Origin of the sequence: Actinoplanes sp. NPDC048796 (assembly GCF_040650035.1) — a bacterium.
Classification (GTDB): domain Bacteria; phylum Actinomycetota; class Actinomycetes; order Mycobacteriales; family Micromonosporaceae; genus Actinoplanes.
Window position 1 is genome coordinate 334,312 of sequence record NZ_JBEZGO010000006.1, and the last position, 82,443, is coordinate 416,754.

79 protein-coding genes, 1 pseudogene and 1 riboswitch (1 of these 81 only partly in view) are annotated in these 82,443 nt (G+C 70.9%); of the genes and pseudogenes, 43 read left to right on the forward strand and 37 right to left on the reverse strand.

Going from position 1 to position 82,443, the window contains the following annotated elements; genetic code table 11:
- Both AB0C26_RS26070 and AB0C26_RS26075 read left to right on the forward strand, forming a co-directional pair.
- Positions 1 to 810, forward strand: the 3' end of a protein-coding gene (locus AB0C26_RS26070) for an AAA family ATPase (RefSeq protein WP_360252576.1). The gene continues 2,637 nt to the left of window position 1, outside the view; only the last 810 of its 3,447 coding nucleotides appear in the window; the start codon falls outside the window, past its left edge; it ends in the stop codon at positions 808 to 810.
- 83 nt (positions 811 to 893) lie between these two features.
- Positions 894 to 1,100 (forward strand): hypothetical protein, encoded by a 207-nt coding sequence (locus AB0C26_RS26075; protein WP_360252579.1) that lies wholly within the window; start codon positions 894 to 896, stop codon positions 1,098 to 1,100.
- Between the two features lie 119 nt (positions 1,101 to 1,219).
- On the opposite strand, the gene AB0C26_RS26080 is transcribed toward AB0C26_RS26075, so the two are convergent.
- The 3 genes from AB0C26_RS26080 to lipA all read right to left on the reverse strand — a co-directional run bounded on the left by AB0C26_RS26080 (position 1,220) and on the right by lipA (position 3,690).
- Complete coding sequence (locus AB0C26_RS26080; protein WP_360252582.1) at positions 1,220 to 1,534, reverse strand: SMR family transporter; 315 nt, start codon at positions 1,532 to 1,534, stop codon at positions 1,220 to 1,222.
- A gap of 17 nt (positions 1,535 to 1,551) precedes the next feature.
- Positions 1,552 to 1,618, reverse strand: a riboswitch (guanidine-III (ykkC-III) riboswitch).
- Positions 1,619 to 1,675: 57 nt separating this feature from the next.
- Positions 1,676 to 2,653 (reverse strand): hypothetical protein, encoded by a 978-nt coding sequence (locus tag AB0C26_RS26085; protein WP_360252585.1) that lies wholly within the window; start codon positions 2,651 to 2,653, stop codon positions 1,676 to 1,678.
- Positions 2,654 to 2,793: 140 nt separating this feature from the next.
- Positions 2,794 to 3,690 carry a lipoyl synthase gene (gene lipA / locus AB0C26_RS26090; protein WP_360253150.1) on the reverse strand — a complete coding sequence of 299 codons (897 nt, stop codon included), beginning with the start codon at positions 3,688 to 3,690 and terminating at the stop codon, positions 2,794 to 2,796.
- Between the two features lie 385 nt (positions 3,691 to 4,075).
- On the opposite strand from lipA, the gene aspS reads away from it, so the two are divergent.
- Positions 4,076 to 5,320 carry an aspartate--tRNA(Asn) ligase gene (aspS, locus tag AB0C26_RS26095; protein ID WP_360252588.1) on the forward strand — a complete coding sequence of 415 codons (1,245 nt, stop codon included), beginning with the start codon at positions 4,076 to 4,078 and terminating at the stop codon, positions 5,318 to 5,320.
- A gap of 7 nt (positions 5,321 to 5,327) precedes the next feature.
- Here the strand turns inward: aspS and AB0C26_RS26100 are convergent, their stop codons facing one another.
- From AB0C26_RS26100 to lpdA, 6 genes are all read right to left on the reverse strand, one after another.
- On the reverse strand, positions 5,328 to 5,492 hold the full coding sequence (locus AB0C26_RS26100) for a peptide ABC transporter substrate-binding protein (protein WP_360252591.1): 165 nt from the start codon (positions 5,490 to 5,492) through the stop codon (positions 5,328 to 5,330).
- Positions 5,492 to 6,127: a lipoyl(octanoyl) transferase LipB gene (gene lipB, locus AB0C26_RS26105; RefSeq protein ID WP_360252594.1), complete on the reverse strand. Its 636-nt coding sequence runs from the start codon at positions 6,125 to 6,127 to the stop codon at positions 5,492 to 5,494. The genes AB0C26_RS26100 and lipB overlap by 1 nt, the downstream gene beginning before the upstream one ends.
- A 21-nt stretch (positions 6,128 to 6,148) precedes the next feature.
- A complete protein-coding gene (locus AB0C26_RS26110; RefSeq protein WP_360252597.1) occupies positions 6,149 to 7,999 on the reverse strand; it encodes a DUF2079 domain-containing protein in 1,851 nt (616 codons plus the stop codon).
- A 31-nt stretch (positions 8,000 to 8,030) separates the two neighbouring features.
- Complete coding sequence (locus AB0C26_RS26115) at positions 8,031 to 8,948, reverse strand: TIGR01777 family oxidoreductase (protein ID WP_360252600.1); 918 nt, start codon at positions 8,946 to 8,948, stop codon at positions 8,031 to 8,033.
- Between the two features lie 85 nt (positions 8,949 to 9,033).
- Positions 9,034 to 10,854, reverse strand: a complete 1,821-nt coding sequence (gene sucB / locus AB0C26_RS26120) for a 2-oxoglutarate dehydrogenase, E2 component, dihydrolipoamide succinyltransferase (RefSeq protein WP_360252603.1) — start codon at positions 10,852 to 10,854, stop codon at positions 9,034 to 9,036.
- A 35-nt stretch (positions 10,855 to 10,889) separates the two neighbouring features.
- Positions 10,890 to 12,278: a dihydrolipoyl dehydrogenase gene (lpdA, locus tag AB0C26_RS26125; RefSeq protein WP_360252606.1), complete on the reverse strand. Its 1,389-nt coding sequence runs from the start codon at positions 12,276 to 12,278 to the stop codon at positions 10,890 to 10,892.
- A gap of 166 nt (positions 12,279 to 12,444) precedes the next feature.
- On the opposite strand from lpdA, the gene AB0C26_RS26130 reads away from it, so the two are divergent.
- Positions 12,445 to 12,807 carry a hypothetical protein gene (locus AB0C26_RS26130; RefSeq protein WP_360252609.1) on the forward strand — a complete coding sequence of 121 codons (363 nt, stop codon included), beginning with the start codon at positions 12,445 to 12,447 and terminating at the stop codon, positions 12,805 to 12,807.
- Positions 12,808 to 12,810: 3 nt separating this feature from the next.
- Here AB0C26_RS26130 and AB0C26_RS26135 read toward each other — a convergent pair whose 3' ends face one another.
- Positions 12,811 to 14,346: a leucyl aminopeptidase gene (locus AB0C26_RS26135; RefSeq protein ID WP_360252612.1), complete on the reverse strand. Its 1,536-nt coding sequence runs from the start codon at positions 14,344 to 14,346 to the stop codon at positions 12,811 to 12,813.
- 116 nt (positions 14,347 to 14,462) lie between these two features.
- Between AB0C26_RS26135 and gcvT the strand changes: the two genes are divergently transcribed.
- Positions 14,463 to 15,566, forward strand: coding sequence for a glycine cleavage system aminomethyltransferase GcvT (gcvT, locus tag AB0C26_RS26140; protein ID WP_360252615.1), 1,104 nt, complete (start codon positions 14,463 to 14,465; stop codon positions 15,564 to 15,566).
- A gap of 393 nt (positions 15,567 to 15,959) precedes the next feature.
- Here the strand turns inward: gcvT and cobS are convergent, their stop codons facing one another.
- Complete coding sequence (cobS, locus tag AB0C26_RS26145) at positions 15,960 to 16,694, reverse strand: adenosylcobinamide-GDP ribazoletransferase (protein WP_360252618.1); 735 nt, start codon at positions 16,692 to 16,694, stop codon at positions 15,960 to 15,962.
- Positions 16,691 to 18,601, reverse strand: a complete 1,911-nt coding sequence (gene cobU / locus AB0C26_RS26150; RefSeq protein ID WP_360252621.1) for a bifunctional adenosylcobinamide kinase/adenosylcobinamide-phosphate guanylyltransferase — start codon at positions 18,599 to 18,601, stop codon at positions 16,691 to 16,693. The genes cobS and cobU overlap by 4 nt, the downstream gene beginning before the upstream one ends.
- Before the next feature lie 81 nt (positions 18,602 to 18,682).
- Between cobU and AB0C26_RS26155 the strand changes: the two genes are divergently transcribed.
- Both AB0C26_RS26155 and AB0C26_RS26160 read left to right on the forward strand, forming a co-directional pair.
- A complete protein-coding gene (locus tag AB0C26_RS26155; RefSeq protein WP_097320010.1) occupies positions 18,683 to 18,880 on the forward strand; it encodes a hypothetical protein in 198 nt (65 codons plus the stop codon).
- Position 18,881: 1 nt separating this feature from the next.
- Positions 18,882 to 19,709 (forward strand): site-2 protease family protein, encoded by an 828-nt coding sequence (locus AB0C26_RS26160; RefSeq protein WP_360252626.1) that lies wholly within the window; start codon positions 18,882 to 18,884, stop codon positions 19,707 to 19,709.
- A gap of 3 nt (positions 19,710 to 19,712) precedes the next feature.
- Here the strand turns inward: AB0C26_RS26160 and AB0C26_RS26165 are convergent, their stop codons facing one another.
- Positions 19,713 to 20,711, reverse strand: coding sequence for an aldo/keto reductase family protein (locus AB0C26_RS26165; RefSeq protein ID WP_360252629.1), 999 nt, complete (start codon positions 20,709 to 20,711; stop codon positions 19,713 to 19,715).
- A 20-nt stretch (positions 20,712 to 20,731) separates the two neighbouring features.
- A complete protein-coding gene (locus AB0C26_RS26170; RefSeq protein WP_360252632.1) occupies positions 20,732 to 23,311 on the reverse strand; it encodes a hypothetical protein in 2,580 nt (859 codons plus the stop codon).
- 2,301 nt (positions 23,312 to 25,612) lie between these two features.
- Here AB0C26_RS26170 and AB0C26_RS26175 point away from each other — a divergent pair.
- The 8 genes from AB0C26_RS26175 to AB0C26_RS26210 all read left to right on the forward strand — a co-directional run bounded on the left by AB0C26_RS26175 (position 25,613) and on the right by AB0C26_RS26210 (position 32,467).
- Entirely contained in the window at positions 25,613 to 26,104 is a 492-nt protein-coding gene (locus AB0C26_RS26175) for a hypothetical protein (protein WP_360252635.1), read from the forward strand.
- A 1,231-nt stretch (positions 26,105 to 27,335) separates the two neighbouring features.
- Complete coding sequence (locus AB0C26_RS26180) at positions 27,336 to 28,166, forward strand: ABC-2 family transporter protein (RefSeq protein WP_360252638.1); 831 nt, start codon at positions 27,336 to 27,338, stop codon at positions 28,164 to 28,166.
- Positions 28,159 to 28,953, forward strand: a complete 795-nt coding sequence (locus AB0C26_RS26185; protein WP_360252641.1) for an ABC-2 family transporter protein — start codon at positions 28,159 to 28,161, stop codon at positions 28,951 to 28,953. Before AB0C26_RS26180 ends, AB0C26_RS26185 begins: the two co-directional genes overlap by 8 nt.
- Entirely contained in the window at positions 28,950 to 29,903 is a 954-nt protein-coding gene (locus tag AB0C26_RS26190) for an ATP-binding cassette domain-containing protein (protein WP_360252644.1), read from the forward strand. The genes AB0C26_RS26185 and AB0C26_RS26190 overlap by 4 nt, the downstream gene beginning before the upstream one ends.
- Positions 29,904 to 29,936: 33 nt before the next feature.
- Positions 29,937 to 31,220: a glycoside hydrolase family 16 protein gene (locus AB0C26_RS26195; protein ID WP_360252647.1), complete on the forward strand. Its 1,284-nt coding sequence runs from the start codon at positions 29,937 to 29,939 to the stop codon at positions 31,218 to 31,220.
- A gap of 36 nt (positions 31,221 to 31,256) precedes the next feature.
- Entirely contained in the window at positions 31,257 to 31,589 is a 333-nt protein-coding gene (locus AB0C26_RS26200; protein WP_360252650.1) for a metalloregulator ArsR/SmtB family transcription factor, read from the forward strand.
- Positions 31,586 to 32,047 carry an SRPBCC domain-containing protein gene (locus AB0C26_RS26205; RefSeq protein WP_360252653.1) on the forward strand — a complete coding sequence of 154 codons (462 nt, stop codon included), beginning with the start codon at positions 31,586 to 31,588 and terminating at the stop codon, positions 32,045 to 32,047. The genes AB0C26_RS26200 and AB0C26_RS26205 overlap by 4 nt, the downstream gene beginning before the upstream one ends.
- A 12-nt stretch (positions 32,048 to 32,059) precedes the next feature.
- A complete protein-coding gene (locus tag AB0C26_RS26210) occupies positions 32,060 to 32,467 on the forward strand; it encodes a VOC family protein (protein WP_360252656.1) in 408 nt (135 codons plus the stop codon).
- Here AB0C26_RS26210 and AB0C26_RS26215 read toward each other — a convergent pair.
- A complete protein-coding gene (locus AB0C26_RS26215) occupies positions 32,464 to 33,018 on the reverse strand; it encodes an XRE family transcriptional regulator (protein ID WP_360252659.1) in 555 nt (184 codons plus the stop codon). The genes AB0C26_RS26210 and AB0C26_RS26215 overlap by 4 nt on opposite strands.
- A gap of 66 nt (positions 33,019 to 33,084) precedes the next feature.
- On the opposite strand from AB0C26_RS26215, the gene AB0C26_RS26220 reads away from it, so the two are divergent.
- Together AB0C26_RS26220 and AB0C26_RS26225 are read left to right on the forward strand one after the other, a co-directional pair.
- A complete protein-coding gene (locus AB0C26_RS26220; protein WP_360252662.1) occupies positions 33,085 to 34,308 on the forward strand; it encodes an AzlC family ABC transporter permease in 1,224 nt (407 codons plus the stop codon).
- Positions 34,302 to 34,610, forward strand: coding sequence for an AzlD domain-containing protein (locus AB0C26_RS26225; protein WP_360252665.1), 309 nt, complete (start codon positions 34,302 to 34,304; stop codon positions 34,608 to 34,610). The genes AB0C26_RS26220 and AB0C26_RS26225 overlap by 7 nt, the downstream gene beginning before the upstream one ends.
- Here AB0C26_RS26225 and AB0C26_RS26230 read toward each other — a convergent pair.
- From AB0C26_RS26230 to nadA, 4 genes are all read right to left on the reverse strand, one after another.
- Positions 34,587 to 35,549, reverse strand: a complete 963-nt coding sequence (locus tag AB0C26_RS26230; RefSeq protein ID WP_360252668.1) for a MerR family transcriptional regulator — start codon at positions 35,547 to 35,549, stop codon at positions 34,587 to 34,589. The two genes, AB0C26_RS26225 and AB0C26_RS26230, sit on opposite strands and share 24 nt — an antisense overlap.
- Before the next feature lie 819 nt (positions 35,550 to 36,368).
- Positions 36,369 to 36,986: a DUF3043 domain-containing protein gene (locus AB0C26_RS26235; RefSeq protein WP_360252671.1), complete on the reverse strand. Its 618-nt coding sequence runs from the start codon at positions 36,984 to 36,986 to the stop codon at positions 36,369 to 36,371.
- A gap of 70 nt (positions 36,987 to 37,056) precedes the next feature.
- Positions 37,057 to 38,412, reverse strand: a complete 1,356-nt coding sequence (murA, locus tag AB0C26_RS26240; protein ID WP_360252674.1) for a UDP-N-acetylglucosamine 1-carboxyvinyltransferase — start codon at positions 38,410 to 38,412, stop codon at positions 37,057 to 37,059.
- A 201-nt stretch (positions 38,413 to 38,613) separates the two neighbouring features.
- A complete protein-coding gene (gene nadA / locus AB0C26_RS26245) occupies positions 38,614 to 39,792 on the reverse strand; it encodes a quinolinate synthase NadA (RefSeq protein ID WP_360253152.1) in 1,179 nt (392 codons plus the stop codon).
- 82 nt (positions 39,793 to 39,874) lie between these two features.
- Here nadA and AB0C26_RS26250 point away from each other — a divergent pair, with 82 nt between their 5' ends.
- The 4 genes from AB0C26_RS26250 (at position 39,875) to AB0C26_RS26265 (ending at position 43,098) form a co-directional block, all read left to right on the forward strand.
- Positions 39,875 to 40,996: a glycerate kinase gene (locus tag AB0C26_RS26250; RefSeq protein WP_360252677.1), complete on the forward strand. Its 1,122-nt coding sequence runs from the start codon at positions 39,875 to 39,877 to the stop codon at positions 40,994 to 40,996.
- A 127-nt stretch (positions 40,997 to 41,123) separates the two neighbouring features.
- Positions 41,124 to 41,495, forward strand: a complete 372-nt coding sequence (gene erpA, locus AB0C26_RS26255) for an iron-sulfur cluster insertion protein ErpA (protein WP_360252680.1) — start codon at positions 41,124 to 41,126, stop codon at positions 41,493 to 41,495.
- A 111-nt stretch (positions 41,496 to 41,606) separates the two neighbouring features.
- Complete coding sequence (locus tag AB0C26_RS26260; protein ID WP_360252683.1) at positions 41,607 to 42,587, forward strand: carbohydrate kinase family protein; 981 nt, start codon at positions 41,607 to 41,609, stop codon at positions 42,585 to 42,587.
- 10 nt (positions 42,588 to 42,597) lie between these two features.
- Complete coding sequence (locus tag AB0C26_RS26265) at positions 42,598 to 43,098, forward strand: ATP-binding protein (RefSeq protein WP_360252686.1); 501 nt, start codon at positions 42,598 to 42,600, stop codon at positions 43,096 to 43,098.
- Here the strand turns inward: AB0C26_RS26265 and AB0C26_RS26270 are convergent.
- Complete coding sequence (locus AB0C26_RS26270; protein ID WP_360252689.1) at positions 43,091 to 43,303, reverse strand: sulfurtransferase TusA family protein; 213 nt, start codon at positions 43,301 to 43,303, stop codon at positions 43,091 to 43,093. The two genes, AB0C26_RS26265 and AB0C26_RS26270, sit on opposite strands and share 8 nt — an antisense overlap.
- Positions 43,300 to 44,436: an aminotransferase class V-fold PLP-dependent enzyme gene (locus AB0C26_RS26275; protein WP_360253154.1), complete on the reverse strand. Its 1,137-nt coding sequence runs from the start codon at positions 44,434 to 44,436 to the stop codon at positions 43,300 to 43,302. The genes AB0C26_RS26270 and AB0C26_RS26275 overlap by 4 nt, the downstream gene beginning before the upstream one ends.
- A gap of 178 nt (positions 44,437 to 44,614) precedes the next feature.
- Here AB0C26_RS26275 and coxB point away from each other — a divergent pair, with 178 nt between their 5' ends.
- Complete coding sequence (gene coxB, locus AB0C26_RS26280) at positions 44,615 to 45,571, forward strand: cytochrome c oxidase subunit II (protein ID WP_360252692.1); 957 nt, start codon at positions 44,615 to 44,617, stop codon at positions 45,569 to 45,571.
- A gap of 7 nt (positions 45,572 to 45,578) precedes the next feature.
- Entirely contained in the window at positions 45,579 to 46,004 is a 426-nt protein-coding gene (locus AB0C26_RS26285; RefSeq protein WP_360252695.1) for a cytochrome c oxidase subunit 4, read from the forward strand.
- A 173-nt stretch (positions 46,005 to 46,177) separates the two neighbouring features.
- Here AB0C26_RS26285 and AB0C26_RS26290 read toward each other — a convergent pair whose 3' ends face one another.
- The 4 genes from AB0C26_RS26290 to AB0C26_RS26305 all read right to left on the reverse strand — a co-directional run bounded on the left by AB0C26_RS26290 (position 46,178) and on the right by AB0C26_RS26305 (position 49,062).
- Positions 46,178 to 46,381: a hypothetical protein gene (locus AB0C26_RS26290; protein ID WP_360252698.1), complete on the reverse strand. Its 204-nt coding sequence runs from the start codon at positions 46,379 to 46,381 to the stop codon at positions 46,178 to 46,180.
- 124 nt (positions 46,382 to 46,505) lie between these two features.
- Positions 46,506 to 47,564, reverse strand: a complete 1,059-nt coding sequence (gene trpD, locus AB0C26_RS26295; protein ID WP_360252701.1) for an anthranilate phosphoribosyltransferase — start codon at positions 47,562 to 47,564, stop codon at positions 46,506 to 46,508.
- A 3-nt stretch (positions 47,565 to 47,567) separates the two neighbouring features.
- Complete coding sequence (locus tag AB0C26_RS26300) at positions 47,568 to 47,993, reverse strand: hypothetical protein (protein WP_097319984.1); 426 nt, start codon at positions 47,991 to 47,993, stop codon at positions 47,568 to 47,570.
- A gap of 94 nt (positions 47,994 to 48,087) precedes the next feature.
- A complete protein-coding gene (locus AB0C26_RS26305; RefSeq protein ID WP_360252703.1) occupies positions 48,088 to 49,062 on the reverse strand; it encodes a cytochrome c oxidase assembly protein in 975 nt (324 codons plus the stop codon).
- 108 nt (positions 49,063 to 49,170) lie between these two features.
- Between AB0C26_RS26305 and AB0C26_RS26310 the strand changes: the two genes are divergently transcribed.
- The 5 genes from AB0C26_RS26310 (at position 49,171) to AB0C26_RS26330 (ending at position 53,764) form a co-directional block, all read left to right on the forward strand.
- Complete coding sequence (locus AB0C26_RS26310; RefSeq protein ID WP_360252705.1) at positions 49,171 to 49,770, forward strand: heme-copper oxidase subunit III; 600 nt, start codon at positions 49,171 to 49,173, stop codon at positions 49,768 to 49,770.
- A gap of 49 nt (positions 49,771 to 49,819) precedes the next feature.
- Positions 49,820 to 50,668: a cytochrome c gene (locus tag AB0C26_RS26315; protein WP_360252707.1), complete on the forward strand. Its 849-nt coding sequence runs from the start codon at positions 49,820 to 49,822 to the stop codon at positions 50,666 to 50,668.
- Positions 50,665 to 51,768, forward strand: a complete 1,104-nt coding sequence (locus tag AB0C26_RS26320) for a Rieske 2Fe-2S domain-containing protein (RefSeq protein ID WP_360252709.1) — start codon at positions 50,665 to 50,667, stop codon at positions 51,766 to 51,768. Before AB0C26_RS26315 ends, AB0C26_RS26320 begins: the two co-directional genes overlap by 4 nt.
- A complete protein-coding gene (locus AB0C26_RS26325) occupies positions 51,765 to 53,372 on the forward strand; it encodes a ubiquinol-cytochrome c reductase cytochrome b subunit (protein ID WP_360252712.1) in 1,608 nt (535 codons plus the stop codon). Before AB0C26_RS26320 ends, AB0C26_RS26325 begins: the two co-directional genes overlap by 4 nt.
- 104 nt (positions 53,373 to 53,476) lie before the next feature.
- Positions 53,477 to 53,764, forward strand: a complete 288-nt coding sequence (locus AB0C26_RS26330) for an Lrp/AsnC ligand binding domain-containing protein (RefSeq protein WP_360252714.1) — start codon at positions 53,477 to 53,479, stop codon at positions 53,762 to 53,764.
- 29 nt (positions 53,765 to 53,793) lie between these two features.
- Here AB0C26_RS26330 and AB0C26_RS26335 read toward each other — a convergent pair whose 3' ends face one another.
- From AB0C26_RS26335 to AB0C26_RS26350, 4 genes are all read right to left on the reverse strand, one after another.
- Positions 53,794 to 54,636, reverse strand: coding sequence for a sugar phosphate nucleotidyltransferase (locus AB0C26_RS26335; RefSeq protein ID WP_360252716.1), 843 nt, complete (start codon positions 54,634 to 54,636; stop codon positions 53,794 to 53,796).
- Positions 54,633 to 55,238 (reverse strand): NUDIX hydrolase, encoded by a 606-nt coding sequence (locus AB0C26_RS26340; RefSeq protein WP_360252718.1) that lies wholly within the window; start codon positions 55,236 to 55,238, stop codon positions 54,633 to 54,635. Before AB0C26_RS26340 ends, AB0C26_RS26335 begins: the two co-directional genes overlap by 4 nt.
- A 21-nt stretch (positions 55,239 to 55,259) precedes the next feature.
- Entirely contained in the window at positions 55,260 to 57,050 is a 1,791-nt protein-coding gene (locus AB0C26_RS26345; protein WP_360252721.1) for an HD domain-containing protein, read from the reverse strand.
- Between the two features lie 97 nt (positions 57,051 to 57,147).
- Complete coding sequence (locus AB0C26_RS26350; protein ID WP_360252724.1) at positions 57,148 to 58,947, reverse strand: DEDD exonuclease domain-containing protein; 1,800 nt, start codon at positions 58,945 to 58,947, stop codon at positions 57,148 to 57,150.
- Positions 58,948 to 59,160: 213 nt separating this feature from the next.
- Between AB0C26_RS26350 and AB0C26_RS26355 the strand changes: the two genes are divergently transcribed.
- The 7 genes from AB0C26_RS26355 (at position 59,161) to AB0C26_RS26385 (ending at position 67,073) form a co-directional block, all read left to right on the forward strand.
- Positions 59,161 to 60,423 carry an NYN domain-containing protein gene (locus tag AB0C26_RS26355; protein WP_360253156.1) on the forward strand — a complete coding sequence of 421 codons (1,263 nt, stop codon included), beginning with the start codon at positions 59,161 to 59,163 and terminating at the stop codon, positions 60,421 to 60,423.
- 95 nt (positions 60,424 to 60,518) lie between these two features.
- Positions 60,519 to 60,740: a hypothetical protein gene (locus tag AB0C26_RS26360; protein ID WP_360252727.1), complete on the forward strand. Its 222-nt coding sequence runs from the start codon at positions 60,519 to 60,521 to the stop codon at positions 60,738 to 60,740.
- A gap of 49 nt (positions 60,741 to 60,789) precedes the next feature.
- A complete protein-coding gene (locus AB0C26_RS26365) occupies positions 60,790 to 62,040 on the forward strand; it encodes a M48 family metallopeptidase (RefSeq protein ID WP_360252730.1) in 1,251 nt (416 codons plus the stop codon).
- On the forward strand, positions 62,040 to 63,170 hold the full coding sequence (locus AB0C26_RS26370; RefSeq protein ID WP_360252733.1) for a glycosyltransferase family 4 protein: 1,131 nt from the start codon (positions 62,040 to 62,042) through the stop codon (positions 63,168 to 63,170). The genes AB0C26_RS26365 and AB0C26_RS26370 overlap by 1 nt, the downstream gene beginning before the upstream one ends.
- An 87-nt stretch (positions 63,171 to 63,257) precedes the next feature.
- The gene (locus AB0C26_RS26375; RefSeq protein WP_360252736.1) at positions 63,258 to 65,174 is read left to right on the forward strand and encodes an ATP-binding cassette domain-containing protein; all 1,917 of its coding nucleotides are present in this window, start codon (positions 63,258 to 63,260) and stop codon (positions 65,172 to 65,174) included.
- Positions 65,175 to 65,242: 68 nt separating this feature from the next.
- On the forward strand, positions 65,243 to 66,247 hold the full coding sequence (locus AB0C26_RS26380; protein ID WP_360252739.1) for a thioredoxin family protein: 1,005 nt from the start codon (positions 65,243 to 65,245) through the stop codon (positions 66,245 to 66,247).
- Positions 66,248 to 66,254: 7 nt separating this feature from the next.
- A complete protein-coding gene (locus AB0C26_RS26385; protein WP_360252742.1) occupies positions 66,255 to 67,073 on the forward strand; it encodes a sugar nucleotide-binding protein in 819 nt (272 codons plus the stop codon).
- Here the strand turns inward: AB0C26_RS26385 and AB0C26_RS26390 are convergent.
- On the reverse strand, positions 67,070 to 68,308 hold the full coding sequence (locus AB0C26_RS26390) for an MFS transporter (protein ID WP_360252745.1): 1,239 nt from the start codon (positions 68,306 to 68,308) through the stop codon (positions 67,070 to 67,072). The two genes, AB0C26_RS26385 and AB0C26_RS26390, sit on opposite strands and share 4 nt — an antisense overlap.
- Positions 68,309 to 68,421: 113 nt before the next feature.
- On the opposite strand from AB0C26_RS26390, the gene AB0C26_RS26395 reads away from it, so the two are divergent.
- Together AB0C26_RS26395 and AB0C26_RS26400 are read left to right on the forward strand one after the other, a co-directional pair.
- Positions 68,422 to 68,931, forward strand: coding sequence for a MarR family transcriptional regulator (locus AB0C26_RS26395; RefSeq protein ID WP_360252748.1), 510 nt, complete (start codon positions 68,422 to 68,424; stop codon positions 68,929 to 68,931).
- 64 nt (positions 68,932 to 68,995) lie between these two features.
- Positions 68,996 to 69,409, forward strand: coding sequence for a DUF4395 domain-containing protein (locus AB0C26_RS26400; RefSeq protein WP_360252751.1), 414 nt, complete (start codon positions 68,996 to 68,998; stop codon positions 69,407 to 69,409).
- 182 nt (positions 69,410 to 69,591) lie between these two features.
- Here AB0C26_RS26400 and AB0C26_RS26405 read toward each other — a convergent pair whose 3' ends face one another.
- Both AB0C26_RS26405 and AB0C26_RS26410 read right to left on the reverse strand, forming a co-directional pair.
- On the reverse strand, positions 69,592 to 70,260 hold the full coding sequence (locus tag AB0C26_RS26405) for a response regulator (protein WP_020512124.1): 669 nt from the start codon (positions 70,258 to 70,260) through the stop codon (positions 69,592 to 69,594).
- Between the two features lie 7 nt (positions 70,261 to 70,267).
- Complete coding sequence (locus tag AB0C26_RS26410; protein WP_360253158.1) at positions 70,268 to 71,893, reverse strand: GAF domain-containing sensor histidine kinase; 1,626 nt, start codon at positions 71,891 to 71,893, stop codon at positions 70,268 to 70,270.
- 187 nt (positions 71,894 to 72,080) lie between these two features.
- On the opposite strand from AB0C26_RS26410, the gene AB0C26_RS26415 reads away from it, so the two are divergent.
- Complete coding sequence (locus tag AB0C26_RS26415) at positions 72,081 to 72,533, forward strand: SRPBCC family protein (protein WP_360252755.1); 453 nt, start codon at positions 72,081 to 72,083, stop codon at positions 72,531 to 72,533.
- Positions 72,534 to 73,268: 735 nt separating this feature from the next.
- On the opposite strand, the gene AB0C26_RS26420 is transcribed toward AB0C26_RS26415, so the two are convergent.
- Complete coding sequence (locus tag AB0C26_RS26420; RefSeq protein WP_360252758.1) at positions 73,269 to 73,664, reverse strand: hypothetical protein; 396 nt, start codon at positions 73,662 to 73,664, stop codon at positions 73,269 to 73,271.
- A gap of 728 nt (positions 73,665 to 74,392) precedes the next feature.
- Between AB0C26_RS26420 and AB0C26_RS26425 the strand changes: the two genes are divergently transcribed.
- The 3 genes from AB0C26_RS26425 to AB0C26_RS26435 are packed head-to-tail and all read left to right on the forward strand — an operon-like array spanning position 74,393 to position 77,396.
- Positions 74,393 to 75,343 carry an ROK family glucokinase gene (locus AB0C26_RS26425; protein ID WP_360252761.1) on the forward strand — a complete coding sequence of 317 codons (951 nt, stop codon included), beginning with the start codon at positions 74,393 to 74,395 and terminating at the stop codon, positions 75,341 to 75,343.
- Between the two features lie 4 nt (positions 75,344 to 75,347).
- A complete protein-coding gene (locus AB0C26_RS26430) occupies positions 75,348 to 76,025 on the forward strand; it encodes an endonuclease/exonuclease/phosphatase family protein (RefSeq protein WP_360252764.1) in 678 nt (225 codons plus the stop codon).
- Positions 76,026 to 76,052: 27 nt separating this feature from the next.
- Positions 76,053 to 77,396 carry an NAD(P)-binding domain-containing protein gene (locus AB0C26_RS26435; protein WP_360252767.1) on the forward strand — a complete coding sequence of 448 codons (1,344 nt, stop codon included), beginning with the start codon at positions 76,053 to 76,055 and terminating at the stop codon, positions 77,394 to 77,396.
- Between the two features lie 401 nt (positions 77,397 to 77,797).
- On the opposite strand, the gene AB0C26_RS26440 is transcribed toward AB0C26_RS26435, so the two are convergent.
- Complete coding sequence (locus tag AB0C26_RS26440) at positions 77,798 to 78,478, reverse strand: hypothetical protein (RefSeq protein ID WP_360253190.1); 681 nt, start codon at positions 78,476 to 78,478, stop codon at positions 77,798 to 77,800.
- On the opposite strand from AB0C26_RS26440, the pseudogene AB0C26_RS26445 reads away from it, so the two are divergent.
- Positions 78,359 to 78,817 (forward strand): annotated as a pseudogene (locus tag AB0C26_RS26445) (alpha/beta hydrolase); the annotation flags it as partial. The gene AB0C26_RS26440 and the pseudogene AB0C26_RS26445 overlap by 120 nt on opposite strands.
- Here the strand turns inward: AB0C26_RS26445 and AB0C26_RS26450 are convergent.
- Together AB0C26_RS26450 and AB0C26_RS26455 are read right to left on the reverse strand one after the other, a co-directional pair.
- The gene (locus AB0C26_RS26450) at positions 78,706 to 80,175 is read right to left on the reverse strand and encodes a trehalose-6-phosphate synthase (RefSeq protein ID WP_360252770.1); all 1,470 of its coding nucleotides are present in this window, start codon (positions 80,173 to 80,175) and stop codon (positions 78,706 to 78,708) included. The pseudogene AB0C26_RS26445 and the gene AB0C26_RS26450 sit on opposite strands and share 112 nt — an antisense overlap.
- Before the next feature lie 47 nt (positions 80,176 to 80,222).
- Complete coding sequence (locus tag AB0C26_RS26455; protein WP_360252773.1) at positions 80,223 to 81,023, reverse strand: DUF308 domain-containing protein; 801 nt, start codon at positions 81,021 to 81,023, stop codon at positions 80,223 to 80,225.
- Between the two features lie 139 nt (positions 81,024 to 81,162).
- Here AB0C26_RS26455 and AB0C26_RS26460 point away from each other — a divergent pair, with 139 nt between their 5' ends.
- Positions 81,163 to 81,888, forward strand: a complete 726-nt coding sequence (locus tag AB0C26_RS26460; RefSeq protein WP_360252776.1) for a lysophospholipid acyltransferase family protein — start codon at positions 81,163 to 81,165, stop codon at positions 81,886 to 81,888.
- Here AB0C26_RS26460 and AB0C26_RS26465 read toward each other — a convergent pair.
- The coding region (locus AB0C26_RS26465) for a Crp/Fnr family transcriptional regulator (RefSeq protein ID WP_360252779.1) at positions 81,842 to 82,443 on the reverse strand (602 nt) is incomplete at its 5' end. The two genes, AB0C26_RS26460 and AB0C26_RS26465, sit on opposite strands and share 47 nt — an antisense overlap.

Genomic DNA, 82,443 nt, shown 5'->3' on the forward strand with positions numbered 1-82,443 from the left:
CCTTCCGTGGCGCCGCCTTCCGCGGCGCCGCCTTCCGCATCGCCTCCTTCTGCGGTGCCGCCTTCCGCATCGCCTCCTTCCGCGGTGCCCCCTTCCGCATCGCCGCCTTCCGCATCGCCGCCTTCCGCATCGCCCCCCTCCGCAGCACCCCCTTCCGCTGCGCCCGCTTTTGCGGTGCCCGGCGCCCCGGCGGTTTCTTCGGCGACGTCGCTCGATCCGGTGCCCTCTCCGGCGCCGACCCTCGACTCGGGGGGTTCTTCGGCCGCGCCTCTTGATGCGCTGAGTTCTTCGGCGGCGCCCTTCGGCGGCTTGGCTCCTTCGGCGGCGCCCGTTGATGTGGTGGGTTCTTCGGGGACGGGTGTGGTGAGTTCTTCGGGGATGTCTCTCGGCGCGAGGGCGTCGTCTGCGGTGCCGCTTGGCTCGGGGGCTTCGTCCGTTGTTGCTCCCCGGCGGGTAACCTCTCGGATTGACCTTCCCGGGCCGGCGGAAGTGATCGCTGAGGCTGCTGCGATTGCCGGCGCGCTGGGGGCCGTCCCGTTGGTCGAGGCGGCCGAGACGTTGGCCCGCCGCCTGGGGATTCGCGCCGGCACCGCGCCGGCGACCGCCGGGACCGAAATTCTGACGGCCCGGGAGCGGGAGGTTCTGCGTCTGGTGGCCGAGGGTCACAGCAACAGCCGGATCGCCGCCGACCTCTACATCTCGCCCAAGACGGCGAGCGTCCACGTCTCCCGCATCATCGCCAAGCTCGAGGTGGCCAACCGCGTCGAGGCCGCCGCCGTCGCCCACCGCCTGGGCCTGCTGGCCGATTGACCATCCGCCCAACCCGACGCCGCCGCCGCTTGAGCCGCCGACGCTGACGCCTGAGCCGCCGACACCGACCGATGCCGATGCCGATGCTGACGCCCGAGCCGCCGACGCCGACGCCGACGCCGCCGACGCCGATGCCGCCGCCGACGCCGATGCCGCCGCCGACGCCGATGCCGCCGCCGACGCCGATGCCGCCGCCGACGCCGATGCCGCCGCTGACGCCTGAGCCGCCGCCGACACCGACACCGACCGATGCCGATGCCGATGGCGCCGACACCGATGCCGACGCCTGAGCCGCCGACGCCGAGACCGATGCGGACGCCGACCCTGGAACCGAGACGCCGGAGCCGGGACCGGCGCCGGCTTTGAGGGCTGCGCCAGCTGGCCTTGAGTGGGCTCTTTGCCGTGGGGGTTAGCGGAAGACCTTCAGGCCGATGATGCCGGCGATCACCAGCAACAGGGAGAGCACGCGGGGGAGGCTGGCGCTCTCGCCCAGGGCGACAATTCCGACCACGGCCGTGAGGACGGCGCCGATGCCTACCCAGACGGCGTAACCGGTGCCGACCGGGATGGTGCGCAGGGCGTAGCCGAGGCCGGCCATGCTCAGGAGCAGGCCTGCGCCGAAGACGATGCTGGGGATGGGGCGGGTGAAGCCGGCGCTGCGGTCCAGGGCGATCGCCCAGACGGATTCGAGCATGCCGGAGACGACGAGAACGAGCCAGGCCATGGCTGACACACCTTCTTCGGTGGTCGTCTTGTCAGGCCGGGTACGACACACACTCGTCCGGGATGTCCGCTAATGCGGCATCACCTCCAGCATGCCAACAGCGCGTCCTCATGGCAACTGTCGGTAGTCCACGTCACCACGTCAGGGTTCCTCGCGCAGCGTTCGCAGGACGCGGACCAGGAGGAAGCCGCCGCCGGTGATGAGCAGCAGGCCGAAGGCGATGGCCAGCACGCTGCCGGTGCTCATGGTGGAGTCGGATTTGGGGGCCGCCGCGGCGGCGGGGGTGGTCGGCGTGGCCGGATACCAGGCGCCGGAGTCCGTCAGGTCCTCGGTGGTCGCCGTGGCCGCCGGGAGTGAAGACGTGGGGCTGGAGACCGGGGCGCCGGCGCCCTCCCCGCCGGTGGTCGGCGTGGGGGTTGCGGATGGTGTGGTCGGGGTGGCTGTGGGGGTTTCGGCGGTGGCGCAGTCGGTGGGCTGGCGCCACGTACCGGCGTACGTCACGAAGGTGTTTGTGCGAATGGTGAGGCTGCGGGCGGTCAGCTTCCGGGACTCGCCGGGACCTAGGCGGAGCAGACGGTCGCCCGTCAGGAAGACGGCGTCGGTGGTGGCCCGGTCGCTGTTGGCCAGGGTGCCGGTGAGCGTGCCGTCGCAGTCGTTGTCGAAGGTGACCGTGGGGGCGGGAGCGCATTCCTTCGTGCCGCCGCGGTAGGAGGCGTCCGGCAGCAGCGCGGCGGGGGCGTTCGTACCCTCGTACGTCAAGCCTGTGCCTTTGATCGCCTCGACCTGGGTGTAGCAGCGGGGCACGGTGACCTTGAGGGACAGGCTGCGCTTCGACGCGGTGATCGAGCCGCGGTCGGTGGAGTACACGAAGGGGCGGGCGTTCGACGTGGCCGAACCGGTCGTGTAGGAGGCCAGGGCGAAGGTCTGGCTTTGGCCCGAGCAGAGCGGCTTCGCGGCCGTGACCGTCACCGAGCCGGACGGGCCGTCGAAGGTGTGACGGTACGTGGCGACGGCCGTCGATACGCACGCCTGGTCGGCCATCGGTGAGGCGGCGAGCGCGGCACCGGGCGTCACCGCGACGGTTGACGCGGCCAGCAAGAAGATGAAGCGACGCAGCACGGCCGAGCCCCCCAGTCGGTCATGGCGAAATCCCCGAAAAATGAGATTAGGGGGATTTGCCCGGACGAGCCAGGGCTGGGGGCGGCGGGAAACAACACACGGGGCTTCCCTAAGAAAGGGGAAGCCCCGGCCGACGCTTCTTACTTCCGGGCGTCGAGGGCCTGCTGGTAGAGCCGGCCCGCGCGGTACGACGAGCGGACCAGCGGGCCGCTCATCACGCCCGAGAAGCCGATCTGCTCGGCTTCCTCGCGGAGCTCGACGAACTCCTCGGGCTTGACCCAGCGCTCCACGGGGTGGTGGCGCGGGGTGGGGCGCAGGTACTGCGTGATGGTGATCAGCTCACAGCCGGCCGCGTGCAGGTCGCGCAGGGCCTGGGAGATCTCCGAGCGGTCCTCGCCCATGCCGAGGATCAGGTTGCTCTTGGTCACCAGGCCGGCCGCGCGGGCCTGGGTGATGACGTCGAGCGAGCGCTCGTACCGGAAACCGGGGCGGATCCGCTTGAAGATGCGCGGGACCGTCTCGACGTTGTGCGCGAGCACCTCGGGGGTGGCGCCGAAGACCTCGGCCAGCTGGGCCGGGTCGGCGTTGAAGTCGGGGATGAGCAGCTCGACGCCGCAGCCGGGCTGAAGTTTGTGGATCTGGCGGACGGTCTCGGCGTAGAGCCAGGCGCCGCCGTCGGGCAGGTCGTCGCGGGCGACGCCGGTGACGGTGGCGTAGCGCAGGCCCATGGTGGCGACCGACTCGCCGACGCGACGGGGCTCGTCGGCGTCGAACTCGGCCGGCTTACCCGTGTCGATCTGGCAGAAGTCGCACCGGCGGGTGCACTGGTCGCCGCCGATCAGGAAGGTCGCCTCGCGATCCTCCCAGCACTCGTAGATGTTCGGGCAGCCCGCCTCCTGGCAGACCGTGTGCAGGCCTTCTTTCTGCACCAGGCCGCGCATCTGCGTGTACTCCGGGCCCATCTTGGCCTTGACCTTGATCCACGGCGGCTTCCGCTCGATGGGAGTTTCGGCGTTGCGCGCTTCGATGCGAAGCATGCGGCGGCCCTCGGGAGCAATAGTCACAGCCCCGAGATTACGCCTGTTGAGACGGCTGCCTAGACAGGGGCGACGAGGCTCACTGGACGGCCCGTGTGACGGCGGTCACGTAACACGTGTAAATGCGGTTTCGTGTGCTGGTCGCCTGCTGTTAACGTCCGGCCGACGGCGAAGACGGAACCGAGTACCGCCCCGATCCGACGGCCGAGAGAGCCACCGGCAGCTGTGAAGGTGGCCCGTTCGCCGGGGCGCGAAGACACTCCCGAGCCTTTGCATGACCAAGAGGCGCTTGTCCGCAAGCGCGAAGGTGTGGTGGCACCGCGAGGATCCCGCTCGCCCACACCTGTCTGGGGCCGCGTTGCAGTCACCAGAGGAGGTCCCCGCCATGCAACGCATCCTCTCCACCCAGTTGGCGTCCCACGTGCACGAGACCGTGACGATCGCCGGCTGGGTCCACCGCCGCCGCCTGCTCAAGTCGGTGGCGTTCCTGATCGTCCGTGACGCCGAAGGCCTCAGCCAGGTCGTCGTCACCGACCAGAAGATCCTCGAGGGGCTGACCGAGGAGAGCGTCGTCCAGGTGACCGCCACGGTCACCCCCAACGACCAGGCGCCGGGCAAAGTGGAGCTCACCGGGCCGGCGATCCGGGTCCTCAGTGCCGTGAGCGCGCCCCTGCCGTTCGAACTGCACCGGCCCGAGCTGACCGCGAGCCTGCCCACCCAGCTCGACCACGCGGCGCTGGCGCTGCGGCATCCGGCCCGCCGGGCCGCGCTGCGGGTCGCGGCCGCGGCCACCGAGGGTTTCCGGGCCGCGCTGAGCGAGCAGCGGTTCGTCGAGATCCAGACGCCGAAGATCGTGGGGTCGGCCACCGAGTCCGGCGCCAACGTGTTCGCCATCGACTACTTCGGACGGCCGGGCTACCTGGCCCAGTCGCCGCAGTTCTACAAGCAGCTGATGGTCGGCGTCTTCGAGCGGGTCTTCGAGGTCGGGCCGGTGTTCCGGGCCGAGCCGAGCGACACCGCGCGGCACCTGTCGCAGTACACGTCGCTCGACGCCGAGATGGGTTTCATCGAGGACCACCGGGACGTGATGGCGGCCCTGACGCGAACACTGACGGTGATGGCAGAGGCCGTCACGACGCGTGCGGGCCTCGCCGTAGAGGTGCCTGCCGAGATCCCGGCTGTGCACTTTCGCGAGGCGCTGAAGATTGCCGGAGCGCCGGAGGACGAACCCGACCTGGCGCCGGCGCACGAACGGGCGCTGGGGGAGTGGGCGCGGCGGGAGCACGGTTCGGAATTCGTGTACGTGACGGGTTATCCGATGCGCAAGCGGCCGTTCTACACACACCCGGACCCGGCCGACCCGGCGTACTCGAACGGCTTCGACCTGCTCTTCAAGGGCTTGGAGATCGTCACCGGGGGCCAGCGGCTGCATCGGTACGAGGACTATGTGCGGGCGCTCGAGGGCAACACCGGGCCGTACGAGGGCTACCTGGACGGTTTCCGGTACGGGATGCCGCCGCACGGTGGCTGGGCGATCGGCCTGGAACGGTTCGTGGCCCGGCTCATGAGCATCAAGAACGTCCGGGAGGTCGCCGCGTTCCCGCGGGACCTGCACCGGATCACGCCCTGACCCGGGCTCAGACGAAGTACGCGATCGTCACCGCGACGACGATCACGAGGGGGACGATCGTCATGCAGACGAGGATCGTCCAGGCGATGGGGTGGCCGAAGTTCAGGACCACCCCGCCGCCCTTCTTGGGTACGAAGACCCGTTTGTCCTGCGGATTGCGGTAGAGCGGCATCAGAGCAGGGTACGCAAGTGCTTCTCCACCACGGGCAGCACCTCGGCCACCGGCACGTCGCGGCCGAGTTCGGCGCTGAGCGAGGTGACGCCCGCGTCGCGGATGCCGCACGGGGTGAAGCGGTCGAAGTTGGTCAGGTCGCAGTCGCAGTTGATGGCGAAGCCGTGCTGCGTCACGCCCCGGGCGACCCGGATGCCGATGGCGGCGATCTTACGGTCGGGCCCGCGCTCGTCGGCCAGGACCCAGGCGCCGCTGCGGCCGGGGATCTCGGAGCGGGCGGCGACGACGCCGAACTCGGCGCACACGTCGATCAACAACTGTTCGGTACGGCGTACGTACGCCACCACGTCGATCGGGTCGGCCAGCTTGAGGATCGGGTAACCGACGAGCTGGCCGGGGCCGTGCCAGGTGATCTTGCCGCCGCGGTCGACCTCGACCACCGGCGTGCCGTCGATCGGAAGGTCGGCGGGCTCGGTGCGCTTGCCGGCCGTGAGGACGCTGGGGTGCTCCAGCAGCAGGACGGTGTCGGGCTGGCTGCCCTCCACCACGGCGTCGTGCAGGCGGCGCTGCTCGTCCCAGGCCTCGCGGTAGTCGACGAGCCCCCGGCGCAGCACGGTGAGCGTAGGTGTTGTCACGACTCCACCGTACTGCCGTCCTTACCTATCAATGGGATCCACTCCTGGGCGGATGCGCCACACCAGGGCGTCGTCGACCCGCTCGGGCTCGCCCAGCAGGTCGGTTGCCGTCACCTCCACCGCCTGGCGGAACAGCGGCCCCTCGGAGCCGGTGATCTCACCGTCGGGCAGGAAGACCGCGGTGACGCCCCAGCGCTGGAAGTCGGCGCGGGCCGAGGCGCGGTCCCAGTTGTCCAGGTCGGCGATGTAGCCGTACAGCGCGGCCCGCAGGAACAGCCAGTCCGTCGCGCGCGGCAGCGCCCCGATCCGGCCCTTGCCCTCGGCGCCCAGCTCGTCCGGCCCCAGGAAGTAGCCGTCGGGAATCCGGAACTCCTCGCCGCCGCGGGCCATCGTGTACGCCTGCCAGCGCTGTCCGTCGGCGGCCACGTTGACCCCGAACGGCAAGGCGCTGATCACGCCGCCGTCGGTCGTGTAGTCCTTCCAGGCCCCGCTGCTGATGAACTTCGGCTCCGCCGCCCGCTCCCGGTACAGCAGCGGCAGCGGGAAGATCGGCACCAGCGCCAGGGCGAGGGCCGCGATCAAGGCTTTCCGGTACGACGAGTCGAGCAGGCGCTCGGTGATCAGCGCCAGCACCACGGCGAACACCCCGGCCAGAACCAGCGAGAACCGCAGCGGCAGCGCCGAGTCGAACAGCGGCAGTCTCTGCAGCAGCGCGTACGGCAGCGGGATCGACGTCTCCATGTCGAGCACCCGCAGCCGCGGCCCGAGCGCCATCACGAAGAACACCACAGCGACCACGATCAGGGCTCGCAGCGTCGCGCGCCGGGCCTCATCGGCCCGTCGCCACAGCACGATCAAGGACCCGATGATCAGGACCACGAGGGGTACGCCGAAGAACGACGTCTCCTCGGTCGGATTGGGCGCCAGATCGCTGCGCAGGCCCAGCCCGGCCGCCACGCTGCGGTCGGCGAACGCGAAGAACGCGAACAGGTCCTCGGCGAAGTGGCGCTGGTTGAACCCGGTGCCCTTGAACGTCTGCGGACCGGCGAAATGCATGTAGAGGGGGTACGCGAGCAGCGCCCCGGCCACCACGGCGGTGAGCCCGAGCGCGCCGAGGAACCGCGGCAGCAGCCGGCGCGCCTCGGCCCGGTTCGGTCCGGCCAGCGCCCACGCGATGACGAAGACGCCGCCGGCCAGCGCGGTGAAGAACAGCCCCTCGGCGGCGATCGAGAAGCTGACCCCGAGCAGCACGCCCAGGATCAGCCCGCCGCGCACCCAGTGGCGCTGATCGCGCATGCGCAGCAGCTGCCAGAGCACCAGCGGCGCGATCCAGCCCGAGGTCCAGTTGAGGTGGCCGTTGGCGTGCGAGATGAAACCCGGCGCGAACCCTGCGAACAGCCCGCCGACGGCGGCCGCGACCCGGTTGCGGGTGACCCAGCGGAGCAGGAACAGGTACCAGACGAAGCCGGAGGCGGCCAGGTTGAGCGTGAGGATCGTGACGAAGGTGACCTGCGGCCCGGCCAGCATGGTCAGCGGCGCGAACAGGATCGCGTACACCGTGATGGACGTGTTGGCGGCCAGGTTGACGCCGTCCGGAGCGTTCAGCAGGTCGGTGAAGAACGGATCACCGCCGTGGTGGAGCAGGTGGACGCCGTACGCCAGAACCCACTCGAAGAAGGCCTGATCGCCGGGGTTGGCGGCGACGGCGTGCCGGTACGGATTGCTCCAGAGGCCGGAGGTGACGTAGAGCGCCAGGGCGAGGGCGGCCAGGGCGACCGGCAGATGGGCGCGGAGGCGCTTGGTCGCCGCTCGGGCGCCGGGCGCGGCCGGCCGATCTGCTGCGGCTGGGGTGGTGGGGGCGGCGACGGACATCAGCCGCAGGTTAGCAAGGGCTCCTGGTAGTTCAGTGTGATGCCGCTGCTTCCTTACCCAGGGCCGCCTGCAGGGCCGACGCCACTGTCGGATATGTCCATTGGAATCCGGCTCTTTCCAGCACCGCGGGAACGACCCGCTGGTTGCGGCGGGCCTCGCCGCCCAGCTCGCCGACCGCGAGGTCCATCGCCGGCCCGGGCACGAAGAACAGCGCCGGCCGGTGCAGGATGCCGGCCAGGATGCGGGTGAACTCGCCGTTGGTGACCAGCTCGGGGCCGACCAGGTTGACCGGGCCGGCGATGTCGTCGCGCTCCATCAGGAACTCGACCGCGCCGAACCAGTCGGCCAGCCCGATCCACGGCATCCACTGCTTGCCGCTGCCGAGCTTCGCGCCGGCGCCCAGCTTGAACAGCGGCAGCAGCGGCTTGAGGATGCTGCCCTCCTTGTCGAGGGCGGGCGCGGTGCGCAGCAGCACGACGCGGGTGCCGGCGTCCTCGGCCGGGCGGGCGGCGGCCTCCCAGACCCGGCACAGGTCGGCCAGGAAGGTGGTGCCGGCGGGCGCCTCCTCGGTGACCGGGGTGTCGCCGGTGTCGCCGTACCAGCCGGCGCCGGAGGCCTGAAGCAGCGTGCGGGGCCGATCGGCCTCGGGGAGCAGGCGGATCACCCGGGCGATGGTGCCGGTGGTGTCGACCCGGCTCGAGCGCAGCACGCTCTTGTAGCGGGCGGTCCAGCGCTTGTCGCCGATGTTCGCGCCGGCCAGGTTGATCACCACGTCGTGGCCGGCCACCACCGAGGGGTCGAGCTGACCCTGCGATGGCTGCCAGGTCGCCTCGTCGGGCTTCTCGGCGGGCCGGCGGACCAGCCGGGTGACGTCGTGCCCGGCGTCGCGCAGGCGCTGCGCGAGCGGCGTGCCGAGGTAACCGGACGCACCGGCCATGAGGATCCGCATGGGTTCAATCATGCCCCGTCTCGAACCCGTTCAAAACGCTGACGGCCCGCTCGGTGAACCGAGCGGGCCGTCAGCGTTTCAAAAATCAGGCGAGGCCGAGGTCACCCTCGAAGTGGCCGCCTTCCAAGCGCTCCTTCAGCGTGACCAGGAAGCGGGCGGCGTCGGCGCCGTCCACGATCCGGTGGTCGTAGCTCAGGGCCAGGTAGACCATCGAGCGCGGGACGATGATCTCGCCGAGCTCGGGGTCGCTGACGACCACGGCCCGCTTGACCACCGAACCGGTGCCCAGGATGCCCACCTGCGGCTGGTTGATGATCGGGGTGTCGAAGAGCGCGCCCCGGCTGCCCGTGTTGGTCAGCGTGAACGTGCCACCCGAGATCTCGTCCGGGCCGATCTTGTTGTTCCGGGTGCGGTCGGCGACGTCGGCGATCCGCTTGGCCAGGCCGGCCAGGTTCAGGTCGCCGGCGTCCTTGATCACCGGAACGATCAGGCCCTTGGGGGTGTCGACCGCGATGCCGAGGTGCTCGGTGTCGTGGTACGTGACCGTGCCCGCCTCGAGGTCGATCGAGGAGTTGACCACCGGGTGCTGGCGCAGCGCCTCGACCGCGGCCAGGGCGAAGAACGGCAGGAAGCTGAGCTTGACGCCGTTCTTGGCCAGGAAGTCGGCCTTGGCCTTGTTCCGCAGCTGGGCGATCTTGGTGACGTCGACCTCGACGACGGTGGTGAGCTGCGCCGAGATCTGCAGCGACTCGACCATGCGACGGGCGATCGTCGCGCGGGTGCGGGTCAGCTTCTCGGTGCGGCCACGCAGCGGGCTCGGCGCGGGCTTCGCCGGCGCGGCCTTCTGCGGCGCGGCGGCCTGGGCGGGAGCCGGAGCCGGGGCCGCCTTCGCGGCGGCCGCCTTCTCGGCGGCGTCGATGACGTCCTGCTTGCGGATGCGGCCGCCGACGCCGGTGCCGGACAGGGTCGACAGGTCGACGCCCTTCTCGGCGGCCAGCTTGCGCACCAGCGGGGTCACGTAACCGGCGTCGCCGGCGCCGTTCGCCTGGACCGTCTCGCGGGACGGCGACGAGGACGGCGCGGGCGGCTCGGCGTTACGCTCGGCCGCGACCGGGTCCTTGGCCACCTCGGCCTCGGGGGCCGGGTCGGCGTACGACTCGCCACCGGAACCGAAGTCCGGAGCCGGCTTCGACTCGATCTTGGGCGCGGCCGGCTGCTGCGGAGCCGGGGCCTGCTCCTGCTTCGGCGCCTCGGGCGCCGGGGCGGGAGCGGAGGGCTTCGCGTCAGCCGAGCCGATGATCGCGAGGTCGGCGCCGACGTCGGCGGTCTCGTCCTCCTGGACCTTGATCTCGAGGACCGTGCCGGCGACCGGCGACGGGATCTCGGTGTCCACCTTGTCGGTGGAGACCTCGAGCAGCGGCTCGTCGACCTCGATCGTGTCGCCCACCTGCTTGAGCCAGCGCGTGACGGTGCCCTCGGTGACGCTCTCGCCCAGCGCGGGCATCTTGACCGCCGTGCCGCCGGACGACGACGAGGCCGTCTGCGGCGCGGGCTGCTCCTGCTCGACCGGCTTCTCGGTCGACGGGGTGGTCGGCGCGGCGGGCTCGGGCTCGGGGGCCTGCTCCTGCTGCTTCTGCTCCGGGGCGGGGGCCGAGCCGGCGTCCTCGCCGTCACCGGCGATGACCGCGAGCTCGCTGCCGACGTCGGCCGTCTCGTCCTCGCCCACGACGATCCGGGTGAGCACCCCGGCCGCCGGCGAGGGGATCTCGGTGTCGACCTTGTCGGTCGAGACCTCGAGGAGCGGCTCGTCCGCCTCGACGCGCTCGCCCTCCTGCTTGAGCCAGCGCGTGACGGTGCCCTCGGTGACGCTCTCACCCAGCCGCGGCATGGTGACCGATACCGGCATGTCTCAGTACTCCTTAACCACGTCTTTGACGACGATCAGCTGTGTGCGTGCAGGGGCTTGCCGGCGAGCGCGAGGAACGCCTCACCCAGCGCCTCGTTCTGCGTGGGGTGGGCGTGGACCAGCTGCGCGACCTCCTCGGGGAAGGCCTCCCAGTTGTAGATCAGCTGGGCCTCGCCGACCAGCTCGCCCATGCGGGCGCCGACCATGTGCACGCCGAGGACCGGGCCGTCGTTGAGACGGACCAGCTTGACGAAGCCCGCGGTCTTGAGGATCTGGCTCTTGCCGTTGCCGCCGAGGTTGTAGTTGTACGACGTGACCTTGTCAGCGCCGTACTTCTCCTTGGCCTTGGCCTCGGTGAGGCCCATCGAGGCGACCTCGGGGTCGCAGTAGGTCACCCGCGGGATGCCGGCCTCGTCGATCGCGGCCGGGTTGCGCCCGGCGATCTCCTCGGCGACGAAGATGCCCTGCTGGAAGCCGCGGTGCGCGAGCTGGAGGCCGGGGACGATGTCGCCGACGGCGTAGATGTTGCCGACGCCGGTGTGCAGGCGGTCGTTCGTGATCACGAAGCCCCGGTCGATCGTGATGCCCTGCTGCTCGTAGCCGAGGTTGGCGGTCGTCGGGCCGCGCCCGACCGCGACCAGCAGCACCTCGGCCTCGACGGTCTCGCCGCCGGCGATGGTCGCGCGCACGCCGTTCTCGGTGTGCTCGACCTTCTCGAACGGCTTGCCGACCTTGAAGTTGATCTTGCGCTTGCGGAACGCGCGCTCGACGGCCTTCGAGATTTCCTCGTCCTCGGCCGCGACCAGGCGGGGCAGCGCCTCGATGATGGTGACGTCGGCGCCGAACGACTTCCAGACGCTGGCGAACTCGACGCCGATGACGCCGCCGCCCAGCACGATCGCGGAGGAGGGCACGCGGTCGAGCTTCAGCGCGTGCTCGCTGGCGATGACCCGCTTGCCGTCGATCTCGAGACCCGGGATCGAGCGCGAGTAGGAGCCGGTGGCCAGGATGACGTTGCGGCCGGTGTAGCGCTGGCCGTTGACCTCGACGGTGTCCTTGCCCACGAGCTTGCCCGCACCGGACACGATCGTGATCTTGTCCTGCTTGAGCAGACCGGTCAGGCCCTTGTACAGGCGGGAGACGACACCGTCCTTGTACGCGTTCACCCCGGCCATGTCGATGCCGACCAGATCGGCCTTGACGCCGAACTGCTCGCTCTCGCGGGTCTGGTCGGCGATCTCGGCGGCGTGCAGCAGCGCCTTGGTCGGGATGCAGCCGCGGTGCAGGCACGTGCCGCCCAGCTCGGCCTTGTCGATCAGCGCGACGGAAAGGTTGAGCTCGGCCGCGCGCAGGGCGGCAGCATACCCGCCGCTACCGGCGCCGAGAATGACGATGTCGAAGTTTCCGCCGTTCGGCTGGCTCACGTTGACTCCAGTGTTCGCGTCGTTGCCATGCGGGTCACACAATGGAAACGGTCACAGTATGTCCAGGCCATCTTGTCACTTGTGGAACCGGTCGATGCAGCCAGGTTCCCCACAGTCGTGCCCACTCGACGTACTCTTGCGGCACCGATGAGCGGGAGGAGCGGGTGTGGCCTGGTTTCGGCGGAGCCGGGAGCCGCGTCGGGCGGCCGGCCGGCCGGTTGACCGTGCCGATCTTGAGTATCTCGCGGAGTTCGTCCGCAGTCGCCGTGGAGTCGAGGCCTTCATCGAGCCGCGCACCACGGTGACCGAGACCACCGTATTGCTTGTGGCACACGACGGCGAGTGGACCCGCCGACGGATCGAATCGCCCGAGATCGCCCGGCGCTGGGCACACCAGCTGAGCCTACCGATCTACGACATCCGGCTGCTCGGTTATCCGCAGCGCATGCGCGATTACATCTCCCGGCAGAAGAAACTGGGCCGCGACCCCGGGGGCTCCGGAGCGTACCGCCCCGAAAGCCCCCGTTAGGCCCTAGGCCAGGCTGTCGATCGCGGCCAGGAAGGTACGGACCGGCACGCCCGTGCCGCCCTTCGCCCAGTACCCGGTGGGCTCACCGGTGTGGTAGCTCGGGCCGGCGATGTCGATGTGCGCCCACTCGACGCCGTCGGCGACGAACTCGCGCAGGAAGACGCCACCCTGCAGCATGTGCCCGGCCCGGTCCAGGTTCGCGTTCGTCTGGCAGATGTCGGCGATGTCCGACTCCATGCCCTTGCGGACCTCCTCCGGCAGCGGCATCGGCCACACCGGCTCGCCGACCGCGTCGCCGGCCGCCTTCACCAGGTCGATGGCGCCCTCCGAACCCATCAGGCCGGAGATCCGCTTACCCAGCGAGATCACCTGACCGCCGGTGAGCGTCGACGCCTCGAGCACGTAGTCCGTACCGTCCGCGCAGGCCCGCGCGATCGCGTCGGCCAGCACCAGACGGCCCTCGGCGTCGGTGTTGAAGATCTCGACCCGCTTGCCGTTGAACATGGTGAGCACGTCGCCCGGCCGGTAGGCCGAACCCGACGGCATGTTCTCGGCGATCGCCAGGTAGCCGCTGACCGCGACCTGAGGCTTGAGCGCGGCGATCGCCAGCATGGTGGCGCCGACCGCGGCCGCGCCGGCCATGTCCGACTTCATCTCCCACATGCCGGCGGCCGGCTTGATGCTGATGCCGCCGGTGTCGAACGTGATGCCCTTGCCGACCAGCGCCACCCGCGTCGGGTTCTCGACGCCCTCGGGCACGTAGGTCAGCTTGACCAGGCGCGGCTTGGCCTCCGAACCCTGGCCCACGGCCACGATGCCGCCGTACCCGCCGGCCTTGAGCTCGTCGAAGCCGAGCACCTCGACCTGCAGGCCGGTGCCCTCGGCGGCGGCCACCACGGCGTCCGCGAACTCCGGCGGGCGCAGCGAGTTCGGCGGGGTGTTCACCCAGTCCCGGGTCAGGCGCACGGCCCGGGCCACGGTCTCGGCCCGCGCCACCTCGGCCGCGGCGGCGGCGTCGGCCGCGTCCGGCACGTGCACCTGGACAGCGGTGACCGGCTCGCGGCGGTTCGGCTGCGGCTTGGTCTTGTAGCCGGCGAACCGGTACGAGCCGATCAGCGCACCCTCGAGGATCGCGCGCAGCACACCGGGCGCGTCCGCGTCGTCGGGCAGCGGCAGGGCCAGCGCGACAGTGCCGCTGCCGGCCAGCGCGCGCACGGCGGCGCCGGTGCCCCGGCGCAGCGTCTCCAGGTTCGGCGCCGAGCCGGACGGCTCGTCACCGAGACCCACCGCGACGACCAGCGGCGCGCTGATTGTGCCGAGGGTGGCGAGCTTGGTCACCTCGCCGGGGGCGCCGCTCGCGCCCAGCAGGGCCAGCGTCGAGGTCAGCTTGCCGTCGAAGGCGGCGGCGATGCTCTCGGCGCCGGCGGCCGGCAGCAGGGCACCGCCCTCGTCGGGTTGGCTGTGCAGGCCGATGACGATGGCGTCGACGGCCAATTCGGCCGGGTCGGTGTCGACCAGGCTGAGGCTGGGCTGGCTCACTCGGGCTCTCCGCGGACGTTCGGGGCCGGGCTCCTCATGGGCGCACCGGCTGGTTCGGGTGGTGGGGTGTCCCCGCGACTCTAACCACATGCAAGGTCACGGGTAAGTTGAGTCTCATGTCTGCCGAGGTCACCGATGCCCTTTTCCGCTCCCCGCTGCACGAGCGCCACGTCGCGCTGGGCGCCAAGTTCGCCGCCTTCGGCGGATGGGAGATGCCCTTGGAGTACGCGGGTGGCGGCGTCCTGAAGGAGCACGCGGCGGTCCGCGAGGGAGTCGGCGTGTTCGACGTCTCCCACCTGGGCAAGGCCCGGGTGCGGGGCGAGGGGGCGGCGGCCTTCGTCAACTCCTGCCTCACCAACGACCTCGGGCGCATCGAGCCGGGCAAGGCGCAGTACACGCTCTGCTGCGACGACGGCGGCGGCGTGGTGGACGACCTCATCGCGTACCTGATCTCCGACGACGAGGTCTTCCTGATCCCGAACGCGGCGAACACGGCCGAGGTGGTCCGGCGGCTCGCGGCGGCGGCGCCGGCCGGCATCGAGGTCGTGGACGAGCACCAGGCGTACGCGGTCCTGGCCGTTCAAGGCCCGCAGTCGGCGTCGGTCCTGCAGAAGCTGGGCCTGCCGACGGACCACGGGTACATGTCGTTCGCCACGGCGACGCTGGGCGGGGTCTCCCTGATCGACTGCCGGACGGGTTACACGGGCGAGCACGGCTACGAGCTGGTGGTGCCCTGGGACGACGCGGCGGCGGTGTGGGACGCGCTGATCGCGGCGGGGGTACGGCCGTGCGGGCTGGGAGCGCGGGACACGCTGCGCACGGAGATGGGCTACCCGCTGCACGGGCAGGAGCTGTCGCTGGACATCTCGCCGGTGCAGGCCCGCTCGGGGTGGGCGGTCGGCTGGAACAAGCCGGCGTTCTGGGGGCGTGCGGCGCTGACGGCGGAGAAAGCCGAGGGGGCGCGGCGGACGCTGCGCGGGCTCGAGCTGACGGGGCGTGGCATTCCGCGGGGGCACATGGAGGTGTACGCGGGGGAGCAGCGCATCGGTGAGACGACCAGCGGGACGTTCTCGCCCACCAAGAAGGTGGGGATCGCTCTGGCCCTGATCGACACGGCGGCGGGGGTGGCCGACGGGGATCTGGTTCAGATCGACATCCGGGGGAAGCGGATCGAGGCCCGGGTGGTCAAGCCGCCGTTCGTGCAGCCGTCTGTGCGGTGAAGTGGTTGCGCTGGGACGGTTGAGGGCCGGGTGTGGCCGACCCTGACTGGCTGAGGAGCGCTTTACGTCTGGGTCGGCCACACCCGGCCCTCAACCTCGGGTGGGGGCTCGGCGCCGGCCAGGCGTGGGTCACTCGCTGCTTGCGGGTACGAGGGCTGAGCGGTCACCTCGCGGCGGTGCGGGTCGAGGTTCGCTGCCGCGCTGGGGTTTGGCTGGGCGGGTCTGTCGGGCAGGCCCGGCTGGGTGGGGGCTGGGCGGCAATTTCCAGGCCGGTTGCGCGGGATTGTGGGATGGGGCCAGGCCGGTTGAAGCCAGTCCTTGATGCCCGGTGCAGTGCTGACACGTTGTTTTCCGCCTCGGCCTGGGCTTGACCAGGACGAAGGTGCGAGTGGGTTAGCCGAGTGACAGCGCCACCAAAGCTACGGTTGTTGCCACTTCGGTTGCGGCTCCTAAGACGTCGCCTGTGATGCCGCCGAAGCGACGTACGGAATGGCGCAGCAGGAAGAGCGCTGCGGCTACGGCCAGGGCTACGGCTAGTGGGCCCTGCCATGGGGGACTGTGGAGGGTCGCTGACGCGGCGACCAGGATGGCGGCGGTGGCGGCGATGGCGGGTGGGACCGTCTCGGCTACCAGGGCGCCCAAGCCCTCGGGGCGGGCGGCGGGGATGCCGCGGCGGCAGGCGAGGGGGATGGCCAGGCGGCCTGCGGTCCAGGCGATGATCAGTGCTGGTGGGGAGACGGTGCTGGCGGCGGCTGTCTGGATCAGCATCGTGGCCGTGATGGCGGCTACGCCGAAGGGGCCGATGTCTGACTTTTTCATGATTTCTAGGGCTGCCTCGCCTCGGCGGTAGGAGCCCAGGGCGTCGATGGTGTCGGCCAGGCCGTCCAGGTGCATGCCGCGGGTGAGCAGGGCCGCGGCGGTGACCGTTACGGCGGCGGCGACCAGGGCGGGAGCCTGTGCCTCGCGGAGCAGCCACAGCAAGGTGGCCAGGATCAGGCCCAGCAGGGCGCCCACCAAGGGGGCCGCGGCCATGGCCACGGCGGCGGTCGCGCGGTCCACGCGGCCGCCGCGGACGGGCAGGACGGTCAGGGTGGTGATGCTCAGCCGGAGGCCGTCGAGCAGTGTCACTCGGTGGTCGAGGCGGGGCCGGGGCCGTCGGGCTCCGGCTCGGCGAAGTCCACGTCGTCGTCGTTGGGGACGATCAGGTCGGTGGCGCCGCCGTCGCCCAGCTCCGACAACATCGCCGGGTGCACGGCGACGGTCTGGGCCAATCCGATTGCCGTACGCAGCAAGGGCAGCGTCGCCAGCGCGTTGGCGCCCTCGCCGAGGCCGAGGCCCAGGTCGAGCACCGGGGTCAGGCCCAGGAAGTCGCCGCCCTCCTTGACCAGCTGGAGGCCACCCGAGTCGGCCAGCAGGCACCAGTGTTTGGCCTGGCTGCCCAGGTCGCGGGCGATCAGGCTGGCGGCGACGCCGAGCGGGCCGTCGATGAGCACCGGCAGTTTGCGGGCGGTGGCGCCGAGCAGGGCGCCCACCGCGATGGCCATGTCGGCGCCGCCCAGCTCGCGGAGCAGGTCCTTGGCGCCGCGAGGCTCGCGGCGGATGCGGTGCAGGGCGTCGCGGACGGCGGAGGCGCGGCGCATCCACGACTCGTCGTCGTACGTGCCGCCGGGCAGCAGCACCCGGGGCAGGATGGCCACGGCCTCGGCGCCGGTGGTGGCGGCGGTGACCGCGGCCGCCACGGCGTCGGTGCCGACACCGATCGAGGCGAGCACGAGCAGGTCCTTGCCGGCGTCGGCGGCCGCCTCGGCCAGCTGCCAGCCGGTCTGCAGGTGGTGCTCGACCTCGTCGGCGGTCAGGACCGGGCCGTCCGCCATGGCCGTCGACTCGCCGGTGCGCAGGACGGCGATGTCCGCGCCGGCGGCGCCGGCCAGGCGGCTCAGGACGCCCTCGCCGTTCTCGACCTGGGCCACGCGGCGCTCGACGTCGACGAGGTCGTCGCCGGCGCCGGCCCCGCCCGCGTGCCGGGCCGAGAGCAGCAGGACGCGCGGGGACGACCACGGCCGCGGGGTGACGGTGCCCTGGGTGGCGGCGGCGAACTCGACCGCGCCGGCGAGGGCGCCCAGGCCGGAGCCGGGGAAGTCGACGGTGGCGAGGCGGTCGCGGGCCTCGGGGCCGGCCTCGGTGTCGGGCAGGGGCAGGTCCATGCCGGGCTCGAAGACGGGGCGGGCGCCGACGGCCGGCAGGCTCATCGTGGGCTCGTCCAGGACCCGGGCCAGCGGGGTCGTGTCGGTGGCGGCCACGACGGGGGCGGGCTGGATCGTGGGCGGCTCGACGACCGGCGGGGTGACCGGTGACGTAGCCGGCGGCGAGCCGGCCGGCGTCGCCGCGACCGGCGACGCGGAAGGGGCCGGCGTGGCCGGCGGCGCGGACACCGGCCCGTGGACCGTCGGCTCCGCCGGCTGCGGCCGGGTGGCCGTGTAATTCCGTACCTCTTCCGTCTTCAGCCAGACGGCCTGGCCCGCGACGACCAGCGCAACCCGGTCGCAAGCTTGCGCCAGGGCCTGATTCGTCGTGCCGAGAGCGTCGGCGAAAGCCCGGCCCACCGGCGTCGTCGGCACGAGGGCCAGGCCCACCTCGGGACTGACCAGCACGACACGCGCCTCACAGTCGCGGACCGCGGCGGCCAGAGCGGCCACATCGGCCTGGTCGTCGTTGGGCTGGCGGGCCGGGTCGAGCAGCGCGGCCACCCAGCCGCCCAGATCGTCGACCAGCAGCGTGTCGTCCGGCTTGGCCTCGGTCAGCAGCTCGGTCAGCCGGGCCGGGTCGGCGCCGGTCTCCTCGGTCGACCACGCCTGCGGGCGGCGCCGCTGATGCGTCTCGATCCGCTCCAGCCACTCCGGGTCGTCCTCGCCGCCCACGGCGGTGGCGACATATCGGACTGCGGGGGCGTCGGCCACGAGCGATTCCGCGAACTCGGATTTCCCGGAGCGGATCCCGCCGAGTACCAGGACGGTGTGCCACCGATCATCGGACATGCCCCGTACCTTAAGGCCGGGGCGCACAGCGTGACGCCGTAGGGTGGAGACGCACCGACCGAGGACGTGAGGGGGCGGCGAATGCCGTGGAGTTGGCGGTACGAGAACGTCGACGGGCAACCGGTTGCCGGTCCGCCGGAGACGTTCAGCAGCCAGTCCGACGCCGAGTCGTGGATCGGCCAGGAGTGGCGGCAGCTGGCCGAGTCCGGCGTGGCGGGTGTCGTGCTGGTCGAGGACGACCGGGTGGACTACCGGATGAGCCTGTTGCCGGCGGAGTGACGTGACATACGAACCGGTCTACACGCGGACGCCGCGCAACGCCTTCATCCCGAGCCCGGTCTTCGTCGGCATCGTCGCGATCTTCGCGGTGAGCGGCTGGATGACCTGGACGGGTTTCGGCAACGTACGGGTCGACGTCTTCCTGTTCATCGTCTCGGGCTGGCTGGTCTCGCTCTGCCTGCACGAGTACGCGCACGCGCTGATCGGATACTTCTCCGGTGACCACACCGTGGCCGAACGCGGCTACCTGCGGCTCAACCCGCTGAAATACACGAGCCCGCTGCTGTCCATCGTGCTGCCGGTCGTCGTGGTGATCCTCGGCGGCATCGGCCTGCCCGGTGGCGCCGTGTGGGTCGACCACCGGTACATCCGCAGCAAGGTCAAGGACTCGCTGATCAGCTTCGCGGGCCCGTTCACCAACGTGATCCTGGCGCTGGTGGTGTCGATCCCGTTCCTGATCGGCGTGGGGCCCGAGCTGGTGCCGTCGCTGGGCGGGTACGCCCTGACCGGCTCGGCCGACCACCTGGAGTTCTGGGCGGCGCTGGCCGCGCTCGCATTCCTGCAGATCACGGCCAGCGTGCTCAACTTTCTGCCCATCCCCGGGCTCGACGGTGGCGGGATCATCGCGCCCTGGATGAGCCCGGCCTACCAGCGGGCGTGGAACCTCTTCGCCCCGTACGGCTTCATCCTCCTCTTCCTGCTGCTCTGGCAGACGAAGGTGGGGCAGTGGTTCTACGACGTGGTGTTCTGGCTGGCCGAGCGGATCGGGCTGTCGGAAGCCCTGATCCGCGTCGGCCTCGAGCTCATGCGTTTCTGGTCGGGGTCCTGACCGCTACGGACGGCGGGCGGGGCTCTGCGTCTTCGCCGGGTCCCGCTCGACCACCTCGTCCAGAGCGGCGTCGATCGCCTTCATCAGGTCGGCGTCGAGTTTGACGCCCGCCGCGGCCGCGTTGTCACGCACCTGCTCCGGGCGGGACGCGCCGATGATGGCGGCCGAGACGTTCGCGTTCTGCAGCACCCACGCCACGGCCAGCTGGGCCAGCGACAGGCCGGCCTGCTCGGCCAGCGGCTGCAACTTGGCGACCGCGCCCAGCACCTCGTCATTCAGGTAGCGCTGGATGAAGCCGGCGCCGCCCTGCTGGTCGGTGGCCCGGGAACCCTCCGGCGGCTGCTGGCCGACCTTGTACTTGCCGGTCAGCACGCCCTGCGCGATGGGCGAGAACACGACCTGGCCGATGCCCAGCTCGATCGAGGTGGGCACCACCTCGGCCTCGATGACCCGCCACAACGCCGAGTACTGCGGCTGGTTCGACACCAGCGGGATCTTCAGGTCCTGCGCGAGTTCCCAGCCGGCCCGGATCTCCGACGCGGTCCACTCGGACACGCCGATGTAGAGGGCCTTACCGGACCGTACGACGTCGGCGAACGCCTGCATGGTCTCCTCGAGCGGCGTCGAGTAGTCGTAGCGGTGCGCCTGGTAGAGGTCGACGTAGTCGGTCTGGAGCCGGCCCAGCGACGCGTCGATCGACTCCATGATGTGCTTGCGGGACAGGCTGCGGTCGTTCGGTCCCGGCCCGGTCGGCCAGAACACCTTGGTGAAAATCTCCAGCCCGGCGCGGCGCTCACCCTTCAGCGCGCGGCCGAGAACCTCCTCGGCGCGCCCACCCGCGTACGCGTCGGCGGTGTCGAACGTGGTGATGCCGACGTCGAGGGCGGCCCGTACGCACTCGCGCGCGGCGTCCTCCTCGACCTGCGAACCGTGGGTGATCCAGTTGCCGTAGGCGATCTCACTGATGAGCAGGCCGGAACGGCCCAGATGACGAAACTCCATGCCCCGACACTATTGCCTTCTCACAGAACTGGCCGGGTGGCGGGCAGACGCCGCTCGATCTCCTCGATCACATCGGCCCGATCGGCGTGCGTCAGCTCGACCATCGGCGCGCCGTCCCGCCCGAGCGCACCCCACAGCCCGAACTTGTCGGCGACGAGGAAAGCGGCCGGGTGAATGCGAACCTCGGCATGCTCGAGAGGAAGCACAACCTGGCCCGTACGGTCGATGACGCCCTGCCTGCCGTCGCTCTCCACGACGGCCAGCCCGTCGACCGTGAACCCGTCGATCACGCCGCCGGTGGCGAGCGCGGTGGCGAACCGGTCGTACTTCGGCTCGACCACGACCAGCCCGTCCGCGTCGACAGCACCCCAGCCGTTCTCGTCCTCGAAGAGGACCGGCCCCGGACGCTCGCCCGGTTCACCCCCCAAGATCTCGGCTTCGGTACGGGGATAGGGCCCCCATCCCTCAGTCGTCAACCCGGTGATCGTGTCGAGGGCGAGCTCGATCCGCTCGACCAGATCCGGGTCGGTGCCCTTACGCAGGTCGAGAGCGGTCTCGAAGTGGTTGACGGCCTCCAGGTAGCGCCCCTGCTCGAACGCCGACCGCCCGGCGAGCTCATGCAGCTCGGCCTGAAGCCGCGTCGGAAGCTCAGGCGACGAGGCCTCGGCGTAGAGCCGGTCCGCCTCGGCGTACTCACCCCGCCAGTGCCGAACGTGAGCAAGCCGCCCCAGCACGGTGGCCAGCAGCACCGGATCATCGGCCCGCCGGGCATGCTCAAGCCCCGCCTGGGCGTCCTCCAGGGCCGGCTCAAGCTCGTCGAGCAGCCGCTCGGCGACGGCCCGCAGGCTCAGCAGCCGGGCCCGGACGGTGTCACGCTCGGCATACTCCAGCTTGTCGGTGAGCCGGTCGATGACCACCCCCATGGGGTCGGCCTCCTCGATCCGCTCCCGAAGCGTCGCCGGATCGAAGACCCACGGGTACGCCGAAAGAACCTGCTCCGGATCGGCCCGCCGATCCAGCGCCCCCACGGTGTCCCCACGCTGCCGAATGGGCACCGCCGGCACCCGAGGCACCGCCACCACACTGGGCGCGGCCGCCACCGCGCTCTCCGTCGCGGCCGGCTCAGCGGCGGTTTCTTCCACCTCAGCGGGCTCGGCTGCGGTTTCTTCGACCTCAGTGGGCTCGACGGCGGTTTCTGCCGGCTCAGGCTCGGCCGCTGTCTCCGGCGCGGGCTCCTCCGTCTGTTCCGTGGGTTCCGCGGCTACCAGCTCCGGCATCGAGTCGTCGACCAGCTCAGCGTCAACGATCTCGTCAGCGGGCTCTTCGACCGCATCCTCGGCCACCGGTTCCAGCAGCTCGACATCGACCGCGTCCCCGTCCTCTTCGGGTTCCGCCACACCGAACTCGGCCGAAGGCGCCTCAGCCACCTCCAGCAGCTCCTCGACCGCCTGCTCCACCTCAGCGTCATCGGCAGGAGCCCATTCCGGTCCCAGCTCGATCTCAAGAGATTCGGCTGAGTCCTCGCCACGGGCGGCGGACTCGTCAGCGTCACCCGGCTCAGCAGCCACAGCCTCGTCGACGCGGTCAGGCACGCCCGGCGAAACCTCGTCGATTTCAGGCTCGCCTTCGCCGCTCTCCGCTACGTCCGCAGACTCGTCGGCCTCCTGCTCCACCGACGCAGCGAAGGCCGCATCGACGTCCTCGACTCGCTCGGGCTCGGTCACGGAAGGCCGGAAGTCCTCCGGTTCAGGCTTTGCGGCTCCATAGCCCTCAGCATCGGTGACCGCCTCAGCGGCCGAGGCGGTGTCTACCTCTACGGCTTCACCGTCGATGGCGGACGGCTCGTCCGTCCACGCAGGTGTGGTCTCGCTGTCGGTCGTAGGCGGTGCTGCCTGCGGTTCCTCGACGGCAAGCTCATCTGCGGGTTGATCCCCCTGCGCTTCAACGACCTCACTGTCGGCACTATCGGCGCTGAGCAATTCGGCTTTTGATTCTGCCGCGGGGAGGTCGGTGGTGAGCTGCGGGTCCTCCAGCTCTGTGGCGAGAACGTCGGTCTCGAGCTGGGGGTTCTCCGGGTCTGTGGCGGCTACGTCCGGTGCGAGCTGGGGAGTCTCGGCGTCTACGGTGCGGTGGTCGACGGTCGGCTGGTCTGCCGGCGGCATCTCGGCCGGGTGATCGACAGGCTGGTCGGCCTCGGGCTCCGCGGCCGGGGCGAGATCCTCCGCTGTGTGCTCGGGCGCTTGCGGGTAGGCCTCGGGTTCGGTGGCCGGGTGGGTGCCGAGATTCCCCGCCGCGGGCTCGGGTGCGTGCGAATAGGCCTCGGGCTCGGCCAGCAGCTCGGTGGTGGGCGGGAGCGCCTCCGGATCCGGGACCAGGTCAGCGGGGACGGACTCGTCCGCTGGGAAGTCTGCTGTGGTGGGAGGCGCGACGGCGTACTGGTCGGCCTCGGGCTCCTCGGGGTCAGCCTCGTGGGCGTCCTCGTCCGCGGCGAGCTCGTCGTCGGCGGGTGGGACGAACCAGTTCTGCTTCTCGGGGATGGCGCTGACCGGGCGGATCTCTTCGGGCTCGGGCTCCGCTACGACCGGCTGCTGCTCGAGCATTGCCAGCAGCGGCTCCGGCGGAGGGAGAGGGGTCACCGCGCCGAGACCGCTCTGGGACAGGAGCCAGCCGAGGCCGCGAGGTTCCTCGGCTGCGGGCGTGGCGATGGTGGGCGTCGCGGAGCTGGACGTCTCGCCGGCGGGACGTTCGATCGGCGTCTCGGTGATCGGTGCCTCGGCGGCGGGCGTCGCTGTGGCGGATGCGTCGACGGTGAGAGGACCGGCGACCGGGCCGGTCGGCAGGGGGCGGTCGGTGGGCAGTGACGAGACCGGGCTGACCGACGGGTCGTAGTGGTCGGCGGGTGCGCTGTCGGCGTCGGCGACCAGGTACGGCGGCGCGGTGACGGGCTCCGGACGGTCGAACTCGGCGGCGTCCCGGCCGGGCGCGATCGTCAGGTCCGCGTGCGGTTGGTAGGCGGGCTCCGGCTCGTAGTACTCGTCCTGCCGGAACTCGGCGGGCACCGTCCCGTGCCGCGAGGCGTTCGCGTCGAAGTCGCCCGGGGCGGACACCGGCTGCACCGGGGAACCATGCGCTCCCAGGATCGGCTGACCGGGAACCGCCGCCCCGGAGACCGGATGCGCCGGGTCTTGAGGCCGTACGGGAGAAGCGGGAACCTGCGACTGCCCAGCGTGCGGGTGGTCGCCCCAGGCCGAACCGGCCTGCACGCCGCCCGAAGCCGGCCACACCGGTTCCCCGGGCTGCGCAATCCCGGAGTAGGGCCGGACAGCGCCGGAGGTCGGATGCGTAGGTCCGGATATGGGTTGGGCGGGTCCCGATATGGGTTGGGCGGGGCCGGATGTTGGGTGCGTGGGTCCGGATGCGGGTTGGGCGGGGCCGGAGGTCGGGTGTGTCGGTCCCGATACCGGCTGGGCAGGGCCTGAAGCGGGTCCAGCCATGGGCCGGGTGATGTCGGGCGCGGACTGCGTGGGACCGGATACGGGCCACGTGGGGCCGGAGTCGGGCCGTGCGGGTCCCGACGTGGGGCGAGCAGGTCCAGAGGCCGGGTGGACCGGTCCAGGAACGGGATGAGCCTGGTCGGTCGGGCCAAATTGGCCGGGAATGACTGGGGGCGGCGTCGTACCCGCTGTCGGCCAGGCCGGTTCTTCCGCGTAGGTAGGCGATGAGACGGGGACGTTCGGTCCCGCGTATGCCGATGGTGCCGGGGCGGTGGGCGGATAAGCCGGGGCCGACGGCGGCCAAGCCGATGCGCCGGGATCTGCCGCGGCGGAAACGGGCCTGGAGACCGGATGCGCAGGTGCGGAGATGGGCGGCACTGGTCCGGAGACGGGCGGCACAGGTGCGGAGACGGGCGGCACCGGCTCGGAGACGGGCGGCACGGGTGCGGAGACGGGCGGCACGGGTGCGGAGACGGGCGGCACGGGTCCGGAGGTGGGCGGCACGGGTCCGGATACGGGCGGCACGGGTCCGGAGACCTGGTGTGTGGGTCGGGGGATGGGCTGCGTGAGTTCTGGAACCGGGTGGGCGGGGCCGGAGACCGGGCGGGTCGGTTCGGCGGCGGGGTAGGTGGTGCCGGGGGCGGAGTAGCTCCGGGCCGCCTGCGGTGGCTGGGGTGGCGTGGACATGGGGCGGCCAGGGCCTGCGTGCGCCGGTTGTGCCGGGATCGAGGGTGGCTGAGGGGCGGAAGCGGCGGGCTGGGCCGGGACCACGGGGTTCTGGGCCGCGACCGGATGGATCGGGGCCGACACCTGGTGGGCCGGGGCTGAGACCTGGTGGGCTGAGACCTGGTGGGCCGGGGCCGACACCTGGTGGGCCGGGGCCGAGACCTGGTGGGCTGGGACCGAGACCTGGTGGGCTGGGACCGAGACCTGGTGGGCCGGGGCCGGTGCGGAGACCGGGCGGACCGGGGTGGGGGAAGGGATGGCTGAGCCTGGGGCCGTGGGGTACAGCGGCGCCGGGTCGGCGGGGCGCTGCGGGGTGACGCGCGTGGGCTGTGGGGCCGGACGGGACTCGACGGGGGTGCCGCGCTCTTGGGGGGCGGGGCGCAGGTCGAAAGGTGCCTCCGAGTTGCGGCCGTCGCGCTGGCCGGGGGCCGGACGCTGGCCCGGGCGAAGCGGGAAAGCGTCGGCGGGGGCCGGGAGGGCGTTGCCGTAGGCGCCGGAAGTGGCCGGGGAAACCGGGCGCGGGGTGTCCTGTTGCTGCTCTTCGGGGGTGTGGCGGCGGCCGTAGTGCGCGCTGGGGGTGGCGGCCGGTGGGCGTGCGGCGCCGTACACGCCGGGTGAGGTGGCGCGGCCGGAGGCCTGCGTCGGCGCGGGGGAGTTCGGAGCCTGGTACGGCTGGGGGGTTTGCGGATCGGACGACGAGCGAGGGTCGCCGGGGGCCTGCATGCCGGGCGGGTAGGGCGGCTGCGGCACCACGGCGGCGCGGAAAGCGTCGCGCTGAGGGACGTCGCGCTGAGGGACGTCGCGCTGAGGGACGTCGCGCTGAGGGACGTCGCGCTGAGGGACGTCGCGCTGAGGGACGTCGCGCTGTTGGGCGGCGGGCTGGGAGCCGCGCTGAGGGAGATCGCGCGGGGGCAGGTCGCGCTGCGGGGAGACGCCGCGCTGTGGGAGGTCGCGCGACGGCACGTCGTACTGCTGAGGAGCCGGCTGGGCGGCGCCGCGCTGGGGAAGGTCCCGGGCGTCGCGGTGAGCTTGGTCCCGCGGGGGCAGGTCGCGCTGCTGAGCGGCGGGCTGGGAGCCGCGCTGGGGCAGGTCGCCGGCGTCGCGCTGGGAGCCGTGTTGGGGCAGGTCGCGGGCGTCGCGCTGCGGCAGGTCGTGGGCGTCGCGCGGAAGTAGGTCACGGGCGTCGCGCGAGGGGAGGCCGTGCGTGTCGCGCGAGGGCAGATCGCGGGCGTCGCGCGCGGGAAAGTCGCGGGCGTCGCGCGAGGGGAAGTCGCGGGCGTCGCGCTGGGAAGGATCGGGATGGGGGCGCTGGGAAGAGTCGGGCTGGGGGCGCTGGGTGTGGCGCTGCGGAAGCTCGGTGGGGGACGAGGTTCGGGGGTCGCGGTGGGGTAGGTCCGGCTGGTGGGGGATGTTCCAGCCCTCGCCGCCGGCGGGGGACTGGGGGCGGCCGTAGACCGGGGCCGTGCCTCGGCGCTGGTCGGGGGTGGGGCGTGCGTCCGCCGGGCGGGCAGGGTCGGGAGTCTGGTCGCGCGGGGGCATGGGGTGGCTCTGGGCCGGGCGGTTCCACAGGGGCTGGGTGCGCTCGGACGGGTCCTGCGGCGGTGTGCCGTACGAGCTGGAGTGCTGCGAGCCGCCACCCTGCGCGCCGGGGTAGGGCGCGCCGGGGTAGGGCGCGCCGGGGTAAGGAGAGCCTTGGGCGCCGGAATAGGAAGGGGCGGCGCCCTCCCACGCCGGCCGGGCGCCGCCCGGCGATCCGGGCTGCGGGCTCTGGTAAGGCGTGGTCTCCCGGTGCTGAGGTTCGCGGAACTGAGTCTCGCGAGGCTGAGTCTCACGAGACTGCGGCTCACGAGACTGCGGCTCACGAGACTGCGGCTCACGAGACTGCGGCTCACGAGACTGCGGCTCGCGGAGCTGGGGGTCGCGAGGTTGGGGCTCGCGAGGCTGGGGTTCACGGGACTGAGGGTCCCGGAGCTGCGGCTCACGGAGCTGGGGAGCGCGGAACTGCGGATCGTCGTTCTGCACGGGCCTGTGTGCGTACCTCGTCGGGGGCTGATCTTCCGGGCTGGACCATGAAGCGGGTGAGGCGCCGTCCGACGCCTCGTAGACCGGGGTGTGCACTGCCTTGCGGCGGCCGGGGTCGCCGGGGTAGCGCTGGCCGGGTACGGGCTCCCACTCCCAGGTGATCTCGTAGACCCACGCGGGCTCGTCGGCCCAGGCGCCCCAGCTGCTGGCGCCGCCGTTCGAGGAGGAGGGGTCCGAAGAGCCCCAGCCCTTCATTGGCGACGCTCCGTCACGGCGAAATCCACTTCTGGTCGTAATTGTGATGCAGCCGTTCGGAGACCCGGATAAGGTCACCCGGCTCCGCTGGGTGGGAGAAGGAAAAAGGCACTAGGAGGTTAACGGCGTGAGCGGGACTGACGCCAGGGTGCTGACTGTCTCTACGTTCGGTGCTCTGGTCTGGTCGGGTTTCCGGCGGTATGCGACCTATCGCCAGGCCACCGCCGCCGGAGCGTTCACCAACATAGTCTTTGGCTTTCTCCGCTGCTACGTGCTCCTGGCCGTGGCGGCGGGCGCGCCGGGCGGCCGGCCCGGCGGATATGACACCGAGCAGCTCGCCACGTTCGTCTGGGTGGGCCAAGGGTTACTCGCCGTGGTGAGCATCTGGGGATGGACCGACCTTTCCGACCGGATCCGTACGGGTGATGTCGCGGCCGACTTGTTACGGCCGCTCTCGCCCGTGACCGCCTATCTCGCCGCCGATCTGGGCCGGGGCCTGCACGCCCTGCTCACCCGGTTCGTTCCGCCGGTGATCGCGGGGGCGGTCTTCTTCGGCCTTCGGGAGCCCGAGCGCTGGCAGACCGTGCCTCTGTTCGCGGTCTCCGTCGTACTCGCGGTGGTCGGCTGTTTCGGGTGCCGCTATCTGGTCAACGCCACCGCCTATTGGCTGCACGACGCCCGTGGCCCCATCGGCTTCTGGACCTTGGCCAGCGGCGTGCTGGCCGGCCTCTACTTCCCGCTGCGCCTGCTCCCGGACTGGCTGACCGTCACCCTCTGGGTGTGCACCCCGCTGCCCGGCCTGCTCCAGACTCCCCTGGATGTGCTGATCGAGCGCGACGGCCCCGCGACCCAGGCGAGCTTGGTCGCGCTGCAGGCGGTGTGGGCCGCCGTCATGCTGGCGGCTGCCCATCTTGTCCAGAAGAAGGCGGAGAGGAAGTTGGTGATCCAGGGTGGGTAACCCGTATGCGGCCCTCCTGGGCGCCAAATTCCGCTCGATGGCCAGCTACCGGGCCAGCTTCGCCATGGAGCTGATCACCAACGCGGCCGGTACGGTCATCGACGTCGCCACCATCTTCGTCCTGTTCGGCGCGGCCACCACGATCGGCGGGTTCGACCTGGCCGGGGCGCTGATGATGACCGGCATCACGAGCGCCGGTTTCGTCCTGGCCGACATGACGGTCGGCAACATCGACGACCTGAAGAGGTACGTCCGTAGCGGCGCCCTCGACGCGGTCCTGGTCCGCCCGCTCGGGGTCCTGCCCCAGCTGGTCTGCATGGATCTGCCGGTCCGCAAGATCATGCGCCTGTTCGTGGGACTCAGTGTGCTGGTCGCCGCGGTCGCCATGAACGACATCGACTGGTCTCCGGCCCGGGTGCTGTTGCTGGCCGTCTCACCCGTCTCGGCCGGCGTCTTCTTCGGGTCGCTCTTCGTGATCGCCGGCAGCTTCGCGTTCTGGTGGGTGGAGTCGGGCGAGGTCGGCAACGGTTTCACGTACGGTGGCCGCGACTTCGCGTCGTACCCGGTCACCGTGTACGGCGGGTGGTTCCGGGCGGTTTTCGCGTACGCCCTGGGCTTCGCCTTCGTCGCCTATCAGCCGGCCCTGGTGATCCTGGGCCGATCCGATCCGCTGGGCCTGCCGGCCTGGGCGGGATACACCGCGCCGCTGGTCGCGCTGGCCGCGGCGGCGATCGCCGGGCTGGTGTGGCGTACCGGCGTCCGTCACTACCGGAGCACCGGCTCATGATTCACATGGAAGACCTGCGGAAAGATTTCACCGTACGCGTGAAGGCCGGCCGCCTGAGACGCGAGAAGCGCACCGTGAGCGCGGTCGACGGGGTGAGCCTGGCCATCGAGCGGGGCGAGATGGTCGGCTACATCGGCCCGAACGGCGCCGGCAAGTCGACGACGCTGAAGATGCTCACCGGCGTGCTCGCCCCGACCAGCGGTGACGTGCGCGTGTGCGGCCTGGAACCCGTACCCCAGAGAACGAAGTTGGCCCTGGAGATCGGTGTCGTCTTCGGGCAGCGCTCGCAACTCTGGTGGGACCTGCCCCTGGGCGAGTCGTTCCGGCTGCTCCGGCACATCTACCGGGTCGACCCGGCGGCCCACCGGGAGCGGCTGAAAAGGTGCCGCGTGCTGCTCGACCTCGACGAGTTCATGGACACCCCGGTGCGGCAGCTCTCGCTCGGCCAGCGCATGCGGGGCGAGCTCACCGCCGCCCTGCTGCACGGTCCCCAGGTGCTGTTCCTGGACGAGCCGACGATCGGCCTGGACGTGGTGAGCAAGCAGGCGGTCCGCTCGTTCCTGGGCGATCTCGGCCGCGGTGGTGACGTGACGCTGGTGCTGACCACGCACGACCTGGCCGACATCGAGCGGCTGTGCCGCCGCCTGGTGGTCATCGACCACGGTCACGTCGTGCACGACGGCACGATCGAGGAGCTTCATTCCCGGTACGGTTCCCGGCGGCGCCTGGTCGTCGACCTGGACACGCCGCTGCCGCCCGGCTTCGTGCTGCCCGGGGCGACCCTGACCGGCACCGAGGCGGACGGGCACCGGGTGACCTTCACGCTCGACTCGATCGCCGCCGGCGCCGCGGTGGCCGGGCTGGCCGGCGCGGCCGCCGTGCGTGACCTGTCGGTGGTCGAGCCGGACATCGAGGACGTCGTCGCGAAGCTCTACACCGCGTCCCGCTAAGGATCTCCGGCGCCCGGCCGATCACGTCACACCATGAGGTCGTTGATCGCCGCCGCCACCGCCGCGGCTCTCCTGCTGGGCGCTCCGGTGCCGGCGGCCGCGGCGCCGTCGCCCGAGAGGCTGCTCAACGGCTCGGCCAAGGCCGATCTTGCGGGCTGGTCGGTGGCCTCGGAGTCCGGCTCGGTCACCCTGCGGCGGGTCACCGCCCTGAAGGGCGGGCCCGCCACGACCGGGGTCGAGGTGCGGAGCGAGGGTGGTTCCGGTTCTTGGGCGTACGCGTTGAGCACGCTCAAGATCCCGGCATTCGAGGTGGGGCGGACCTATCGGATGACGGCGTACGTGCGTGACCTCGGCGGGGCCGGCCGGCGGTACGGGATGCTGCTGGCCAACGGGGCCTGGCAGAACCGGCCCACGAAGGTCTCCGAGTACGTGAGCCCGGCGACCGCCAAGTGGCAGCGGATCACCCGTACCTTCATGGCCACGGCTTCCGGCGCGGCCGACACCTCGCTGTATTTCGCGCTGCCGGCCTCGGGCGCCTTCACGGTGCAGATCACCGGTGCTTCTGTGCGGCCTGTCACGGCGTACACCCCAAGAAGCGTGCGAAGCGCACCAACCCGGACCATCGGTTTCGCCGGCGCCGAAGGCACCGAGCCCGACGCCACGGTCTGGAACCGGCAGACCGGGGCCGGCGGCTGGGGGAACGGCGAACGGCAGACCTACACCAGCAGTACGGCGAACGCCCAGGTCGACGGCTCGGGAAACTTGAAGATCACCGCGTTGCGGACGGAGGACGGTGGCTACACGAGCGCCCGGCTCACCACGCAGGGCAAGGTGACGGTCGCGCCCGGCTCGTACGTCGAAGCCGCGATCACCGCACCCACCGGCGAGGCCGTCTGGCCCGCGTTCTGGCTGCTCGGCGCGAACATGCCGAGCGTCGGCTGGCCGGCCTGCGGCGAGCTCGACATCTTCGAGGGCACCGGCAGCGAGCCGAACCTGGCCAAGTCGGCCGTGCACCTGGCCGGCCGGTCGTACGACTGGAGCGAGGGCACCACCGACCTGGGTGTGCCGCTGGACGCGGGCAGCCACCGCTTCGGCGTGTATTTCGACGCCACCACCGTGCGTTTCTATGTCGACCGGAAGCCGACGATGGTCCTGTGGGCCTCCGACGTCACCGCCGCGGGGCGTACGTGGCCGTTCGCCAAGCCGCAGTTCATGCTGCTCAACGTGGCCGTCGCGGGCGACGCGACACCGACCTTCGACGCTCGCACGATGACGGTCGGCCCCATCTCCATCTGGCGTGGTGGCGTACCCGCTTGACGGCCGGTGGGGCGCGTCGTAGATTACCAATCGGTTATGAAAACTGATTTGGACGCCACCTTCGCCGCGCTGGCCGACCCCACGAGGCGGGCCCTGCTGGCCCGCCTCGCCCACGGCTCGGCCACCGTCACCGAGCTGGCCGAGCCGTTCGCGATGACCCAGCCGGCGATCACCAAGCACCTGAAGGTCCTCGAGCGGGCCGGCCTGATCTCGCGTGGGCCGGGCAACCGGCGCGCGCCCTGCCGCCTGGAGGCGCGGCCGCTGCGCGAGGCCGTCGACTGGTTGCAGGACTACCGCTCGTACTGGGAGGAGTCCTTCCGGCGACTCGACGAGGTGCTGGCCTCCCTTCCGATCGACGAGGAACCGTGAGCGGCCTGAGCGTGGCCGCGCCCGGCGACCGCGACATCGTCCTCACCCGGGCTTTCGCGGCGGCGCCCTCCCGGGTCTTCGCCGCGTGGACCCAGCCCGCCCTGCTGACCCGCTGGTACGGCGCCCGGGGCTGGCATCTGGTCGAATGCGAGATCGACCTGCGGGTGGGCGGCGCCTACCGGTTCGTCAGCGAGGGCCCCGGCGGCGACCGGATGACCCAGCGTGGCACCTACCGCGTGGTCGACCCGCCCCACCGGCTGCTGCACACCGAGCGCTTCGACGACCAGTCGTACCCCGGCGACACCCTGATCAGCCACGAGTTCCGCGCCGAGGGCGCCGGAACCGTGCTGACCACCGTCATCCGCTACGCCACTCCGCTCGGCCGCGAGCGTGCGCTTTCCTACCCCATGGAGCGCGGGCTCGGTGAAGGATTCGAACGTCTCGACGCCCTGCTCTGAAGGAGGAACATCGTGAACTGGACCCTGGAAGTCGTCGTCGTCCCCGTCACCGACCTCGACCGTGCGAAACAGTTCTACGCCGACCGGCTCGGCTTCCACGTCGACCACGACACCAGCTTCGGTGACGACGTCCGCATCATCCAGCTCACCCCGCCCGGCTCCGGCTGCTCGGTGGTGATCGGCAAGGGCGCGGTGCCCGAGATGGCGCCGGGCTCGCTGCGGGGCCTCCAGCTGGTCGTGCCGGACATCCGCAAGGCGCACGCGGAACTGGTCGAACGCGGCGTCGAGTGCAGCGAGGTGCAGACCCTCGGCCAGAATCCGTACCCCGTGGCGGACCCGCTGGACAACGTCGGCTTCGTCTTCTTCAGCGACCCCGACGGCAACGGCTGGGCCGTCCAGCAGATCTCCACCCGTGGCTAGCGATGCTCCATGACGAGTACGGCCCAGGCGGGCTCCAGCGCCTCGTAGGAGTGCGGCACGTCGCCCGGGAATGACACGTAGTCGCCGGGTCCCAGCTCCACCTGCTCGCCGGCCGGTCCGGCCAGGATCCGGCCGGCCGCCACCACCAGATGCTCGACGCTGTCCGGGATGTGCGCGGCCGCCTCGCGCGGCTCACCCGGCGCCAGCTCCATGACGTAGAGATCCCGCCGCGCGTGCGCCGACCCGGCGGCGAGCAGCGTGGCCACCACGTCGGCCCGGTCGGACTGCACCCGCGGCCCCTCACCGGCCCGGATCACCCGCACCCGCGTCGGCGGCGGCTCGACCAGCCGGCTGAACGGCACCCCCAGCGCCACCCCGAGCGACCACAGCGTCTCGATGCTCGGGTTCCCGGTGCCGGCCTCCAGCTGCGACAGCGTCGACTTGGCCAGCCCCGCCCGCCGCGCCAGCTCGGCCAGCGAGATCCCCGCCCGCTCCCGCTCCCGCCGCAGAGCCGCGGCAATCGTGGCCAGCGGAGGCGCCGATTCGTGCATGTTCGCTCCATCGATCGAGTCGTTCGGTTTGACGAACGCAGCAGACATCGTTCAATATCCTGAACCATGCGTACGTTACAGCGAACGCCCCCGCGCGCCCCCGCCGACCGTGCGCTGCTCCGCGACGCCGCCGCCATCGGCCTGGCGATGATCGCCGTAGGCGCCTCCTTCGGCGCCATCACCATCGCCTACGGCCTGCCCACCTGGCTCCCGTTCGCCATGTCCACCATCGTCTTCGCCGGCGGTTCCCAGTTCCTGGCGGTCGGCTTGTTCGCCGCCGGCAACCCCATAGCCGCCGTCCTCGCCGGCCTGCTCCTGAACGCCCGCCACCTCCCGTTCGGCATGGCCCTGGGCACGGCCATGGGCCCCCGCCTCCGCGACCGCGTCATCGGCAGCCACCTGATGACGGACGAGGTGGTCGCCTTCACCCTGGCCGAGAAGACCCCACCCCGCCGCCGCCACACGTACTGGCTGATCGGCACAACGCTGTTCACTTCATGGAACACAGGCACCGCCCTAGGCGTCCTCTTGGGCGGCGCCGTCTCCGACACCGACGCGTTGGGCTTGGACGCCGCTTTCCCCGCCGCCTTGATAGCCCTGATCCTGCCGTCCTTGAAAGACCGCCAAACCCGCCTGGTAGCCCTAACCGGCGCCGTAACAGCTATAGCCTTGACCCCACTGCTCCCAGCCGGCCTACCAATCCTCTGCGCCTTGCTGGGCTTACTCACCCTGCTCCGCCACCCCAGCCGCCACCCCAGCGGCCCAGCTGCTCCGCCCGCTCCGCTACCCAACGTCGCGCCGCCCCCGAAGACCGCGTCCGCCTCGAAGACCACAGCCCGCAAGGCCGCCTCCGCGCCGGACCCTGCCTCCGCGCCCGCGCCAGACGCCGCCTCCGCGCCCGCGCCAGACGCTGCCTCCGCGCCCGCGCCAGACGCTGCCTCCGCGCCCGCGCCAGACGCCGCCTCCGCGCCCGCGCCAGACGCCGCCTCCGCGCCCGCGCCAGACGCCGCCTCCGCGCCCGCGCCTGACGTAGCCTCCGGGTCAGATCTTGCGTCCGCGCCGGACGTCAAGTCGGACGTAGCCTCCGCGCCGGGCGTTGTCTCCGCGCCAGACGTTGAGCCGGACCTTGTCTCGCCGCCGGACCTTGCGTCCGCGCCGGACGTAGCCTCCGCGCCGGACGTAGCCTCCGCGCCGGGCGTTGTCTCCGCGCCGGACGTTGCATCCGACCCTGACGTCGCCTCGGCTCGCCTCGCCGGCCACTCTCACTCCGCGAAAGAGTTCCGATGCTGATCGCCGCTGTCCTCGTTCTGGGCCTGGGCACCTACACCATGCGCCTGGGCGGCGTCCTGCTCCGCGAACGGCTGCACCTCTCCGACACCGTCCAGCGCCTGCTCCCCATGGCGGCCGCGGCCCTGCTGGCCGCCCTGGCCGCCACCTCCACGATCATGGCCGGCAGTCACTTCGCCGGCCTGGCCCGCCCCACCGGCGTAGCCGTGGGCGCCCTCCTCGCCTGGCGCCGAGCGCCCTTCGTCGTCGTCGTGGTCGCCGCCGCCGCTTCCGCGGCTCTACTACGCCTGGCCGGCCTTCCCTGATCCCGCCGGGGCGTGAAGGTGAAGTGACTCGATGAACCAGTCGAAGACCGGTGCGAGCGAAGGCACGGCCGGCCACCCGTTGATGGTGGAGATGAGTCGCCAGTACTGCTCGACGCGTGGTTCGTTCGCGATCTCCAGTCGCCTCAGCAGCTCGGCGCGGTATTCCGGGCTGTCAGTTCTTCCGAACGTGTCGGCATAGCGGCCCGCGAGCTCAGCGACGATGACACCGGCCGCCTCCGACGCGGGGGAGATCCCGGCCGTCACCGCCGCCGTCACACGGTCGCGGACGTACCCGGTCAGTTCGTGGTGAAGTCCGGTCCGACCGCCGCCGGCGCGCTCGGACGCTTGGTGCTCGGCCATCCGCCGTACGCCTGCTCGGAAATCGGTGTCCTGAACGAGCTCAGCGAGTTCGATCCACGCCTCCACCTGCTCGGCGTTCGGTTCGTCGGGCAGGTTCGGCATGGCCGAGTGCAGAAGGCCGACCAGCTCAGGATTGGCGTCGACGTCACCGAACGCGCTGTCGATGAAGTCGTGGATGATCCGGTGACGTTCAGCTTCGGACAGTCGAAGGACGCGGTGCATGAGCTCCATCTCCTCGGTGCTGGAGTCCCGCTTCGCCACCAGGCGCAGAACCGTCCGTCGCGCCCTGAGCACCTGAATCTGCATGTCGATCGCCTCGGCATGGACAGCCGCCGCCTGCGACATGCTGACTTCCGAGGCAAGCACCCGCTGGATGGTGACCAGGTCAAGCCCCAACTCACGCAACGTGCGAATCATCTCGAGCCGAGTGATCGCGTCCGGGTCGTACCGCCGGTGGTTAGCAGAACTGCGGTGGTGAGGCGGCAGAACACCGGCATCCGAATAGAACCGAATCGTGCGCACCGCCATCCCGGTCCGCCGAGCCAGTTCCCCAATCGAATACAGCACCCCGCCATCCACGCCACCCACCTTCCACCCTCCACCAGATGGAGACGCAACCCCACAACCCACCCGGCACCCAGCGGGGAAGGGCAGATGGAAACGCAAGCCCAAAGCGCAGCCTGGAAGGGCAGATGGACGTCTAGGCAGGGACGGAGACGGAGCCGCGGGCGGAAGGGCGGATAGAGGTGCGAGCCCAGAGCCCAGCCGGAGGTGCGAGCGGGAGGGCAGATGGGGGTGCGGCTGGGAGGGCAGATGGAGGCGCAAGCCCAAAGCGCGGCTGGGAGGGCAGATGGAGGCGCAAGCCCAAAGCGCGGCTGGGGAGGGCAGATGGCCGTGCAGGCGGGGAGGCGAGACGGAGGTGCGGGCGGGAGGCAGCTAGAGGTGCGGGCGGGAGGCAGCTAGAGGTGCGGGCGGGAGGGCAGCCGGAGGTGCGAGCCCAGAGCCCAGCCGGAGTTGCGAGCGGAAGGGGAGACGGAGATACAGCCGGAGGTCAGCTGAAGATGCAGCCCGGAGAGCAGACCCAGACGCAAGCCCAGAAGATTGCCCACCAACCCGCGCAACCGGCCTGGAATTGCCGCCCAGCCCACCACCCAGCCGAGCCCGGGTGACCGATTCCCTCACCCGAACCGCAGCGCGGCAGCGAACAGCACCCAGTCTCAAGCCGCGAGGCGCTCCCTTACCGAGCCACCCACGCAGAACCCCGCAACCAAGCTCCTGGCGTCAACCAGGCCCCATGCAAGGCCGAGGGCCGGGTATGGCCGATCCAGGCGTAAAGCGCTCCTCAGCCAGCCAGGATCGGCCATACCCGGCCCTCGGCCGTCCCAGCGCAAGCAAGCCTCAAACAGCCTGACCGAGAGAAACCTTCGGCTTAGGAACCCGCATCCGCCGAAACGTAAGCCCCCGCATCACCCCGTAAAGCTGCAGCGACCCCATCCGCTGAGTGTGCTTGGGAAAGCGCTCGTTAACCAGCCGCTTGACCTTCCGCGAGATCAGAACGCTGTCCACGATCACCCCCAGCGCCAACAGCAGCCAGAGAATGTTGCTGGCCAGCTGCACCGCCGCCACCTGCACGGTGGACCCGATCAGCACGATCAGCGCCCCACCGAAGAACCACGTACCCACCGTCCGCCGCGCGTCGACGATGTCGCGGACCAGGCTGCGCTCCGGCCCCCGGTCGCGGGCCAGCAGGTAGCGCTCGTCGCCCGCCTTCATTCCCGCCGTGGCTTCCGCCCGCTCCTCGCGCTGCCGCTCGCGCATCTGCTTGAGCTGCTCTTTGCGGTTGGTCGGCGTCGGCTCCGCCACGCGGCGTCCCGTGCTGGTCCTTTTCGGGGTGGCCACTCCCAGTTCTTTTTTGCTGGGCGTGTAGCTCTTCGGGCGCGTCGTTTCAGGCGTCACCTCCTCCACAACCTCGGTCGTGGGGGCGTCGTCTTGCTTGCGGCGGAAAAGCGAGGGCACGCTCAGAGAGTAGCCAAGCGGCGCGGTGTGTTTCACACCGCGCCGCTGATAGTGATGAAACCGGAGCCTGTTACAGCCGTTCGACGTGCGCGCCCAGCGCCGCCAGCTTGCCTTCGAAGTCCTCGTAGCCCCGGTTGATCAGGTCCACCCCGTACACCCGGGAGGTTCCCTCGGCCGCCAGCGCCGCGATCAGGTGGGCGAAGCCCGCCCGCAGGTCGGGGATGACCAGGTCGGCCGCGTGGAGCTTGGACGGGCCGGCGATGACCGCCGAGTGCATGAAGTTGCGCCGGCCGAAGCGGCAGGGGGTGCCGCCGAGGCAGTCGCGGTAGACCTGGATGGTGGCGCCCATCTGGTTGAGCGCGTCGGTGTAGCCGAGCCGCTGCTCGTACACCGTCTCGTGCATGATCGAGATGCCGCGGGCCTGGGTCAGGGCCACCACCAGGGGCTGCTGCCAGTCGGTCATGAAGCCGGGGTGGACGTCCGTTTCGAGGGCCACCGCCTGGAGTTCGTGGCCGGGGTGCCAGAACTTGATGCCGCCTTCGACCGGGGTCACGCCGGGGCGGGCCACGCGGTCGTCGGTGATCTCGCATTCGCCGCCGATGGAGCGGAAGACGTTCAGGAACGTCATCATGTCGGCCTGGCGGGCGCCGAGGACTTCGATCTCGCCCTTGGTCGCCAGGGCGGCCGCGGCCCAGCTGGCCGCCTCGATCCGGTCGGGGATCGGCTTGTGCTTGTAGCCGTGCAGCTTGCGCACGCCCTGGATCTCGATGACCCGGTCGGTGTGCACCGTGATGATCGCGCCCATTTTCTGCAGGACGCAGATCAGGTCGATGATCTCGGGCTCGATGGCCGCGTTGCGGAGTTCGGTGACTCCTTCGGCCCGTACGGCGGTGAGCAGCACCTGCTCGGTCGCGCCCACGCTCGGGTACGGCAGTTCCAGCTTGGCCCCGTGCAGGCCGTTGGGCGCGCTCAGGTGCATGCCCTCGGGGGCCTTGTCGACGACCGCGCCGAATTCGCGCAGCGCCTGGATGTGGAAGTCGATGGGCCGGGGGCCGATGTGGCAGCCGCCGAGGTCGGGGATGAACGCGTGTCCGAGGCGGTGCAGCAGGGGGCCGCAGAGCAGGATCGGGATCCGGCTGGAGCCGGCGTGCACGTTGATCTCGTCGGTGCTGGCGCTTTCGACGTTCGTCGGGTCCATGACGATCTCGCCCTCGTCGGCGCCGTCGCTGACCTTGACCCCGTGCAGGGCGAGCAGCCCGCGGACGACTTCGACGTCGCGGATGGCGGGCACGTCGTACAGGTGGCTCGGTGACTCGCCCAGCAGGGCGGCGACCATCGCCTTGGAGACGAGGTTCTTGGCGCCACGGACCCGGATCTGACCCTGCAGCGGCGTACCGCCGTGCACGACCAGGACGTCGTCGGTCAACGTAACCTCCAGCTGGCGGGCGTTGGGGCGCCCGAAATGATCGAGGGGGCGGAAGCCGGATGGGGGTACCCGCTTCCGCAACCGGGGAAGCATAGCGCTGAGTGACAAATTAGGAAGTCATCACAACGCCCAGCGGACGTTAAATAGGACAGAGTTAAAAATCCCGGACGCGCTGCGGATCTTGTTCGCTACACAGCGTCACTACGGCAACGCGAGCATCTGGTCCAGCGCGACACGCGCGTTGTGCGCCGTCTCGTCGTCGACGGTGATCACGTTCGGCACCCGGCCGGCGACGAGTTCCTCCAGCGCCCACACGAGGTGCGGCAGGTCGATGCGGTTCATCGTCGAGCAGTAGCAGACCGTCCGGTCGAGGAACATGATCTGCTTGTCGGGGTGGGCGAGGGCGAGACGCCGTACGAGGTTGAGCTCGGTGCCGACCGCCCAGGCCGACCCGGCCGGCGCCGCGTCGAGGGCCTTGATGATGTACTCGGTCGAGCCGACGTAGTCCGCCGCCCGCACCACGTCGTGCCGGCACTCGGGGTGGACCAGCACGTTGACGCCGGGCACCCGCTCGCGGACCTCGCGCACGCTGTCGAGGGTGAAGCGCCCGTGCACCGAGCAGTGCCCCCGCCACAGGATCATGCGCGCGTTCCGCAGCTGCTCGTCGGTCAGCCCGCCGCCCGGCTTGTGCGGGTCGTAGAGGACGCAATCATCAAGATCGAAGCCCATTTCCAGTACGGCGGTGTTGCGCCCCAGGTGCTGATCCGGCAGGAAGAACACCTTGCTGCCCTGCTCGAACGACCAGTCCAGGGCGCGCTTGGCGTTCGAGGACGTGCAGACCACGCCCTTGTTGCGCCCGACGAAGCCCTTGATGTCGGCCGACGAGTTCATGTACGTGACCGGGACGATGTCGCCGGTGATGCCCAGGTCCTCGAAGCGCTCCCACGCGGTCTCGACCTGGCCCAGCACGGCCATGTCGGCCATCGAGCAGCCGGCCGCGAGGTCCGGCAAGATCACCCGCTGCTCTTTACGAGTGAGGATGTCGGCGCTCTCGGCCATGAAGTGCACGCCGCAGAAGACGATGAACTCGGCGTCGGGCCGGGCCGCGGCCTGCTGGGCGAGCTTGAACGAGTCGCCGGTGACATCGGCGAACTGGATGACCTCGTCGCGCTGGTAGTGGTGGCCGAGCACGAAGACGCGGTCGCCGAGGGCGGCCTTGGCCGCCGTGGCGCGGGCGACCAGGTCGGGGTCGCTGGGTGCGGGCAGGTCGCCCGGGCAGTCGACGCCCCGCTCGGAGGCGGGGTCGGTGCCGCGGCCGAGCAGCAGCAGTGCGGTGGCGGTGTTCGAGGGTTCGGTCCAGGTCGACGTCACGCTGGTCATCGTCGCACAGCGCGAGACGGTCATCTCTATTCCCTTCAGCACAGTCTTCAGGCCTGTTAGGGGTGGCGGGCGGGGTGGTTGGATGGGCCACACTCCTGGTGTGCGCGTATTGATCTGTCCTGACAAGTTCGCCGGCACACTGTCCGCTCCCGAGGTCGCCGAGGCGGTGATCGAGGGCTGGTCCGGCGACGACGAGCTGATCAGCCGGCCGATCGCCGACGGCGGGCCGGGCTTCGTCGAGGTTCTGGCCGGGTCGCTCGGCGGCCGCCGGATCCCGGTCGACACCGTCGACCCGCTGGGACGCCCGGTTCCGGGCGAGGTGCTTCTGGTGGGCTCCACGGCGTACGTGGAAAGCGCTCAGGCCTGTGGCCTGCACCTTCTGACCCGCGAGGAGCGGGACCCCAACACCACCAGCTCGTACGGGCTGGGACTGCTCCTGCTGGCGGCGGTCGAGGCCGGCGCGGCCGAGGTCGTGATCGGGCTCGGCGGGTCGGCCACCAACGACGCCGGGGCCGGGATGCTGGCCGCGCTCGGCGCCCCGCCGGTCGACGTGGCCGGGTACGCGCTTCCGTACGGCGGCGCCTATCTGAACGCGGCCGCCTCGCTCGGCGGGGTGCCCATGCTGCGCCAGGTGAGCCTGATCGCCGCCACCGACGTCGACAACCCGTTGACCGGCCTGCACGGGGCCAGCAAGATCTTCGGGCCGCAGAAGGGCGCCAGCGAGGAGGACGTGTATCGGCTCGACGCCGCGCTGGAGCAGTTCGCCGGCGTACTGGAACGGGCCTTTGATCTGACCGATCTCGAGGTGGCTCCCGGTGGCGGAGCGGCCGGTGGCATCGGGGCCGCGCTGATCGCCCTCGGCGGGCGGGTGGTGTCCGGAATCGGGCTGGTCTCGACCGCCATCGGCCTGGAGAAGGAGCTCGGCGCGGCCGACCTGGTGATCACCGGAGAGGGATCTTTCGACCATCAGTCGCTGCGCGGGAAGGTCGTGGCGGGCATCGCCGGGGGAGCCAGGGACCGTGGTCTGCCCTGCGTCGTGCTCTGCGGCCGGAACGAAACGGGCTTCCGGGAAGCCGCCGCAGCAGGCGTGACCGAGACGTATTCCCTGACCGAACATTTCGGCAGCGAGGAAACCGCCATGCGCGAGCCCGCCCGTGGCCTGCGAGAACTCTCCGCCCGCCTCGCTTCCCAGTGGAGCCGGTGAACTAAGCCACCCCAATTGGGAATCTCGGGGAATGGGGTTAGCGTTGGCAAGTACTGCACCTGACTGAGTTTTCCCGCAGCGGAAAACCCAGGCCAAATCGTTCCAGGACCCTGCAGGGAGATACGCAGTGACTGCTGAAGCGCACACCCCGTCGACCGAGGCGACCGCCGCCCCGACCGGCGTCATCCTGACCGACGTCGCCGCGGTGAAGGTCAAGGCCCTGATCGAGCAGGAAGGCCGCGACGACCTGCGCCTGCGTATCGCCGTGCAGCCCGGTGGCTGCTCCGGCCTGCGCTACCAGCTCTTCTTCGACGAGCGCTCGCTCGACGGCGACGTCGTCACCGACTTCGGTGGCGTCGAGGTGGTCGTCGACCGGATGTCCTCGCCGTACCTGGCCGGCGCGACCATCGACTTCGCGGACCGCATCGACGCCCAGGGCTTCACGATCGACAACCCGAACGCGCAGAACTCCTGCGCCTGTGGTGACTCGTTCCACTGATCGTTGGCGTAAACAGCAGGCCGTCCCGTTCACGGGGCGGCCTGCTGTGCGTTACCCAGCCGGTAGGCTGCGTACGTAAGCCCCCCTGTTCTTCCGACCCAAGGGCCCACCATGAAGATCGCCGTGACCGGCTCGATCGCCACCGACCACCTGATGCACTTCCCGGGACGGTTCGCCGACCAGCTCATCGCCGACCAGCTGCACAAGGTGTCGCTCAGCTTCCTCGTCGACGACCTGGTGGTCCGGCGCGGCGGCGTGGCCCCGAACATCGCGTACGGGATGGGCAAGCTCGGTCTGCACCCGATCCTGGTGGGCGCGGTCGGCGCCGACTTCGCCGACTACCGCTCGTGGCTCGAGCGGCACGGCGTCGACTGCGACTCGGTGCACGTCAGCGACGTCGCCCACACGGCCCGCTTCGTCTGCACCACCGACGAGGACCTCAACCAGATCGCCTCGTTCTACGCCGGCGCCATGGCCGAGGCCCGCAACATCGAGCTGGCCCCGGTCGACGCCCGGGCCGGCGGCCTCGACCTGGTGATCATCGCCGCCAACGACCCGGCGGCCATGGTGCGCCACTCCCAGGAGTGCCGCGCCCGGGGCTTCAAGTTCGCGGCCGACCCGTCGCAGCAGCTCGCCCGCATGGACGGCAGTGACGTGCTGACCCTGATCAGCGGCGCCGAGTACCTGCTGACCAACGAGTACGAGCGCTCGCTGCTGGAGACCAAGGCCGGCCTGACCTCGGAAGCGGTCCTCGACCAGGTCAAGATCCGGGTGACCACGCTCGGCAAGGACGGTGTCGAGATCACCGGCCGGGGCATCGAGCGGATCCACGTGCCGGTCGCCCGCGACGTCATCCCGGCCGACCCGACCGGCGTCGGCGACGGCTTCCGGGGCGGCTTCTTCGCCGCCATCTCGTGGGGCCTGGGCCTCGAGCGGGCGGCCCAGGTCGGCTCGCTGGTGGCCGCGCTGGTGCTCGAGTCGGACGGCGCCCAGGAGTACGACGTGCGCCCGGGCGACTTCGTCAAGCGCTTCGCCGACTCGTACGGCGAGGACGCCGCCGCCGAGATCAAGCCGTTCCTGCCGGCCGTCTAAAGGGAAAACCATGGTGTTGGCGGTCTTTGCCGGTCTGCCCGGCGTGGGGAAGAGCACGCTCGCCGCGAGGGTGGCCACCGAGCTGCCGGCGTGCGTGCTCGCCGTCGACACCGTCGACTTCACCCTGCAGCGGTACGAGGTGAGCGAGCCCCGTCCCGGCTACGCGGCCTACGGGGTGGTGGCCGCGCTGGCCGAGGTGCAGCTGGCCAACGGCCAGCACGTGATCATCGACGCGGTGAACCCGGTGAAGGCGGCCCGCCAGCTCTGGGTCGACCTGGCCGAGCGCCTGGCCGTGCCGCTGCGGGTGGTCGAGGTGGTCTGCGGCGACGACGCCGAGCATCGCCGCCGGGTGGAGAAGCGCTACGAAGCACGCGATCACGAGGGAATTCCCGATTGGGTACGGGTCCTCGAGCGCCAGAAAGAGTACGAGCCCTACCTCGGCCCGCGCCTGGTCGTCGACACCTTCTTCGCCAAGGACCCGGTCAGCCCGATCCTCGAATACCTCAGCTGAGACGTCTGACTTCGAAGGCGCCCGGCGAAGGGGAGCCCAGGTACTCCTGTTCCTTCATCCGGCACCAGGCCGGGATGTCGTTGGCCGCGGCCGGGTCGTCGGCCAGGACCCGTACGGTCTGGCCGATCTTGAGGTCTTTGATCCTCTGAGCGAGGTGGATCACCGGCAGGGGGCATTTCTCGCCCCGGCAGTCGAGCTCGATCACATTCCCGCCTCCTTCCGGATGCTTTCGACGATTCCCGGGAGTACGGCCAACAACCGCTCCACCTCGTCCTCGGTCGTGCCGCGATGCAGCGAGACCCGCACGTTGCCGTGGCTGAGCACGCCCATCGCCTCCAGCACGTGGCTCGGCCGCAGCGTCGACGCCGTGCACGACGAGCCGGACGAGACCGCGAACCCGGCCCGGTCCAGCGCGTGCAGCAGCGCCTCGCCGTCGACGTAGAGGCAGGAGAAGGTGACCAGGTGCGGCAGCCGGTTCACCGGGTCGCCCACCACCTCGACGTCGGGCACTGTCGCCGCCACCCGCTCGCGGATCCGGTCGATGAGCGCCGACAGCCGCACGGCCTCGGTCTGCGCCTCGGACAGCACGGCCCGCAGGCTCGCCGCCGCGGCCACCACCGCCGGCAGGTCGAGGGCGCCCGACACGCCCGGGCGATAAAGATCATCTTGCGGGAACGGCGAGATCCAGCGCACACCCTTGCGTACGATGAGGACGCCGACCCCGGGCGGGCCGCCCCACTTGTGCGCGCTCGCGCTCAGCAGGGACCACCCCGGCGCCACCGGCGCGCGCCCGATCGACTGGGCGGCGTCCACGAACAACGGCACGCCGGCCTCGTCGCAGTACCCGGCGGCCGCCGCCACCGGCTGCTCCGTGCCCACCTCGTGACTCGCGCTGATCAGCGCGGCCACCGCCACGCCCGGTGTGGACACCGCGCTGTCCCACGCGTCGAGGTCGAGCCGGCCCAGACGGTCCACTCCCACCTCGACGGCCTTTCCGCGGCGGGCCGCGTGCAGCACGGCCGAGTGCTCGATCGCGGAATGGACCAATGTGTCACCCTGCCGGGCCCGTCCCGCCAGGGCGCCCAGCACCGCCGCCTGCGCGGCCGCGGTGCCCGAGGGCCAGAGCGAGAGCTCGTCCGGCCGTACCCCCAACGCCTCGGCGAACGCACCCGTCGCCGCCTCGGAAAGCTGTTGTGCCCGCCGGCCCGCGGCATAGAGCCGGGCCGGGTCGGCCCAGCCGTCGTCGAGCGCCGCCAGCAGGGCTTCCCGGGCCACCGGATGCAGGGGAGAGGCGGTCGCGACGTCCATGTATGCCGCCGGACCACCGGGAACGCCCATGTATTCCACTCGGGAACGGTATCGTCCGGTTGTTGAGGGGTAACCGTGCACCGTCGAAGATCCGACCCCCCGGCCCGGACGTTAGGGCCAGGTCGAGTAATCTGCGACCGACGGTGACGCCTTGCCGCTCGGTGTCCGGTTTCGGGCGGGGCGGCGCTGCTAAGGGAGGCAAAAGCAGGTGGGCGCAAAGAGTTCGGCCGCACGGCCGCGATCGGCAGTCCGGTTCGCCGGGCTCGGCCTCGGTGGGGCGACCCTGCTGTTGCTGCTCTCGGGCTGTTCGGTGAACGGCATCGGCGACGCGTTCAGCCACTTCGGATGGCCGAGCAACGGCATCAGCCTGCAGGCACACCGGATGTACGACCTGTGGATCGCCTCGGTGATCGCGGCTCTCGTCGTCGGCATCTTCGTGTGGGGCCTGATCTTCTGGTGCATCATCCGGTACCGCAAGCGCGGCGACGAGCTGCCCGTGCAGACCCGGTTCAACATGCCGATGGAGGTTCTGTACACGGTCACCCCGGTGCTGATCGTGGCGGTGCTCTTCTACTACACGGCCATCGTGCAGACCGACGTGGACAAGCTGTCGAAGAACCCTGACCAGGTGGTCGAGGTCGTCGCGTTCAAGTGGAACTGGCAGTTCAACTACCGCGACGGGCTCGGCGAGGACGCCAAGACGGTGGCCTCGACGGTCGGCTCCTCCGAGGTCATTCCGCTGCTGGTGCTGCCGACCGGTGAGAAGATCCGGTTCGAGGAGACCAGCAAGGACGTCATCCACTCGTTCTGGGTGCCCGAGATGCTGTTCAAGCGCGACGTCTTCCCGGGCAACGTGCGCAACCAGTTCGAGGTGACCCTCGACCGTGAGGGCCGCTACGTCGGGCGCTGCGCCGAGCTCTGCGGCACGTACCACGCCTTCATGCAGTTCGAGCTGGTAGTGGTCTCGCCCGACAAGTTCGACCAGTACCTCGCCGCCCGCAAGAACGGCGCCACCACCCAGGAGGGCATGGCGGCCATCGGCTTCACCGGCGACAAGGCGTACGCGACGACCACCAAGCCGTTCGACACGCGCCGGCAGGACCACAGCTGGAACCAGACCAACTCCGTCGCCTCCGGCGCCGGCGCCGTAACCGCGGGGAAGTGAGCGGCTCGTGAAGACCGAATACAAGATCTTCGTCGGGGTCGCGGCCTTCCTCTTCGGCGCGGCGATCGTCTACGGCTTCTACTCGCAGAGCTACGAGGGCCACGTCGAGTGGATCGGCACGGTCGCGCTGATCCTCTCCGGACTCCTCTGCTCGATGTGCGGCGGCTTCTTCTGGTTCGTCTCGCGGCGCATCGACCTGCGCCCGGAGGACCGGGAGGACGGCGAGATCGCCGAGGGCGCCGGCGAGATCGGCTTCTTCAGCCCGGGCAGCTACTGGCCGTTCGGCATCGCGCTGTCGGCCACGATCGCCGGCATCGGCCTGGCGTTCTGGATGTGGTGGCTGGTGGTGGTCGGCCTGATCCTCGTGATCATCGCGTCGAGCGCCATGATCTTCGAGTACTACACCGGAACCCGGCACCCCGCCGAGCACTGAACTGGCTGGCTTCGCTTCGCTCCGCGGGCGAACGCCTTGTAACCGGTGAGATGGCAGGCGGTTTTCCGCCGTCCGCAAACCCCGCGGACGTCGAAAAACCACCTGCCATCTCACCGGCGGCGTTCGCGGGCAAAAGAGGGGCCCCGGGTCTTGGGAGACCGCGGGGCCTTTCTTCATGCCGCCTGGCGTTGCCTTGGAGCTATCTTGCGGGGCCTGGTGGCGCCGTACCAGTGGACGACGATCGGTGCGACGACCTCGGCCGCGCCGCAGCGCGTGCAGACCATCTCGGGGCAGTCGTCGTGGCCGTCCGAGCAGGGCGGCACCTCGAACATCATGTCGCCGTCACAGATGACGCAGCGCATCTCGCGTTCCGACACGGGTGGGCTCCTCTCTTCGCCGTCTCTTCGCCGGAAGGTGGATTTACCCGAATTCGATGCCGACGCTGCCACGGAAATAGGGCATTGTGGCGGATTAGCGACGGCGTGTTACCTGTGAATCCTTTTACTCGGCGGCCTTGGCCGCCTGCGCGGCGGCCACCCAGCGCTCCAGGAGGGCCGTGGCGGCCCCGGAGTCGATCGTCTCCTGGGCTCGCGCTATTCCGGCCCGCAGCGTGTCCCTGAGGTCGCCGGGGAAGCCTCCCTGAGCGGCCAGGGCGGCCGCCACGTTGACCACCACGGCGTCGCGGACCGGGCCGGGCTCGCCGGCGAAGGTGCGGTGGGCCACGTCGGCGTTGTACGCCGAGTCGCCACCGCGCAGCGCGGCCGGCTCCGAGCGGGGAAGTCCGAGTTCGACGGCGTCGATCACCAGTTCCTCGACCTTGCCGCCGTTTGCCGTCCACACCCGGGTCGGCGCCGCCGTGGTGAACTCGTCGAGGCCGTCCTCGCCGCGCATCACGATCACCGAGTCGCCGCGCCGGGCGAAGACCTCGGCCATCACCGGCGCCATCCGGATGTCGAAGCAGCCCACGGCGCCGGCGGTCGGGCGGGCGGGGTTGGTCAGCGGGCCGAGCACGTTGAAGAACGTGGGCACGCCCAGCTCACGCCGCGGCACCGACGCGTGGCGCATGCCGGGGTGGTAGCGGGCGGCGAAGCAGAAGCCGATGCCGGCCTCGGACACCGTGCGGCCCACGCCGGCCGGGCCCAGGTCGAGCGGGATGCCGAAACGCTCGAGCAGGTCGGCCGTGCCGGTCGTGGACGACGCGGAGCGGTTGCCGTGCTTGACCACCGTCACACCCGAGGCGGCCGTGATGATCGCCGCCATGGTGGAGATGTTCACCGTGTTGGCCCGGTCGCCGCCGGTGCCGACGACGTCGACCGCCGAGGTGCGGACGTCCTCGGGCAGCGGCACCAGGGTGGCGTTGTCCAGCATGGCCTCGACCAGGCCGGCCAGCTCACCCGGCGTCTCACCCTTGGCGCGCAGGGCGATCGCGAAACCGGCGATCTGGGCCGGCGTGACGTTGCCGCCCATGATCTCGCCCATCGCCCAGGCCGTGTCGGCGGTCGCCAGCTCCTCGCCGCGGAGCAGGGCCATGGTGAGGTTGGGCCAGGTGCGTGCGCCCATGTCTCAGGCGAGCTTGCCGAGCGTGCCCAGCGGGATCGCGCCGTCACGGCGGGCCCGGAGCATCGCGGCCACGGTCTGACCGGTGGTCACCGGGTCGAGCGGGGCGACCAGGGTCTGGTCGACCTGCGAGTACGCCGCGAGCCAGCGGTCGGCCGCGCGGGCGATGACGACGCAGACCGGCGGGGGCGTCGCGTACTCGTCCTTGGTCTGCCGGGCGATGCCCAGGCCGCCGGCGGGCGCGGCCTCGCCGTCGAGCACCATCAGGTCGATCTCGTACTTGTCGAGCAGGTTGCGGCAGTCTTCCCAGGTGGCGGCGTCCGCGAACTCGACCTTGAGGTCGGCCGCCGGACGCTCGCCGATGGCGAGCCGGATCCGGTCGCGCACCGCGGGATCGTCGCTGTAAAGCAAAACCGTGTACTCGTCGCTCATGATCGGCAGCCTTCAGTCCGGTAACGGGTGGCGGGCGGGGTGGTCGGACGGCCCGGTTCACGTCGTAGGTGCCGACAGATCGTAACGGACCCGGTTACTCGATGGCGGACCCCGGTAGCCCCGCGTTCCCCGTATTTGTGATCTTGGCGGCAGCTTTCAGCTCCTCCGCCTCCTGGCGGTCGAGGGCCCGGTCGATCCGGCGGGCCTCGCGCTCGGACTGGCGGATCCACTGCATCACCAGGATGCCCAGCATCGTGACGCTGACGATCTCGCCGCCGGCCCAGAGGATGCCGCCCGCCGTGACCTGGTCGGATTTCGGGTCGGCCCAGCTCAGGCCCAGGCTCGGGTAGTAGTCGCCGGCCAGCAGCGTGCTGGCCTGCATGATCGTCAGCCCGAGCACGGTGTGGAACGGCACCGACAGCACCATCAGCAGCGCGCGGCCCGGGTAGGGCCAGCGGTTGGGCAGCGGGTCGAGGCCCAGCAGCGGCCAGAAGAACAGGCAGCCGGTGACGATGAAGTGGATGTGGATGAACTCGTGCAGCCAGGGGTGCAGCAGCGTCTGCCGGTACAGGTCGGTGAAGTAGAGGATGAACGGGTTGGCCACGAAGATGCCGAACGCGACCAGCGGGAACGTCAGGACCCGGGCGACCCGGCTGTGCAGCACGGCCAGCAGCGTCTTACGGGGACTCGCGGGCAGCACGCGCAGCGCGAGCGTCACCGGCGCGCCCAGGGCCAGGAAGATCGGCCCGACCATGGACAGCGTCATGTGCTGGATCATGTGCACCGAGAGCAGCGCCGTGTCGTACTTCTCGATGCCGGTCACCGTGACGAACGCGATGGAACCCAGTCCACCAGCGACGAAGGCCACCGTGCGGCCCGTGGGCCAGTGGTCGCCGCGCAGGCGTAACCGGTAGACGCCGTATCCGTACAGCGCCGCCGCCACCACGAGGAACAGCGCGACCAGGCTCCCGATGTGGATCTCGGTGAAGATCGCGGCCGGCGTGAACGGCGGAAGAACAGTATCCCCGCTGGACGCGGCGAGTGTGGGCGTTTCGGCTAGGTGCACCATTCGAGGCTAGGCCCATCCGGTCGCGGCCACTTCTCCCGGGCTGGAATCTCATGACGGATTCGACCCCCCGCATCACCTTGGACTGATCGCGGGGCAATAATGAGCCTCGTGACAGCGGCCTCAGCCATCGACAAGAGCAGGATCCACTCGCTGACGCGACCGAACATGGTGAGCGTCGGCACGATCGTGTGGCTCTCCAGCGAACTCATGTTCTTCGCGGCGTTGTTCGCCATGTACTTCTCGATCCGGGCGGCAGCGCCGGAGATGTGGGAAGAACACACGGAAGCGCTCAAGATTCCGTACGCGACGACGTTCACGGTGATCCTGGTTCTCTCCTCGGTCACCTGCCAGCTCGGCGTGTTCGCGGCGGAGAAGGGCGATGTGTTCGCGCTCCGTCGCTGGTTCACCATCACCTTCGTGATGGGCCTGATCTTCGTGCTCGGGCAGGCGAACGAGTACCGCAACCTCGTCCACGAGGGCATCAAGCTCAACGGCGACGGCTACGGCTCGATGTTCTATCTGACCACCGGGTTCCACGGCCTGCACGTGACCGGCGGTCTGATCGCGTTCATCGTCTACATGATCCGTACGACCATGGGTAGGTTCACCCCGGCGCAGGCCACCTCGGCGATCGTCGTGTCGTACTACTGGCACTTCGTGGACATCGTGTGGATCGCGCTGTTCGCCATGATCTATTGGCTTCAGTAGCCCGCATCCGTCCATGAGCTTCAGGTCAAAACCCAGAGGGACTCAGCCCATGACTTCAGACACCCCCGCCAAGCGGCGTCTCAGGGTGTTCTCCCGGGGGCGCAAGGCGCCGAGCCGGGCGCGCCGGCGGTTCGGCGCGGCGGTGCGTATGCTCGCCGCCCTCGCGCTCGCCGGCGGCATCTACACCGCTTTCGCCCCGGGAGCCTTCGCCGAGGACAACCGGCAACTGTCGGCCGCCGCGCTCGAGGGCAAGCAGCTGTTCGACAACAGCTGCATCAGCTGCCACGGCAAGGACGCGCAGGGTGTCGACGACCGTGGCCCGAGCCTGATCGGCGTCGGCGCCGCCTCGGTCGAGTTCCAGGTGGGTACCGGCCGTATGCCGATGACCCGGCAGGAAGCCCAGGCGGAGCAGAAGAAGCCGCAGTTCGACGAGACGCAGACCAAGCAGCTCGCGCAGTACATCCAGGAGCTGGGTGGAGGCCCCCAGATCCCCCAGGGTGAGCTGACCGAGAGCCTCAAGTCCAACCCCGAGGCGCTGGCCCGCGGTGGCGAGCTCTTCCGGGTCAACTGCACCTCGTGCCACGGCTTCGGCGGTGGCGGTGGCGCCCTGTCGTCCGGCAAGTACGCCCCGAGCCTGCACGACGCCACGCCCGAGCAGATCTACGCGGCCATGCTGACCGGCCCGCAGAACATGCCGGTGTTCGGCGACAACCAGCTCACGCCGGACGAGAAGCGCGAGATCATCACCTACATCACGATGCAGCTGCAGGACGACCGTGACCCGGGTGGCCTGTTCAACCTCGGCCGTTACGGCCCGTCGACGGAGGGCATGGCCGTCTTCCTGGTCGGCATCACCCTCCTGGTCTTCACGTCGCTGTGGATTGCGGGGAAGTCATGACGACTGTGCACCACGACACCGAGCCGGCCCAGCCGGTCGATGTCCACGACCCGAAACTGACGCGTTTCGACATCGTCAAAGAGGGCCTGCGGCGCGACGAGATCGAGATCGTCACGTACGAGTCGCAGTTCCAGGGCCGCGACTCCAAGGCCGAGAAGCGGGTCGTCCGCAACATCGCGCTGCTGTTCATCGTGTCCGGCCTGGCCGCGCTCGTCTTCCTGGTCGCCTACATCTGGTGGCCGTGGCGGTTCGAGCTCGGCGAGACCATGAGCGACTTCTACACGCCGATCCTCGGCATCAGCCTCGGCATCTCGCTGTTCGCCCTCGGCTTCGCGATCCTGGCCTGGGCCAAGAAGCTGCTGCCGCACGAGGTCTCGATCCAGAAGCGGCACGACGGCGCGTCGCCCAGCGACGAGCAGCTGATCACCGGGCAGACCGCGCTCTTCGTGGGTGACGAGCTGGCCGGCGGCGTGCAGCGCCGGCCGCTGCTCAAGGGTGCGATCGGCCTCGCCGCCGCGCCGCTGGGCATCGTGGCCGCGGCCCCGCTGCTCGGTGGCCTCATCGAGAACCCGCACAAGGGTTCCCCGCCGCCGCTGTTCTCGACCGGCTTCAACCCGGTGCACAACAACGGCCAGCCGGTCCGGCTGGCCCGCGAGGACGGCACCCCGATCCGGCCCGAGGACATCAGCACCGGTGGCCAGGCGACGGTCTTCCCCGGCATCCCCGGCGGAGCGACGAACGAGTACGCCGACTCGCCGACCCTGCTGATCCACCTGCGGGCCGACGACGCCGAGGAGACCCGGCGCAACGCCGAGGCCGACCGGCGCAACGCCGGCTCGATGTACGGCGACTACGTCGCGTACTCGAAGATCTGCACGCACGCCGGTTGCCCGGCGAGCCTGTACGAGCAGCAGACCAACCGCCTGCTCTGCCCGTGCCACCAGTCGCAGTTCCTCATCACCCGCAACGCCCAGCCCGTCTTCGGCCCGGCCAGCCGCCGTCTGCCGATGTTGCCGCTGGACGTGGACGACGAGGGCTACTTCGTGGCAAAGTCCGACTTCAAGGACACTGTCGGACCTGACTTCTGGGAGCGGCCGTGAAGCGGCGCAAAGTAGACCTCGCGCAGGCCCCCGTGGCCGTCGCGCGAGGCACCGACGAGCGGTTCCAGGCGGCGACCCCGCTACGGGCCCTGCTCAACAAGGTCTTCCCTGACCACTGGTCGTTCCTGCTGGGCGAGATCGCGCTCTTCTCGTTCATCGTCCTGCTGCTGACCGGCGTCTTCCTGACCCTCTTCTTCGACCCGTCGATGAAGGAGGTCGCGTACGACGGCCCGTACTCGGCTCTGCGCGGCACCGAGATGTCGGCCGCCTACGAGTCGTCGCTGCGGCTGTCGTTCGAGGTTCGCGGTGGTCTGTTCATGCGGCAGATGCACCACTGGGCGGCGCTGCTGTTCATGGCGTCGATCGTCGTGCACATGGCGCGTATCTTCTTCACCGGTGCATACCGGAAGCCGCGCGAGATCAACTGGGTGATCGGCATCATCCTGTTCCTCCTCGGCTTCTTCGCCGGCTTCACCGGCTACTCGCTGCCGGACGACGGCCTGTCGGGCACCGGTCTCCGCATCGCGTCGGCGATCATGCTGTCCTTCCCGATCATCGGCACCTGGCTCTCGGCCGCCGTCTTCGGCGGCGAGTTCCCGGGCCACCTGATCATCGGCCGGTTCTACATCGCCCACGTGCTGCTCATCCCGGGCGGTCTGCTGGCGCTGATCAGCATCCACCTGGCCCTGGTGTTCAAGCAGAAGCACACCCAGTGGCCGGGCCCGATGCGGACCAACACCAACGTGGTCGGCGAGCGCATGTTCCCGCGGTACGCGCTCAAGCAGGGCGGCTTCTTCATGGCCTGCTTCGGCACGATCGCGCTGCTCGCCGGTCTCTTCCAGATCAACCCGATCTGGCTGTTCGGCCCGTACCGGGCGTCCGAGGTCTCCTCGGCCTCGCAGCCCGACTGGTACGTCATGTTCATGGACGGCCTGGTCCGTCTCATGCCGAACTGGCAGATCTACATCGGCGACTACAGCATCCCGCCGCTGTTCTGGCCGGCCGGCGTCGGCCTCGGCGTGATCTTCACGCTGCCGATGCTCTGGCCGTGGCTGGAGGCCCGCAAGTCCGGTGACAAGCGGATCCACAACCTGCTCGAGCGTCCCCGCGACAACCCGGAGCGGGTCGGCATCGGCGTCATGGCGTTCACGTTCTTCCTGGTCGCCACGATCTCCGGCGCCAACGACGTGATCGCCGACAAGTTCCACATCAGCCTCAACGCGATGACCTGGGCCGGACGTCTCGGCCTGATCATCGGGCCGCCGCTGATGTACTGGCTGGCCGTCCGCATCTGCCTCGGCCTGCAGCAGCACGACCGCGAGGTGCTGGCGCACGGCGTGGAGACGGGCATCATCCGCCGCCTGCCGAACGGCCAGTTCGTCGAGGTCCACCAGCCGCTCGGCCCGGTGGACGACCACGGACACCCGGAGCCGCTGGAGTACGGGGGCTGGGTCGTCCCGAAGAAGATGAACCGGGTCGGCGCCCTCGCGCCGGCGATCAAGGGCTTCTTCTTCCCGGTCGAGAAGCCGTCCGAGGCTCCGGTCTCGCCCGGTATGCCGCCGGTCTCCGGCAAGGACCGCGAGGAGATCGGCTCCGGTCGCTGACCCGGCACGCTGTCACGTAAAACGAGGAAGGGGCCCGCTTCGGCGGGCCCCTTCCCGTATCTAAGATTGATCGGTCCACTACCTCAGAGGCGAGGAGCCCGCTGGTGAACACCGCGATCGTGCACATCGACTGCGCCACCGACTCGATTCCCGAGGTCGCCGAGGCGCTCGCGGCTCTGGACGGCGTCAGCGAGGTCTACTCGGTGGCCGGCAACGTCGACCTGATCGCCATCGTCCGGGTGGCCCGCTTCGACGACATCGCCGAGGTCATCGCCGGCAAGATCTCCAAGACCCCGGGCGTGGTGAACACGGAGTCGCACATCGCGTTCCGCGCCTACTCCAAGCACGACCTCGAGGACGCCTTCGCCATCGGCCTCCCCGACGCCGACTGACCCGCTCGCACGCCTCCGCTCGGCGCCTTCTACGCGGTGGGGACCCTTACCGTCACCGGGCCGGGCGCGCGGATGACGTCGACGAGCTTCTCGTCGGCCGTGACTTCGGCCCCGGGCCACACCACGCAGCGGGTGATCTCGCCGTGGACGGTGGCCCCGGCGCCCACCACGGCGTCGGTGACGGTTCCGGTGATCGTCGCTGAGGGGTCGATGAGGGCGCGGGCCTTCGCGGCGTGCAGATTGGCCGTGAGGTAGTCGCCGGGCGTCCCGGTGTCGATGTAGGAACCCTCGTAGTCGATCAGCTCGAGCGCGCCTTCGGCCTCGGCCGGGCGCCAGACCGTACGAACGAGGTTGCTCATCTCGGTCGAGAGGTCCCGCACGTAGCGCCACGGCAGCAGCGAGAAACCGGCGAACCGGCGGCCGCTGAACCCGCCGGTCGCGCCCGGCGGATTGGTCTTGGTCAGCATTCGCACGGTCTCGCCCGACCAGCCGTCGAGCAGCGCTGCGATGTCCTTACCCGGCTCACGACCGGGATCCGAGAGGTACGCGTCGGCGTTGCCGACCAGCGCGCCCCGCCCGTCGATCCAGCCCTTGAGCCGCCCCACCCCACCCGAGGTGCCGACCGGCCCGTCCGGCTCGACCGACAGGTGAGCCCGGTCACCGACGTGCGCGACGACCTGCTCACCGAGGTAGGCCGCGTTGACGGCGGCGTTCCCGGGCCCGGCCAGTCCGAGCGCGGCCAGCCGCCCCAGCGCGCGATCGAGCAGCGCGACATTCCCGACCGGGCACAGCGCCTTGGGCAGAATCTCCGTCAACGGCCGCAGCCGCTGCCCCTCACCCGCGGCCAGCACAACACCGCAGACCTTGGTCACTTGTCCCCAGCCTCGTGGTCCCCATCCTGGCGAGCGGCGGCGTCGTCGCTTTCCTGGGTGACGGCGGCCTCGGCTTTGGCCTTCTTGGCGGCCAGGGCGGCGGTCTTCTTGCCGCCGATGCCGTAGCGGGCGAGCAGGTGGCCCGTGTTGACGGTCACGCGGGGGAGGTCGTCGACCGGGAACCAGGCCGCCTCGAGGATTTCGCCGCCGTCGACGGCCAGCTTCGTCGTGGACGCGGGAACCGAGCCGAAGAAGACCGTGTCGACCACGCCGACCGGGTGGATGATCGCGTTCGGGTTGCCGGGGGTCAGGTCGGCCGGGGCGAGCCGGACGCCGGTCTCCTCGAACAGTTCGCGGGCCGCGCCCACCTCGGGCCGCTCGTTCTTCTTGAGCAGGCCGGCCGGGAGGCTCCAGCCCCGGTTCGGCGGCTGGCGCAGCAGCAGGATCCGGTCGGGGGCGCTCGACTCGGCGTCGCGGATCACGGCGACCGCGCCGACCAGATACCGCGGGGCGACCAGCCCGGCGATGCGGCGGCGGGCGGCGCTCGGCAACCGGTAGAAAGCCTGATACGCGTACGCCCGTACGACCCGAGGGAAACTCACACGCGCAAGGCTACTGTGGCTTTAATCCGGATGGTCGACGAGGGCGATGAGCTGTTCGACGACCGCGTCCGGCTCGAGGTTGCGCTCGCAGACCGCGACCAGCATGGTCTCGAGGTCGGGGTAGCCCAGTTCCTCGGCCAGGCGGCGCAGCGGCACCTCGCTGGCCAGGCCCCGGTCGTGTTTGCGCAGGGTCAGGCCGATCGTCGCGCGGCCCAGCCGGACCTTGTCGGCGATGCTGATGCCGGGCTCGTTCTTCTCGTCGAAGTAGCGGTTGATCTGCAACTGGGCCTGGCTGGACTTGACGAAGCCGAGCCATTCCTTGCGGGGGCCGCGGGGAGCGTTGGGTTCGACCTCGACGTGGCCGTCGGTCTCGGAGAAGATCTCGACCACGTCGCCGTCCCGGAGCTGGGAGCTCAACGGGGCCAGCCGGCCGTTGATGGTCGCGGCCAGGCACTGGTCGCCCTTTTGCGGGCCGAGCTCGTAGGCCAGGTCGACCGGGGTGGAGCCGCCGGGCAGCTCGAACGCGTGCCCGTGGGCGAAGACGGTGATCTGGGCCTCGGCCAGGTCGCATCGCAGCGAGGCGAGGAACTGGGCGGCGTCGGTGGTGTCCTGCTGCCAGTCGAGGACCCGTTTGAGCCAGGTCAGCTGGTCGGCCCCGGAGGCCTCGGCGTCCTGCGCGTACTTCGGATAGCGGTAGGTGGTGGCCACCCCGTACTCCGAATAGTCATGCATCGTCTCGGTGCGGATCAGCACCTCGACCAGTCGGCCGTCCGGGCCGGTGACCGTCGTGTGCAGCGAGCGGTACAGGTTGTTCTTCGGTGACGCGATGAAGTCCTTGAACCGGCCGGCCACCGGTCGCCACTGGCCGTGGATGGCGCCGAGCGCGGCGTAACAGTCCGTTTCGGGGCCGTCGACCACCACCGCGATGCGGGGCAGGTCGAACGGGACCTTGTGGCCGCCGGCGACCGTGTCCTTCCAGATCGAGTAGTAGTGCCTCGGCCGGGGCGTGACCTCGGCCGAGACTCGGGAGCGGCGCAACGCCGTCTGCGCCTTGGCTTTCACCTCGGACAGGTAGTCGTCCCAGCCCGGGCGGTTGCGCACGTGCTCGTCGATCCGCGCGTACGAGTCGGGTTCCAAGTGGTAGAGCACCACGTCGTCTAGGTCGCGCTTGAGGGCCTGGATGCCGAGGCGGTCACAGAGCGGTACCAGCACGTCGAGGGTGGCCGTCGCGATGCGGGCCCGGCTGGCCGGGGAGCGCGCGTCGAGGGTGCGCATGTTGTGCAGCCGGTCGGCCAGCTTGATCACCAGGACGCGGACGTCCTTGCCGGCCGCCACGATCATCTTGCGGATCGTCTCGGCCTCGGCCGCCTTGCCGTAGAACGCCTTGTCGAACTTGGTCACGCCGTCGACGAGATGGGCCACCTCGGGGCCGAAGTCGCCGTGCAGCGCCTCGAGCGTGTAGCTCGTGTCCTCGACCGTGTCGTGCAGCAGCGCGGCGACCAGCGTGGTCGTGTCCATGCCGAGGTCGGCGCAGATCTGCGCGACGGCGAGCGGATGCGTGATGTACGGATCGCCGGACTTGCGCATCTGACCGCGGTGCATGTTCTCCGCGATCGCGTAGCTGCGGCGCAGCACGCCGGCGTCGGCCGACGGGTGGATCGCACGGTGGGTGCGCGTGAGGACGGTCACCGGGTCGTCGTCGTTGCCCTGAAAGCTCAGGAAGGACCGCAGGCGACGACCGATCGTCAACTCGGAGGCAGGCTTCGGGAGGGCACGTCCAAGGGCGGCGCCGTGGCCGGCGTCGACGTCCACCTGGACACCCCCTCACCGCAGTGGCTCGCGCGGCCGCGAACCAGTGAAGCCAAATCGTCATGAAGCCCGGCGAACCAGACTCGAGATTTCACTTGCCTTACAGCCTAAGCGAGCGAGCGTCATCCGAACGGTCAGTTACGGATGAGCGAACGGACGAGTCTTTGCCCGAAGCTGCCGCTTCTGCCCGGTTGAGCAGGTCAGTGAAGCGCGCGGCGCCACGAACCGGTGACACCCAGTCGCCGGAAGTTTCCACCAACCGGGTGTCGGGCCGCTCGAGCCACGCCAGGATCCGCTCGGTCTCCTCGGCCGACGCGGCCGGCACCGGACCCGGTCCGGGTAGGACCGTCTCGGCGGTCATCCGGGCCGCGTCGAGGGTCGGGCGAGGATGTTCGTACGGCGGGGAGGTCGCGGCCGCGGCGAGCCGGCCGTGCCGCACGACGACGATCTCCCAGCCGCCGACGTCGTTGCGCCGGGCCGCGACCATTTCGGCGATCCGGGTCACCCCGGCCAGTCGTTGCATGCGGACGGTCGCTCTCAGTAACGCGATCAGCCGCGATCGGAGGGTGGCCGCCTCCTCGTACCGCCGTCGCTCGGAGAGCGATTCCATCCGGTCGACCAGGGCCCGGATCACCGGCTCGGGATCACCGTGGGTAGCCGTGCGAAAGGGCAGGGCGGCGCTCGCCGCGTACTCCTCAGGGGTGATCTTGTGTTCGCACGGCGCGGGGCATTTGCCCAGTTCGGCCAGGGCGCAGGCGGCGATCGGTGTCCGCAGGGAGAGCTTGTGGGTGCACTGGCGCAGCGGCACGGCGTCGTAGACCCCGGCCGCGGCCAGCTCGGCCGTCCGCCGCGACGAGAACGGGCCCAGGTAGGCCGCGTTGTCGTCGGCCAGCGAGCGCACCACCGACAGGCGCGGGTAGGGCTCATCGGTCAACTTGAGCCAGACCACTCGATCGGGATATTTGGACCTGCGGTTGTACGGCGGTGCGTGCGCCGCGATCAACCGCAGTTCCCTGACCTCGGCTTCCAGCGAGTGGGCGCACTCCACCGCCTCGATCCGGGTGGCCGCGCCGATCATCTCGGACATCCGGGCCCGCTTCTCACTGGCGGTGAAGTAACTGCGTACCCGGGTCGCGATGTCCTTCGACGTGCCCACATAGAGCGGCCGGTCGTCGGCCGCCCGGAACACGTAGACCCCCGGCACGTGCGGCAGGCCGTCGGCCAGGTGGCGCTGGCGGCGCTGGGTGGGGGTGACCGCGCGGGCGAAGTCGATGGCGTCGCCGAGCGTGTGCACCCGGAAGCTGCCCATCCGCTCGATCAGGCCGTGCAGCACGTCGACCGTGGCCCGGGCGTCGTCGAGGGCGCGGTGACTGGGCTGGACCGCCGAGCGGAAGAACTGGGCCAGCGTGCCGAGCTTGCGGTTGGGCACCTCGTCGCGGGTCAGCGCCCGCCGGGCGATCGCGGCGGTGTCGAGCACCCGGGGGTTGGGCCAGGGGTAGCCGTGGCGGGCACAGGCGGCTTTCAGGAACCCCACGTCGTACGGCGCGTTGTGCGCCACCAGGACGGCGCCGCGCAGGAACTCGAGCAGGCTGGGCAGCACCGACTCGATCGGCGGGGCCGGCGCCAGCATGGCCTCGGTGATGCCGGTCAGCACGGTGATGAACGGCGGCAGTTTCTCACCCGGGTTGACCAGGGTCTGGAACTCGCCGAGCTCGGCGCCGCCGCGCACCTTGACCGCGCCGATCTCGGTGATGCCGGCGCCGTCGGCCGCGCCCCCGGTCGTTTCCAGGTCGAGCACGACGAAGGTCGTGTCGGCCAGTGAGAGCGCCGCCGGCTCGACCGAGCCGTCGGCGCTGAGGAGCGTGTCCAGAGTGCCCTGGACGTAAGCCGGTTGTGCCACGCCGGGGACTTTAAAGAGGGGGTACGACATGTTCCGTCCCGGCCCTTATAAAAGATCACTTGCTTCGACAAGCTTTTCCGCAGCCAGCGGTGTGAGAATGGGTAGATGTCCGCGCCACTTGCCCCTGATGACCGCTCCGACACGGAGGCGGTCGTTCAGGATGCGGACTTCGCGCCCGAACCCACCCTGCCCGAGCCGGTGCGTCAGCGGATCATGACGCTGGCCGCGGCCGCGCTGCCGGCGCTGCCGGCCGACGAGATCCCCGTGCCGATGCGCAAGGTCGCCCGTTTCGCCCCCAACCGCCGGGCCCGGCTCGGTGGCCGGGAGATCGCCGCCCAGCTCGCGGCCGACCCGCTGTTCCGCCAGCGGATCAGCACCCGGGTGGTGGCCGACACCGGTGACCTGGGCGCCGCCGTCGCGAGCGGCATGGCGCCGGCCGCCGCCGACCCGGTCGAGGTGGCCGCCCTGGCCTACCTGGCCCGCCCCGAGGGCTGGCGTGAGCTGATCGATCAGGCCGGTCACGCGGTGACCGCCGAGGCCGACAGCGCCGCCGTCGCCACCCAGCTGCGCGAGGCCGAGCAGCGGGCCGTCCGGGCCGAGCACGACCGCACGGTGGCCAAGGTCGAGGCCGACAAGCTCCGCGACGAGCTGGCCCGGGTCCGCGAGGAGATGGGGCAGCTGCGCGAGGAGGCCCGGTCGACGGCCAAGGCCCTGCGCGAGGCTCAGGCCGCCACCAAGCGGGCCACCGACCTGCTGGCCACCGAGAAAGGCCGCATCGCCCGCACGGCGGCCGACCACGACGCCGAGGTGCGCCGGCTCAAGACCCGCCTGGCCGAGGCCGAGGCGGCCGCGGCCACCGGCAAACAGAGCGCCAAGGACGCCCGGGCGGTCGACGACGCGCGGCTGTGGCTGCTGCTCGAGACGATCGGGCAGGCCGCCTCCGGTCTGCGCCGCGAGCTGGCGCTCAACCCGGCCGACAAGCTGCCGGCCGACTTCGTGGCCGACACCGCGGCCGAGCTGCCCGGTTCGCCCGAGCGCTCGCGGGCCCGCGCCCAGGACACCGACGACCCGGGCCGGCTCGACCAGCTGCTCGCCCTGCCCCGGGCCCACCTGATCGTCGACGGCTACAACGTGACCAAGCGCGGCTTCGCCGAGATGTCGCTCGAGCAGCAGCGCAAACGCCTGATCACCGGCCTCGGCGGCATCGCGGCCCAGACCGGCGACGAGGTGACCGTCGTGTTCGACGGCGCCGAGCGGGTGCACGGGCTGCCGCCGTCCCCGCGCGGGGTCCGGGTGCTGTTCTCGCGCAAGGGCGACACCGCCGACGAGCTGATCCGCCAGCTGGTGCGGGCCGAGCCGTCGGGGCGGCCGCTAGTGGTCATCTCGTCCGACCGTGAGGTGGCCGACGGCGTGCGCCGCCACGGGGCGTACCCGATGGGCGCGGACTCTCTGCTACGGCGGCTTTCGCGGTCCTGACCTGCGCTTTCCGGTTTTTGTCATACCCCCCTCGTACCGTGATGGTCACTGATGGTGGTCGTCCTTCCCCCGGCCGCCACAGGGGAGGAGGAGTGATGATCATCGACTGCGGTCGCTGCGACCGGGCCCCCGGCGAGTGCTCCGGCTGTCTGGTCTCCGCGCTGGCCAACACCCCCGACGGCATCGAGGACCTGACACCGGGCGAGCTCCGGGCGATCGAGGTGTTCGAGCTGGCCGGCTTCGAGGTCGAGCTGATCGAGACGCCGGACCCACCGGTGGTCGTGCCGCTCTACCCGCGAGGCCGTCACGTGGCGTGATCGTTCGTCTCTCTAAGATGGGCTTTTCTTTCGTCAGGGAGGTCACGCGATGCGGCTCTGGGCTTTCCTCGCCCTTCTGGCGCTGCTCGCCGGCCTGGCGGTCGTCGCCGCCCTGACGATCCCGTGGCATCGGTCGCCGTCCCCCCGGCCTGATCAAGTGGCGGCGCTCGGGTCTTTTCCCGCCGATCAGATCGAGCGTTCCCGGGCATTTCACGCCGCGCTCCGTCCCGGCTCCTACGGGTCGATGGCGATCGGCCTGATCGTCGCCCTGGTGCTCGGGCTCACGCCGCTCGGCGCGTGGATCGTGACGCAGGCGGGACGGCCGTTCGGCGGCCACTGGCTGGCCCAGGCCGTGCTCGGCGGCTTCGCCGTGGTGCTGGTGGCCGAGGTGGTGACGCTGCCGTTCGCCGCGTGGCGGCGGTCGATCCTCGTCGAGTACGCGATCTCGACCCAGTCCTGGGGCGCGTGGGCGGTCGACCTGCTCAAGTCGTGGGCGGTCGGCGCGGTGATCGGCGGGCTGGCGCTGGCCGGGTTCTACACGGTGACCCACTTCGCGCCGCGCTGGTGGTGGGCGATCGGGGCGGTCGGCGCGGCCGGCCTGGTCGTGCTGCTGTCCTTCGTGCTGCCGGTGCTGGTGGAGCCCGTCTTCAACAAGTTCACCCCGATGGCCGACGGCCCGCTGCGCGCCTCGCTCATGCAACTGGCCGAGCGCGACGGCGTACCCGTGAAGGACGTTCTCGTGGCCGACGCGTCGCGGCGTACGAAGGCCGTGAACGCCTACGTCTCGGGCATCGGGCCGACCCGGCGCATCGTCGTCTACGACACGATGCTGACCGAGGCCACACCGGACGAGGTGGTCTCGGTGACGGCGCACGAGCTCGGCCACGCCAAGGACGGTGACGTGCTGACCGGCACCCTCCTGGGCGCGCTGGGCACGGCCGCCGCGGTGATCGCGCTCTACCTGCTCGGCTCCTGGCAGTGGCTGCTCGGCCGGGCCGGCGTCGACACGATCGGCGAGCCCCGCGCCATCGCCCTGCTGCTCGCCCTGGTCACCCTGGCCGGGCTGGCCGCCGGTCCGGCGCAGGCGTTCGTCAGCCGCCGGATCGAGGCCCGGGCCGACACCCACGCGCTCGACCTGACCGGCGACCCGGCCACCTTCGAGGCGATGCAGCGCCGCCTCGGCACGGTCAACCTGTCCGACCCCGATCCGCCGGCCTGGGAGCACACATTGTTCGCCTCACACCCGTCCACCGTGGAGCGCATGGCCGCGGCCCGCGCGTACGCCCGGGGTGAGCGCTGATGTCCCGCACCCTGCTGATCACCAACGACTTCCCGCCCCGCCCCGGCGGCATCCAGCAGTTCATCCACAACCTGGCGGTCCGCCGCCCGGCCGGCTCCCTGGTCGTGTACGCCTCGACCTGGCGGGGCGCCGAGAAATTCGACGCCGAGCAGCCCTTCGAGGTGATCCGCGAGAAGACCGGCATCCTGCTGCCGACCCCCGCCGTCGCCAAGCGCGCCGCGGCGCTCGCCCGCGAACACGACTGCGATCGCGTCTGGTTCGGTGCCGCCGCCCCCCTGGGACTGCTGGCCGAGGGCCTGCGGCGTAACGCGGGCATCGAACGGGCGGTGGCGATCACCCACGGCCACGAGATCGGCTGGGCGGCTCTGCCCGGCGCCCGCCGGCTGCTGCGCCGCATAGCCCGCGGCAACGACGTGATCACGTACCTGGGCGAATACCAGCGCTCCCGGCTCGACAAGGCCCTGCACGGGCTGACCACTCTGGAACGCCTGGCCCCCGGCGTCGACGTGGACACGTTCCACCCCGGCGTCGACGGCGGCGAGGTCCGGGCCCGCCACGGCCTGACCGGCCGCCCGGTCGTCGTCTGCGTCTCCCGCCTGGTCCCGCGCAAGGGCCAGGACATGCTGATCCGGGCCCTTCCGACGGTGCTGCGCCGGGTCCCGGACGCGGCGTTGCTGCTGGTCAGCGGTGGCCCGTACCGCCCCAAGCTCGAACGCCTGGCCGGTGACCTCGGCGTGGCGAAAAGCGTGGTGTTCACCGGCTCGGTCCCGTGGTCCGAGCTTCCGGCCCACTACGCGGCCGGCGACGTCTACGCCATGCCGTGCCGCACCCGGGCCGCCGGCCTCGACGTCGAAGGCCTGGGCATCGTCTACCTGGAGGCCTCGGCCACCGGCCTGCCCGTGGTGGGCGGCGACTCCGGCGGCGCTCCCGACGCGGTCCGCCAGGGCGAGACGGGCTACGTGGTCGGCGGCCGCGACGTGCCGGCCCTGGCCGCCCGCCTGACCGACCTGCTGACCGACGAGGCCCTGGCCCGCAAGATGGGCCGGGCCGGCCGCGCCTGGGTCGAACAGGAATGGCGCTGGGAGTCCCAGGCCGCCCGCCTGGCTCACCTCCTGGACGAGGAGTCATGAGTGAATGGATCACTGTCCGTGATCGGACAGACGCGGATCGGGGATCGGGCGTAGGAAAGGTCTAGCGACGTCCGAGATGGAGCTTAGATGCGCGATGCCGACTCCGGCCAGGGCACAGCCGATGACGACGTACAGGTGGAGTTCGAAGATGGTGAGCTCTCCCTTCCGTACTGGCTGACCAGCACCGAAGAGGCCGCGAACACCTCCTTCTGGCAGATGCTCAAACGCCTGCCGCGACTGTTGCGGGAAGCCTCGCTGCTCGCCTGGCGGGCCGACTCGCGGACCACCATGGCGCTCGCCGTCCTGCAGATCGCGGGCGGCGTGGCCAGCGCGGTCGGCCTGATCAGCGTGGTCGGCGTCTTCGACGGGCTGCTGCAGGACGTGCCGACGCCCGACCGGGTGCGCGCCGCCGTGCCCTCGCTGCTCCTGGTCGTCGGGGCGGCCGCGGCGCGCGGGGCGCTGACCTCGGCCGCGGCCGCCGCCAACGGACGCCTCTCGCCGAAGGTCTACCAGGCGGCCGAGATGCGGCTGCTGACCCTGACCACGCAGGTCGACCTGGCCACGTTCGACGACGCGGACTGGCGGGACGCCATGGAGCGGGCCCGCGACCGGGGGATCTCGGCCGCCCAGCAACTCGTCGACCGGGTCATCGAGCTGGCGACCAACGTGATCGGGCTGGTCGCGGCGGCGGGCGTGCTCGCGGTGCTGCACCCGGTCCTGCTGCCACTGCTGGTGCTGGCCGTCGTGCCGATCGGGTGGGCGGCGGTGCGGTCGGCCCGGCTCGGCTACCGGCGGGTGCTGCGGCTCATCGCGGTGTGGCGGCGGCAGCGGATGCTGGCCGAACTGCTCGCGGCGCGCGAACCGGCCCCCGAGCTCAGGGCCTTCACGCTGCGGTCGTTCCTGCTCGAAGAAGTGCGGCGGCTGCTGGCGATCTCGACCAACGAGGAGATCAGGATCGCCACCCGGCAGGTGCGCACCACTCTGGTCGGCACCATGCTGAGCGCGATCGCGACGGCCTTCGCGTACGCGGTGCTGCTCTGGCTGCTGTGGACCGGGCGCATGGAGCTGGCGGCGGGTGGTGCGGCCGCGTACGCGATAAACATGGGCATCGGCAAGCTCAGCGAGATCGCCTTCTCGGCCAACCGGGTCTTCGACCAGGGGCTCTACTTCGCCGACTTCCAGGGCTTCTGCGAGCTGTCGCGCTCGCGGGCGGAACCGGCCGGCGGCGGCGAGGCGCCACCCTCCTTCCAGGAGATCTCGCTGCAGGCGGTCACGTTCAGCTATCCGGACGCCGACCATCCGGCCGTACGCGAGGTCAGCCTGACCCTGCGCCGCGGCGAGGTGATCGCGCTGGTGGGGGAGAACGGCTCGGGCAAGTCGACGCTGGCGACCCTGCTGGCCGGGTTGCACCGGCCGCAGCAGGGCCGGATCCTCTGGGACGGCGTCGACGCGGAAAGGCTCGACCCGGATTCGGTACGCCGGCAGGTGGCTGTGGTCATGCAGGAGCCGACGAGGTGGCCGCTGTCGGCCCGCGCCAACATCACGATCGGCCGCCACGACCGGCCCGCCTCGATGCCTGAGGTCCACGCGGCCGCCGGTGCCGGCAACGCCCACGAGTTCGTGATGGAGCTTTCCCGGCAGTACGAGACGTTGCTGTCCCGCCACTTCATCGACGGCGCCGACCTGTCGGGCGGCCAGTGGCAGAGGCTCGCGGTCAGCCGCGCGTTCTTCCGCGACGCGCCCCTGCTGATCTGCGACGAGCCCACGGCGAACCTGGACGCCCGGGCCGAGCACGACGTCTACCAGCGGCTGCGCGAGCTGGCCGAGGGCCGCACGGTCGTCCTGATCACCCACCGGATGGCGAGCGTGCGCGAGGCCGATCACATCTACGTCCTCGACCACGGCGCGATCGTCGAGCAGGGCGACCACGAGGAACTGATGGCAGCCGACGGCATCTACGCCCAGATGTTCACGTTGCAGGCCAGCGCGTACCAAATGGCCTGATCGCCGCCGCAGCCGTTCCATGGCACGCTAGCCCTATGGATTCGATAGGCTTGGTAGCCGTAGGCGCCGTGCTGCTGATCGGCACAGCGGTCGGCCTGTGGCGCCGCCGCACCGAGGGCCGCTTCCGCGACGTCGCTCCCGCTACCGCCCACACCGCGGCCGCTCGCACCGTCGCCGCTCGCACCGCGGCTGATCGCACCACGGCCGATGCCGCCACCACGGCCGATGCCGCAGCCACCGTTGCAGCCCTCGCCCCACGCGCCGCCGGCGGCACCAGCTCGGCCGCCGAAACCACAGCCGCCGCGATCACTCCAGCCGTCGGCTCTCCCGTCGCCACCGCCGGCCAAGTCGAGGGGGCGCGTGCCGATTGGCTCAGCCTCGCGGAGACTGGGGGAGTGGATATTGAGCGCGAGCAGTCGGCAGGCGGTGCGTACTCCGGCGGTGCCGCCTTTGGCGGTACAGGCTCCGATGGTGCGGGCTCCGGCAGTGCGGGCTCCGGCAGTGCGGGCTCTGACGGTGCGGGCGCTGGAGGTGCCGACTCAGACGTAGCGGGCTCCGGCGGTGCGGGCTCTGACGGTGCGGGCGCTGGAGGTGCCGGCTTAGACGTGGCGGGCTCCGGCGGTGCGAGCTTCGATGGTGCGGGCTCTGGCGGTGCGGGCTCGGGCGGCGCGCGATCCGGCGGTGAGCAGGGGCGTCGCGTGGTGCCGGATGCGCGGGAGGAACCGGGCACTGTCGAGGAAGGTGGCGCCGGCGCGGAGGGTGTGCGGCTCGGGCCGGAGCTGATGCGTGAGCTGGGGGTGGAAGAGGCCAAGGCGACGCTGTTGCAGTTCTCGTCGGCGTTCTGTGCGCCCTGCCGGGCCGTGCGCCGGGTCAGTTCCGAGGTGGCCGCGATGGTTCCGGGCGTCCGGCACGTGGAGGTCGACGCGGAGAGCCACCTCGAGGCCGTGCGGGCTCTGGGCATCTGGCGTACCCCGACCCTCCTCGTGCTCGACGGGGAAGGCCGCATCGCCAAGCGTGCCACCGGCGTACCGGGGAAACCGCAGTTGATCGCGGCTCTGGGTGCGGTACTTTGATGGGCTCATGAATCAGCGGGTTTTGATCACCGGCGCCACCGGTCACCTGGGATCGCGGGTGGCCGAGCACGCCGCCGGCGCGGGCTGGACCGTCGTCGGCACCTATCGGCACGCCGCCGGTGCGCATGCCGGGGAGCAACTGGACATTCGCGACGCCTCGGCGGTTCGCGAGCTCGTTCGGCGGGTTCGGCCCGCGGTCGTGATCCACACTGCCGCCGGGCGGGACGACTGGCGGGTCATCGCCGACGGCGCCGCCCACGTCGCGGCGGCCTCGGCGGCGCAGGGCAGCCGACTGGTGCACGTCTCCAGTGACGCGGTGTTCTCCGGGCGGGAGGTCGAGTACGACGAGGACGCGCCGCCCGACCCGCTCTACCGGTACGGGGCCGCGAAGGCCGCGGCCGAGACGGCGATCGCCGCCGTCGATCCCGCCGCCGCCGTGGTGCGGACCTCGGTGATCGTGGGCGACGGCCGCGGACAGCACGAGAACCTGACCCGCGATCTGATCGCCGGCCGGGCGCGGGGCGCGCTGTTCACCGACATGATCCGTACGCCGGTGCACGTCGACGATCTCGCCGCGGCCCTGCTCGAGCTGGCCGCCAGCGACTACCGGGGCGTGCTCAACGTGTCCGGGCCCGACGCGATCAGCCGGTACGACCTGGGCGTTCTCGTCGCGCGCCGGGAAGGTCTCGATCCGTCGCTGATTCCCGCGGCCACGCTCGCGGAGTCGGGCGCTCGCCTGGCCGCTGACGTTCGGCTGATCACCGAACGTGCCGCGTCCGTGCTGCGTACCCGGCTCCGGGGCGTCCGCGAGTTCATGCCCGTTTAGGCGCCGGTCGTCTCGGCCAGCTCCGGGGTGGGCGCGGCCGGGGCCGGCTCGGTCCGCGGGCGGGTCAGGCGGCGGGTGCCCGGCACCAGGAACTGGGTGGCGGCCGACAGGAACAGGACGGCCGCGCAGGCGGTGAGGATCGGTGACGTGCCGTACTTGGCCTCGAGCGGGCCGGCCAGCACGTTGCCGATCGGCATGGCGATGAACGAGGTCAGGTAGTCCCAGGAGGAGACCCGGCCCAGCATGCGCTGCGGCACCTGGTCCTGGATGGCCGTCTCCCAGGCGACGTCGAAGAAGATCAGGCCCGCGTAGCCGACGATCGCGCCCGCGATCACGGCGACGAGCTCGGCCGGCCACACGTACGCCAAAGCCCAGAGCGGCATCAGCAGCAGCGTCAGCCAGCCCGCCCGGAGCAGCCGCCGCGGCTTGAAGCGCAACGCGATCGCGGCGCCGATGAGACCGCCCAGCCCTTCGGCGGCGGCGATGAAGCCGGCCGCGGAGGGGCCGCCCAGGCGCTCGATGGCGACCACCTGCACCAGGACCAGGATGATGCCGTTGGCGATGTGGTAGACGGTCGCGCCGAAGAGCCCGAACATCAGCCAGTCGCGCTTACGGATCTCCCGCCAGCCGTCGCCCAGTTCGCTGAGCATCGAGGTGCGGGGTCCCCGCTCGGCCCGTACCCGCAGCAGCAGGGCGGCGATCGTCGAGGCGAGGAAGCTGAGCGCGTTGACGGTGAAACCGGCCGACGCGCCGAACGCGGCCACGGTGACGCCGCCCAGCGCCGGACCGGCGACCTGGCTGCCGGTCTGAAGCATGCTGATCGTGGCGTTCGCCGCCTGCCGTTTCTCGACCGGGACGAGCAGCGGGCGCAGCGCCCCGAAGGCCGGATCGAAGAAGCTGGCGGCGCCGGTGGAGATCGCGGCGAGGGCGCAGAGCAGCACGAGGTGGTAGCCGCCGCTGAAGAACATGACGGCCATGGCGCCGGCGGCCGCCATCCGGACCAGGTCGGAGGCGACCATGACCCGCTGCGGCTGGAGCCGGTCGGCCCAGACGCCGCCGAACAGGGTGCAGGCCAGCCGGGCCACGATCGACGCGGCCATCACCAGCCCGAGGTCGCCGGGGCCGCCGCCGGCTTTGATGACGGCGACGGCGAGCGCCACAGTCTGAAACCCGTTGCCGATCCAGGAGAGCGTCAGCCCGCTCACCAGCAGCCGAAAATCACTGATCCGTCGCATGAGACGAGACAGTAGTTCACCGTCTAACTATTCACAATCAAAAAATTAGACGTACGATGGTGAAGCGCGGGCCGAGGCGGGACGATCATGATCGGAGCGGCAGAATGGCCGGCATGGCGGAGGAGCGGGACAGCGTGGACCAGCATGTGGCACGGTGGGCGGCCTTCTGGAAGGACGAGCCCGCGTTCGTTCCCGAGGTCGAGGGGGCGCTGGTGCGGATGAGCTACATCCAGCGTGAGATCCGCCGGGCCGACTCGGCCGCGTTCGCCGAGTCCAAGGAGCTGACTTTCGAGGACTACAAGACGCTGCACGTGCTGATGGTTCAGCCGTGGCCGGTGGAGGCCACGCCGGCCCAGCTCGCCGAGGCGGCCAACGTGACCCGGGCTGCCATGACGAGCCGGCTCGACCGGCTCGTGGCGGCCGAACTCGTCACCCGGCAGCACGACGACACCGACCGGCGACGGGTGATCATCCGCCCGACGGCGTCCGGGCGGGCGGCGTGGAACAAGTACATCTTCGAGGGGATGGCCCGTGATCAGAAGGTGCTGGGCGCGCTCTCGCACGAGGAACTGATCCAGCTCAACGGGCTCCTGCGGAAGGTTCTGCTCGACCTCGAAAGTTGATCGAAATAGTGGGTGATGACACTCACGGGGCCGGCACGGCCGTACGGGTGCGAAGCTTCGGGACATGGAGCTCGATCCCCGGGGCCAGCGGTTCGCGGCCACACTGACCAGCATCGTTCTCGTCGTCGTGCTGGCGACCGGGTGGGGCTGGCTGGCGCTCGTTCAGACGATCATCTTCGCGGTCACCGCCGCCGATCCGCGGCGCGGCCCTTACTCGTACGTCTATCGGGCCCTGGTCCTGCCCCGGATCGGGCCGCCGGCCGAACGGGAGCCGGTCGCGCCCGTGCGATTTGCCCAATTAGTCGGTTTTAGCTTTTTGGCTGTCGCGAGTGTCGGCTACCTCAGCGGCGTGACCATGCTGGGCGTCGTCTTCACCGCCTTCGGCCTGCTGGCGGCCTTCCTCAACGCGGCCTTCGGCCTCTGCCTGGGCTGCGAGGCCTACCTGGCCCTCCGCCGCATGACGGCCAGAAAGGCCTGATCCGCGCGGGCGCGTGACGGCCAGAAACGCCTGATCCGCGCGGGCGCGTGACGGCCAGAAACGTCTGATTCGCGTGGGCGCGTGACGGCCAGAAACGTCTGATTCGCGTGGGCGCGTGACGGCCAGAAACGCATAAAGCCCGGTGGGGGAACCGGGCTGCATACGTACGGAAAAACCGGGGATCAGAACTTCGGCGCGTCCGGAGCCTCGAGCAGACCCAGTCGCAGCGCCGTCATCAGCGCCTGCGCGCGGTTGGCCGCGCCCAGCTTCTCGTACAGCTTGGAAATGTGGGTCTTGGCCGTCGACTCGGAGACGAACAGTTGCTTGGCGATGCCGGCGACGCTCATGCCGTCGGCCAGCAGGCGCAGCACCTGACCCTCGCGCGGGGACAGCTGCGGGCCGGACGGGGCGAGCCGGCGCTTCATGGCCTCGGCCAGGTCGGCCGCGGTGAACGCGCTCGGGGCCGAAGCCGCGTGCCGGGCGGCCGCCACGACCTCGTCGGCCGGTGCCGTCTTGGGGACGAACGCGCTCGCGCCCGCCTCGAGAGCGCCGAAGAGCTGGTCGTCACCCGCGTACATGGTGAGGACCACGATGCCCATGTTGGCGTTGTTCTTACGGAGGGCCTTGGTGGCCTCGAGGCCGCTGCCGTCGGGCAGGCGGAGGTCCATGATCACGACGTCCGGCTGCAACGCGCCGGCCTGGCGGACCGCCTCGGCGGCCGTGGCCGCCTCACCCACGACCTCGAACTGACGGTCGCGCTCGAATGCGTGTCGCAGCCCCTTACGAATCAAGTCATGATCGTCAACAAGGAGGACCTTGGTGCGCGTCGTCGGCGCCGGACTGGTCGACATGCTCGGGTTACTCCCCTTCTGGAGCGGAAACGCTATCCCGCACGCTATCGCGCCTGGCCGGAGAACCGAGCACTACGGCAACGGTTGTCCCGCTGGGGTGTCGCGGCGTGATCTTGAGTCGGCCCCGGATCCGTTCCGCCCGCTCGGCCATGATGGTCAGACCATAACGACCGTCCGGGCGGTCGTCCGCGAAGCCCCGTCCGTCGTCGGAGACCTCGATCTCGGCGTACGGGGGGTCGACGGTGCAGGTAACCCACAGATTAGAGGCTCCGGCGTGCTTGCGCGCGTTGGTGATCGCCTCCTGGGCGATGCGCAGCAACTCGGCCTCGGTCGCGGCGGGCAGCCGGGCCGTCGATTCGTCAAAAGTGAAGTGCACCCGCAGACCGGCCGAGGTGCCCAACGTACGGGCGTACTCGGCGATCGCGGCGGCCAGGCCGCCGTTGCGGTCCACCTCGGAGCGCAGTTCGAACAGGCTCAGCCGCAGCTCGGTGATCACCCGGGTCACCTCGGCGCGCAGCGAGCGCAGCTCCTCGGCCGTCTCGTCGGCGCCCTCGGGGAGGGTGGCCTGCGCGTTGTCAATGCCGTATCCGACCATGACAAGTTCCTGCGCGACCCCGTCGTGGATCTCCCGGGCGAGCCGCTGACGCTCCTCATTGGTGGCCAGCGACCGCACGTCGTCGAAAAGCAAAGCGGCTTCCAGCCGCAGGGCGGCGGGGTCGGTCACCCAGGTGACTTCACTGACGACGCTTGAGGGGTACGCGTTGGCGACATCCGTCTCGAGGATGACGAGCCCGATCGTCCGCACCCCGGCCACCAGCGGCACGACCAGCGACGAGGTGTCGCCCTTGCGGCCGGAACGAGCCTGCGACCGGTTCGCGGTCATCGGCTGCTGGGTGGCCCAGGCGTCGGCGATGGCCGAGTCGGCGTCCAGCGTCGTCTCCCAGTCGACCCGCTCGGCGCCGGTCTGCGCGAGCACCACGAGCCGGCCGCCGCCGCTGGCCGACAGAACCGCCGAGCGGTCGGCCGGGGTGATCAGCCGCAGCTCCTCGAGCAGGTGCTCGGAGATGCCGCCGGGGTCGAGGGTGGCGCCCGGCAACGACCGGGCGACGCTGCGCAGCTGGGTCAGCAGGCGGGTCGCTTCGGCGTACGGCTGCGGGGTCGGCTCACTGGGCTGCATCAGCTGGCGCATGGTGTCGGCCGCGAACGTTATGATCGCCCCGAGCACCAGCCACTGCCCGCCGGCGGCGAGGAAGCCGGGCTGGGTGATCGGGCTGACATCACCGATCAGGGTGCCGCCGACGACCAGCGCGACGGCCGCCACCCCGAGCAGGGCGGCGCCCTCGGTCGGCCGGCGGCGCAGGGCGGCGGTCAGGAGCGGAACCGTCAGGTACGGCAGGACGACCTCGGCGCCGAAGCCCGCGTCCAAAGTGCCGTGCGCCTCGGCCGCCGCGGCGATCGAGCCCGCGGCCAGACCCGTGATGGCGACCTCGGCGAACCGCCCGAGCGGCGCGAACAGGCGGTGCTCGGGGGCCAGGAACGCGGGCAGCGCGGCCACGACGAGCAGGGCTATCCAGCCGAGCTGCCGGACCTCGCCGGTGGCGATCAGGGTGAGCGCCGCGACCAGCGCGAGCATGACGATGCGCGCGGCCACCGCAAGCGGTTGGACGCGCGCGGAGACGCTGGCTAGGACCGGCACCTGACGGATGGTAGCCGCCCCGGCCGCGACCGGCTCGTGGCGCGGGGCCGTCGCCGAGAATGTCGTACCCAGGGGCGCGGGGCCGTCGCCGGGAATGTCGTACCGAGCGGGTAGCCTCCCGTGCATGGCGGACACCTCGACGCAGTCGATCCAGGTCCATGCGCCCCTCGACCGCGTGGCCGCGGTGATCAGCGACTTCCCGCGCTACCCCGAGTGGGCCGAGGCGATGAAGACGGTGGAGGTCCTCGAGGAGTACGAGGACGGGTACGCGGCCACGGTCCGGTTCGTGATCGACGCCGGGGTGATGGCCGACGACTACACCCTGGAGTACGCGTACGCCGACGACCTCAGCCGCATCGAGTGGCACCTGGTCCGGCCCTCGAAGACGCAGAAATCCCAGCGCGGCTCCTATGACCTTGCCGACGGTGGCGACGGCACGACCACGGTGACGTACACACTTGAGGTGGAGCTCTCCATCGGCATGCTCGGCATGTTCCGCCGCAAGGCCGAAAAGATGATCATGGACACGGCACTGAAGCAGCTCAAGCGCCGCGTCGAGAGCCTCCCGCCGAGCTGAGAGCACCACCGAGGAGCGCGACATGTCCGGTTCCGCCCGAGAGGAGGCCGAGCGCCTGGTCGCCACGGTCCTCGCCGCGATCTCCACCGCCACCGCCCCCTTCACCGGCCCAGGCAGCTCCGGCGGCAACCCGTCGAACACTTCCCCAGCCGACGGCGTCCAGAGCGGCCCACCCAGCGACGAGCCAAGCGGCGCGACCCGCGCCGAGGCGGCGGCTGGCTCGCCCAGCGCCGCGCCGGGTAGCGCGACCTACGGCGGGGCGGCGGCTGGCTCGTCCAGCGATGCGCCGGGTAGCGCGACCCACGGCGGTGCGGTGGCTAGCGGCGGTGCGGCGGGTAGCGCGACTAGCGGCGCGACCGGCGGTGCGGCGGGTAGCGCGACCGGCGGCGATGCTTTCGGGGGAGCGCCAGGTGGCGATTCGCCGAGCGGCGTGATTGGGGGCGCGGCAGGCGGCGATTCCTCCGGCGGCACTTCGCCGGGCCGAGAGGCCACCGGGTCCGGCGGCTGGTCTGGTGGGTTCGGCGGCTGGTCTGGTGGCTCCGGTGGCGGGCCTGACTGGGACCGGCTGGGCAGTGGGCTGGCTTCCATGATCCGCGCGGCGGGCGACCGCCTCGGGGACTTGGGCGGTTTGGGTGGCCCGGGTGGCGGCGACGATCGCGACGCGAGCGGGGACGCTCGGCGCGACGGGTGGTCCCGGGCGTCGCAAAGCGGGGCAAATCGCTCGTCCGGCTCTGGTCATTGGGCCACCGGCAGCCCGGAATGCTGTGTTTGCCCAGTGTGCAAGGCGATCGCGGCGACGCGGGACCCGAGCCCGATGGCGGCCGCCCGCCTGGCGAGCGGCGCGGGTGACCTCGCCACCGGCGTGGCCCACCTGATGCGCGCCTTTTCGGCGATGACGGGGGAGCGGCGCCGTCCTTCCGCTCGCCCCGCCTCCAAGACGGCGCGCCCCGGCAACGCCGACCAGACGTGGTCCTCGGCCACTCGTTCGGCAAACGCCAGGAACACCCCGGGCCAGGCCTGGACAGCCGCCACGAACGCCGACAAGACCGGCGACGCCTGGTCGGCGGCCACCACGGCGAGCGGTGGGCCGAGGACCGGTTCGAGCGGTGACGCGTGGTCGGCGGCCACCACGGCGGGTGCTGGGCTGGGGGCTGGTTCGAGCGGCGCGGCGGGTGCTGGGCTGGGGGCTGGTTCGAGCGGCGCGGCGGGTGCTGGGCTGGGGGCTGGTTCGAGCGGCGCGGCGGGTGCTGGGCCGGCGGCTGGTTCGGGTGGTGACGCCTGGTCGGCGGCGACGACGGCTAGTGCGGCTGCGGCGGCCGCTGAGCATGCGGCTGAGCTGAAAGTGCGGCGGGAAGCGGCGCAGCGGGCGGCCGCCGAGGCTGCCCGCCGGGTTGCCGAGGCCGCTGAGCAGGCGCGGGCGCGCCGGGAAGCCGAGGCCTCGCGGCTCGCGGAGGCTTCCGGGCGGGGCGCGGACATCGCGGGGGCTGCCGGGCCGGACGTGGGCGCGAGGGCTGCCGGGCGGGGCGCGGACGTTGCGGGGGCTGCCGGGCCGGACGTGGACGCGGGGGCTGCCGGGCGGGGCGCGGACGCTAGGGCCGGCGCGGGCGTGGGAGCCGGTGGGGCCGGTGAGCGGGGGCGTGGGGAGACCGGCGACACTGCGGGTGGGGTGGGGCGGGAAACCCGTACACCCCGAAGGTTTGATGTATGGGCCGCGGCCACCGCGGATGCGGGTGTTGCCGACGTGGCTTCAAGCACGACGGTGGATCATGATGAGGCGGGCGCGGAGGCGTCCTCGGACAGTGGGACCCGCGACGCCCGGGACGGTGGCGCGGAGTAATGGGACAGAGGGGACGGGCAGCGTGACGCTGACCATCGGAGTCGACGTCGGCGGTACCAAGGTTGCCGGTGGGGTGGTCGACGAGCACGGCACCGTGTTGGCTTCGAACCGCCGGGACACGCCCGCCGAGGACCCGGCCGGCACCCGGGACACGATCGTCGAGGTCGCCGCCGAGCTCGCCGCCGCCTATCCGGACGCCACCGCCATCGGAATCGGCGCCGCCGCCTGGATCGACGCCGCCGGCTCGACCGTGCTGTTCGCGCCGAACCTGGCCTGGCGGGACGAGCCGCTGCGCGACTACGTGAGCAAGGCCGTCGGCCTGCCCACCGTGCTCGAGAACGACGCCAACGTGGCCGCCTGGGCCGAGTTCCGGTACGGGGTCGCCCGGCACATGGACGACTCCATGGTGATGATCACCGTGGGGACCGGCATCGGCGGCGGCATCGTGCTGGGCGGCAAGCTGTGGCGCGGCGCCCACGGCATCGCGGCCGAGCTCGGCCACATCCAGTCTGTGCCCGACGGCCACCCCTGCGGGTGCGGGCGGCTCGGCTGCCTCGAGCAGTACGCCAGCGGCAACGCCCTCGTCCGGTTCGCCCGGGCCGGCGCCCGGCAGGAACCCGAGCGCGCCGCCCAGCTGCTCGAACTGGCCGGCGGCGACCCGCTCGCCATCACCGGGCGGCAGATCACCGAGGCCGCGCGGGCCGGCGACGGCGTCGCCCGGGACGCGTTCGGGCAGATCGGCTACTGGCTGGGTGTCGCCATGGCCGACCTCGCGCAGAGCTTCGACCCGCAGATCCTGGTGGTCGGCGGCGGCGTCGTCGACGCGGGTGACCTGCTCATGACGCCGACCCAGACCACGTACCGGGACCAGCTCAAGCAGCGCGGCCGCTTCCCGGTGGCCGAGCTGCACGCCGCCGAGACCGGCAACACCGCCGGCGTCGTCGGCGCGGCCGACCTGGCCCGGCGTCCCTGACCTCATGACCGGGCCCGCGCTGCGCGTCATCAGCTACAACGTTCACGGCCTGAAGGACGACCGGGGCGCCCTCGTGGACCTGGTCCGCGAGCTCGCCCCGGACGTCCTGGTCGTGCAGGAGGCGCCCCGGCGCTTCCGGTGGCGGCACCGCTGCGCCGCCCTGGCCGACGACCTCGGCATGGTGGTGGCCGCCGGCGGCCTGCCCGCGCTGGGCAACCTGCTGCTGGTCAACCTGCGGGTGCGGGTGCTCGACACGTGGGTGATGCGTTATCCGCTCACCCCGGGGCGGCACCTGCGCGGCGCCGTCTTCGCCCGCGGATCGGTGCGTGGTGGCACGTTCACCGTCGCCGGCTCGCATCTGGCCACCGACCCGGCCGAGCGGCCGGCTCAGGCCGCCCTCTGGAAAGAGGCGCTGGGCGCGGTCGACGGCCCGCTGATCGCGGCGGCCGACCTGAACGAGGGCCCGGGCGGCGGCGCCTGGCGTACGGTCGAGGACGGTCTGGTCACCTCGGCCGACAACCGGCCCACCTTCCCGGCCACGGTGCCGGCCCGGCGTATCGACGGGCTCTTCGTCAGCCCCGACATCGCCATCGACAAGTATGAGATCGTCGAGAACGACCGGGCCCGCCGGGCGAGTGATCATCTTCCGGTCGTCGCGGACCTGGTTCTGCCTTCCGAGTAGGCCCACTGGTCTGGCAATATCTCGGCCGTGCCGGACACCGAGATCGCCGACCGTCGAGACGCCGTCTGCGTCGTCGGTGCCGGCGCCAGCGGCCTCGCCGCCGTCAAAAACCTGCGTGAGCAGGGCTTCGAGGTCGACTGCTACGAGCGGGAGACGGGTGTCGGCGGCGCCTGGAACTGGCGGCACGACCGCAGCCCGGTCTCCGCGGGCACCCATCTGATCTCGTCGCGGCCGCTCACCGAGTTCCCCGACTTCCCGATGCCCGACACGTGGCCCGACTACCCGCGGCACAGCCAGGTGCTGTCCTATCTGGAGCGCTACGCCGAGCATTTCGGGGTGACCGGCGACGTCTGGTTCGGCACCGAGGTGGTCCGGGCGGTCCCCGTCGGGGACGGGCGCTGGGACGTGACGACCAGGTCGACCGGCGGCGGGTCCGAGGAGAGGATTCAGCGGTACGCCGGTCTGGTCGTCGCCAACGGCCACAACTGGTCGCCCGCGAAGCCCGAGATCCCGGGTGACTTCCGCGGGCAGGTGATCCACTCGGCCGCGTACAAGGGCCCGGCGCAGCTGCGCGGCAAGCGGGTGCTGGTGATCGGCGGCGGTAACACCGGCTGCGACATCGCGGTCGAGGCGGCCCAGCAGGCGGCCACGGTCTGGCATTCCACCCGGCGCGGCTACTGGCTGACACCCAAATACGTCCTCGGGCGCCCGGCCGACCAGATCACCGACCGTCTGTCGAGATTCAAGATCCCGTTTCCCGTACGCCGGTGGCTCCACCGCCGCATCCTGGCCCTGACGACGGGCGATCTGACGAGGTACGGCCTCCCGGTGCCGGACCACCGGCCGTACGAAAGCCATCCGGTCGTCAACAGCCAGCTCCCGTACTACCTGGGCCACGGCCGGATCACCCCCGTGCCGGACGTGACGGCCTTCGACGGCAAGGCGGTGGCGCTGGCCGACGGCACCCGGATCGAACCCGACCTGGTGATCACGGCGACCGGCTACCGCCCCCGCTTCGACTTCCTCGACCCCGAGCTGATCGACACCGACCCGGCCGGCCGCCCCGACCTGCACCTGCACGCCTTCGCCCGCAAGCACGCGACGCTGGCGGTGGTCGGTCTGCTCCAACCGGACGCCGGCCTGTTCCCGCTGGCCCACTGGCAGAGCGTGGCGGTGGCCCGCTGGCTGCGCCTGCGCATCGACGACCCGGCCCGCGCGGCCGCCGTACAGCAGAAGGAATCGGCCCGCCCACTGGCGTCATGGTCCCGCCGCCGGATGGTGCCGTCCCCACGCCACTGGTTCGAAGTGGACCACCTCGACTACCTCCGGGCCATAGACGGCCTGCTGCGCGAAATGGAGCCCGCCCGATGATCGAGCTCGGCCCGATCCGCTTGCGGGACTGGACTTCCCCCGTGGCGCCCCACCCCCGCGAGGTCTTGTCGCGCTTCCCTCGCACCGACGCCGAGCCTTCGAACCGCCCACCCGCCCACTTCGGCGGCTCCGACAGTTCCGCCCACGTCGACCATTCCGCCTACTCTGACCACTCCGTCTACGCCGACCATTCCGCCTACGCCGACCATTCCGCCTACGCCGACCACTCCGCCTACGCCGACCATTCCGCCTACGCCGACCATTGCGCCTACTCCGCCTACGCTGACCATTCCGCCCGCTGCGCCCATTTCGCCTCCTGCGCTTCCGCCTACTGCGTCGATTCCGCCCGTTGCGCCCATTCCGCCTACTCCGCGCATTCCGCCGATTCGCGTGGTGAGAAATCAGTAAATATCCTTTTTGTACCCGGCGGTGAATGGAGGCGCTGGCTTTGGGGCAGCCGCGTGTTGCTCGGGCGCCGCGGCACGGCCGAGCGGAGCGCCGGCGCTGGCCGCGGCGGTGTGGCTGAGCTTGGGCGCGGCGGTGAGGTCGAGGCTGGGCGCGGCACCGATGTCGGGCGTAGCGGTGAGGTCGAGGCTGGGCGCGGCGCCGATGTCGGGCGTAGCGGTGAGGTCGAGGCGGGGCGCGGCACCGATGTCGGGCGTAGCGGTGAGGTCGAGGCGGGGCGCGGCACCGAAGTTGGGCGTAGCGGCGAGGTTGAGGGCGGGCGCGGTGGCGCGTCTGAGCATGGGCGTGGAGGTGAGGCTGAGCCCGGGCGAGGCGCCGGTGTCGGGCGTGGCGGTGAGGTCGAGGCAGGGCGGGGCGCTGGCGTTGAGCGCGGCGGTGTGGGGGCAGCCGAGCGGGGCGCTGGCGTTGAGCGCGGCGGCGAGGGCGACGCCGGGCGCGACGGCGGAGCCCGGGCCGGCCGTCGGGATGTCGGTGCGGGAAGGCTTGGCGGCCGGGCCGGGGCCGAGGCTGTTGCTGAGCACTGGCTGGGGCGGGCGGCGGAGCGCGGCTACGCGGCGCATGTTCTGGTGCCTCGGGGCGGCGGTGGGCTGCGCGAGCATGTGCATGATGTCGTTCAAGTGGCGGCTTCGCTTCCGGCGCGTGTGGTTCTGGTCGGGCATGGTGAGGGTGCGCGCGTGGTCGCGTACGCCATGGGGCGTTATCCGGCGAAAGCCGGGGTTCTGATCTGTCCGGTGATGCGCGACAAAGTGGCGCCGCGGGTGGTGGGCCGGGCGCCGGTGCTTGTCGCCGGGAGCCCCGACGATCGGGTGGTGGGTATGAAAGGGCTCGAGCGGGTGGCGGGGCTCTACGGGGCGGCGCCGTTGCTCTTTCCGGGGCTGCGCCACGATCTGGTGCTGGACGCCGAGCCGATCGGGGCCGTTCTCGACTGGCTCGACAAGGAGAGTGTCGTCAGGTAGTCCTGGGCCCAGGCGTGGATGTCGTGGACGGTCAGGTACTGGCGCATGGCGGCCATCCGGCGGGCCAGGTCGGCCGGGGCCGCGCTCGTCGCGTGCAGCAGCGTGTCCTTCAAGCCGTCCACGTCGTGCGGGTTGACCTGGAAGGCGTCCTCCAGTTCGGCCGCCGCGCCCGCGAACTCGCTCAGCACCAGGGCGCCCGTGTCGTCGCGGCGGGCCGCCACGAACTCCTTCGCGACCAGGTTCATGCCGTCGCGCAGCGGCGTCACGACCATGACGTCGGCCGTCTGGTAGAGGGCGGCCAGGTCGGCCCGGTCGAACGGCTGGTTCAGGTAGTGGATGGCCGGCTCGCCGACCCGGCCGTACTCGCCGTTGATCCGGCCCACCTCGCGCTCGATCCGGTCCCGCAGCGCCCGGTACGTCTCCACCCGTTCCCGGCTCGGCACCGCCACCTGCACCATCACCGTGTCGCGGACCTCGATCCGGCCGTCGCGCAGCAACTCCGAATAGGCCGTCAGCCGATGCTCGATGCCTTTCGTGTAGTCGAGGCGGTCGACGCTGAGCAGGACCTTCTTCGGCGACCCGAGGTCGTGCCGCAACTTCTTGGCCTGATTGATGACGTACGGGCGAGCCGACAGCGACCGCATCTCGGCCACGTCGATCGACACCGGGAACGCTCCCGTGCGTACCACCCGGTCCTCGAGGACGATCGCGTCGTCCGCGCCCTCCGCCCCCAGCAGTTTCGCCGCCAGCTGGGCCACGTTGTGGGCCGCCTGCGGGCGCTGGAAGCCGACCAGGTCGGCCCCGAGCATTCCGCGCAGCAGCTCGACCCGGCGGGGGAGCTGCATGAACAACTCCGGCGGCGGGAACGGCACGTGCAGGAAGAATCCGATCAGCAGGTCGGGCCGTAGCTCCCGGAGCAGTTGCGGCACCAGCTGCAGGTGATAGTCCTGCACCCAGACCGTGGCGCCGGGCTCGGCCACCTCGGCCGCCGCCTCGGCGAACCGGCGGTTGACCGCCCGGTACGTCTCCCACCAGCCCCGATCGAAGACCGGCGGCTCGACCGCGTCGTGGTAGAGCGGCCACAGTGTCGAGTTGGCGAATCCCTCGTAGTAGCCGCGCGTCTCGTCCTCGTCGAGGACCACCGGGTGCAGCCGCAGGGTGCCCAGATCGGCCGGCGGCCGGGCCTGGCCGACCGTTCCGTCCCAGCCCACCCAGGTCGCCGGGGTCTGCTGGAGGATCGCGTGCAACGCTCCGGCCAGGCCGCCGGGACTTCGGCGCCACTCGCACGCCCCGTCCGGGGCGGCGCTGTCATCGAGCGGAAGACGGTTGGCGACGACGACCAGTGAGCTCTGGCGCATCACCGAAGGTTACCGGACGACTACCGGTGATCTATAGCGACGGTGGTCTATACAACAGCGCCGTCGTCGTAGTCGTCGTCCTCGTCGTCACCGGAGCGCAGCCGCCAGACCAGCATCACGGCGCCGGACACGATCGCCGCGAAGCCGAGGACCGTCACGTAGTCGCGGTCGATCGGCAGCAGGCGCGGAAAAAGGAAGAGCACGAAGCCGACCACCACGCCGAGCACGCCGAACACCGCGTACTTCGAGATCTTGGGCAGCGGCGGGGGAGGAGGCGGCGTGTACCGCTCGTCCTCGTCATCGTCGTCCGGGTTGTCGGGCAGGTCGTCGAGGCCGTCGAGCACCGACGGATCGACCTTGTCGGTGCGCCGCCGGTTGAGCGAGACGCCGGAGAAGTCGGCCGCCGACTGGAGCCCGCCCAGACGCGGCGGCTCCTTGGGCGGCGCGTCGATGCCCTCGGCCTCGGGCCAGGGGGCCGCGGTCGGATCGACCGTCGTGTGGAAGCCGGCCACGATCTTGGCCCATTCGGCCTCGATGTCGGGCTCGGCCGTCGGGTCCTCGGGCGGGGTGGGCAGCGCGCCGCCGGTCACCTTGTGCAGATGTTCGCGGGCCGTGTCGAGGTGGGCCCGGTCGACGAAGAGCCGGTCGGTCGGCCGCGCGGGCAGGGTGGTGGCGCGCAGGATCGGGTTGAGATCGGCCGTCGGCTGCAGGTACGCGGCGATGCCGCCGGCTGCCAGCACGTCCAAAAGGTGTTCACCGACGCGCGGATCCACGTCGCCCGCGGCCGCGTAGTCGGCCGCGTCGAGTCCGTTGTCCCGCCGTCCCCGGCGAGCACCACCCGCTGTCACTCCTGCACACTCCCTCGCCCGACCGTGCCTTGAATGGTGACACGACATGGACCGGTTGCGGGAGTGCGTTGTGGCGCGCCGTCCCGCTTCGTACGCTTCCTCTGCGCCTCGATGTCCCGGAAGTCCAGGAAAGGACGCCGTGTTCTACTGGCTGCTCAAGTACGTGGTTCTCGGACCGCTTCTCAAGTTGCTCTTCCGCCCCGAGGTGCGCGGCCTGTCCCACCTGCCCCGGAACGGCCCGGTGATCCTGGCCTGCAACCACCTGTCGTTCTCCGACTCGATCTTCACACCCCTCATGGTGGATCGCAGGGTGACCTTCGTCGCGAAAGCCGAATACTTCACCGGCAAGGGGATCAAGGGCTGGCTCATGCGGCAGTTCTTCGCGGGCACGGGGACGATCCCGGTCGACCGTTCCGGTGGCAAGGCCGCCCAGGCGGCCCTCGAGACCATGCTGAGGGTGCTGCGCGAGGGCGGCGTCGCCGGCATCTACCCGGAGGGCACCCGCTCGCCCGACGGCCGGCTCTACCGGGGCAAGACCGGGGTGGCCCGGCTCGCCCTGGAGAGCGGCGCCGTGGTGGTGCCGGTCGCGCTCCTCAACACCGACGAGATCCAGCCCACCGGCACGCTCATTCCCAAGGTCCAGCGCGTACGGATGCGCTTCGGCGCCCCGCTCGACTTCTCCCGCTACGCCCAGTCGAAGGGCGACCGTTTCGTCGAACGGGCCATCACCGACGAGATCATGTACGAGCTGATGGCCCTCTCCGGCCGCGAGTACGTAGACGTGTATGCCTCGTCGCTGAAGACCTCGATCGAGGCCCCTAGCTCACCATCCCGGCGCGGCGCCGGAGTGCCGGAAGGTCGGTGACGACGATGCGGCGGCCCTCCGTGCGGAGCCAGCCGCGGCTGGCGAAGGAGCCGATGGCCTGGTTGACGCTCTGGCGGGAGCCGCCGGCCATCTCGGCCAGCTGACTCTGGTTGAGCTCGATCGTGATCATCGGAGCTTGGCTCTCGCCCGCGAGCCGGACCAGGGTCTTGGCGACCCGGCCGGGCAGGTCGAGGAAGACGTGGTCGGTGTTCTGCTCGGTGAGCCGGCGGATCAGCGCGCCCACCGACCGCATGACGGCGTCGAGGATCCGCGGGTTGGAGTGCACCAGGTCCATGAAGGCGGCCCGGGACAGGGTCAGCGCCTGGCAGTCCTCGATCGCCTCGGCCGAGGTGCTGCGGGTCGAGGCGTCCAACAGGGACACTTCGCCGAGTACGCCCGGTGGCCGCACCACGGTCAGGACGGCCCGCTCACCGGTCGGTGCGGTGCGGAAGATCGCCACCGCGCCGCGCCGCAGAATGATCAGTGACTCGCCGGGATCGTTCTCGACGAAGAGGATCTGTCCTTTTCGGTACGTCCGTGGCACGGCGGCCGCGA

Bases quoted from the DNA above. Each gene is read 5' to 3' on its own strand.
- AB0C26_RS26075 (WP_360252579.1), top strand. From the start codon at position 894: ATGCTGACGCCCGAGCCGCCGACGCCGACGCCGACGCCGCCGACGCCG.
- AB0C26_RS26080 (WP_360252582.1), bottom strand. From the start codon at position 1,534: ATGGCCTGGCTCGTTCTCGTCGTCTCCGGCATGCTCGAATCCGTCTGG.
- lipA (WP_360253150.1), bottom strand. From the start codon at position 3,690: ATGCTTCGCATCGAAGCGCGCAACGCCGAAACTCCCATCGAGCGGAAG.
- aspS (WP_360252588.1), top strand. From the start codon at position 4,076: ATGCAACGCATCCTCTCCACCCAGTTGGCGTCCCACGTGCACGAGACC.
- AB0C26_RS26100 (WP_360252591.1), bottom strand. From the start codon at position 5,492: ATGCCGCTCTACCGCAATCCGCAGGACAAACGGGTCTTCGTACCCAAG.
- AB0C26_RS26110 (WP_360252597.1), bottom strand. From the start codon at position 7,999: ATGTCCGTCGCCGCCCCCACCACCCCAGCCGCAGCAGATCGGCCGGCC.
- AB0C26_RS26115 (WP_360252600.1), bottom strand. From the start codon at position 8,948: ATGCGGATCCTCATGGCCGGTGCGTCCGGTTACCTCGGCACGCCGCTC.
- sucB (WP_360252603.1), bottom strand. From the start codon at position 10,854: ATGCCGGTATCGGTCACCATGCCGCGGCTGGGTGAGAGCGTCACCGAG.
- gcvT (WP_360252615.1), top strand. From the start codon at position 14,463: ATGTCTGCCGAGGTCACCGATGCCCTTTTCCGCTCCCCGCTGCACGAG.
- cobU (WP_360252621.1), bottom strand. From the start codon at position 18,601: ATGTCCGATGATCGGTGGCACACCGTCCTGGTACTCGGCGGGATCCGC.
- AB0C26_RS26155 (WP_097320010.1), top strand. From the start codon at position 18,683: ATGCCGTGGAGTTGGCGGTACGAGAACGTCGACGGGCAACCGGTTGCC.
- AB0C26_RS26165 (WP_360252629.1), bottom strand. From the start codon at position 20,711: ATGGAGTTTCGTCATCTGGGCCGTTCCGGCCTGCTCATCAGTGAGATC.
- AB0C26_RS26170 (WP_360252632.1), bottom strand. From the start codon at position 23,311: ATGCTCGAGCAGCAGCCGGTCGTAGCGGAGCCCGAGCCCGAAGAGATC.
- AB0C26_RS26190 (WP_360252644.1), top strand. From the start codon at position 28,950: ATGATTCACATGGAAGACCTGCGGAAAGATTTCACCGTACGCGTGAAG.
- AB0C26_RS26195 (WP_360252647.1), top strand. From the start codon at position 29,937: ATGAGGTCGTTGATCGCCGCCGCCACCGCCGCGGCTCTCCTGCTGGGC.
- AB0C26_RS26200 (WP_360252650.1), top strand. From the start codon at position 31,257: ATGAAAACTGATTTGGACGCCACCTTCGCCGCGCTGGCCGACCCCACG.
- AB0C26_RS26215 (WP_360252659.1), bottom strand. From the start codon at position 33,018: ATGCACGAATCGGCGCCTCCGCTGGCCACGATTGCCGCGGCTCTGCGG.
- AB0C26_RS26220 (WP_360252662.1), top strand. From the start codon at position 33,085: ATGCGTACGTTACAGCGAACGCCCCCGCGCGCCCCCGCCGACCGTGCG.
- AB0C26_RS26225 (WP_360252665.1), top strand. From the start codon at position 34,302: ATGCTGATCGCCGCTGTCCTCGTTCTGGGCCTGGGCACCTACACCATG.
- nadA (WP_360253152.1), bottom strand. From the start codon at position 39,792: ATGACCAGCGTGACGTCGACCTGGACCGAACCCTCGAACACCGCCACC.
- AB0C26_RS26250 (WP_360252677.1), top strand. From the start codon at position 39,875: ATGGGCCACACTCCTGGTGTGCGCGTATTGATCTGTCCTGACAAGTTC.
- AB0C26_RS26260 (WP_360252683.1), top strand. From the start codon at position 41,607: ATGAAGATCGCCGTGACCGGCTCGATCGCCACCGACCACCTGATGCAC.
- AB0C26_RS26265 (WP_360252686.1), top strand. From the start codon at position 42,598: ATGGTGTTGGCGGTCTTTGCCGGTCTGCCCGGCGTGGGGAAGAGCACG.
- AB0C26_RS26275 (WP_360253154.1), bottom strand. From the start codon at position 44,436: ATGGGCGTTCCCGGTGGTCCGGCGGCATACATGGACGTCGCGACCGCC.
- trpD (WP_360252701.1), bottom strand. From the start codon at position 47,564: ATGGGCGCACGCACCTGGCCCAACCTCACCATGGCCCTGCTCCGCGGC.
- AB0C26_RS26300 (WP_097319984.1), bottom strand. From the start codon at position 47,993: ATGAGCGACGAGTACACGGTTTTGCTTTACAGCGACGATCCCGCGGTG.
- AB0C26_RS26305 (WP_360252703.1), bottom strand. From the start codon at position 49,062: ATGGTGCACCTAGCCGAAACGCCCACACTCGCCGCGTCCAGCGGGGAT.
- AB0C26_RS26315 (WP_360252707.1), top strand. From the start codon at position 49,820: ATGACTTCAGACACCCCCGCCAAGCGGCGTCTCAGGGTGTTCTCCCGG.
- AB0C26_RS26320 (WP_360252709.1), top strand. From the start codon at position 50,665: ATGACGACTGTGCACCACGACACCGAGCCGGCCCAGCCGGTCGATGTC.
- AB0C26_RS26355 (WP_360253156.1), top strand. From the start codon at position 59,161: ATGACGCTGGCCGCGGCCGCGCTGCCGGCGCTGCCGGCCGACGAGATC.
- AB0C26_RS26360 (WP_360252727.1), top strand. From the start codon at position 60,519: ATGATCATCGACTGCGGTCGCTGCGACCGGGCCCCCGGCGAGTGCTCC.
- AB0C26_RS26365 (WP_360252730.1), top strand. From the start codon at position 60,790: ATGCGGCTCTGGGCTTTCCTCGCCCTTCTGGCGCTGCTCGCCGGCCTG.
- AB0C26_RS26370 (WP_360252733.1), top strand. From the start codon at position 62,040: ATGTCCCGCACCCTGCTGATCACCAACGACTTCCCGCCCCGCCCCGGC.
- AB0C26_RS26375 (WP_360252736.1), top strand. From the start codon at position 63,258: ATGCGCGATGCCGACTCCGGCCAGGGCACAGCCGATGACGACGTACAG.
- AB0C26_RS26385 (WP_360252742.1), top strand. From the start codon at position 66,255: ATGAATCAGCGGGTTTTGATCACCGGCGCCACCGGTCACCTGGGATCG.
- AB0C26_RS26390 (WP_360252745.1), bottom strand. From the start codon at position 68,308: ATGCGACGGATCAGTGATTTTCGGCTGCTGGTGAGCGGGCTGACGCTC.
- AB0C26_RS26395 (WP_360252748.1), top strand. From the start codon at position 68,422: ATGGCGGAGGAGCGGGACAGCGTGGACCAGCATGTGGCACGGTGGGCG.
- AB0C26_RS26400 (WP_360252751.1), top strand. From the start codon at position 68,996: ATGGAGCTCGATCCCCGGGGCCAGCGGTTCGCGGCCACACTGACCAGC.
- AB0C26_RS26405 (WP_020512124.1), bottom strand. From the start codon at position 70,260: ATGTCGACCAGTCCGGCGCCGACGACGCGCACCAAGGTCCTCCTTGTT.
- AB0C26_RS26410 (WP_360253158.1), bottom strand. From the start codon at position 71,893: ATGCTCGCGCTGGTCGCGGCGCTCACCCTGATCGCCACCGGCGAGGTC.
- AB0C26_RS26415 (WP_360252755.1), top strand. From the start codon at position 72,081: ATGGCGGACACCTCGACGCAGTCGATCCAGGTCCATGCGCCCCTCGAC.
- AB0C26_RS26430 (WP_360252764.1), top strand. From the start codon at position 75,348: ATGACCGGGCCCGCGCTGCGCGTCATCAGCTACAACGTTCACGGCCTG.
- AB0C26_RS26450 (WP_360252770.1), bottom strand. From the start codon at position 80,175: ATGCGCCAGAGCTCACTGGTCGTCGTCGCCAACCGTCTTCCGCTCGAT.